Annotated in this window: 103 protein-coding genes, 1 pseudogene and 1 riboswitch (1 of these 105 running past the window's edge); of the genes and pseudogenes, 41 read left to right on the forward strand and 63 right to left on the reverse strand. The window is 72.1% G+C overall.

Annotated features, from left to right (window positions below):
* Positions 1–120: 120 nt before the first annotated feature.
* From QSK26_RS27725 to QSK26_RS27735, 3 genes are read right to left on the reverse strand one after another with little or no spacing between them, the layout of a single operon-like run.
* Positions 121–2,151, reverse strand: coding sequence for a bifunctional aldolase/short-chain dehydrogenase (locus QSK26_RS27725; protein WP_285778210.1), 2,031 nt, complete (start codon positions 2,149–2,151; stop codon positions 121–123).
* A 1-nt stretch (position 2,152) separates the two neighbouring features.
* Positions 2,153–3,313 carry an L-rhamnose isomerase gene (gene rhaI, locus QSK26_RS27730; protein ID WP_285778211.1) on the reverse strand — a complete coding sequence of 387 codons (1,161 nt, stop codon included), beginning with the start codon at positions 3,311–3,313 and terminating at the stop codon, positions 2,153–2,155.
* Between the two features lie 53 nt (positions 3,314–3,366).
* Complete coding sequence (locus QSK26_RS27735) at positions 3,367–3,687, reverse strand: L-rhamnose mutarotase (protein WP_285778212.1); 321 nt, start codon at positions 3,685–3,687, stop codon at positions 3,367–3,369.
* A 280-nt stretch (positions 3,688–3,967) separates the two neighbouring features.
* Here QSK26_RS27735 and QSK26_RS27740 point away from each other — a divergent pair, with 280 nt between their 5' ends.
* Together QSK26_RS27740 and QSK26_RS27745 are read left to right on the forward strand one after the other, a co-directional pair.
* The gene (locus QSK26_RS27740; RefSeq protein WP_285778213.1) at positions 3,968–4,978 is read left to right on the forward strand and encodes a LacI family DNA-binding transcriptional regulator; all 1,011 of its coding nucleotides are present in this window, start codon (positions 3,968–3,970) and stop codon (positions 4,976–4,978) included.
* 184 nt (positions 4,979–5,162) lie between these two features.
* On the forward strand, positions 5,163–6,131 hold the full coding sequence (locus QSK26_RS27745) for a Gfo/Idh/MocA family protein (RefSeq protein WP_285778214.1): 969 nt from the start codon (positions 5,163–5,165) through the stop codon (positions 6,129–6,131).
* A gap of 8 nt (positions 6,132–6,139) precedes the next feature.
* On the opposite strand, the gene QSK26_RS27750 is transcribed toward QSK26_RS27745, so the two are convergent.
* Positions 6,140–6,865, reverse strand: a complete 726-nt coding sequence (locus tag QSK26_RS27750; protein ID WP_285778215.1) for a lysophospholipid acyltransferase family protein — start codon at positions 6,863–6,865, stop codon at positions 6,140–6,142.
* A 302-nt stretch (positions 6,866–7,167) separates the two neighbouring features.
* Here QSK26_RS27750 and QSK26_RS27755 point away from each other — a divergent pair, with 302 nt between their 5' ends.
* Both QSK26_RS27755 and QSK26_RS27760 read left to right on the forward strand, forming a co-directional pair.
* Complete coding sequence (locus QSK26_RS27755) at positions 7,168–7,932, forward strand: alpha/beta hydrolase (RefSeq protein ID WP_285778216.1); 765 nt, start codon at positions 7,168–7,170, stop codon at positions 7,930–7,932.
* Positions 7,933–7,996: 64 nt separating this feature from the next.
* A complete protein-coding gene (locus QSK26_RS27760; RefSeq protein WP_285778217.1) occupies positions 7,997–8,503 on the forward strand; it encodes a hypothetical protein in 507 nt (168 codons plus the stop codon).
* A 43-nt stretch (positions 8,504–8,546) separates the two neighbouring features.
* Here QSK26_RS27760 and QSK26_RS27765 read toward each other — a convergent pair whose 3' ends face one another.
* The 7 genes from QSK26_RS27765 to QSK26_RS27795 all read right to left on the reverse strand — a co-directional run bounded on the left by QSK26_RS27765 (position 8,547) and on the right by QSK26_RS27795 (position 14,523).
* Entirely contained in the window at positions 8,547–9,650 is a 1,104-nt protein-coding gene (locus QSK26_RS27765; RefSeq protein WP_285778218.1) for a hypothetical protein, read from the reverse strand.
* A 103-nt stretch (positions 9,651–9,753) separates the two neighbouring features.
* Positions 9,754–10,458, reverse strand: coding sequence for an endonuclease/exonuclease/phosphatase family protein (locus tag QSK26_RS27770; RefSeq protein WP_285778219.1), 705 nt, complete (start codon positions 10,456–10,458; stop codon positions 9,754–9,756).
* Between the two features lie 76 nt (positions 10,459–10,534).
* Complete coding sequence (locus QSK26_RS27775) at positions 10,535–11,479, reverse strand: ROK family glucokinase (protein WP_285778220.1); 945 nt, start codon at positions 11,477–11,479, stop codon at positions 10,535–10,537.
* Between the two features lie 21 nt (positions 11,480–11,500).
* Positions 11,501–12,100 (reverse strand): hypothetical protein, encoded by a 600-nt coding sequence (locus QSK26_RS27780; protein ID WP_285778221.1) that lies wholly within the window; start codon positions 12,098–12,100, stop codon positions 11,501–11,503.
* Complete coding sequence (locus tag QSK26_RS27785; RefSeq protein ID WP_285778222.1) at positions 12,093–13,289, reverse strand: ArsA family ATPase; 1,197 nt, start codon at positions 13,287–13,289, stop codon at positions 12,093–12,095. Before QSK26_RS27785 ends, QSK26_RS27780 begins: the two co-directional genes overlap by 8 nt.
* Entirely contained in the window at positions 13,286–13,720 is a 435-nt protein-coding gene (locus tag QSK26_RS27790; protein WP_285778223.1) for an SRPBCC family protein, read from the reverse strand. Before QSK26_RS27790 ends, QSK26_RS27785 begins: the two co-directional genes overlap by 4 nt.
* Positions 13,721–13,755: 35 nt before the next feature.
* The gene (locus tag QSK26_RS27795) at positions 13,756–14,523 is read right to left on the reverse strand and encodes a metallophosphoesterase family protein (protein WP_285778224.1); all 768 of its coding nucleotides are present in this window, start codon (positions 14,521–14,523) and stop codon (positions 13,756–13,758) included.
* A gap of 181 nt (positions 14,524–14,704) precedes the next feature.
* On the opposite strand from QSK26_RS27795, the gene QSK26_RS27800 reads away from it, so the two are divergent.
* Complete coding sequence (locus QSK26_RS27800; RefSeq protein ID WP_285778225.1) at positions 14,705–16,498, forward strand: AMP-dependent synthetase/ligase; 1,794 nt, start codon at positions 14,705–14,707, stop codon at positions 16,496–16,498.
* Here QSK26_RS27800 and QSK26_RS27805 read toward each other — a convergent pair.
* From QSK26_RS27805 to QSK26_RS27840, 8 genes are all read right to left on the reverse strand, one after another.
* A complete protein-coding gene (locus QSK26_RS27805) occupies positions 16,489–17,655 on the reverse strand; it encodes a glycosyltransferase family 4 protein (protein WP_285778226.1) in 1,167 nt (388 codons plus the stop codon). The genes QSK26_RS27800 and QSK26_RS27805 overlap by 10 nt on opposite strands.
* Positions 17,652–18,896: a M48 family metallopeptidase gene (locus QSK26_RS27810; protein ID WP_285778227.1), complete on the reverse strand. Its 1,245-nt coding sequence runs from the start codon at positions 18,894–18,896 to the stop codon at positions 17,652–17,654. The genes QSK26_RS27805 and QSK26_RS27810 overlap by 4 nt, the downstream gene beginning before the upstream one ends.
* Before the next feature lie 338 nt (positions 18,897–19,234).
* Positions 19,235–20,092, reverse strand: a complete 858-nt coding sequence (locus QSK26_RS27815; RefSeq protein WP_285778228.1) for a hypothetical protein — start codon at positions 20,090–20,092, stop codon at positions 19,235–19,237.
* A 390-nt stretch (positions 20,093–20,482) separates the two neighbouring features.
* Positions 20,483–21,097 (reverse strand): C40 family peptidase, encoded by a 615-nt coding sequence (locus tag QSK26_RS27820; RefSeq protein WP_285778229.1) that lies wholly within the window; start codon positions 21,095–21,097, stop codon positions 20,483–20,485.
* Positions 21,098–21,119: 22 nt separating this feature from the next.
* A riboswitch (cyclic di-AMP (ydaO/yuaA leader) is annotated at positions 21,120–21,279 on the reverse strand.
* A gap of 781 nt (positions 21,280–22,060) precedes the next feature.
* Positions 22,061–23,014, reverse strand: coding sequence for a C40 family peptidase (locus QSK26_RS27825; protein WP_285778230.1), 954 nt, complete (start codon positions 23,012–23,014; stop codon positions 22,061–22,063).
* A 373-nt stretch (positions 23,015–23,387) separates the two neighbouring features.
* Complete coding sequence (locus QSK26_RS27830) at positions 23,388–24,704, reverse strand: NYN domain-containing protein (protein WP_285778231.1); 1,317 nt, start codon at positions 24,702–24,704, stop codon at positions 23,388–23,390.
* Between the two features lie 197 nt (positions 24,705–24,901).
* Positions 24,902–25,567 (reverse strand): response regulator, encoded by a 666-nt coding sequence (locus tag QSK26_RS27835; protein WP_285778232.1) that lies wholly within the window; start codon positions 25,565–25,567, stop codon positions 24,902–24,904.
* Positions 25,564–26,757: a sensor histidine kinase gene (locus QSK26_RS27840; protein WP_285778233.1), complete on the reverse strand. Its 1,194-nt coding sequence runs from the start codon at positions 26,755–26,757 to the stop codon at positions 25,564–25,566. Before QSK26_RS27840 ends, QSK26_RS27835 begins: the two co-directional genes overlap by 4 nt.
* A gap of 328 nt (positions 26,758–27,085) precedes the next feature.
* On the opposite strand from QSK26_RS27840, the gene QSK26_RS27845 reads away from it, so the two are divergent.
* Both QSK26_RS27845 and QSK26_RS27850 read left to right on the forward strand, forming a co-directional pair.
* The gene (locus tag QSK26_RS27845; RefSeq protein ID WP_285778234.1) at positions 27,086–28,813 is read left to right on the forward strand and encodes a DEDD exonuclease domain-containing protein; all 1,728 of its coding nucleotides are present in this window, start codon (positions 27,086–27,088) and stop codon (positions 28,811–28,813) included.
* A gap of 207 nt (positions 28,814–29,020) precedes the next feature.
* Positions 29,021–29,308: an Lrp/AsnC family transcriptional regulator gene (locus tag QSK26_RS27850; protein ID WP_285778235.1), complete on the forward strand. Its 288-nt coding sequence runs from the start codon at positions 29,021–29,023 to the stop codon at positions 29,306–29,308.
* 90 nt (positions 29,309–29,398) lie between these two features.
* Here QSK26_RS27850 and trpD read toward each other — a convergent pair whose 3' ends face one another.
* Positions 29,399–30,445, reverse strand: a complete 1,047-nt coding sequence (gene trpD, locus QSK26_RS27855; RefSeq protein WP_285778236.1) for an anthranilate phosphoribosyltransferase — start codon at positions 30,443–30,445, stop codon at positions 29,399–29,401.
* A gap of 26 nt (positions 30,446–30,471) precedes the next feature.
* Positions 30,472–30,870: a response regulator transcription factor gene (locus QSK26_RS27860; RefSeq protein WP_285778389.1), complete on the reverse strand. Its 399-nt coding sequence runs from the start codon at positions 30,868–30,870 to the stop codon at positions 30,472–30,474.
* 226 nt (positions 30,871–31,096) lie between these two features.
* On the opposite strand from QSK26_RS27860, the gene ctaE reads away from it, so the two are divergent.
* From ctaE to qcrB, 4 genes are read left to right on the forward strand one after another with little or no spacing between them, the layout of a single operon-like run.
* Entirely contained in the window at positions 31,097–31,714 is a 618-nt protein-coding gene (ctaE, locus tag QSK26_RS27865; RefSeq protein ID WP_285778237.1) for an aa3-type cytochrome oxidase subunit III, read from the forward strand.
* A 17-nt stretch (positions 31,715–31,731) separates the two neighbouring features.
* Entirely contained in the window at positions 31,732–32,550 is an 819-nt protein-coding gene (gene qcrC, locus QSK26_RS27870; RefSeq protein ID WP_285778238.1) for a cytochrome bc1 complex diheme cytochrome c subunit, read from the forward strand.
* Entirely contained in the window at positions 32,543–33,640 is a 1,098-nt protein-coding gene (gene qcrA / locus QSK26_RS27875) for a cytochrome bc1 complex Rieske iron-sulfur subunit (RefSeq protein ID WP_285778239.1), read from the forward strand. Before qcrC ends, qcrA begins: the two co-directional genes overlap by 8 nt.
* Positions 33,637–35,301, forward strand: a complete 1,665-nt coding sequence (gene qcrB / locus QSK26_RS27880; RefSeq protein WP_285778240.1) for a cytochrome bc1 complex cytochrome b subunit — start codon at positions 33,637–33,639, stop codon at positions 35,299–35,301. The genes qcrA and qcrB overlap by 4 nt, the downstream gene beginning before the upstream one ends.
* A gap of 138 nt (positions 35,302–35,439) precedes the next feature.
* Here qcrB and QSK26_RS27885 read toward each other — a convergent pair whose 3' ends face one another.
* From QSK26_RS27885 to ctaC, 4 genes are all read right to left on the reverse strand, one after another.
* Positions 35,440–36,621 (reverse strand): L,D-transpeptidase, encoded by a 1,182-nt coding sequence (locus QSK26_RS27885; RefSeq protein ID WP_285778241.1) that lies wholly within the window; start codon positions 36,619–36,621, stop codon positions 35,440–35,442.
* A 189-nt stretch (positions 36,622–36,810) separates the two neighbouring features.
* Positions 36,811–37,206 (reverse strand): cytochrome c oxidase subunit 4, encoded by a 396-nt coding sequence (locus QSK26_RS27890; protein WP_285778242.1) that lies wholly within the window; start codon positions 37,204–37,206, stop codon positions 36,811–36,813.
* On the reverse strand, positions 37,203–38,870 hold the full coding sequence (gene ctaD / locus QSK26_RS27895; protein WP_285778243.1) for an aa3-type cytochrome oxidase subunit I: 1,668 nt from the start codon (positions 38,868–38,870) through the stop codon (positions 37,203–37,205). Before ctaD ends, QSK26_RS27890 begins: the two co-directional genes overlap by 4 nt.
* The gene (gene ctaC / locus QSK26_RS27900) at positions 38,867–39,730 is read right to left on the reverse strand and encodes an aa3-type cytochrome oxidase subunit II (RefSeq protein ID WP_502888753.1); all 864 of its coding nucleotides are present in this window, start codon (positions 39,728–39,730) and stop codon (positions 38,867–38,869) included. The genes ctaD and ctaC overlap by 4 nt, the downstream gene beginning before the upstream one ends.
* Positions 39,731–39,806: 76 nt before the next feature.
* On the opposite strand from ctaC, the gene QSK26_RS27905 reads away from it, so the two are divergent.
* Both QSK26_RS27905 and QSK26_RS27910 read left to right on the forward strand, forming a co-directional pair.
* Positions 39,807–40,940, forward strand: a complete 1,134-nt coding sequence (locus QSK26_RS27905; RefSeq protein ID WP_285778245.1) for a cysteine desulfurase family protein — start codon at positions 39,807–39,809, stop codon at positions 40,938–40,940.
* On the forward strand, positions 40,941–41,210 hold the full coding sequence (locus QSK26_RS27910) for a sulfurtransferase TusA family protein (RefSeq protein WP_285778246.1): 270 nt from the start codon (positions 40,941–40,943) through the stop codon (positions 41,208–41,210).
* Between the two features lie 85 nt (positions 41,211–41,295).
* Here QSK26_RS27910 and QSK26_RS27915 read toward each other — a convergent pair whose 3' ends face one another.
* Together QSK26_RS27915 and erpA are read right to left on the reverse strand one after the other, a co-directional pair.
* Positions 41,296–42,282, reverse strand: a complete 987-nt coding sequence (locus QSK26_RS27915; protein WP_285778247.1) for a carbohydrate kinase family protein — start codon at positions 42,280–42,282, stop codon at positions 41,296–41,298.
* 112 nt (positions 42,283–42,394) lie between these two features.
* The gene (erpA, locus tag QSK26_RS27920) at positions 42,395–42,748 is read right to left on the reverse strand and encodes an iron-sulfur cluster insertion protein ErpA (protein ID WP_285778248.1); all 354 of its coding nucleotides are present in this window, start codon (positions 42,746–42,748) and stop codon (positions 42,395–42,397) included.
* A gap of 215 nt (positions 42,749–42,963) precedes the next feature.
* Between erpA and nadA the strand changes: the two genes are divergently transcribed.
* Entirely contained in the window at positions 42,964–44,112 is a 1,149-nt protein-coding gene (gene nadA / locus QSK26_RS27925; protein ID WP_285778249.1) for a quinolinate synthase NadA, read from the forward strand.
* A 17-nt stretch (positions 44,113–44,129) separates the two neighbouring features.
* Here nadA and QSK26_RS27930 read toward each other — a convergent pair whose 3' ends face one another.
* The 5 genes from QSK26_RS27930 to QSK26_RS27950 form a co-directional block, all read right to left on the reverse strand.
* Positions 44,130–44,882 (reverse strand): maleylpyruvate isomerase family mycothiol-dependent enzyme, encoded by a 753-nt coding sequence (locus tag QSK26_RS27930; protein ID WP_285778250.1) that lies wholly within the window; start codon positions 44,880–44,882, stop codon positions 44,130–44,132.
* Positions 44,883–44,935: 53 nt separating this feature from the next.
* Positions 44,936–45,493 (reverse strand): PspA-associated protein PspAB, encoded by a 558-nt coding sequence (gene pspAB, locus QSK26_RS27935; protein ID WP_285778251.1) that lies wholly within the window; start codon positions 45,491–45,493, stop codon positions 44,936–44,938.
* A gap of 137 nt (positions 45,494–45,630) precedes the next feature.
* Positions 45,631–46,533, reverse strand: coding sequence for a zinc metalloprotease HtpX (htpX, locus tag QSK26_RS27940; protein WP_285778252.1), 903 nt, complete (start codon positions 46,531–46,533; stop codon positions 45,631–45,633).
* Between the two features lie 9 nt (positions 46,534–46,542).
* Positions 46,543–46,821: a PspA-associated protein PspAA gene (gene pspAA, locus QSK26_RS27945; protein ID WP_285778253.1), complete on the reverse strand. Its 279-nt coding sequence runs from the start codon at positions 46,819–46,821 to the stop codon at positions 46,543–46,545.
* Positions 46,818–47,612 carry a PspA/IM30 family protein gene (locus QSK26_RS27950; protein WP_285778254.1) on the reverse strand — a complete coding sequence of 265 codons (795 nt, stop codon included), beginning with the start codon at positions 47,610–47,612 and terminating at the stop codon, positions 46,818–46,820. The genes pspAA and QSK26_RS27950 overlap by 4 nt, the downstream gene beginning before the upstream one ends.
* Positions 47,613–47,749: 137 nt before the next feature.
* Between QSK26_RS27950 and QSK26_RS27955 the strand changes: the two genes are divergently transcribed.
* The gene (locus QSK26_RS27955) at positions 47,750–48,361 is read left to right on the forward strand and encodes a DUF3043 domain-containing protein (RefSeq protein WP_285778255.1); all 612 of its coding nucleotides are present in this window, start codon (positions 47,750–47,752) and stop codon (positions 48,359–48,361) included.
* A gap of 32 nt (positions 48,362–48,393) precedes the next feature.
* Here QSK26_RS27955 and QSK26_RS27960 read toward each other — a convergent pair whose 3' ends face one another.
* The gene (locus QSK26_RS27960) at positions 48,394–49,617 is read right to left on the reverse strand and encodes an SMI1/KNR4 family protein (RefSeq protein WP_285778256.1); all 1,224 of its coding nucleotides are present in this window, start codon (positions 49,615–49,617) and stop codon (positions 48,394–48,396) included.
* Between the two features lie 56 nt (positions 49,618–49,673).
* Between QSK26_RS27960 and QSK26_RS27965 the strand changes: the two genes are divergently transcribed.
* Complete coding sequence (locus tag QSK26_RS27965) at positions 49,674–50,675, forward strand: aldo/keto reductase family protein (protein ID WP_285778257.1); 1,002 nt, start codon at positions 49,674–49,676, stop codon at positions 50,673–50,675.
* A gap of 103 nt (positions 50,676–50,778) precedes the next feature.
* Here the strand turns inward: QSK26_RS27965 and QSK26_RS27970 are convergent, their stop codons facing one another.
* On the reverse strand, positions 50,779–50,985 hold the full coding sequence (locus tag QSK26_RS27970) for a hypothetical protein (protein ID WP_285778390.1): 207 nt from the start codon (positions 50,983–50,985) through the stop codon (positions 50,779–50,781).
* A gap of 358 nt (positions 50,986–51,343) precedes the next feature.
* On the opposite strand from QSK26_RS27970, the gene QSK26_RS27975 reads away from it, so the two are divergent.
* From QSK26_RS27975 to QSK26_RS27985, 3 genes are all read left to right on the forward strand, one after another.
* Complete coding sequence (locus QSK26_RS27975; RefSeq protein WP_285778258.1) at positions 51,344–51,991, forward strand: SCO2322 family protein; 648 nt, start codon at positions 51,344–51,346, stop codon at positions 51,989–51,991.
* 176 nt (positions 51,992–52,167) lie between these two features.
* Positions 52,168–53,655, forward strand: a complete 1,488-nt coding sequence (locus tag QSK26_RS41905; RefSeq protein WP_352244407.1) for a bifunctional adenosylcobinamide kinase/adenosylcobinamide-phosphate guanylyltransferase — start codon at positions 52,168–52,170, stop codon at positions 53,653–53,655.
* Between the two features lie 18 nt (positions 53,656–53,673).
* Positions 53,674–54,504, forward strand: coding sequence for an adenosylcobinamide-GDP ribazoletransferase (locus QSK26_RS27985; protein ID WP_285778259.1), 831 nt, complete (start codon positions 53,674–53,676; stop codon positions 54,502–54,504).
* An 85-nt stretch (positions 54,505–54,589) separates the two neighbouring features.
* Here QSK26_RS27985 and QSK26_RS27990 read toward each other — a convergent pair whose 3' ends face one another.
* A complete protein-coding gene (locus tag QSK26_RS27990) occupies positions 54,590–54,937 on the reverse strand; it encodes a GntR family transcriptional regulator (protein ID WP_285778260.1) in 348 nt (115 codons plus the stop codon).
* A gap of 98 nt (positions 54,938–55,035) precedes the next feature.
* On the opposite strand from QSK26_RS27990, the gene QSK26_RS27995 reads away from it, so the two are divergent.
* The 10 genes from QSK26_RS27995 (at position 55,036) to QSK26_RS28040 (ending at position 67,177) form a co-directional block, all read left to right on the forward strand.
* The gene (locus tag QSK26_RS27995; protein ID WP_285778261.1) at positions 55,036–56,556 is read left to right on the forward strand and encodes a leucyl aminopeptidase; all 1,521 of its coding nucleotides are present in this window, start codon (positions 55,036–55,038) and stop codon (positions 56,554–56,556) included.
* A 155-nt stretch (positions 56,557–56,711) separates the two neighbouring features.
* Positions 56,712–58,091, forward strand: a complete 1,380-nt coding sequence (lpdA, locus tag QSK26_RS28000) for a dihydrolipoyl dehydrogenase (protein ID WP_285778262.1) — start codon at positions 56,712–56,714, stop codon at positions 58,089–58,091.
* A 40-nt stretch (positions 58,092–58,131) separates the two neighbouring features.
* Positions 58,132–59,577 carry a 2-oxoglutarate dehydrogenase, E2 component, dihydrolipoamide succinyltransferase gene (gene sucB, locus QSK26_RS28005; RefSeq protein WP_285778263.1) on the forward strand — a complete coding sequence of 482 codons (1,446 nt, stop codon included), beginning with the start codon at positions 58,132–58,134 and terminating at the stop codon, positions 59,575–59,577.
* A gap of 100 nt (positions 59,578–59,677) precedes the next feature.
* Entirely contained in the window at positions 59,678–60,580 is a 903-nt protein-coding gene (locus tag QSK26_RS28010; protein WP_285778264.1) for a TIGR01777 family oxidoreductase, read from the forward strand.
* Between the two features lie 38 nt (positions 60,581–60,618).
* Complete coding sequence (locus QSK26_RS28015; RefSeq protein ID WP_285778265.1) at positions 60,619–61,356, forward strand: Type 1 glutamine amidotransferase-like domain-containing protein; 738 nt, start codon at positions 60,619–60,621, stop codon at positions 61,354–61,356.
* An 82-nt stretch (positions 61,357–61,438) separates the two neighbouring features.
* Complete coding sequence (lipB, locus tag QSK26_RS28020) at positions 61,439–62,110, forward strand: lipoyl(octanoyl) transferase LipB (protein ID WP_285778391.1); 672 nt, start codon at positions 61,439–61,441, stop codon at positions 62,108–62,110.
* 54 nt (positions 62,111–62,164) lie between these two features.
* A complete protein-coding gene (lipA, locus tag QSK26_RS28025; RefSeq protein ID WP_285778266.1) occupies positions 62,165–63,094 on the forward strand; it encodes a lipoyl synthase in 930 nt (309 codons plus the stop codon).
* A 93-nt stretch (positions 63,095–63,187) separates the two neighbouring features.
* Positions 63,188–65,620: a beta-glucosidase family protein gene (locus tag QSK26_RS28030; RefSeq protein WP_285778267.1), complete on the forward strand. Its 2,433-nt coding sequence runs from the start codon at positions 63,188–63,190 to the stop codon at positions 65,618–65,620.
* A gap of 59 nt (positions 65,621–65,679) precedes the next feature.
* Positions 65,680–66,369 carry a DUF4191 domain-containing protein gene (locus tag QSK26_RS28035; protein WP_285778268.1) on the forward strand — a complete coding sequence of 230 codons (690 nt, stop codon included), beginning with the start codon at positions 65,680–65,682 and terminating at the stop codon, positions 66,367–66,369.
* A 10-nt stretch (positions 66,370–66,379) separates the two neighbouring features.
* The gene (locus QSK26_RS28040) at positions 66,380–67,177 is read left to right on the forward strand and encodes a class I SAM-dependent methyltransferase (RefSeq protein ID WP_285778269.1); all 798 of its coding nucleotides are present in this window, start codon (positions 66,380–66,382) and stop codon (positions 67,175–67,177) included.
* Positions 67,178–67,223: 46 nt separating this feature from the next.
* On the opposite strand, the gene QSK26_RS28045 is transcribed toward QSK26_RS28040, so the two are convergent.
* Positions 67,224–67,685: an RDD family protein gene (locus tag QSK26_RS28045; protein ID WP_285778270.1), complete on the reverse strand. Its 462-nt coding sequence runs from the start codon at positions 67,683–67,685 to the stop codon at positions 67,224–67,226.
* Positions 67,686–67,876: 191 nt separating this feature from the next.
* On the opposite strand from QSK26_RS28045, the gene QSK26_RS28050 reads away from it, so the two are divergent.
* A complete protein-coding gene (locus tag QSK26_RS28050) occupies positions 67,877–68,104 on the forward strand; it encodes a hypothetical protein (RefSeq protein ID WP_285778271.1) in 228 nt (75 codons plus the stop codon).
* Positions 68,105–68,267: 163 nt separating this feature from the next.
* Complete coding sequence (glnA, locus tag QSK26_RS28055) at positions 68,268–69,692, forward strand: type I glutamate--ammonia ligase (protein WP_285778272.1); 1,425 nt, start codon at positions 68,268–68,270, stop codon at positions 69,690–69,692.
* Positions 69,693–69,966: 274 nt separating this feature from the next.
* On the opposite strand, the gene QSK26_RS28060 is transcribed toward glnA, so the two are convergent.
* The 7 genes from QSK26_RS28060 to QSK26_RS28090 all read right to left on the reverse strand — a co-directional run bounded on the left by QSK26_RS28060 (position 69,967) and on the right by QSK26_RS28090 (position 76,580).
* Positions 69,967–71,223 carry a cytochrome P450 gene (locus QSK26_RS28060; protein ID WP_285778273.1) on the reverse strand — a complete coding sequence of 419 codons (1,257 nt, stop codon included), beginning with the start codon at positions 71,221–71,223 and terminating at the stop codon, positions 69,967–69,969.
* On the reverse strand, positions 71,220–71,828 hold the full coding sequence (locus QSK26_RS28065; protein ID WP_285778274.1) for a GTP-binding protein: 609 nt from the start codon (positions 71,826–71,828) through the stop codon (positions 71,220–71,222). Before QSK26_RS28065 ends, QSK26_RS28060 begins: the two co-directional genes overlap by 4 nt.
* On the reverse strand, positions 71,809–72,168 hold the full coding sequence (locus QSK26_RS28070; RefSeq protein ID WP_285778275.1) for a DUF742 domain-containing protein: 360 nt from the start codon (positions 72,166–72,168) through the stop codon (positions 71,809–71,811). Before QSK26_RS28070 ends, QSK26_RS28065 begins: the two co-directional genes overlap by 20 nt.
* The gene (locus tag QSK26_RS28075; RefSeq protein WP_285778276.1) at positions 72,165–72,584 is read right to left on the reverse strand and encodes a roadblock/LC7 domain-containing protein; all 420 of its coding nucleotides are present in this window, start codon (positions 72,582–72,584) and stop codon (positions 72,165–72,167) included. Before QSK26_RS28075 ends, QSK26_RS28070 begins: the two co-directional genes overlap by 4 nt.
* A 106-nt stretch (positions 72,585–72,690) precedes the next feature.
* Positions 72,691–73,989: a sensor histidine kinase gene (locus tag QSK26_RS28080; protein WP_285778277.1), complete on the reverse strand. Its 1,299-nt coding sequence runs from the start codon at positions 73,987–73,989 to the stop codon at positions 72,691–72,693.
* 229 nt (positions 73,990–74,218) lie between these two features.
* Positions 74,219–75,433 carry a phosphotransferase gene (locus QSK26_RS28085; protein WP_285778278.1) on the reverse strand — a complete coding sequence of 405 codons (1,215 nt, stop codon included), beginning with the start codon at positions 75,431–75,433 and terminating at the stop codon, positions 74,219–74,221.
* A gap of 301 nt (positions 75,434–75,734) precedes the next feature.
* Positions 75,735–76,580 (reverse strand): glycerophosphodiester phosphodiesterase, encoded by an 846-nt coding sequence (locus QSK26_RS28090; RefSeq protein WP_285778279.1) that lies wholly within the window; start codon positions 76,578–76,580, stop codon positions 75,735–75,737.
* A gap of 369 nt (positions 76,581–76,949) precedes the next feature.
* Here QSK26_RS28090 and QSK26_RS28095 point away from each other — a divergent pair, with 369 nt between their 5' ends.
* Positions 76,950–77,600: a class I SAM-dependent methyltransferase gene (locus tag QSK26_RS28095; RefSeq protein WP_285778280.1), complete on the forward strand. Its 651-nt coding sequence runs from the start codon at positions 76,950–76,952 to the stop codon at positions 77,598–77,600.
* Between the two features lie 49 nt (positions 77,601–77,649).
* Here QSK26_RS28095 and QSK26_RS28100 read toward each other — a convergent pair whose 3' ends face one another.
* The 5 genes from QSK26_RS28100 to QSK26_RS28120 form a co-directional block, all read right to left on the reverse strand.
* Positions 77,650–78,525 carry an alpha/beta hydrolase family protein gene (locus tag QSK26_RS28100; RefSeq protein ID WP_502888754.1) on the reverse strand — a complete coding sequence of 292 codons (876 nt, stop codon included), beginning with the start codon at positions 78,523–78,525 and terminating at the stop codon, positions 77,650–77,652.
* Between the two features lie 170 nt (positions 78,526–78,695).
* Entirely contained in the window at positions 78,696–79,763 is a 1,068-nt protein-coding gene (locus QSK26_RS28105) for a hypothetical protein (protein ID WP_285778281.1), read from the reverse strand.
* 78 nt (positions 79,764–79,841) lie between these two features.
* Entirely contained in the window at positions 79,842–82,823 is a 2,982-nt protein-coding gene (locus QSK26_RS28110) for a bifunctional [glutamine synthetase] adenylyltransferase/[glutamine synthetase]-adenylyl-L-tyrosine phosphorylase (RefSeq protein ID WP_285778282.1), read from the reverse strand.
* 195 nt (positions 82,824–83,018) lie between these two features.
* A complete protein-coding gene (locus QSK26_RS28115; RefSeq protein WP_285778283.1) occupies positions 83,019–83,750 on the reverse strand; it encodes a type 1 glutamine amidotransferase in 732 nt (243 codons plus the stop codon).
* Between the two features lie 89 nt (positions 83,751–83,839).
* Positions 83,840–84,565: a PaaI family thioesterase gene (locus tag QSK26_RS28120; protein WP_285778284.1), complete on the reverse strand. Its 726-nt coding sequence runs from the start codon at positions 84,563–84,565 to the stop codon at positions 83,840–83,842.
* Between the two features lie 313 nt (positions 84,566–84,878).
* Here QSK26_RS28120 and QSK26_RS28125 point away from each other — a divergent pair, with 313 nt between their 5' ends.
* Both QSK26_RS28125 and QSK26_RS28130 read left to right on the forward strand, forming a co-directional pair.
* Positions 84,879–86,192 carry a serine hydrolase domain-containing protein gene (locus QSK26_RS28125; protein ID WP_285778285.1) on the forward strand — a complete coding sequence of 438 codons (1,314 nt, stop codon included), beginning with the start codon at positions 84,879–84,881 and terminating at the stop codon, positions 86,190–86,192.
* Between the two features lie 53 nt (positions 86,193–86,245).
* Entirely contained in the window at positions 86,246–86,818 is a 573-nt protein-coding gene (locus tag QSK26_RS28130; RefSeq protein WP_285778286.1) for a DUF6506 family protein, read from the forward strand.
* Positions 86,819–86,919: 101 nt separating this feature from the next.
* On the opposite strand, the gene QSK26_RS28135 is transcribed toward QSK26_RS28130, so the two are convergent.
* Complete coding sequence (locus tag QSK26_RS28135) at positions 86,920–88,281, reverse strand: glutamine synthetase family protein (RefSeq protein WP_285778287.1); 1,362 nt, start codon at positions 88,279–88,281, stop codon at positions 86,920–86,922.
* A gap of 208 nt (positions 88,282–88,489) precedes the next feature.
* Positions 88,490–89,362: a serine/threonine-protein kinase gene (locus QSK26_RS28140; protein WP_285778288.1), complete on the reverse strand. Its 873-nt coding sequence runs from the start codon at positions 89,360–89,362 to the stop codon at positions 88,490–88,492.
* Positions 89,363–89,729: 367 nt separating this feature from the next.
* On the opposite strand from QSK26_RS28140, the gene QSK26_RS41910 reads away from it, so the two are divergent.
* The 3 genes from QSK26_RS41910 (at position 89,730) to QSK26_RS28160 (ending at position 95,626) form a co-directional block, all read left to right on the forward strand.
* A complete protein-coding gene (locus QSK26_RS41910) occupies positions 89,730–91,430 on the forward strand; it encodes a BTAD domain-containing putative transcriptional regulator (protein WP_352244410.1) in 1,701 nt (566 codons plus the stop codon).
* A 309-nt stretch (positions 91,431–91,739) separates the two neighbouring features.
* A complete protein-coding gene (locus tag QSK26_RS28155) occupies positions 91,740–93,794 on the forward strand; it encodes a sensor histidine kinase (protein ID WP_285778289.1) in 2,055 nt (684 codons plus the stop codon).
* 47 nt (positions 93,795–93,841) lie between these two features.
* The gene (locus QSK26_RS28160) at positions 93,842–95,626 is read left to right on the forward strand and encodes an NAD+ synthase (RefSeq protein WP_285778290.1); all 1,785 of its coding nucleotides are present in this window, start codon (positions 93,842–93,844) and stop codon (positions 95,624–95,626) included.
* 75 nt (positions 95,627–95,701) lie between these two features.
* Here the strand turns inward: QSK26_RS28160 and QSK26_RS28165 are convergent, their stop codons facing one another.
* The 3 genes from QSK26_RS28165 to QSK26_RS28175 form a co-directional block, all read right to left on the reverse strand.
* Complete coding sequence (locus tag QSK26_RS28165) at positions 95,702–96,313, reverse strand: TetR/AcrR family transcriptional regulator (RefSeq protein ID WP_285778291.1); 612 nt, start codon at positions 96,311–96,313, stop codon at positions 95,702–95,704.
* Positions 96,314–96,323: 10 nt separating this feature from the next.
* Entirely contained in the window at positions 96,324–97,892 is a 1,569-nt protein-coding gene (locus QSK26_RS28170; protein WP_285778292.1) for an MFS transporter, read from the reverse strand.
* A 123-nt stretch (positions 97,893–98,015) separates the two neighbouring features.
* Positions 98,016–99,227, reverse strand: a complete 1,212-nt coding sequence (locus tag QSK26_RS28175; RefSeq protein WP_285778293.1) for an MFS transporter — start codon at positions 99,225–99,227, stop codon at positions 98,016–98,018.
* A gap of 158 nt (positions 99,228–99,385) precedes the next feature.
* Between QSK26_RS28175 and panB the strand changes: the two genes are divergently transcribed.
* The gene (panB, locus tag QSK26_RS28180; RefSeq protein ID WP_285778294.1) at positions 99,386–100,237 is read left to right on the forward strand and encodes a 3-methyl-2-oxobutanoate hydroxymethyltransferase; all 852 of its coding nucleotides are present in this window, start codon (positions 99,386–99,388) and stop codon (positions 100,235–100,237) included.
* Positions 100,238–100,331: 94 nt separating this feature from the next.
* Here panB and QSK26_RS28185 read toward each other — a convergent pair whose 3' ends face one another.
* The 3 genes and pseudogenes from QSK26_RS28185 to npdG form a co-directional block, all read right to left on the reverse strand.
* A complete protein-coding gene (locus tag QSK26_RS28185) occupies positions 100,332–101,264 on the reverse strand; it encodes a threonine/serine dehydratase (protein WP_285778295.1) in 933 nt (310 codons plus the stop codon).
* Positions 101,265–101,342: 78 nt separating this feature from the next.
* A complete protein-coding gene (locus QSK26_RS28190; protein WP_285778296.1) occupies positions 101,343–102,524 on the reverse strand; it encodes a trans-sulfuration enzyme family protein in 1,182 nt (393 codons plus the stop codon).
* Positions 102,525–102,586: 62 nt separating this feature from the next.
* Positions 102,587–103,252 (reverse strand): annotated as a pseudogene (npdG, locus tag QSK26_RS28195) (NADPH-dependent F420 reductase); the annotation flags it as partial.
* A 94-nt stretch (positions 103,253–103,346) separates the two neighbouring features.
* Between npdG and QSK26_RS28200 the strand changes: the two are divergent.
* Positions 103,347–103,931, forward strand: coding sequence for a hypothetical protein (locus tag QSK26_RS28200; protein WP_285778297.1), 585 nt, complete (start codon positions 103,347–103,349; stop codon positions 103,929–103,931).
* Between the two features lie 148 nt (positions 103,932–104,079).
* Here QSK26_RS28200 and QSK26_RS28205 read toward each other — a convergent pair whose 3' ends face one another.
* A complete protein-coding gene (locus tag QSK26_RS28205; protein WP_285778298.1) occupies positions 104,080–104,259 on the reverse strand; it encodes a hypothetical protein in 180 nt (59 codons plus the stop codon).
* A gap of 41 nt (positions 104,260–104,300) precedes the next feature.
* Here QSK26_RS28205 and map point away from each other — a divergent pair, with 41 nt between their 5' ends.
* Positions 104,301–105,149: a type I methionyl aminopeptidase gene (map, locus tag QSK26_RS28210; protein WP_285778299.1), complete on the forward strand. Its 849-nt coding sequence runs from the start codon at positions 104,301–104,303 to the stop codon at positions 105,147–105,149.
* 70 nt (positions 105,150–105,219) lie between these two features.
* Here the strand turns inward: map and QSK26_RS28215 are convergent, their stop codons facing one another.
* From QSK26_RS28215 to QSK26_RS28235, 5 genes are all read right to left on the reverse strand, one after another.
* Positions 105,220–105,615: a sensor histidine kinase gene (locus QSK26_RS28215; protein WP_285778300.1), complete on the reverse strand. Its 396-nt coding sequence runs from the start codon at positions 105,613–105,615 to the stop codon at positions 105,220–105,222.
* A gap of 216 nt (positions 105,616–105,831) precedes the next feature.
* Positions 105,832–107,838 (reverse strand): bifunctional copper resistance protein CopD/cytochrome c oxidase assembly protein, encoded by a 2,007-nt coding sequence (locus QSK26_RS28220; protein WP_285778301.1) that lies wholly within the window; start codon positions 107,836–107,838, stop codon positions 105,832–105,834.
* Positions 107,835–108,401, reverse strand: a complete 567-nt coding sequence (locus QSK26_RS28225; RefSeq protein WP_285778302.1) for a copper resistance CopC family protein — start codon at positions 108,399–108,401, stop codon at positions 107,835–107,837. Before QSK26_RS28225 ends, QSK26_RS28220 begins: the two co-directional genes overlap by 4 nt.
* A gap of 150 nt (positions 108,402–108,551) precedes the next feature.
* Entirely contained in the window at positions 108,552–109,841 is a 1,290-nt protein-coding gene (locus tag QSK26_RS28230; RefSeq protein ID WP_285778303.1) for a helix-turn-helix domain-containing protein, read from the reverse strand.
* Between the two features lie 182 nt (positions 109,842–110,023).
* Positions 110,024–111,658 (reverse strand): PucR family transcriptional regulator, encoded by a 1,635-nt coding sequence (locus QSK26_RS28235; RefSeq protein WP_285778304.1) that lies wholly within the window; start codon positions 111,656–111,658, stop codon positions 110,024–110,026.
* Positions 111,659–111,773: 115 nt separating this feature from the next.
* Here QSK26_RS28235 and QSK26_RS28240 point away from each other — a divergent pair, with 115 nt between their 5' ends.
* Positions 111,774–114,020 (forward strand): xanthine dehydrogenase family protein molybdopterin-binding subunit, encoded by a 2,247-nt coding sequence (locus tag QSK26_RS28240; protein WP_285778305.1) that lies wholly within the window; start codon positions 111,774–111,776, stop codon positions 114,018–114,020.
* A gap of 40 nt (positions 114,021–114,060) precedes the next feature.
* On the opposite strand, the gene QSK26_RS28245 is transcribed toward QSK26_RS28240, so the two are convergent.
* Positions 114,061–115,343 carry the 3' portion of an excalibur calcium-binding domain-containing protein gene (locus QSK26_RS28245; RefSeq protein WP_285778306.1) on the reverse strand. Its footprint extends 40 nt past the window's final position, so only the last 1,283 of its 1,323 coding nucleotides appear in the window; its start codon lies beyond the right edge, outside the window — the gene reads right to left on this strand; the stop codon is at positions 114,061–114,063.

The following is a 115,343-nucleotide window of genomic DNA, read 5'->3' on the forward strand; positions in this document are numbered from 1 at the left end:
CCACGAGTGAGGGCACTGTCTGACCCCAGGACTCACGATCGGTCCAGCGGTGGGAAGTGCTCACTCACTCGCGGCTACCAGGCACCGAGTCTGCCCGATCAGCCGACCCGGTAGCTCCCATTAGCGGAGGAAGGCGGCGGCCACCCCGGCGTCGACCGGGACGTGCAGGCCGGTGGTGTGGGTGAGCTGGGTGATCAGGAACACTGCGGCGGCGACGTGCTCGGGCAGCACCTCGCGCTTGAGCAGCGTGCGCTGGGCGTAGAACTCGCCGAGCTTCTCCTCCGGCACCCCGTAGACCGCCGCCCGGTTGGCCCCCCAGCCGGAGGCGAAGATGCCCGAGCCGCGGACCACGCCGTCCGGGTTGACGCCGTTGACCCGGATGCCGTGCCCGCCCAGCTCGGCGGCGAGCAGCCGCACCTGGTGCGCCTGGTCGGCCTTGGCGGCGCCGTACGCGACGTTGTTCGGGCCGGCGAAGACGGCGTTCTTGGAGGAGATGTAGACGATGTCCCCGCCCATCCCCTGGTCGATCATGACCTTGGCGGTCTCCCTGGACACCAGGAAGGAGCCGCGGGCCATGACGTCGTGCTGGAGGTCCCAGTCGGCCGCCGTGGTCTCCAGCAGGGAGCGCGACAGGGACAGGCCGGCGTTGTTCACCACCAGGTCGACGCCGCCGAAGGCCAGCACGGCCCGCCGTACGGCCTCGGCGATCCGCTCCTCGGAGGTGACGTCCACGCCGACCGCGACCGCCGCGTCCTGCGGGCGCAGCGCCCCGGCGGCGATCTCGGCGGCGACCTTCTCCGCGGCGGCGAGGTCGCGGTCGGCGACCACGACGCAGGCGCCCTCGGCGGCGAGCCGGCGGGCGGTGGCCGCGCCGATGCCCGACCCGCCGCCGGTGACCAGCGCGACCCGGGTGGCCAGCGGCCGGGGCGCCGGCATGCGGCGCAGCTTGGCCTCCTCCAGCTCCCAGTACTCGATCCGGAACTTCTCCGACTCCTCGATCGGCCGGTACGCGGAGACCGACTCGGCGCCGCGCATCACGTTGATCGCGTTGACGTAGAACTCGCCGGCGACCCGCGCGGTCTGCTTGTCCTTGCCGAAGGAGAACATGCCCACCCCGGGGACGAGCACGATCGCCGGGTCGGCGCCGCGCATGGGCGGCGAGGCGGGCGTGGCGTGCCGCTCGTAGTAGGCGCGGTACTCCTCCCGGTAGGCCGCGTGCAGTTCGCGCAGCCGGGCCACCGCGTCCTCCAGCGGGGCGTCGCCGGGCAGGTCCAGGACGAGCGGGGCGACCTTGGTGCGCAGGAAGTGGTCGGGGCAGGAGGTGCCCAGCGCGGCCAGCTCGGGGTGCCGCGCGGAGGCGAGGAAGTCCAGCACCTCCGGGGCGTCGTTGTAGTGCCCGACCTGCCGGGCGTCGGTGCTCGCCAGCCCCCTCACCACCGGGAACAGCGCGGCGGCCCGTGCCCGCCTGGCCTCCTCGGGCAGCGGCTCGGCGACCCTGGCGCCGAACGGCTCGGGGCGGCCGTGCTCGGCGAGGTGCCGCTCCGCCGTGCGGATGATCTCCAGGGACCGCTCGCGGCACTCCTGGGAGGTGTCGCCCCAGGCGGTGATGCCGTGGCCGCCGAGGATCACGCCGATCGCGTCCGGGTTCGCCGCCTTGATCGCGGCGATGTCCAGGCCGAGCTGGAAGCCCGGACGCCGCCACGGCACCCAGACGACCCGGTCGCCGAAGATCCGCCGGGTCAGCTCGGGGCCGTCCGCGGCGGTGGCGATCGCGATGCCGGCGTCCGGGTGCAGGTGGTCCACGTGCGCGGCGTCGACGAGGCCGTGCATGGCCGTGTCGATGCTCGGGGCCGCTCCCCCGCGCCCGTGCAGGCAGAAGTCGAACGCGGCGACCATTTCGTCCTCGCGCTCGACGCCCGGGTAGACCTCGGTGAGCGCGCGCAGCCGGTCCAGCCGCAGTACGGCGAGCCCGCCCTCGGTCAGCGTGCCCAGGTCGCCGCCGGAGCCCTTGACCCACATCAGCTCGACGTCGGAGCCGGTGACCGGGTCCAGGCTCAGCCCCTTGGCCGAGGCGTTGCCCCCGGCGTAGTTGGTGTTGCGCGGGTCGGCGCCCAGCGCGTGACAGCGTTCCAGCAGTTCACGGACGTCCATCTCAGGCCCCCCAGCCCGCCTGCGTGCCGCCGACCCGCTCGGCGGCGATCTTCTCGAAGTATCCCGACCGCCGGTAGGCGGCCATCGGGTTCGGGTCCAGGCCCATCTCGCCGCGCACCTCGGCCAGCAGCGGCCGGACGTCGGTGTCGTAGGCGTCCATCAGCACGGCGTTGGCGCCGAGCACGTCGCCCTCGGCCTGCGCCGCGCCGAGCGCCTCCCGGTCCACCAGGAGGGCCTTGGCGGTGGCCTCCTGGACGTTCATCACCGACCGGATCTGGCCGGGGATCTTCGGCTCGATGTTGTGGCACTGGTCGAGCATGAACGCGACGTGCGGGCCGAGCCCGCCGCCGCCCACCACCTCGAACATGATCCGGAAGAGCTGGAAGGGGTCGGCGGCGCCCACCATGAGGTCGTCGTCGGCGTAGAAGCGCGAGTTGAAGTCGAACCCGCCGAGCTTGCCCTCGCGCAGCAGGAAGGCGACGATGAACTCGATGTTGGTGCCCGGCGCGTGGTGCCCGGTGTCCACCACGACCTGCGCCTTCGGGCCGAGCTTGAGGCAGTGCGCGTAGGCGGTGCCCCAGTCCGGCACGTCGGTCACGTAGAACGCGGGCTCGAAGAGCTTGTACTCCAGCAGGAAGCGCTGGTCGTCGCCGAGCCGGTCGTAGACGGCGGCGAGCGCCTCGGCGAGCCGGTCCTGCCGGGCCCGGATGTCGTCCTGCCCCGGGTAGTTGGTGCCGTCGGAGAACCACAGCTTCAGCGTGTCCGAGCCGGTCGCGTCCATGATGTCCACGCACTCGAGCAGGTGGTCCAGGGCCTTGCGGCGCACCTTCGGGTCCGGGTTGGTGACGCTGCCCAGCATGTAGTCGTCGTCCTGGAACACGTTGGAGTTGATCGCGCCGATCCCGACGCCGTGCTCGCGGGCGTGCCTGGCCAGGTCGGCGTAGTCGGCCACCTTGTCCCACGGGATGTGCAGCGCCACGGTCGGGGCCACCCCCGTGTACCGGTGCACCTGGGCGGCGTCGGCGAGCTTCTCGTACGGGTCGCGCGGCACCCCCTGCCGGGGGAACACCTTGAACCGGGTGCCGGAGTTGCCGAACGCCCACGAGGGCGTCTCGATGTGCTGCGCCCTGAGGGCGGTCCTGATGTCCTTGGTGTCCTTCATCGGTCCCTGATTCGGTCGGGGATGGGTCGGGGGTTCCGGGGGCCGTGGCCGAGTCAGTCGAGGTGGAAGATCTCCCGCAGCGGCACGAACCCCTCGTCGGGGCTCCGGCCGCCGAGGTCCTCGAAGAAGGGCGCCATCTCCGCCTGCCACCGGGCGTTGACCTCGGTCCGCGCCATCGCCGCGCGCGCGGCGTCGAGGTCGCCGGTCTCCAGGTAGCCGACGAGGAGGCCGTCCTCGCGCAGGAACAGGGAGTAGTTCCGCCATCCCGCCGTCTGGAGCGCTTCTCGCATCTCCGGCCAGACCGCCGCGTGCCGTTCGCGATACTCGTCGAGGCGATCGGCCCGGACCTTCAGGAGGAAGCACACTCGCCGCACCGGGACTCCACCGTGTTCGCTACTCGGACAAAAACGTTTTAACCACGTTACCGAAGACGCTACGACCGCCGCACAGGGGGTGTCAATGGTCGGTGCGCCCACCCGTCCGCACCCGCCCCCGTCCCCGTGCGCCGCTGGCCCGGCCCCGTACGGCCGGTTCCGCCCCGCGCCCGGTACGGCGGCGCCAGGCCCTCCCACGGGATGACCGGCGGCCCCGCGGGCAGGGCACACCGGCCGGCCAACTGGCGTCAAGGTGCTTGTTACGTTTTAATCAACACTCATGAGTGCGGTGAGCATCAAGGACGTGGCGGCGCTGGCCGGCGTCTCCCCCGGCACGGTGTCCAACGTGCTCAACCGGCCGGAGAAGGTCGCCGGCTCCACCCGGGACAGGGTGGAGGCGGCCATCAGGGAGCTGGGCTTCGTCCGGCACGGGTCGGCCTCCAGCCTGCGCGCCGGGCACAGCCGGACGATCGGGCTCTCCGTGATCGACATCGGCAACCCCTTCTTCACCGACGTGGCGGCCGGCGTGGAGGACGTCGCCAGCGACCGCGGCTACGCCGTGCTGCTCGGCAACTCCTCCGGCGACCGGCTCAAGGAGCAGCGCAACCTGCTCGTCTTCGCCGAGCAGCGGGTGCGCGGCGTGCTCATCACCCCCTCCGACGACGACCTGGCTCGGCTCGACCGGATCAAGGAGCGCGGCATCAGCGTGGTCTTCGTCGACCACCCGGCTTCCAGGCCGGACCAGTGCTCGGTGGCGGTCAACGACGTCACCGGCGGCACGCTCGCCGTCGCCCACCTGCTGGAGCTGGGCGCGGAGCGGATCGCCTACGTCACCGGCCCCGGCACGATCCGGCAGTGCGCCGACCGCCGCCAGGGGGCCGGGCGCGCGCTCGCCGCCGCCGGGCGCGACCCCGGCGCGCTCCAGGAGGTCGCGATGCCGTCGATGACCGCCAGGTCCGGCCAGCAGGCCGCGGAGAAGCTGCTCTCCCAGGGCCGCCTGCCGGACGCGATCTTCTGCGCCAACGACCTGCTCGCCCTCGGCGTGCTGCGCGGCCTGATGCACGCCGGTGTGCGGGTGCCGCAGGACGTCGCGCTGATCGGCTACGACGACATCGACTTCGCCTCGGCCTCCGCGGTCACGCTCAGCTCCGTCCGCCAGCCCACCCACCGCCTGGGCCAGGTCGCCACCGAACTCCTGCTCGACGAGTGCGACAACCCCGAGACCCACGCCCACCAGCAGATCATGTTCCAGCCCGAACTCGTCATCAGAGAGTCCACCCGCCTCCCCTGACGGTGCTCCCGGATGCCCGCGAGGACGGGGCTCGGCGGTGGCGCCGGAAGTCCTCCCGGTCCATGCCGAGGATCACCCGCGGGCGGACAGCGGCCGATGCGCCGGTCGCGGGGGCCTCTTGCCAACCCCCCCTTCCCCACAAGAGGATCTGCCCGGAACACAACCGGCTATCAGGGGATTTATCGTGCTTTCGTGGGGCATCGCGGCGACGGGGATCATCGCGCGTGAGGTGGGACGCGTGATCGCGGCCGAGCCGGGGATGCGGGTGGCGGCCGTCGGGTCGCGCAGCGCCGACCGGGCCCGGGGACTGGCCGCCGAGCTGGGCGCGCCCCGCTCCTACGGCTCCTACACCGAGCTGGTCGGCGACCCGGAGGTGGACGCCGTCTACGTCGCCGTGCCCCAGTCGCACCACCTGGAGGTGGTCGAACCGGCCATCGCCGCCGGCCGCGCGGTGCTCTGCGAGAAGCCGCTGACCACCACGGTCGCCGACGCCGAGCGCATGGTCAAGCTGGCGCGGGACGCCGGGGTCTTCCTCATGGAGGGCATGTGGATGCGGTTCAACCCGCTCGTCCGGCGGCTCGCCGACCTGGTCGCGAGCGAGGAGTTCGGCCGGCCGCGCTCGGTCTCCGCGTCGTTCGGCTTCGCGCTGCCGTACGACGCCGCCGCCGTGCACCGGCTGTGGGATCCCGCGCTCGGCGGCGGGGCGCTGCTGGACCTCGGCATCTACCCGCTCGCCCTGGCGCAGTTGCTGCTCGGCGAGCCGGAGGGCATGACCGTGACCGGCGGCGTCGGCGAGTCGGGGGTGGACGCGGAGGCGGCGCTGCTGCTGACCTACCCCGGCGGGGCGCGGGCGCTGCTGGAGACCTCGCTGGTCAGCCCCATGGCCAACACCGCCACGGTGGTGGGCACGGCGATGCGGGCCGAGCTGGCGGCCCCCTTCTTCGCCCCGCAACGCCTGACGGTGCACGGCGAGCGGGCCGAGGAGTTCACCCTCGACCCCGGCGAGGACGGCTACATCGGCTACGTCAACGAGCTGCGCGAGGTGCGGGACTGCCTGACGGCGGGCAGGACGGAGAGCGCGGTCATGCCGCTCGCCGACACGCTCACGGTGATGCGGCTGCTGGAGCGGGCCAGGGGCGCGCTCGGCCTGTGAGGCGGGGGTCAGTCCTCGGTGGCGTCCGGCTTCGCGGCCTTGGCCTCCCGGGCCGAGCGGATCATCTCGATCTTGGCGCTGGCGGCGTACTTGTCCACGTACTCCTGGCCGGACAGCTCCATCAGCGCGTACACGATCTCGTCGGTCACCGCGCGCAGCACCAGCCGGTCCTCCTCCATGCCGTAGTAGCGGGAGAAGTCGAGCGGCTTGCCGAACCGGACGCCCGGCCGGATGCCGAGCTTGGGGAAGATCCGGCCGGGGGGCATCATCTCGAAGGTGTTCACCATCGCCCAGGGGATCACCGGCGCCCGTGACTCCAGCGCCAGCCTGGCCACCCCAGTCTTGCCCTTGTAGAGCCTGCCGTCGGGCGAGCGGGTGCCCTCGGGGTAGATGCCGAGCACGTGGCCCTGGCGGAGCACCTTCAGGCCGGTGCGCAGGGCCGCCTCGCTGGCCTTGCCGCCCGAGCGGTCGATCGGCACGGTGCCGACGCCGGTGAAGAAGATCCTGCTGAGGAGTCCTTTGACGCCCCGGCCCGTGAAGTACTCGGCCTTGCCGAGAGAGATCACCTTGCGCGGCAGGAAGAGAGCCCCGAAGAAGTGGTCGGCGAAGGAGAGATGGTTGCCGGCCAGGATGACCGGCCCCTCCTTCGGGACGTTGTCCACCCCTTCGGCCCACGGCCGGAACCCCAGATGCAGGAACGGCGCCAAGATGGCCTTGACCACCCAGTAGAACACTCGGGCACCTTCTCTCAGCGTCGGCCGGGAACCGCCGGTCCGCGGTGGCTACTGATCGGCCGGCAGGCGGGGACCAGCGTTATCCTCCCATCTTCCGGCCGGATCCGGCACACGACAAACTCGGCGCGCCCGGTGTCTCTTCGCCCATCCCTCCTGCCCATGCATACCTTGGTAACTCGGAATCGACGGACTTTTCACCGCATCGTCATGAGTTCTGCTCGATGTTCGGACAGGCGTGCCCTCTCGCCAATCGTCGGCCGCGCGTGCGACGATCAGGCCAGTCCGGCAGGAGGAGGAGTGCGATGCCTGTGCTACCCGGCGCCGAGCCCTACCGCCACGACGGGGGCGAGGTCGCCGTGCTGCTCTGCCACGGATTCACCGGCACTCCGCAGTCGCTGCGTCCCTGGGCGCGTCACCTCGCCGCGGCGGGCCTGACCGTCCGGCTGCCCCGGCTGCCGGGACACGGCACCACCTGGCAGGAGATGTCCCACACCCGCTGGGAGGACTGGTACTCCGAGCTCGACAAGGCCCTCGCCGACCTGCGGGGCCGCTGCCCCGAGGTGTTCGTCATGGGCCTGTCGCTGGGCGCCTGCCTGGCCATCCGGCTGGCACAGGTGCACGGCGACGCGATCAGGGGGCTGGTCGCGGTCAACCCGTCCATCGCCAACGACGTGCCGCTGCTGAAGCTCGCGCCGCTGCTGAAGCTGGTGATCCCGTCGGTGCCCGGGGTGGTCGGCGACATCAAGAAGCCGGGCGTCACCGAGCTGGGCTACGGGCGCACCCCGGTGAAGGCCGCCGCCACCCTGCCCCGGCTGTGGTCGCTGGTGCAGAGCGAGCTGGACAAGGTGACCCAGCCGATACTCGTCTACCACAGTGTCGATGATCACGTGGTCAAGCCGGCCGGTGTGCGGATCCTGCGTGAGAGACTGGCGGGAGGCAATCTCACCGTCGTCGAGTTGACCGACAGCTTTCACGTCGCGACGCTTGACAACGATGCCGATCAGATCTTCGCGGGGAGCCTGGAGTTCATCCGCACGCACGCCTCGGTACCCTTGCAGAGGGACTGATCGCCCACGGGGGATGCGCGGTCTCGGGAGGAAGGCATCGGCCGATGACGACAGGCCAAGCTAAGTGACGCCCCAGAGTGACGAGGACGAGGTCTGGCGCCAGATCGTCGCCTCTTACAACGCACCCGCCGAGCACACCTCGGCGGATCAGCCCTGGCCGGACAGCGAGAACCTGCCGTCGGCGCCGACCCGCAGGGTTCTGCGGCGGCCCGACGGAGACGGCCAGGGCCCACTGAGCGACTTCGCCGACGACCCGCCGGCGGACGAGCCCGCCCGCGACGACGACGAGGGCAAGCCCGCCGGGGCCGAAGGAGAGGACGAGGGGCACTACGAGCCGCCGCCCCCTCCCCCGCTGCCCAAGGCCGACCCGTCGACCAAGATCGCCTGGGCGGCGCTCTTCGGCGGCCCGGCCTATCTGCTGCTCGCCGCGATGTTCGGCTGGCAGTTGCACGGCTGGGCGCTCTTCGCGGCGGTGGCCGCCTTCATCGGCGGCTTCGTCGCCTTGGTCGTCCGCATGGGCGACGGCGGCCCGCCGAACGACTCGGGCTGGGACGACGGCGCCGTGCTCTGAGGCGCCGGTGACAGGTCAGGAGCTCTGAGGCGCCGGTGACGGGTCAGGAGGCGGCGCTCTTGTCGTCTTTCTTGGGGCCGAAGGTCTCGACCGCGTCGGTGTACCGGTCGGCGGCGTCCACGACGTGGCCGACGGCCCACACCGCCGACGTGCCCGGAAGGTGGGAGACGGCCTGCAGGCGCATCGTCGTGCCCTTCGCGGCGTCCGCCTCGCCGCGGATGGTCTTCACGGTGCGGCCGTCGTAGCGCAGCAGGAACGCCTCGCCCGGGTCCTCGGGGTCGAAGCCGGAGATCCAGAACCTGCCCGCGCCGTCGCCGGTCACGCCGTACAGGCTCGCGTCGTCCTCGGGCACCCGGACCTGGGACCAGCGCCTGCCGTTCCAGGAGAGCACCAGCGGGGTGGACTCGCCGCCGGAGTGCAGGACGCCGCCGACGGCCAGCGCCCGCTTCGGCCCGTCGAACTGGACGTCGCGCAGGTAGCCGCCCGGGATGCGGGGCAGCGTCATCGCCTTCCACGTGCCGCCGGACAGCCGCATGACCAGCGGCCTGCGCTCGCCGTCACCCACCGCCATGCCGTCGCCCCTGGCCGAGACCGCCACCGCGTAGAGCGTGCCCTCGTCGCGCGGCTGCGGCTCGACCCGCCAGACGCCGGCCGCCTGGGTGAGGATCAGCGGCCTGCCGTCGCGGCTGCCCACGGCGGCCACCCTGCCGGGCACCGCGTCCACCCCGCCGAGCCAGTCGCCGGAGCGGAGCTGCTCGACGCCCACCCGGTCGAAGTTGGACCCGTCGCCGTGCGCGACATATGGCAGGCCGTCGTGCGCGGTGCCGACCGTCCACAGGTCGGTGGCCGAGGCGGCCGCGATGGACCGCAGGGACCCGGCGCCGGTGTCGTCGTTGCGGATGCTCACCTGGCTCCAGGCCCGGCCGTCCCAGTGCGCGATGGCGCCGCGGTAACGCCAGGCGTCCCAGATGTCCTGCTGGCCGACCGCCCACACGTCGGTCCCGGACAGGCCCGCCACGTCGAAGAGCGAGCCGTCGCCGGGCAGGCCGACCCGGGTCGACTCCTGCCAGGCTTCGGCCGCGGCGGACGGTCGGATCGGATCGGCTTGGGCGTGCGCGGCCGAGCCGGGAACGATCGGTCCGGACACGAGCGCGACTCCCGCGCACACCGCCAACGCACGCCGCGCGGTGCAGCGGGTCATAGAAGAATCGTACGGCCACGATCTCGCGGGTGGGGACAACCTGCCGTTTTCACGACCCCACGAGCTCCGCGACAACTGGTAAATGATCGGTGGCGCGCACCAGGTCATCGGGGTCGGCCTCGGCTCCGCCGCAGGCCACGACGGTGAGCCCGGATCCGGCGAAGACGGCGTCGATCCGTTTGTCCGGTCTGCGGGCCAGGAAGGTCATCCCGTCACCGCGCGGCGCGCACGGGTAACAGTCGGTGAGTTCGCCCGCGATGTAGCGGAAGGTGCGCTGGTCGGCCTGCTCGTTCACGTCGCCCGCGAGCACCGGCTCCGCGCCGTGCCGGTCGGCGGCGGCCCGGATCAGCGTGAGGGCCTCGGCCGCGTGGCAGAACCTGGCGGAGGAGTCGAGGTCGAGGTGGATGGAGCCCACCGCGAGCCGCAGGCCGCCCGCCTCGACCACCGCGATGGCCACCGCGCGGCGCTCCAGCGGGAAGAAGCCGCGCAGCAGGTGGCCCTCCGCGTGCAGCACCCGCGCGCCGGGGCCGACGAACACGGCGGTCCCGCCGCGCCGCAGCCCGGCCGCGACCGTCATCCCGCTCGCGTGGGCCAGTTGCCGGCGCCTGCGCCGCCACAGCAGCCACCTGGGCGCCTCCTGGACGCACAGGACGTCGGGCCGCAGCGCCCGGATGACCCTGACCAGCGCGGGCACGCTGTCGTACATCGAGCGCACGTTGTACGTCGCGACCCGCACCGTCGTGGCCACCGTCATGACCGCAGCGTAATCTCCCCGGTTCCTCCCGGCCAGGGGTCCGGCGAACCGGGAGGAACCGGCTGGAAAGAGCGGGTCAGCGGAGGCGGGCGAGGTCGGCCGCGCCGACCAGGCCGGCGGAGGCGCCCAGTTCGGCGAGGCGGATGTCGGCCACCGGGCGGTGCCCGTGCCCGGTCAGCTCGGCGGCGAAGGTCTCCCTGGCCCGGTCGAGGAACAGGTCGGCCGCCCGGGAGACGCCGCCGCCGATGATGAAGCAGCCGGGGTCGAGCAGCGCGGCCAGGTCGGCCAGGCCGCGGCCGAGCCACTCGCCGAGGAGGTCGAAGGCGCCGAGCGCGGCCTCGTCGCCGCGCCGCGCGGCCTCGGTGACCGCCTCGCCGCCGATGCCGGCCGGGTCGCCGCCGGCCAGTTCCAGCACTATCCGGCCACGCGCCGGGTCCGCGGCGGCCAGCTCGCGGGTGTCCTGCACCAGCGCGCTGCCGCTGGCGTAACGCTCCCAGCAGCCCAGCCGGGCGCACCCGCACGGCCGCCCGTCCCGCACCACCTGCATGTGGCCCAGCTCGGCGCCCATGCCCCAGCGGCCCCGGTAGAGGCGGCCGTCCAGGACGATGCCGCCGCCGATGCCGGTGCCGACGGTCACGCAGACGACGTGGCTGCCGCCGCGCCCCGCGCCGAACTTCGCCTCGGCCCAGGCCATCGCGTTGGCGTCGTTCTCCACCACGACGGGCAGGCCGACCAGGTCGGCGACCTTCTTGCGCAGCGGCTCCTCCCGCCAGGCCAGGTTGGGCGCGAACCTGACGAGCGACCGCGTCTCGTCGATGAATCCGGCCGCGCCGAGGCCGACCGCCTCGATGTCGCGGCCCTGGGCCAGCTCCTTGACCACGTCTCCGATGGTCGCCGCCACCTGGTCCGGGTGCTGGGCGGGGGTCGACCGCAAGGTGTGCCCGACGATGGTGCCGTCGTCGTCCACCACGCCCGCCGCGACCTTCGTGCCGCCGATGTCAACACCGATGGTGAGCGCCATCTCCCAACCTTTCCGCCTGGGTCACCCCAGGTCGATGTGCTCCACGTCCGGGGGATCCTCCCGGGGTCTCCTGGGCTCGGACGGGCGCGCGATGACGTCGACGGCCTGCCGGAACGCGGCGAACAGCTCGCCGCCCGCGGCGGCCAGATGGTCGGTGACGCCGGTGCCGGACTCGCGCTGGGCGGCGATGGCCCGGCAGACCGGGCAGGCGCGGCAGATGTACTCGTCCTCGTCGTGGGCGGAGACCGCCTCCTCCCACACGTCGCGCTCCTTGCGCCCGCCGCCGCCCAGCGCCTGCCCGAGGCCGGCGGCGGTGCCCTTCAGCAGGCCGCGGCCGATCTCCCTGGCCGCGCGGTCCTGCACCGCGCCGAACAGCCTCATCGCCTCGTCGGCGACCGACGCCACGGGGTCACGCCGCCCGCCGCCGTCCCTGTCCCGCGCGTCCCTGTCGCGTAGGTCCCTGTCGCGTAGGTCCCTGTCGCGTGGGTCCCTGTCCCGCAGGTCCCTGTCCCGCGCGTCTCTCTCCCGCACGGCTCGTTCCCACACGTCCCTGTCCCGCGCGCCGTCCGGCGTGCCCGGGCCGGCGGGGGTGTCACGGTCGTCTCCGGTGTGCTCAGTCATCAGGCCCTCCCGCTTCGAACCGTACCCGGAGAAGGCCGTCCCGGAGCGCGGCGTCCTTGACGCTGCGCCGGGCCAGGGCGGCGGGCAGGGCGAGCACGCGGCGGTGCGAGCCGGCGGTGACGATCAGCTCGTCGCCCTTGCGGGCCAGATCGACCGCGTCCCGGTCGGCGAGGGGCAGGGCGAGCAGCAGCTCGTGGTCCGCGGTGACGGTCAGCGGCGGCCTCGCGGTGACCGGCCCGAACGGGTCGGCGTCGCCGTAGAGCGCCGCGCCGACGGCGGCCAGGGCGTCCAGCCCGACGGGCTCGGCGGGCAGGTAGGGCACCCGGTGGATGGGCAGCGGGGAGAAGGACTGCACGGCCTCGTCGAGAAGCGCGGACTGGGCGGCGATCCACTTCTCCCGCCAGGCGTCGGCGCCCTCCTCGGGGAACACCCGGTTGGCGACGACGGCGTCCACGCGGTAGCCGTACAGGCTGAGGGAGGTCAGGGTGCGGCGGGCCTCGGCGAGGACGACGGCCTCGGGGGTGAACACGAGCCGGACCGACGCGGTGTCCCCGGCGAGCAGCTCGCGCAGGTCGAGCAGGGCGCGGTGCAGCCGCTCCCCGGCGCCGACCACCTCCTCGCCCGGCGCGGTCACCTTCGTCACGTGCCTGATCACCGGCGCGAGGGTGCGCAGCAGCCGCCTGGCGACCGGCAGCAGCCGGCCGACGTGCCAGTCCAGCGCCTCGGGCAGAGCGAGCAGGCGCAGTGTCTCCGCGGTGGGCGCGCAGTCCACGACGATCACGTCCCACCGGCCGCCGGCCGCCTGCTCGCGCAGCTCCAGCAGGGCGAGCAGCTCCTCGGCGCCGGGCAGGACGGTGATCTCCTCGGCGGTGATCTCGTCGAGGCCGAGCTCCTGGAACACGTCCAGGACGTACTCCCGCACCTCGCCCCACTGCCGCTCCAGCGCCTTCTGCGTGTCCACCTGAAGGACGTGCAGGCCGGGCGCGGCCTCGGCCGGCACGTGCGCGGGCGGCACGGCGAGCGCGTCGCACAGCGAGTGGGCCGTGTCGGTGGACACGATCAGCGTGCGGAGCCCGCGGCGGGCGGCGAGCGTGGCGGTGGCGGCCGCGGCCGTCGTCTTGCCCACGCCGCCCTTCCCGGTGAACAGCAGCACGCGCGGCGCCCCGCCACCGGAGGCGGTCGCGCTCACGACGTCTCGACCCGCTTCTTGAGCCCCTTCAGAGCGGTGTCGACGATCACCTTCTCGGCCTTGCGCCTGACCATGCCGAGCATGGGCACCTTGAGGTCCACGGCGAGCTCGTAGGTCACCTCGGTGCCGCCGCCCGCGTCCGCGAAGCGGTAGCTGCCGGTGAGGCCGGAGAGCATCTTGCCCGCCTCCACGATCCGCCAGCCGACCACCCCGTCGCGCCAGTCGTAGCCCAGGGTGTACTGATCGGAGATCACACCGGCGTCGAGGGCGAACCTGACGGTGGCCGGGAGCCCGTCGTCGCCCGTGGACAGCACCTCGGCCGATCTCACCTGGGTCGCCCACTCCGGGTAGGCCGGGAAGTCCGCGATCACCGCGAGGACGGCGGGCCTGTCGGCGGCGATGGTGATGCTGGAGGTCGTGCGATCGGCCATGCGCTTACCGTACTCGTTCCGGGCCGTGAGATCGCTCACCACTCCAGCGCGAACGGCGTGCGCCTCGACCGGAAGTGCCCCACGTTCACGCACTCGGTGCGCCCGATCCTGGTCCGCCTGGCCAGCGGCTGGTGCACGTGGCCGAAGAGCGCGTACCTGGGTTGCGTCTTCCTGATCGCGGCCAGGGTGGCCTCGCTGCCCCGCTCGAACCGCCTGGCCTCCACGTCGTAGAGCAGCTCGGGCACGGCCGGCGGGATGTGGCAGCACAGCACGTCCACCTCGCCGAGCGCCTCCACCTTGGCCGCGTACTCCTCGTCGGCGATCTCGTACGGCGTGCGGTAGCGGGTGCGCAGGCCGCCTCCGACGAAGCCGACGGTGAGGCCGCCGAGCTCCACCGTCTGGCCGTCGAGCACGTGGTGGCCGTCCCTGGCGTGCTCGGCCCACAGCCGCGGGATGTCCACGTTGCCGTAGGTCATGTAGGCGGGGGTGGGCATGGCGGCGAAGATCTCCTCGTACTGGCTGCGCACCATGCGCTCGATGTGCTCGGCGGGGTCGCCGTCCAGGCCGCCCCACAGCCGCGCGGACATGGCCCTGGCCTCGTCGAAGCGGCCCGCGGTGCGCAGCCCCACGTAGACGGCCGCCTGCTCCGTGCCGAAGAGCGCGGGGAAGATGCCCTGGGAGAGGTCGTGGTAGTCGATGAAGAGGATGAGGTCGCCGAGGCAGATCAGGGCGTCCGCCCCGTCTCCCGCGCGGCTGAGGGCATCCGCCCTGCCGTGCACGTCGCTCACGACATGAACCCGCATGCGCGACATATTAACCGTCCGGTCGGTCAACCGGCCGCCGGGTTCCGCCGGTCCGGGGCGCCGGGCTGATAGCGTGAAATCGCCTTGTGTAACGCCTCAGTGACGGCATCTACCCATGCGTAACTTATCGCGATAGCGTCCGAACCGGCCATTGGTCCCGTGCACCCGGAGGAGCCCAGCCGTGCGCGAGTACACCGTCCCCACGCTGGTGGACGTCCCCCCGTCCGCCAGCTGCATCGACATCGTGTTCCAGCGGGCCGAGCAGGATCCGGGCGCCGTGGCGCTGCGGCGCAAGGCCGGCGACGACTGGCTGGCGGTCACCGCCGGAGATTTCCGTGACCAGGTGAGCGGGGTGGCCAAGGGCCTGATCGCCTCGGGAGTGGAGCCGGGCGACCGGGTCGCCCTGATGTCCCGCACCCGTTACGAGTGGACCGTCGTCGACTACGCCATCTGGGCGGCCGGCGGGGTCAGCGTGCCGATCTACGAGACGTCCTCGGCCGAGCAGGTCAGGTGGATCCTGTCCGACAGCGGCGCCAGGGCGGCGGTCGTCGAGCTCGGCTCGCACGAGGAGACCCTCCGCGAGGTGCTCGCCGAGCTGCCCGAGGTGCGCGACGTCTGGCGGATCGACGGGGGCGCGATCGACGCGCTGACCGCCAAGGGCGCGGCCGTCGGCGACGAGACGCTGCTGGAGCGGCGCGCCTCCCGCGGCGGCGCCGACCTGGCCACGATCATCTACACGTCGGGCACCACCGGCCGCCCCAAGGGCTGCCGGCTCACCCACGACAACCTGCTCTTCACCGCGCGCAACGTCGCCGCCGGCCCGCTGGAGCGGCTCTTCCAGCAGCGTGACCGGGCCGCCCTGCTGTTCCTGCCGCTGGCGCACAGCTTCGCCCGGCTCATCGAGGTCATCCTCATCGAGACCGGCACCGTGCTCGGCCACACGCCCAACATGAAGAACGTCGGCCCCGACCTCCAGTCGTTCCGCCCGTCGTTCCTGCTCGGCGTGCCCCGGGTGTTCGAGAAGGTCTACAACGGCGCCGAGCAGAAGGCGACCGCCGACGGCAAGGGGAAGATCTTCCACGCGGCGGCCGACACGGCGATCGGGTGGAGCCGCGCGGAGAGCTCCGGCGGCGCCGGCCTCGGGCTCCGCCTCAAGCACGCCCTCTTCGACCGGCTCGTCTACGTCAAGCTGCGCGCGGCCACCGGCGGGCGGCTGACCGCGGCGGTGTCCGGCGGGTCCGCGCTGGGCGACCGGCTCGGCCACTTCTTCCGCGGCGCCGGGATCGAGGTCTTCGAGGGGTACGGGCTCAGCGAGACCTCGGCCCCCTCCTCGGTCAACATGCCGGGCGCCAACAAGATCGGCACGGTCGGCAAGCCGCTGCCCGGCGTGACCCTCGCGATCGCCGACGACGGCGAGGTGCTGGTCAAGGGCCGGCACGTCTTCGACGGCTACTGGAACGACGAGAAGGCCACCGCCGAGGTGATCGACGCCGACGGCTGGTTCCACACCGGCGACGTGGGCGAGCTGGACGCCGACGGCTACCTGCGGATCACCGGCAGGAAGAAGGAGATCATCGTCACGGCGGGCGGCAAGAACGTCGCCCCCGGCCCGCTGGAGGACCGGATCCGCGCTCACCCGCTGGTCAGCCAGGCGATGGTGGTCGGCGACGACCGCCCGTTCATCGCCGCGCTGGTCACCCTCGACCCGGAGGCGGTCGAGCAGTGGAAGGGCGCCAACGGCCGCGCCGGGGCCACGCTCGCCGAGCTGAGCACCGACCCGGCCATCCTGGCCGAGGTGCAGAAGGCCGTGGACGACGCCAACCTGTCCGTCTCCCAGGCTGAGGCGATCAAGAAGTTCGCCCTGCTCGGCACCGACATCACCGAGGAGTCCGGGCACCTCACCCCGACGCTCAAGGTCAAGCGCGACATCGTCATCCGCGACTTCGCCAAGGAGATCGACGGGCTCTACGGCTGAGCCGGGCGGGGTCCCGAGGGCGCCAGCAGACGATCGAAGCGGGCGGCCACGGCGTCCCAGGTCCACTCCCGGGTGATCCACTCCCGGCCGCGCTCGCCCATCGCGCGGGCGCGCGCCGGGTCGGCCAGCAGCCCGGCGACGGCGGCGGCGACCTCGGCGGGTGCGGAGCCGTCCACGACCAGCCCGGTCTCGCCGTGCCGTACGGCGTCGGGGGCGCCGCCGGAGGAGCCCGCGATGACCGGCAGCCCGGCCGAGGACGCCTCCAGGTAGACGATGCCGAGCCCTTCCAGGTCGATGCCGCGCAGCCGGGTCCGGCACGGCATCGCGAAGACGTCGCCGGCGTCGTAGTAGGACGGCAGCGCGGCCCACGGCACCGGGCCGGTGATGCGCACCGCCGCCTCCAGGCCGCCCGCCCGGACGAGCCGTTCCAGCCGGCCGCGGATGGGGCCGCCGCCGACGAGCAGCAGCACCGCGTCGGGGACCTCGGCGAGCACCCGCGGCCAGGCCCGCACGAGGACGTCCTGGCCCTTGCGCGGGACCAGCCGGGAGACGCAGACGGCGACGGGGCGCTCGCCCAGGCCGAGCGCCTTGCGCACCTCGGCGCCGCCCGCGCCGGGCCGGAACAGGCCGGTGTCCACGCCGGGCGCGAGCCGTACCAGCTTGGCGTCGGAGATCGCGGCGGCGAGCCTGCCGCGGGTGTAGTCGCCCAGGTAGGTGACCACGTCGGCGTGCCCGCCGATCCGGGCGAGGACGCCGCGGGAGAGCGGCATGCTGGCCCACGACGCCTCGTGGCCGTGGGTGAGCATGACGACCCGGCGCGCCCCCGCCGCACGCAGGCCGGGCGCGAGCAGGCCGAGCGGCGCCGCCGCCCCGAACACCACCGTCTCGCAGCCGAACGCCGCGACGAGCTCGGCCGCCCGGCGCGCCACCGTGGGCAGCGGCAGCATCAGCCGGCCCGGATGCCGCACCACGTGGTACGGCTGGCGCAGGTCGAACGCGTGGCAGCCGGTCCAGCGGGGCGCGTAGACGACGACTGAGCCCGGCGGGCGGCGCGCGGCGAGCCCGTGCACGAACGCCTGGATCCCGCCGGGGCGGGGAGGGAAGTCGTTGGTGACGATGAGGGTCTTGCCGGGGGACCCGGCCCCGTCCCCGGTCACGGCTCCGGCATGCCGTTCAGCAGCGCCCAGGATCTGGCGGTGGCGATGCGCTCGGGTCCGGCGGGGTGGGAGGCGTACAGGACGTACTCCACGGGGTCGGGTGACAGGTCGGAGATGTTGGCGACGGCCAGCCGCTTCTGGATCGCGACGAACCGGCCGGGGTCGCGGGTGAGGTCCAGGGCGTGCACGTCGGCGCGGGCCTCGATGTGCCTGCTCACCACGTTCTGGGCCGGCCCGGACAGCACGGACGCCACGCTGAGCAGGCCCATCAGCAGCCCGGCGGCGCGCGGGTCGGCGAGGGAGGCGATCCCGGCCCGGCGGCGCACCGACCCCGGCGAGGTGACCAGGAAGAGCAGGCAGGCGCCGAACGCGGCGGCCAGCCCGCCTTCCAGCGTGCCGTGCAGGACGTCGTCGTTCTTGGCGTGGCCGAGCTCGTGCGCGACGATCGTCTGCACCTCGTTCTCGGGCGCGCCGAGCAGCGTGTCGTAGACGACGATCCGGCGGGTCGCGCCGAAGCCGGAGACGTAGGCGTTGAGCGCCGTGGTACGCCGGGAGGCGTCGGCGACCAGCACGTCCTCCACCGGCACGCCGTCCCTGGCGGCCATCGCGAGCAGGTCGGTGCGCAGTTGCCCGGCGGGCATCGGGCGGAAGTCGTTGAACAGCGGCTCGACCGCGACGGGGTAGACGAACGACGCCGCCACGGTCAGCACGAAGGCGCCCGCCGCCGCGGGGATCCACCAGCGGGGGAACCGCCGGGCCAGCCCCACCACGGCCACCACCATGAACGCGACGAGCAGGGTGCGCACCCCGAGGTTGAGCAGCCGGTCCGCCGACCACGACGACCAGGTCTGGGTGGACAGGCCGTAGGCGCGGACGTAGGTCTCGTACCACATGCCGAGCGGCCAGCGGAGGACCTCCACGACGGCGGTGAGCGCCACCACCCCGCAGACCACCCGCAGCCACCACGGGCCGCGGGCCGCGGACAGCACCCGTGCGCCGAACGGCGTGACGATCAGCAGCCCGGCGAAGACCAGGGTGAGCGCCAGCGACAGATAGGAAGGAAGACTCAGCGCCGAGTCGAACTCCGCGGCGCGGGCGATCTGCGCCGCGGTGAAGTCGCGCGCCGGATCGACCGCCACCGCGGGCGCGCCCGCGGCCAGCACCCGCCACGGCGTGGTCACCCCGACCACCACGCCGATCGCGGCCCCGAGGCCGATCAGCGCCCAGGCCGCTCCGCGCACACCCGTCCTCCCCGTGCCGCCCTCCGCTCCGTCCCCCCTGACCCGCCTGCCAGAAAGCTCACCCGATTCGGTCACCCCGATCACTCCCCGTCCGGAGCCGACACCCGCTCGACGTCGATCCCCGTATCATCGCAGCCCGCCCCGGCCCCCTCCACGCAGCCGGGCCGTCTCCACCTCCACAGCCCGCCCCCCATGCCCTCCTCACCCCCCGCGAACCCCGCACTCCCCCGCTCCGCCTTCACCGCCCCCCGCCACGCGCGCCGCGGACGCGTTCCCTTCCCCGGCCGTCCAGCTCCGGGTACGCCGTCCGGGCGGGGTGGACGAGGTCCGGGGACGGGTCAGCGCAGTTCGGCGGCGAGGTGGGCGCGCCAGTGGGCGGTGAGGGAGGCGGTGGTGAGGCCGAGGGCGGCGAGCGCGCCGGGGAGGCCGTCGCGCAGGGCGCGCCGGTAGAGGGCGACGAGCGCCCGCTCGCCGTACCGGCCGGCGATGTAGCGGCAGGCGAGCCACGCCTCCTCGTACGCCTGGGGCACCCGGGGCCCGCCGGGGCGGAAGTCGTCGCGGGACGGAAGCTCGCGGGGCAGGCGGCCCGCGCGCACCTCGTCGGCGAGCTCGGCGGCGGCCGTGCGGACGGGGATGCCGGAGTCCCGGTAGCCGACGTAGTCCGCGAAGCCCTCGGTGAGCCAGATGGGCAGCCCGGTGCCGAGCGCCGCTCCGGTGGCGACGTGGGTCAGCTCGTGGGTGAGGACGACGGCGCGTCCCGCCGGGGACAGCCGCGCGAAGCCGTCGGGCACGATCACGACGCGGTCGGCGAGCGCGACGGCGGCGAGCCCCTCCAGCGCGGTGGTGCCGGCGAGGCGGGCGGCCTGCGCCGTGTCGGCGGGCACCTCGATCACCGCGCGCGTGGGACCCCACACCCCGGCGACCGTACGGGCGGCGCGGTCGGCCACGGCGGCGATCCCGGCCAGCCGGCCACGGTCCGCGCCGGGCGGGCCGATCACCTCCGACCGCTCGCCGCGCACGACCGTGCCACCCGGCATGGCCGGTGGCGCCGGCGCGGCCGGCACGCGCATCGCGGCGGACAGGCCGGCGCCGATCGGCGCGGGCGGCGCCCCGCCGGTCAGCAGCACCGCTCCGGCCACGCCCAGCAGACCCGACAGCGCCATGCGCCGGGTCTTCGGGTCGGAGACGGCATGCACGCGGCCCAAAGTACGGCATCGGGCGACCGCCGGGGCCGCCCGTGTGGACCGTGGGACGCGTCCTCGCTCCTCGGGCAACGGGCCAGGTGCGCGCCCGCGATCCGCCGGGGACGTCGGACCGTATCCCGTTGACGGGCCCGCCGGAGGGCGACGGGCTGTGGACAGGGGCCCCGCTCTCGGCCCGCCAGGGGGTGGCGGGCCGGGAACGGGGGTCCCCGCTCGCGGGCCGCCGGTGGACGGACGGGCCCGGCGGGCCGCGAGCGGGGAGGGGCGCGCGCTTCGGGGGCTCAGGCGGCGACCTGGGCGCACCGGACAGGCGTCCGGAGGGGGTATCCGGGCGCGGAACCGGGGGGAGGTCGTGCCTGCGAGACGCGGCCCTGGGGGAGGGCGTCAGAGACCGGGACGCACTGCGCCGCTGAAGGAGGACCGCATGGTGCTCAGCTTCACGATGCGCACGGTTTCGCCGCTGTTGGGGGAATGGATGATCTTTCCGTCGCCGACGTACATGCCCACGTGGCCCTTGCCGTAGAAGAACAGCAGGTCACCGGGCCGCAGATCCTTGATCGAGATCTTCTTCCTGATACCGGAGTACTGGCTGTAGGTCACGCGCGGGATCTTCACCCCGGCCTTCCGCCAGCTGTACTGGACCAGGCCGGAGCAGTCGAACGCGTTGGGACCGGTGGCTCCCCACCGATACGGATCGCCGACCTGCTTCTCGGCCACGGAGACCGCCTTGGCGGCCTTGAGCTTCTGTGCCGCGACCTTGGTGAGCTTCGTGACGGTGGTCACCGCGCCCGGCGCCGCTGCCGTGGCCGAGGAGGGGGTGCTCCCGGCCAGCAACGTCGTGGAGGTCGTCGAATCCACGGAAGGAAGTGGTGCTGTGCTCGTCGTCACCGCCGAGGCCGCGGTGGCCTGTAGCGTCACCACCCCCGCCGAGGCGGTGATGGTGAGTGCCGCACCGCCGATGGTCAGGCGGGTAAGACGCGACAGACGCAGGTTGTACACGGATGTGGACAGGATTGCTCCTCCGCTCTTCCACCAATGCCTACCGGGTTAGCTGACGGATTCGGACGTGGAAGTCGCCCTACGGCGCGATCGCGCCGATTCACCCCTGGCCCTTTCGGTAAGGACCTTTTGGGTCCCCGGCTCCGTGCCTCCTGGCTGCACGGACTCGGCAGGTCACCAATCCCGAAGGGGGAACGGTTAGCGGTGACCAGATGGATCTATTCACGACATCGGCGGTTGATTTCCGATGATCGACTCGGCCGGGCTACGGTGCCCGCCGCGATGCGAGAAGCTACTCGGATCCCCATATCTCGGCAAAGCCCCCGCCAAGAATAAAGATCTCTGGAGAGGTTCCCGACTTTACGAAATCCCAGGAGAACAAGGAGATCAGTTACCTAAATGTGATCCCCCTCACACTTTCGCCGCATGAGCGATTGACACCACTTGTGTCACATCAATCACATAGGTAGGACGATTCATGCGATCGTCAGACATGCCGTGATCGCTCCACTTTTTACGTGAGAAATGCTCCCACCTCGTGGTATGCGCGCTACAATCGCGCCATCCCGGGGGGACCCAAAAGGTAACGGGCAGCACACATCACGATCAGCCAAACGTTCTGACGTCTCCCGTCAGGCGCCGGTAAGGAGGCCCACCCGTTTCGGGCACACCGGTTGGAACGGTCCACGACCGCCGGATCGCCCACCCGCTCCGCGTGCCGTACGAGGCCGCCGGCACATCGCCGGCGCACTCCACCCGGCCGCCGGGGAACGCTTGAGACACCCGCCGCCACGAGCCGGACGGGGACACACGCCGTCGCGCCGGGACGACGCTCGGCACCGCGCAAAGAACCGGACGAAACTCACGGGCCGCGCACAGGACCGGACAGCGCTCACCGCCGGGGAGAGGACCGCGACGGCGCTCCGCACCGCCGGGGGCGCCGGGCGAGGGACTACGGGCGGACTACGGGCGGACGGCGCCGACCAGGCTGCCGCGGCCGTAGGCGTCGAGGCTCGTCACCTTGACCACGTCGCCGGTCTGCGGGGCGTGCACCATGTTGCCGCCGCCCGCGTAGATGCCGACGTGCCCGAGGCCGTTGCTGAAGATGAGGTCGCCGGGCTGGAGGTCGTCCAGGGACACCCGGCGCTGCGCGCCCCAGCTCCACTGCTCCCACGTGGTCCGCGGGAGGGACACGCCCGCCGCCCGCCAGGCCGCCTGGGTGAGCCCGGAGCAGTCCCAGCCGCCGGGGCCGGTGCCGCCGAAGACGTAGGGCTTGCCGATCTGGGCGTAGGCGAACTGGAGCACGGACCGGCCGTTCCCGGAGGCCGCGCCGGTGTACTTCTGCCCCGCGCTGTTGGGGTTGCCCGTCTGGTAGGTGCCGAGACGGCGCAGCAGCTTGGTCTGCTCCTTCACCAGGCGCTCCACCGTGGACTTCTGCTTGCGCACGTCGCCGAGCACCTCGTCGGCCTCGCCGTACGCGGTCTTGGCGGCGTCGCGCTGGCCGCGCAGGGTGCGGGTGGCCTCGTCGAACGCGTCCAGCGACCGGGAGCGCTCGGCGGAGAGCTGGCTCAGGGCGGCCAGGCCGCCGAGGGCCTCCTCCGGGTCCTCGCGGCCGATGAGACCCTGCCACGTCACCATGTCGCCGCCCTGGTAGGCGGTGCGCGCCATGCCGACCAGGTCGCGGCGCAGCCCCTCCACGGTGCTCTCCTGGCGCTTGAGCGAGCCGTTGAGCTGGTCGTACTTCTTCTTCGCCTTCTTGTACCGCTCGTTGGCGAGGTTGTAGCGGTCGACGACCTTGTCCGCCTGGTTGTTCAGCTTCGTGAGCTTGGCCCTGGCCTGGGCGAGGGTCGGCTGCGGATCGGCGGCCGCCCCGTCGATCGGCAGCAGCAGGACGGCGAGGACTAGCCCCGCGGCCATCGGCAACCGTCCACGCCTCACCGGCACGAACTCCTCCCAACGATCGGACCTGGGGCGAAATAGTACAGGTGACTCGGTGTTGACCTCACCTTTTCCGCGCTATTACCCTCACCATCACAAACCACCCCCGAACAGGGCAAAAGCCCCAGCAAACCCCTGACAGAACACCCGCGGAGCCGCAGGTTCGGCGGAGAGAAGGCGCGCGGGGTCAGCGCAGGCGACGCAGCGGCACCAGGCGGCGCGGGAGGGCACGCGAGGTCAGCGCGGGCGACGCGGCATCAGGCGACAGAGAAAGGCACGCAAGGGTCGGCGCAGGCGACGGCAGCATGAGCAGGCGGGGTCAGCGCAGGCGGCGCGGGAAGCCAGGCGGGGGTCAGCGCAGGCGGCGCAGGAGAAGGGACGAGGGGACCGGACGGGCGCCCATCCTGCGGACCGTCTCGGCCACCTCCCGGTCGGAGGAGACCACCGCGACGGCCCGGCCGACCGGCTCGGCCCGGACGAGCTGCCTGATCAGGTCGTCGGCGATCTGGCCGGGCGCGCTGAACATCACCCGCACCCCGCGCGGCGCGGTGACCTGCACCGGACCGTTGAGCTCCGCGCCGTCGAAGACGCAGGTCACCTCGACCCTGGTCTGGGCCACCAGGCCGCCCAGCCCGGTCATCAGCCGGTTGCGCTGGTCGGCCAGGGTGAGGGTGCCGTAACCGGTCTTCGTGACGTTGTACCCGTCCACGATCAGGTGCACCTGCGGCACCGCGAGCAACTGGTCGAGCAGCGCGGGATCGTCGTCGGCGAGCGCGCGGGCGGGCACGGCGCGCACGCCGGGCCGATCGGGGGCGACCGCGGTGACCGTGTCCGCCGGCCGGCTGATCGTGGAGGGCAGCGCGAGCTCCCTGCGCAGCCCGGCGGCGGCGTCCTGCAACGCGTCGAGCAGCAGCCGCACCCGGGCGTCCTCGACGCTGCGCCCCTCGCGCGCCGCCCGGCGGGCGGCCTCGATCTGCCGCTCGGCGTCGGCGAGACGCTCCTTGGTCCGGCGCAGCTCGGCCTCCTGCGCGCCGCCGGCGGCGGCGAGGGCGCCCCGCGCCTCCTCGGCCGCGACGGCCATCTCAACGGCCCGCGCCTCGGCGGACCTGGCCCGCTCCCTGGCGTCGTGCAGCTTGCGCCGCAGGTCGGCGTTCTCCCCGCGGGCGGCCTTGAGCTGCTCGCGCAGCCGCTCGGCCTCCTCCTTTGCGGTGCTCTTCTGGGCGGCGAGCTGCTCGCGCAGCCGCGTCGCCGTCTGCTCGTGGGCGTTGCCCTTCGCGGTGGCGGCCGAACGCTCCAGGTCGGCGCGCGCGACCTCCACCATCTCCGGCCAGCCGGGCGGACGGGTGAGATAGGCCGCGGCGGCCACCAGCACCGGCTCGGCCGCGGGCGGCACGTTGCCCTCAGCGAGGCTCGCGACCAGCTCCGGCCACCCGGCCGAGATCGTCTCCGCGACCGCCTCCCGGAACTCCTTGTCGGTCTCCAGCTGGGCCGCGATCGGAGTGCCGCCGAGTTTGGCCCGCTTGCGCGGGTCGAACTTGGCGATCCCGCGCAGCGGCGGCGGAATCAGCGCGGGCGGCATCGTGCCGAGGACCTGCGCCGCGAGGTCCACGACGTGTAACCTGACCTGCTCGGGCAGCGGACGAGCCAAGCCCTCTCCGGCCGAACTCATCCCCATCTTCCTCTCAGCCCTTTGACGCCTTCCGAAACTCGTCTATCAGACAAGGGTACGGCTGCCGCAACCCTGTATTCGCCCCTCGCCCCGGTTGACGACCGCTGAACAAGCGCTTGGCGGAAGAAATCGCGGCCCGCGGACCGCCCAACACAAGATCATCCCAGCCCAGCGGCCACGCGGACGGCCCGCCCGGCTCAGGCGAGGTGGCCCGCGTCGTGCACGGCCAGCGCGATCTGCACGCGGTTGTTGAGCTCCATCTTGGTCAGCGCGCGGGACACATGCGCCTTGACGGTGGCGACGCTCATGAAGAGCTCGGCGGCTATCTCGGCGTTGGAGGCGCCCCGGCCCACCGCCAGCGCCACCTCGCGCTCCCGGTCGCTGAGCCGGTCGAGCAGCCTCCGCGCCCGCCCCCTGCGATCCTCGATCCGCGGGTCCGCGATGTGCGAGATGAGCTGCCGGGTCACCGCGGGCGACAGGATGGGCTCCCCGGCGGCGACCCTGCGGATCGCGGCGAGCAGTTCCTCGGGCGGGGTGTCCTTCAGCAGGAACCCCGCCGCGCCCGCGCGCAGGGCGCGCAGCACGTGCGCGTCGGCGTGGAAGGTGGTCAGGATGACGACCTCCGGCGGACGCGGGCCCGAGCGCAGCCGCTCGGTCGCGGCCAGGCCGTCCAGCCTGGGCATCCTGATGTCCATCAGCACCACGTCGGGCCGCCGCTCGGCCACCAGCGCGGGCACCTCGTCACCGTCGGCGGCCTCCCCCACCAGCCGGACGTCTGCGGTGCCGCCGAGGATCAGGGACAGCCCGGCGCGCACCAGGGCGTCGTCGTCCACGATCAGGACGCCGATCGGATCGCTGCTCATGCCGGCCACGGTAACCAGGCGCGCAGCACGAAGTCACCGTCCGCGCCGATCAGCTGCTCGAACCGGCCGCCGGCCAGCCCCACCCGCTCGGCCAGCCCGATCAGGCCGTTGCCGCCGCCGGGCACAACCGCGCCGGGCCGGCCCGCCGTACGGACCGGGTTGCGGATCTCCAGCGTGAGCCCGTCGCCGGGGGAGCCGTCCACCGTGAGCCGCACCCGCGCGTCGGGCGCGTGCTTGCGCGCGTTGGTCAGTCCCTCCTGGGCGAGGCGGTAGACCGTACGGCCCAGCCCGTCCGGCGCGGCCGCCGCGTCGGCGGGTCCCAGGCGGAAGTCGATGTCCATGCCCGCCCTCCTGGACTCCTCGACCAGGCCGGGCAGGTCGGCGAGGGTCGGCTGCGGCGGCCCGGGGACGGCGTCCTCCTCGTCGCGCCGCAGCACGCCGATCACCTCGCGCAGATCCTCCAGCGCCTGGTGGGCGGCGGTCCTGATCGAGCCGGCGACCTTGGCCACCTCCTCCCGCGGCAGGTCGGCGCGGAACGCCAGCGCCCCGGCGTGCAGGCTGAGCAGGGAGAGCCGGTGGGCGAGGACGTCGTGCATCTCCCTGGCGATGCGCTCCCGCTCCAGCCGCCGCGCGTCCCGCGCCGCCTCCCCCGCCCGGTCCCGCAGCGAGAGCACGAGCTGCCGCTGGGCCCGCACGAACATCCCCCACGCGATCATCGCGAGATACAGCGCCGACCCGACGATCACGATCCCCCAGAATCCGAAGGCCGGGTCCGGCCGCAGCGTCGCGTAGGGCAGCGTGCTCACCAGGGCGAGCCCGCCGGCCATCGCGGCGTACCTGAACGGCCGGTGCACCGCCACGGTGAAGACCGCCACCAGCGTCGGCCCCGACACCAGCAGCGAGAACGTCGACAGCACGCAGAGCATGAGCGTCAGCCCGACCGGCCACCGCCTGCGCAGCCACACCGCGGCGCACGCCCCGGTGCCGACCACCACCTCCAGCACGATGAGGGGCTGGGGCACCCCGTCGGCCTGCATCATGAGCACGAACATCGCCGCGCTCGCGCACGACAGCAGGAACATCCCCCCGTCGGCCGCCCAGTCCCGCGCCGAGCGCGACCTTCTCCCCTGCCGCGCCTCCTCCGCCGTCCCGATCAGCACCGACGGCAGCAGCCACCGATATTCCGTCACGTCCCCCAACGCTAGGCCGTCGCCGCCCGCTCCGACACCGACCAAAGTAGCCGACCATGACGATCTCCAGTGACCACCGCGGACGGGACCGGCCCCCGTGGTCGACGGAGAAGAGGGCACGGGGGCCGCGGAGGGCGTGGATGGGCGAGCCGGTGCCGTCCTGTCGTTCACCCGGCTGCCGGAAGGAGGACCGCGAGGTGATCTCGGGCCGGCGCCGGAGATCCGCTGCCGCGCGGGATCCGGCTGGAACGGCTCGGGGAGGGCCGGGGGCGGACATCGGCGGGGGGCCGGGTGGTTTATGTCGGTGGCGGCTTCTATGGTCTTGGTCGTGGAGATCGCGGTGCAGGGCGCTCTGGACGAGCTGGGCACGCCGCTCAGCCAGGTGACGTTCGTCGTGTTCGACCTGGAGACGACCGGCGGCTCGGCGGCGGAGCACACGATCACGGAGATCGGGGCCGTCAAGGTGCGCGGCGGGGAGCCGCTCGGCGAGTTCGCCACGCTGGTCGACCCGGGCGGGCCGATCCCGCCGTTCATCTCGGTCCTGACCGGCATCACCGACGCCATGGTGACGACCGCCCCGAGGATCGACTCGGTGCTGCCGTCGTTCCTGGAGTTCATCCGCGGCGCCACGCTGGTGGCCCACAACTCCCCGTTCGACATGGGGTTCATCAAGGCGGCCTGCGCCGCGCTCGGCTACCCGCCGCCGGCCAATCCGGTGGTCGACACCGCCGACCTCGCACGGCGCATGCTCACCCGCGACGAGGTGCCCAACTGCAAGCTGGGCACGCTCGCCAGGTTCTTCCGCAGCTCCACCGAGCCCTGCCACCGGGCGCTCGCCGACGCCAAGGCGACCTCCGACGTGCTGCACGCGCTGCTGGAGCGGGCCGGTTCGCTCGGCGTGGCCACCCTGGAGGAGCTGAAGAGCTTCGTCCGCACCCCCACCCCCGAGCAGCAGCGCAAGCGCCATTTGGCCGACGCCGTGCCCGGCACCCCGGGGGTCTACGTCTTCGAGGACCAGCGCGGCGAGGCGCTCTACGTCGGAAAGAGCGGCAACCTGCGGGTCCGCGTGCGCAGCTACTTCACGGCGAGCGAGACCCGGTCCAGGATCAGGGAGATGATCGGCGTCGCCGAGCGGGTGCGCACCATCGTCTGCGCCACCGGCCTGGAGGCCGAGGTGAGGGAGCTGCGCCTCATCGCGGGGACGAAACCCCGGTACAACCGCAGGTCCCGCTTCCCGGAGAAGGCGGTGTGGCTCAAGCTCACCGACGAGCCCTTCCCCCGGTTGTCCATCGTCCGCGAGGTCCGCCCCGACCAGGCGTCCTACCTGGGCCCGTTCTCCAGCAGCCGCACCGCGGAGGACGCGAAGGCGGCCCTGCACGAGGCCATCCCGCTGCGGCAGTGCACCGAGCGGCTCACCCCGCGGCACACCCGGCGGGCCTGCGCGCTCGCCGAGATCGGCCGCTGCGGCGCGCCCTGCGAGGGCAGGGAGAGCCCCGCCGACTACACGCTGCACGTGGCGAGCGCGCGGCGCGCGATGGAACACGACGCGAGCGTGGTGTTCTCCGCGATGGAGGCGCGGATGGAGCGGCTGTCGGTCGAGCAGCGCTACGAGGAGGCCGCCGCCGACCGCGACCGCCTGGCCGCCTACGTGCGCACGGCCGCGCGCATGCAGCGCCTCCAGGCGCTGACCGGCATCCCGCAGCTCGTCGCGGCCAGCCCGGCGTTCGACGGCGGCTGGGACATCCACGTGATCAGGTACGGCAGGCTGGCCGCGGCGGGAGTGATGCCCAGGGGCGCCCATCCCACCCCTTACGTGGAAGCCCTGGTCGCCACCGCGGAGACCGTGGTCCCCGGCCCCGGCCCCACCCCGGCCGCCAGCGCCGAGGAGACCGAGTGCATCCTGCGCTGGCTGGAGTCACCCGGCGTCCGCCTGGTCCAGGTCGAGGGCGGCTGGAGCCTCCCCGCCCACGGCGCCGGCCGCCTCAAGGCCCGCATCGACCGCGCCTACCAGGCCATCGAGGCCCGCAGCCCACGCGAGGGCCGCCCACTGTCCTGAGCACGACGCGCCGCCGTGGGCCGCAAAACGCGGAAGGTCTCCTGCGCCAACTCGCGAGCGCACGTCCGCGCCGGTGGACCTCCCGCGTCCGTCCAGGGAGTGTCCGGACGTGGGATGAGCTGTCCCGATCTGCGCCGCGATAGGGTTGGCCGAGGTTTTGCCGGACGCCTCCCCGATGCCGTGGAGGTAAGCCCCTGAGGAGGACCCGTGGTCACCGCGATCGTGCACGTCAAGGCGGAGGTCGACCGGATCACCGAGGTCGCCCAGATGATCGCCGGGATCGACGGCGTGAGCGAGGTCTACTCGATCACCGGGGAGTACGACCTGCTGGCGATGGTCCGGGTGCCCGCCTACGAGCAGGTGGCCGAGGTGATCCCCGGCCGGGTGAACAAGGTGCCGGGCGTGCTGCACACCGAGACGCACATCGCGTTCCGCACCTATTCCAAGCACGACCTCGACGCGGCCTTCTCGATCGGCCTGAACGAGGGCGACTGACCCGACCGGCGCAGCCACGGCTGCGCGCGGTCAGGGACTGCGCGGTCAGGGACTGCGCGGTCAGGGACTGCGCGGTCAGGGACTGCGCGGTCAGGGGCGGTGCAGGGTGTTGCTGAGCTCGATCCAGTGGTCCAGGGTCGCGGACGCCCGGCCCGAGTCGATCGCGGTGACCGCCCTGGCGTAGGCATCGGTCATGGCGGCGTCGAGGTCCTCCCCCGGGCCGTCTGCCGCGACCAGGCCGGCGGCGGCGTTGAGCAGCACGGCGTCGCGGATCGGGCCGGTCTTGCCGGCGACCAGGTCGCGGACGGCCTGGCCGTTGAAGACGGCGTCGCCGCCGCGCAGCGCGTCGACCGGCGACCTGGGGATGCCGAGGACGGCCGGGTCGAAGGTGGTCTGCGTGGCGGTGCCGTCACGCACGATCCAGACGGTCGAGGTGGTGGCGATGGTGAGCTCGTCGAGCCCGTCGTCGCCGCGGAAGACCAGGGCCGAGACCCCGCGCTCGGCGAAGACGCCCGCGACGATGGGCAGCATCCGCGCGTCGAACACGCCGATGGCCTGCGCGGTCGGCCGGGCGGGGTTGGTGAGCGGGCCGAGGAAGTTGAACACGGTCGGCACGCCGAGCTCCTTGCGCGGCGGGCCGGCGAAGCGCAGCGCCGGGTGGTAGAGCGGCGCGAAGCAGAAGGCGATGCCCGCCTCGGCGGCGACCCGGGCGGTCTGCGCGGGGGTGAGCTCCAGCACGACGCCGAGGTGCTCCAGCACGTCGGCGGCGCCGCAGGACGAGGAGGCCGCGCGGTTGCCGTGCTTGACCACCCGCGCGCCCGCCGCCGCGGCGACGATGGCTGCCATGGTGGAGACGTTGACGGTGTGGGCGCGGTCGCCGCCGGTGCCCACGATGTCGACCACCGGGCCGTCCACCCGGAGCGGGGTCGAGAGGTCCAGCATCACCCTGGCCAGCCCGGCGACCTCGGCGACCGTCTCGCCCTTGGCGCGCAACGCCACGGCGAACCCGGCGATCTGGGCGGGGGTGGCCGCGCCCGTCATGATCTCGTGCATCGCCCAGGCGGTCTCGTCGGCGCTCAGGTGCTCTCCCGCGAGCATGGCTGACAACAACGCGGGCCAGGTGTTGCGCGCGTCCATGAGCTACTCCAGGGGTCGGCGACCGGCTAGTGGGCGGTGAGTCGGTTGGCGCCGCGCCGCCGCATGAGATCGGCGATGGTGTCGGCCAGCAGGACCGGGTCGAGCGGCTGCGCGACGACGGCGTCGGCCCTGGACCAGGTGGCGAGCCAGCGGTCGTCGCGGCGGGCGACGAGCAGGCAGATGGGCGGGCAGTCGTAGACCTCGTCCTTGGCCTGGCGTGCGACGCCCATGCCGCCCGCGGGCTGGGCCTCGCCGTCGAGCACGGCCACGTCGATCTCACCGGAGTCGAGGTGCTGGACGACCTTGGGCTGGGTCGCGCACTCCACGATCTCCACGAAGGGGACGTCGGCGGCGGGGCGGCGGCCGATGGCCAGCCGCACCTTCTCCCGCGTGGCGGCGTCGTCGCTGTAGACGAGGACCCTCATCTTGTCATCGGTGCCCAAGTCGCTGCTCAAGGTCGTGCTCGCTCTCGCTTCGGTGCCGCGTCGGCGCCAAGAGGTATGGTCAATCATGGATGCTACCGGTCGGGTGGCGCGGAGACCCAGGCTGGACGCCCCCACGGCCGGGATTGACCGTTTTCGCACCTATTGAGGCGACCCTGACACCCCTATCGGGGGGTCGTGCGGCGACCCGGCCACCGAAGCCGCAATAATGCTGCCCGTGGCGACAGCATCCGCAGTAACAACGACGACGGCAGCACACCCGTCCCGCCGGCCCAACCTGGTCAGCGTCGGGACGATCGTGTGGCTGTCCTCTGAGCTCATGTTCTTCGCGGCGCTGTTCGCGATGTACTTCACCATCCGGTCAGTGAGCATCGGGCAGGGGCTGCCCTGGCCCGAGGCGCATCTGAACATCCCCTTCGCGACGGTCAACACGATCATCCTGGTCCTGTCCAGTGTGACTTGCCAGATGGGCGTGTGGGCGGCCGAGAAGGGCCAGGTCGGCAAGCTACGCTTCTGGTACCTCGTCAGCTTCCTCATGGGCGCGGTGTTCGTCGGCGGCCAGCTCTACGAGTACAGCGAGCTCGCGCACGAGGGCCACGTCCTCTCGCACTCGGCCTATGACTCGGTCTTCTATCTGACCACGGGCTTCCATGGCCTGCACGTGACCGGTGGCTTGATCGCGTTCCTGTTCATGCTGGGACGCACGTACGCCGCGAAGCGCTTCACGCATGAGCAGGCCACCAGCGCGATCGTTGTGTCCTATTACTGGCACTTCGTGGACGTCGTCTGGATCGGCCTTTTCGCGACCATCTACATCATTCATTAATGGGAACGGGGATCTCTGTGAATAGGATCACCGCTAGGCGGCGGCATCCCCTCGCGAGATACGCCGTCCTGCTTCTCGCTCTGGGGCTGGTCGGAGGGGCGTACACCACCTTCGTCCTGCCGCAGACCCAGAGCGCCGACGCGGCGGTGGCGTCGGGCAAGGCCGATGACGTCACGGAGGGCGCCAAGCTCTTCGCGGCTCACTGCTCCAGTTGCCACGGTCTCCAGGCGCAGGGCACCGAGAACGGCCCGACCCTGGTGGGCGTCGGCGCGGCCTCGGTGGACTTCCAGGTCAGCAGCGGGCGCATGCCGGCGGCCAACCCCGGCCCCCAGGTCCCGCGCAAGCCGCCGGCCGACTGGGTGACGCCCGACAAGATCAGGCAGCTCTCGGCTTACGTGCAGTCGCTCGGCGGGGGCCCCACGGTCCCCGGCAAGGAGCAGGTCGACCCGGCGCTGGGCGACCCCGCCAAGGGTGGCGAGCTCTTCCGCGCCAACTGCATCAGCTGCCACAACTGGGTGGGAGCGGGAGGCGCGCTCACGCAGGGCAAGTACGCCCCGAACCTGAACCAGTCGACGCCCGAGCAGATCTACGAGGCGATGATCACGGGCCCGCAGGCCATGCCCGTCTTCAACGACTCCACGATCACGCCCGAGCAGAAGCGTGACATGATCGCCTACATCGTCGGCGTCCGCGAGCAGACGGACCCGGGCGGCTTCGGCCTCGGGCGCATCGGTCCGGTCACCGAGGGCCTCGTGGCCTGGATCGTCGGCCTCAGCGCGCTCGCACTCGCCGCCATCTGGATCACCGCGAAGAAGCGACAGGCCAACCATGACTGACAACAACGACGACATCGAGCGGCCGGACGAGCGCGTTCCCAAGCGCGTCATCGGCACTCCGTCCGCCGCGGTCGAGACGACGCTGCTGGGCGAGCAGGAAAAGGTCGAGGAGGTCGCGGTCCCGGGCGTGAAGATGCCCGACCCGCAGCAGGCCCGCCGTGCCGAGCGCATCGCGGCCTTCTGCTTCCTGATCACCTTCCTGTCGGCGATCGGGTTCATCGCCTCCTACGTGGCCTTCCAGGTGCACACCCTGGACGCCACGCAGATCTCCAACCTCTCCCTCGGCGGCACGCTGGCCCTGGCCCTGCTGTCGCTGGCCACCGGCCTGGTGGTCTGGGTGCGCGGCGTCATGCCGAAGTACAGCCTCGTGCAGGAGCGCCACCCGATGGCCTCCGACGCGCCCACCAAGGACTACGTCTCCGAGACGTTCATCCAGGGCGCCAACGAGAGCGGGATCACCAAGCACCCGCTGCTGCGCCGTACGCTGCTGCTGGCGGCGGCGCCGCTGGGGCTCCTCCCGCTGGTGCTGCTCAAGGACCTCGGGCCGCTGCCCGAGACCAAGCTGCGGCACACCGTGTGGGACCCGAAGATCAACGGCGGCAAGCAGCTCCGCCTGGTCGTGGAGGGCACCGGCGAGCCGATCAGGGCCGCCGACTTCAACTCGCCCGGCGGCCTGCTGTCCGTCGTCCCCGAGGGCTACGAGCACGACCTGACCGCCCTCGCCAAGGCCACCGTGATCCTGCTCAACCTCCGCCCGGAGGAGCTCAAGAGCGGGATCAACCGGAACTGGATGCACAACGGGATCGTGGCCTACTCGAAGATCTGCACGCACGTCGGCTGCCCCGCGGCCCTCTACGAGCAGACCACCCACCACATCCTCTGCCCGTGCCACCAGTCCACCTTCGACGCCACGGACGGCGCGCGGGTCATCTTCGGCCCGGCGGCCCGGCCGCTGCCCCAGCTTCCGCTCGGCGTCGACTCCGAGGGTTACCTCATCGCGAAGGGCGACTTCCCGGTTCCGGTCGGCCCGAGCTTCTGGGAGCGTGGCGACGCCGAGGCCGAGGTCCGGAATCAGGGAGGCCACGCGTGACCATCGACAGTGTTCCCAAGCCCGTGGCCGGGGCGAGCGGTTTCATCGACGACCGGCTGGGCGCGGGCAACTTCCTGCGGCGCAACCTGCGCAAGGTCTTCCCTGACCACTGGTCGTTCCTGCTCGGCGAGATCGCGCTCTACTCGTTCGTCATCCTGCTGCTGACCGGTACGTTCCTGACGTTCTGGTTCAAGCCCAGCATGGGTCACGTCGTCTACGACGGCTCCTACGAGCCGCTCAAGGGCGTCCTGATGTCCGAGGCGTACGCCTCGTCGCTGCACATCAGCTTCGAGGTGCGCGGCGGCCTGCTGATGCGGCAGATCCACCACTGGGCGGCGTTGCTGTTCATCGGCGGCATGATGGTGCACATGCTCCGCGTGTTCTTCACCGGTGCATACCGCAAGCCGCGCGAGCTGAACTGGATCATCGGCGTCCTGCTGCTCACCCTGGCCCTCGCCGAGGGCCTGACCGGCTACTCGCTCCCGGACGACCTGCTGTCCGGCGCGGGTCTGCGGATCACCCAGGGTGTGGCGATCTCGCTGCCGCTCGTCGGGTCGTACGTCTCGTTCTTCCTGTTCGGCGGCGAGTATCCCGGCGAGGACGTCATCTCCCGGTTCTACACGCTGCACATCCTGCTGATCCCGGGCATCCTGCTGGCGCTGATCTCGGCCCACATGATCCTCATGTGGGTGCAGAAGCACACCCAGATGCCGGGCAAGGGCCGCACCAACGAGAACGTGGTGGGCGGGCCGTTCTACCCGTCCTTCATGATCAAGGCGGGCGCCTACTTCCTGTTCACCTTCGGCACGCTCGCCGGGCTCGGGGCCTTCGCCCAGATCAACCCGATCTGGCTGTTCGGTCCCTACACGCCGGCGGACATCTCGGCGGGTTCGCAGCCCGACTTCTACATGGGCTTCCTTGAGGGCGCCCTGCGGATCATGCCCGCGTGGGAGATCAACTTCCTGGGCTACACGCTGCCGCTGAGTGTGATCATCCCGGCCCTGGTGCCCATGGGCATCATCATGACGGGCCTGGCGTTGTATCCGTTCCTGGAACAGTGGGTCACCGGGGACCGGCGTGAGCACCACATCGCCGACCGCCCCCGCAACAACCCGCACCGCACCTCGATCGGCTTCGCGGCCATCACGTTCTACGGCATCCTGTGGCTGCTGGGCGCGAACGACGAGATCGCGGCCAACTTCCACCTGTCGCTCTTCCAGATCACCTGGGTCGGCCGCTTCGCCATCTTCCTCGGCCCGGCGCTGGCCTACATGATCACCTACCGGACCTGCCTGGGTCTCCAGCGCAAGGACGCGGAGGTGCTGAGCCACGGCGTGGAGTCGGGCGTCATCAAGCGCCTGCCGCACGGCGAGTTCATCGAGATCCACGTGCCCCCGGCGGAGGACATCGCCGCGCACATGCGGGGCAAGGAGCCGGTGCCGATGATCGCGGCCGGTCCGGACGACGGGGGCATCCCGCCGAAGGACCTGCGCAACCCGATCGGCCGCCTGCGCGCCAAGATGAGCCAGGCGTACGGCGGCGAGAAGATCCCGGTCGAGGACGGTCACGGCCACGACGGCCATGACGGTCACGAGCTCGGTCAGGGTGAGGACCACGCGGCCGTCGGCTCCGGCGGCGACAACCGGTCGATCTCGCACTGATCCGTCGCACGAGCGCGAAGCAGGGCCCCGGGACATCCGTCCCGGGGCCCTTCTCGTGTCCCGGGAGGCCCGCCCGCACCTGTCCGGCACCAGAGTGCCCGACGCCCGGCCGGGGGCCTCCTGGGGCCTCTCAGGCGCTCACGCGGTGGTCAGCGGGTCGGTGGTGAACCCGAAGCCCAGGCTGCTCCACTGGAGCCACTGCTTCCACGACTCCTGCCAGTGTCCCCAGCCGTTGAGCGGCTCCAGGGGACGCGGCGAGCCGGTGAGGATGATCGGGTCGCCGATCAGGGTGTTGTCGATGTACCACTTGGCGTTGTCCGGGCTGATGTTGACGCAGCCGTGGCTGACGTTGGAGTTGCCCTGGGAGCCGACCGACCAGGGCGCGCTGTGCACGTACTCGCCGCTGTTGGAGATCCGGATCGTGTTGTAGACGGTCAGTTGGTAGTACCCGGCCTGGCCGGGGCCGATGCCCGGGGACGTCATGACCGTGACCGGTTCCCGGGACATGGCCAGGTGGATGCCACTGGTGGTGTGATATTTCATGACACCGCCCTGGCCGGCGCTGAACGGGATGTTCCTGACCGTCCTGCCGTCCCGCTTCACGACCATGTGGTGGTTGTTGATGCTGCCGCTGGTGATCTGGGAACGCCCGATCTTGAAGTCCAGCGTGTGGTTCTTGGTGCCGTACATGCCCTCGCCGCCGCGGGCGCCGGCGAGGTTGGCGATGAGCCGCACCTTCGTGTTCGCCGGCCAGAACTTCTTGGGCCGGAAGTGCACCGTGCGGTCGTCGAACCAGTGCCAGGCCCCGTAGACCGGCTTGGACGTCTGGACGAGGAGGTTGCGCTCCACGCCGACCCGGTCCGTGATGTCGCGGTCGAAGCTGATCATGATGGGCATGCCCACGCCCACCTCCAGCCCCGTGTCGTTCTTGTGCGGGAGGATGTTCTTGACGGCGAAGTTCTTCGTCGCCCGCACCACGGTGAACGAGCTGGTCGTCTCGCCGCTCCTGCCCTCGCGGTTCGCCGCCACGGCCTTGACCGTGTACGTGGCGCCCGGCGTCGCGGTGCCGCGGCTGCGCCACTGGGTGCCGTCCACGCTCAGCACGCCGGGCAGCGCGCCGCCCGGGCCGGTCACGGTCACCTCGGACAGGGTGCCGTTCTGTACCGCTACGAGGACCGGCTGGTCCGGTGCGACGTTGCCGCTCCGGTCCGCCGGCGTGATGGTGACGGCGGCGTCCGGTGAGCTGGGCTCACCGCTCTTCCCCGCCGGCCTGGCGCCGTCCTCCCCCGAACAGGCGGCCAGCAGCGCCAGAGCCAGCAACCCAGTGCCCCCGACCGTTACCCGGATTGTGTGACCCACCGCACATTCCCCCCATCGGACCGATCAGGCCCACATTCTGAGGGGTTACTACCCATAGTCACCTTCGGACCACTTGTTGCACTTCATATCACTGGCAAAGAACGCCAAAGGGGCGGCCGGAAGAATCCGGCCGCCCCTTTCGAGCGAATCTCAGTGCGAGAAGTGTCCCCGGTAGTACTGGAACACGAAGCCGATCATGCTCATGACGATGGCGAAGACGCCGATCATGAACATCCACCAGCCGATCACGAAGCCGAGGAAGGCGAACGCCGCCGAGGCCGTGACGAACAGCGGCCACCAGCTGTGCGGGCTGAAGAACCCGATCTCACCGGCGCCGTCGCTGATCTCGCCCTGCTTGTCGTCCTCCGGCTGGTCGCCGATGCGGCGGGCCGTGAACACCAGGTAGTAGCCGATCATGAAGGCGAAGCCCACGGAGATGGCCATGGCCGTGGTGCCCACGGGCTCCTTCGACCAGAACCAGTAGACGACGTCCACCGCGGCGAAGAACAGGCCGCAGGCGAGGAACAACCAGCCCTGAACTTTCATTTGGTTCCTCCCAGCTCCTTCTTGGCGGAGACGTGCGGGTAGTGCAGGTCGAACGCCGGGCGCTCGGAGCGGATCCGGGGCAGCGAGGTGAAGTTGTGCCGCGGCGGCGGGCACGAGGTGGCCCACTCCAGGGAGCCGCCGAAGCCCCACGGGTCGTCCACGGTGACCTGCGGCGCCGTCTTGTGGGTCTTCCACACGTTCCACAGGAAGGGCAGCGTGGAGGCGCCGAGGAGGAAGGCGCCGATGGAGGACACCATGTTCAGGTCGGTGAAGCCGTCCAGCGGGCTGTAGTCCGCGTACCGGCGCGGGAAGCCGATCACGCCGAGCCAGTGCTGCACCAGGAAGGTGAGGTGGAAGCCGACGAACAGCGTCCAGAAGTGGAACTTGCCGAGCTTGTCGTCCAGCATCTTCCCGGTGAACTTCGGCCACCAGAAGTAGAAGCCGGCGAACATCGCGAAGACGACGGTGCCGAACACCACGTAGTGGAAGTGCGCCACCACGAAGTACGTGTCGCTGATGTGGAAGTCCAGCGGCGGCGAGGCCAGGATGACGCCGGTGAGACCGCCGAGCAGGAAGGTCACCAGGAAGCCGATGGAGAACAGCATCGGCGACTCGAACGTCAGGTGCCCGCGCCACATCGTGCCGATCCAGTTGAAGAACTTCACCCCGGTCGGCACCGCGATGAGGAACGTCATGAACGAGAAGAACGGCAGCAGCACCTGGCCGGTCGGGAACATGTGGTGCGCCCACACGGTGATCGACAGACCGGCGATGGCGATGGTCGCGCCGATGAGGCTGATGTAGCCGAACAGCGGCTTGCGGCTGAACACCGGCAGGATCTCGGTCACGATGCCGAAGAACGGCAGCGCGATGATGTAGACCTCCGGATGGCCGAAGAACCAGAACAGGTGCTGCCAGAGCAGCGCGCCTCCGGTCTCCGGATGGAAGATCTGCGCCCCGAGCTTGCGGTCGGCCTCCAGCGCGAGCAGCGCGGCGGCGAGCACCGGGAAGGCCATCAGCACCAGGATCGAGGTGAGCAGCACGTTCCAGGTGAAGATCGGCATGCGGAACATCGTCATGCCGGGCGCGCGCATGCAGATGATCGTGGTGATGAAGTTGACCGCGCCCAGGATGGTGCCCAGGCCGCTGAGGGCCAGGCCCATGATCCACAGGTCGCCGCCGACGCCCGGCGAGCTCACCACGTCCGACAGCGGCGTGTAGGCGAACCAGCCGAAGCTGGCCGCGCCGCCGGGGGTGAGGAAGCCGGACAGCGCGATCAGGCTGCCGAACAGGAACAGCCAGTAGCTGACCATGTTGAGCCGCGGGAAGGCGACGTCCGGCGCGCCGATCTGCAGCGGCATCAGCTCGTTGGCGAAGCCGGCGAACAGCGGCGTCGCGAACATGAGCAGCATCACCGTGCCGTGCATGGTGAACAGCTGGTTGAACTGCTCGTTGCTGGTGAACTGCAGGCCGGGCTGGGCGAGCTCGGCACGCATGATCAGCGCCATGACGCCGCCGATCAGGAAGAACGCGAAGGAGGTGATCAGGTACAGGTGACCGATCACCTTGTGGTCCGTCGAGCTGGCCCACTTGGCGATGATCGAGCCCTTGCGGGTCGCCGGGACCGCGACGGAATGACGGACTGGTTCGTTGATGGCGGTCACTGAGCACTCCCCGCCTGGGTGGCGATGTACTGGTCGAACTCGGCCTGCGGCACGAGCTTCACCCGGAACAGCATCCGGCTGTGGTCGACGCCGCACAGCTCGGCGCAGCGCCCGGCGTAGACGCCCTGCCGGTCCAGCGTGTCGATCTCGAAGGCGTTGTGCACGCCCGGGATGACGTCACGCTTGAACAGGAAGGCCGGCACCCAGAAGGAGTGGATGACGTCGGGCGACTCCAGGTCGAAGCGCACCTTCTTGCTCACCGGGAGCACCAGCTCGGGGGCCGGGTCCTGGCGGTAGTCGCTGGCCGGCGCGCCGGTGACCGTCACGGTCTTGCCCTGGTACTCCGTGGTGAAGCGCCAGCTCCACTGGAAGCCCTCGACCTTGACCTTCACGTCCGGGTTGGGGGACATCTTGTTGAGCTCGTTCTGGTCGCGCGCCGTGAAATAGAAGAAGACCGCGACCATGATGACCGGCACGACCGTGTAGAGGATCTCGATCGGCAGGTTGTACCGCACCTGGGGCGGCAGCTCCTGGTTCGAGAACCTCTTCTTACGGTGGAAGATGCAGGCCCAAGCGATCAAGCCCCACACGACGACACCGGTGGCGATCGCGGCGATCCAGGACCCGTTCCACAGGGTCTGGACGATCTCGCCCTGCCTCGTGACGGTCTCTGGCATGCCGCCACGTGACCACTCATCGGTACTGCACGCCGTCGCGGAGGCCAGCAGCAACGCCAAAGCGGCAGCACGTGGCACCCTGCGGCGGGCCAACGGACGCCGTGTCGTACGGCGGGTCGGACTCACGGATCGCCTACCCCACAGATGCAGCCCAGAAGTCGCTCCTGGGCGTGTCGTTGTCATATTCGAAACTCGGTCGGGGGACACATTAGCGGCGACCACCGTCGCCCCTCTTCGCAGCCCCCGTTAATGTCGCGATGTGGTCTACTTCGACGCGGCCTCGACCGAACCCCTGCATCCGCAGGCCAGAGCGGCTCTGCTGGCGGCACTGGACGTCGGCTGGGCGGACCCGGCGCGACTGTACGGATCCGCTCGCCGCGCGCGCCTGCTCCTTGAACAGGCACGCGCCGAGGTCGCCGAGGCGCTGGGCGCCCGCCCCGACGAGGTGTCGTTCACGACGTCGGGAACCCAGGCGGTGCACCTCGGTGTCCTCGGAACCCTACACGGACGACGCCGTACAGGACGGCATCTGGTGCTGAGCGCCGTGGAGCATTCCGCCGTGCTGCACGCCGCCGGCGTCCACGAGCGTGACGGGGGCGCCGTCTCGGCGGTCGGCGTCAGCCGTACCGGGGCGGTGCGGGTGGACGCGTTCGCCGAGGCCGTCGCGGTGCCCGGCACGGCGCTGGCCTGCCTGCAGACCGCCAACCACGAGGTGGGCACGTTGCAGCCGGTCGCCGAGGTCGCCGCGGCCTGCCGGGAGGCGGGCGTGCCGCTGCTGGTGGACGCGGCCCAGACGGCGGGGCGGCTGCCGTTGCCGGAGGGGTGGTCGGTGCTGACCGCGAGCGCGCACAAGTGGGGCGGCCCGCCCGGCGTGGGCGTGCTGGTGGTGCGCAAGGGCACGCGGTTCCGTTCGCCGCTGCCGGAGGACGAGCGGGAGGGGCGGCGGGTGCCGGGCTTCGAGAACGTCCCGGCGATCGTCGCCGCCGCGGCGGCCCTGCGGGCCGGCCTGGCCGAGGAGCACGAGCAGGAGCGGCTGTCCGCGCTGGTGGACCGGATCCGGCGGACGGTGCCGCGGGTGGTGCCGGACGTGGAGGTGATCGGCGAGGACGAGGACCGCGCGCCGCACATCGTGACCTTTTCGTGTCTCTACGTGGCGGGCGAGGCCCTGCTCACCGAGCTGGACAAGGCGGGATTCGCGGTGTCGTCGGGAAGTTCGTGCACGGCGAGTACGCTTCGACCATCGCACGTGCTGGAGGCGATGGGGGTGCTTACCCACGGGAACATCCGGGTATCGCTGCCGCGTGGGGCGTCCGCCGCCGATGTGGACCGCTTCCTGGAGGTCCTCCCCGGCATCGTGCGCCGAATCCGCCAGGAGGCAGGGGTGAGCTCTTAGATGCCGTACTCGGAGACAGCCCGCGAGGAGCAGCCTCGGACACCGTCGCTGACCATCGACGCCCTGGGCAAGAAGTGCCCCATCCCGATCATCTGGCTGGCCCAGCGGATCGGCGAGGTGCCGCTGAACGCGGTCGTGGCCGTCCTGGCCGACGATCCGGCGGCCTACACCGACGTGCCCGCCTGGTGCCGCCTGAAGTCCCACCCGCACGTCGGCACGTACGAACTGCCGGAGGGCGGCTGGTCCATCCACGTGCGCCGGAACTACTGAGTCCCCCGGACCGGTGTCCCGGCGGCCCCGGGGCGGCTGTCGCCGGCGTGCGCGGCAGGTGGCGCACGCCGGCGGTCCCGCGGCCTCAGGCGTGCGGGCAGCGGACGTACTCGGCCACCTCGGCCGCGGCGGCGGCGCCGTACGCGGCGCCGAACCGGTCGAGGAAGCCCCGCTGGGACAGCTCGTACTCCTGCGGTCCGACGCACTCCAGCGCGTGGGTGGCGAGGAGGTTGCCGAGCTGGCCGCAGCGCTCCAGCGGCATCCCCCAGGCGAGGCCGGACAGGAATCCGGCCCGGAACGCGTCGCCGACGCCGGTCGGGTCGGCCTTGCCCAGCTCGGGCGCGGGCGGGATCTCCAGCGCGAGCTCGCCCCTGCGGTCGATGCGGGCGCCCTTCGGGCCGAGTGTGGTCACCCTGACCTGCACCCGGCTCAGCACCTCCTCGTCCGACCAGCCGGTCTTCTGCTCGACCAGTGCCTTCTCGTAGTCGTTGGTGAACAGGTAAGCGGCGCCGTCGATGAGCCGGCGGATCTCCTCGCCGTTCATCCGGGCGAGCTGCTGGGAGGGGTCGGCGGCGAAGGGCAGGCCGCGGTGCCGGCACTCGTCGGTGTGCCGCATCATCGCGTCGGGGTCGTTGGGGCTGATCAGCACGAGGTCCAGGCCGCCGAACCGGTCGACGATCGGCTGCAGCTCGATCTCGCGGGCCTCGGCCATCGCCCCGGTGTAGAACGAGGCGATCTGGTTGTGGTCCTGGTCGGTGGTGCACAGGAAGCGGGCGGTGTGGTGCAGCTGGGAGACGTGCACCGACTGGCAGTCGACGCCGTGCCGCTCCAGCCAGGACCGGTAGTCCGCGAAGTCGTTGCCCACGGCGCCGACGAGGATCGGGTTGAGGCCGAGGCAGCCCATACCGAAGCTGATGTTGGTGGCGATACCGCCGCGCCGGATCTGCAGGTCGTCCACCAGGAAGGACAGGGACACCCGGTCGAGCTGATCGGCGATCAGCTGGTCGCTGAAACGGCCGGGGAAGGTCATCAGATGATCGGTCGCGATGGAGCCGGTGACGGCGATGCGCACGGGGTTCTTCTCCTCGTTGTCTGCATCTTCGGAAGAGGCGGTCACCCGGAATGCCGGGGACGCGCGAAGACCCCGCTCACCCTAGGGCAAGCGGGGTCCTCCCACGGCATCGTCAGTTGAACGAGTCGCCACAAGCACAGGAGCCCGTGGCGTTCGGGTTGTCGATCGTGAAGCCCTGCTTCTCGATCGTGTCGACGAAGTCGATGCTGGCGCCCATGAGATAGGGGGCGCTCATCCGGTCGGTGACGACACTCACGCCGCCGAAGTCCGACACGATGTCTCCGTCCATCGACCGGTCGTCGAAGAAGAGCTGGTAGCGAAGACCGGAGCAGCCGCCCGGCTGCACGGCCACGCGCAGCGCGAGACCTTCCTCGCCCTGCTGCTCGAGCAGGCTCTTGACCTTCGCGGCGGCCGCGTCGGTCAGGATCAGGCCCTGCTGAGTCGTCTCGCTGCTCTCTACCGTCATGTGCTGACTCCCGCGTCTATCAGCCCCCGAAGGCAGGCTGGCTGTTTGTGACGTCCTACTAAGACGCTACCAACACCTGCCAAGCCCTACACATTCCGCTGTACCGAATGTGTCGAATCCCGCTCGACGTCCTACCCGGGGGGGCCGGAATAAAGCGGGAGGCTCGCTGTGTCATCATTAATCGTCAGTTCGCCGATAAGGGGGGTGCGGTCGCGATGACCACCCACACGCTTCCACTCTTCGTCCTCGGCCACGGCGCGGATCCGCACAGCGAGCGCGGGGTCGACTGTCCCGGCGACCTGCCGCCCGCGTCCGATCCGGCGCTCGTCGAGCGCGCCCGCCGGGCCAAGGCGGCCCTCGGCGACCGGCTGTTCGTGCTCGGTCACCACTACCAGCGCGACGAGGTCATCCAGTTCGCGGACGTGACCGGCGACTCCTTCAAGCTGGCCCGCGAGGCGGCCGCCCGGCCGGAGGCGGAGTACATCGTCTTCTGCGGCGTGCACTTCATGGCCGAGTCGGCCGACATCCTGACCTCCGACGCGCAGAAGGTCGTGCTGCCGGACCTGGCGGCCGGCTGCTCGATGGCCGACATGGCCACCTTCGACCAGGTCGAGGAGTGCTGGGAGGCGCTCCAGGACGCGGGCGTCGCCGACCAGGTGGTGCCGATCACGTACATGAACTCCAGCGCCGACATCAAGGCGTTCTGCGGCAGGAACGGCGGTGCCGTGTGCACCTCCTCCAACGCCCGCCGCGCCCTGGAGTGGGCATTCTCACAGGGTGAGAAGGTGCTCTTCCTGCCCGACCAGCACCTCGGCCGCAACACGGCGGTCCTGGAGATGGGCCTCGACCTCGACGACTGCGTCGTCTACAACCCGCACCGGCCCAACGGCGGCCTCACCGACCAGCAGCTCCGCGACGCCAAGATGATCCTGTGGCGCGGGCACTGCTCGGTGCACGGCCGCTTCACCGCCGAGTCGGTGGACGACGTACGGCAACGCGTCCCCGGGGTGAACGTGCTCGTGCATCCCGAGTGCCGGCACGAGGTCGTGCTCAAGGCCGACCACGTGGGCTCGACGGAGTACATCATCAGGAAGCTGGCGGAGGCCCCCTCGGGTTCCTCCTGGGCCGTCGGCACCGAGCTCAACCTGGTCAAGCGGCTCGCCGGCGAGTTCCCGGACAAGAACGTCACGTTCCTGGACCGCACGGTGTGCTACTGCTCCACGATGAACCGCATCGACCTGCCGCACCTGGTGTGGGCGCTGGAGTCGCTGGCCGCCGGGCAGCTGGTCAACCAGATCACCGTGGACCCGGACACCACCCACTGGGCCAAGGTCGCGCTGGACCGCATGCTGGCCCTGCCGTAGCCCGCCCGCGCGGGCGTTCAGATGACCGCCCGCGCGAGCCACCACGCGAGCAGCCCGGCGTCGCCCTCCACCACGTGGTGCGACGCCGGCCGCCGCCCCCACACGAGCAGCAGCAGCTCGCCCGCGGTGGCCGTGCGCACGGTGACCGTGCCGGTCCGGCCGGAGGGTTCGTGTTCGAAGCCCTCCGGGGTCAGGGTGACCAGCCGGCCCGCCCCGGTGCCGGCCTGCCAGGAGATGGTCTCCCCGCTGCCGGTCAGCTCGCGCACGCCGTCGCGCCAGCGCACCCTCGGCACCAGGTCGAAGAACTCCGCGACGCCGTCCTCGGCCGTCTCCTCGTCGATCTCCGGGACCAGGCCGAGTGCGATCTCGGCGTCGGCCCGGTGCACGACGGTCTCGTGCAGCTGCCGCCGCGACCACCACCGCACGTGCCGGTCGGCGCCCCAGGCCCACATGGGCGTGCCGCCCTCCCTGCCCTCCAGCGCCCCGGACAGCAGCGGCGCCCCCTCGGCGAGCCAGACCGGGTAGGCGTCGCGACCCTCCGGGAGGCCCGGATCCAGCCCGGCCCGGTCCACGAACCTCTGCGCCAGGCCGTCCACCAGGTACGCGGCCCACCGGTGCACGCCGCCGGTGTGCGTGACCAGCTCGGCGAGGTCCCAGCCGGGACAGGTCGGCACGGGTGCCGTCAGGTCCCGGCCGGCCACGACCTCGGCCATGCGGGTGATCTCCTTCGCGGCGGCGCGGGTGTGCGCGGCATGGGTCCACCGGCTCACGGCTGCTCGTCCCCCTCCCGGCGGCCCCGCGGCACGCCGTAGGCAGCAGCGTCCTACAGGCCGGGGGCTCCCCACAACGGGAACCAGCGGGCGAGATCCTCTTCGATCCTCAGCTCGCCGTTCAGCGCGCCGCGCACCTGAAGCTCCAGGGCGTTGTCCCTGCGCTGCCCGCCACGGGGCGCGAAGGGGTAGAAGGTGCCCTGTTTGTACAGGTAGACCAGGGCGAGGCCGCCGCCCGCGGGATCGGCGAAGCAGACCAGCGAGCACAGCAGGGAGGGGCCGAACCCGGCGCCCTCCAGCGTGGTGTTGACACCGTGCAGCTCGGTGACCAGGTCGCCGAGGTCGCCGGGTGAGCGGGTGATCGTCAGCCAGGTGTAGCCGTAGGAGTCGGCCGACTCGGTGACGCCGGCGCCGACGAGCTCCTTGGCGTCGCGCTCCAGCGCGGAGAACGCGGCGCCCTCGGCCGCCCGGAAGCAGACGGAGCCGAGGCCGGTGGGCGTGAGGCCGGTGGCCGCCTCCAGCGTCACCGCCGCCGACGGCAGCGCGAAGAGCGCGTCGAGGTCGGGCTGCACGGGCCGCGTACGGCCGAGCAGCGCGTCAAGCCACCGCATCCCGCAGCCCCCGCGTCCCGGCCACTCGCGCCACGGCCGCCGTCGTCCCGGCCACCTGCGTCCCGGCCACCTGCGTCCCGCCCATCGGCGTCTCGCTCATCCGCCTTCCGATCACCGGGATCCCGGAGCCGCGCATGTCAGACGCCCCGGCCGAGCTGCGCGGAGATCGCGGACAGCTGGGCGAGCCGGCGCTCCAGCGGCGGGTGGGTGGACAGCAGGGTGGCGAGGCTCGTCCCCTTGGCCAGGGCGGGGGCGAAGAAGAAGGCGTTGAACGGCTCGGCCTCGCGCAGGTCGCGGGTCGGGATGCGGGCCATCTCGCCGCTGACCTTGGTGAGCGCGCCGGCGAGGGCGGAGGGGCGCTGGGTCAGCAGCGCGGCGGACCGGTCGGCGGCCAGCTCGCGGTAGCGGGACAGGGCGCGGGTCAGCAGGAAGCTCAGCGCGTAGACCAGGATCGAGGCGAGCAGGATGATCAGGCCGATCGGCGGGCCGCCCCGGTCGTCCCGGCTCCTGCCGAGCCCGGAGTAGAGCGCGAACCTCGTCATCAGCCCGGCCACGACCCCCAGGAACGAGGCGATCGTCATCACCGCGACGTCGCGGTGGGCGACGTGCGACATCTCGTGCGCGAGCACGCCTTCGAGCTCCTGCGGTTCGAGCCGCCGCAGGAGTCCGGTGGTCACGCAGACCACCGACTTCTTCTGGTTCCGGCCGGTGGCGAACGCGTTGGGTACGTCGGTGTCCGCGATCGCCACCCGCGGCTTGGGCATGTCGGCGAGCGCACACAGCCGGTCGATCACCCCGTGCAGCTCGGGCGCCTGCCGGGGCGAGACCTCCCGCGCGTGCATCGCGTACAACGCGATCCGGTCGGACGCGAAGTACTGCACCAGGAGCAGGCCCCCGGCCAGCACCAGCACGACGAGCGCGTGCACGCCCAACGCGACCAGCACCGCCACGAACGCCACATAAAGCAGGCCGAGCAGGAACAGGGTTATGACCATACGGCTGGTCAGGCCCCGGTCCGGGGCGAACCGGGTTCGACTCATAACCCCAGGTTAACCGGGTATCAGACCCTCGTCTCCCAGCATCCCCCGCACTTCCTCCATGGACGCGTCGGCCGGCGGCAGAATCAGCTCCGAAGGCTCCAGGCTGTCGTCCGGCAGCGCCTTCCCCACATGGCGGACCTTGTCGAGCAGGGCGTGCAACCGGACCCGGAAGGTCGGCTCGTCGCCCGCCTCGATCGCGGCCTCCAGCTCGCCGTCCAGCGAGTTGAGCACCTCGATGTCGGAGGGGGCCACCTCGATCTGGCCCTCACCCATGATCCGAATGATCATGCACCCTCCCCCGGCTGTCGATATTGCTGGGTGTGCGGGGCCTGCTGGCCCTGCTGGGGCTTGCCGGCCTCGATGGCGTCGCGCGGCGAGGGGCCCTGGCCGAGCTCGGCGCGCATCCGCTGGAGCTCCAGCTCGATGTCGTTGCCGGCGCCCATCCGGTCCAGCTCCGCCTGGATGTCGTCACGCTGGCCGGTGAAGTCCTCCAGCGCGCCGCTGGCGAGGAGCTCGTCGATCGCCCCCGCGCGCGCCTGCATCTGGGCGGTCTTGTCCTCGGCCCGCTGGATCGCCAGGCCCACGTCGCCCATCTCCTCGGAGATGCCGGAGAACGCCTCGTTGATCCGGGTCTGAGCCTCGGCGGCGGTATAAGTCGCCTTGATGGTCTCCTTCTTCGTACGGAAGGCGTCCACCTTGGCCTGAAGGCGGTGGGAAGCCGTGGTGAGCTTCTCCTCCTCCGCCTGAAGATTGTTGTGCTGCAATCGAAGGTCGGCGATCTGCCCCTGCAACCCGCTACGACGGGTCAGCGCCTCACGGGCGAGATCTTCACGGCCGGCCGCGAGCGCCTTGCGCCCCTGGTCCTCAAGACGGTTGGTCTGCTGCTCCAGCTGGTTGATCTGGAGCTCGACCCGCTTGCGCGACGTGGCCACGTCCGCCACGCCCCTGCGCACCTTCTGCAGCAGCTCAAGCTGCCGCTGATAGGAGTAGTCAAGGGTCTCGCGCGGATCCTCCATCTTGTCCAGGGCCTTGTTGGCCTTGGACTTGAAGATCATAGAAAGTCTCTTCATCACGCTCATGCGCGTCGGCCGTCCCCTTCTTAGGTTGTGCTTCGGGTCTCCCCAGTCGTACCGCCCCCAATGGAGCCGCCTTGGGATTACCCTACGCATAACGCGCGGGGGCGTCATTAAGTTGCAGTCCCGGTAGGCTGAACATCGTGTTGCGACGTCGCGCCCAGCAGGCCGTTGAAGACTCCCCCGCCCCCGGCAACGATCCTAAGCCCCAGGGCAAGGGCCGCCCCACTCCGAAGCGCCGTGAGGCCGAGGGGCGCCGGCGCCAGCCGGTGACCGCCCCTGCCACCCGCAAGGAGGCATACCGCCAGCTCCGCGAGCGGCAGAACTCCGAGCGCAACCGCGCCCGCGAGGGCATGCTGCGCGGCGAGGAGCGTTACCTGCCCGCCAGGGACAAGGGGCCGGTGCGCAAGTTCGCCCGTGACTTCGTGGACTCCCGGCGCATCATCAGCCAGTACTTCCTGCCGTTCTCGGTGGCGATCCTGCTGCTGACCTGGCTGCCGTTCCCGCCGGACATGCGCGGCGCGGTCAACACGGTGGTGCTGTTCGTGTTCTGGCCGTTCATGATGGTCGGGGTGCTGTTCAGCTCCGTCTACGTGTCCTGGCGGGTGAAGAAGCTCGCGGGCGAGAAGTACCCGGGCGAGAGCCTCCGCGGCGTCGGCTTCTACGCCGCGATGCGGGCGCTGCAGATCCGCAAGCTGCGCTTCCCGCCCCCGCAGGTCCTCCCCGGCGGCAAGCCCGTCCCGGTCAAGAAGTAGCCCCGTCACCCGCTTCTCCGCCTTCGGCGGCCTCAGCGGGTGTCCCCGGCCGGGCGCCACTTCAACGCGCCGTCCCGCACCACGGGTGCCCGGCCGCCGATCGGCGTGCCCTCCTCCAGCGCGTCCGCCGTCGCCTTCAACATCGCGTACGGCGACCGCCACCTCGCGCCCCCGGCGAAGTACGCCCCGGCGCCCGCGGCGTACTCCCCCACCCGCCCGCCGGCCGAGTCCACCACCAGGACGCCCCCGCCCGCCCTCCCCGCGAACGGTATGAGCCTTCCGTCCCACCCTGCCGCCACGTCTCCCGCCGCCACGTCTCCTGCCGCCACGTCCGGCTGAGGCCGCGCGCCGCCGGGGGCCGCCGGGGCGGAAGCCGTACCGCGCGGGGTCGCGGACCGCGCCGGGTCCCGGTCCCGAGTGCCGGGCGTGGGGACGCCGCAGAGGCGGCGCCAGTCGTCGCGGATCTCGCGGACGCTTCCCGGCCGGGCGCCCCGCACGGTGAAGGCCGCGGCGCCGGCCGTCACGCCGTCGTGGCGCAGCAGCGAGGCCCGCAGGTCGCCGGGGAACCGCACGCCCATCTGCGACTCGGCGAGCGCGATCGTGGCCGCCCTGGCCGGGGGCCGCAGGGTCGCGTACGTCCGCGGCGCCCGCCGGCGCAGCCATCTCTCGATCCGGTCCCACTGCCTGGCCACCGCTTTCGCGGTCCCGCGCCCGACCGGCCGTACCACGCGGGCCCCGGCTCCCGGCTCGCACCCGGCCGTCCCCGCCGCCCGTGCGGCGGCCTCGCCTCCCGCCTCCGCCTGTGGCGCGACCGGTCCGCCGGAGGCCACCCCGCTTCGGGGGGCCGGGCTGCGCGGTGCCGTCGCGTCTTGGGATGGTGCCGGCGGCGTGGTGGTCCCGTGGCCGGGTTCCTCGCCCACGGCGCCCTCCAGGGCGTGCAGTCCCAGGAACATGAGGCAGACGGCGACCGCGACGAGCCCCCAGCGGGTGACCCTGCGCCCTGTGCCGCGCCGCCTCCTCCCCCGCCGCGCGGGCACCGGCGCGGGAGCGGTGCCCCGGGCTTCCGGCGCGGGGCTCCGCGTGGTCGCACCGGCGCGGGCCGGCGGTGCGGGGTCGCGGGGCGGTGCGGGGCTTGGGAGGTGGGCCGGCGGGGTGGCGTCGCGGAGCCGCAGGCCGGCGAGGACGAGCAGGGCGCCGGCGACCGCGAGCACGGCCGGCGCGAGTCGTGGATCCCGATGGGAAGGCAACCGCCGCACGCCGGGCACACTATCCCGAAATCGATCTCCGCTTCAGGACCATTAAGGTCGGACGTATGGAATTCCGCCACCTTGGCCGGAGCGGTCTCAAGGTCAGTGAGATCAGCTACGGCAACTGGATCACCCACGGTTCCCAGGTCGAGGAAGACGCCGCCAGGGAGTGCGTCCAGGCGGCCCTCGACGAGGGCATCACCACCTTCGACACGGCCGACGTCTACGCGGGCACCAAGGCAGAGGAGGTCCTCGGCCGCGCGCTCAAGGGCGTGCGCCGCGAGTCGCTGGAGATCTTCACGAAGGTCTACTGGCCGACCGGCAGCGGCCCGAACGACCGCGGCCTGTCGCGCAAGCACATCTTCGAGTCGATCCACGGCTCGCTGCGCCGCCTGCAGACCGACTACGTCGACCTCTACCAGGCGCACCGGTTCGACTACGAGACGCCGCTGACCGAGACGCTCAAGACGTTCGACGACCTTGTACGGCAGGGCAAGGTGCTCTACGTCGGCGTCAGCGAGTGGACCGCGGACCAGATCGCGCAGGCTCTGAAGATCGCCGACGACATGGGCTTCGACCGTCTCGTCTCGAACCAGCCGCAGTACTCGATGCTGTGGCGGGTGATCGAGAGCGAGGTCGTGCCGCTGTGCGAGAAGGAGGGGCTCGGCCAGGTCGTGTTCTCCCCGATCGCGCAGGGTGTGCTCACCGGCAAGTACCTGCCCGGTCAGCCGCCGCCGGCCGACTCGCGGGCGACCGACCCGTCCGGTTCCGGGTTCATCAGCCGGTACCTGGACAACGAGGACCTGCTGACCAGGGTCCAGAACCTCAAGCCGATCGCGGACGACCTCGGGCTCAGCATGGCGCAGCTCGCGGTGGCCTGGGTCCTGCAGAACCCCAACGTCTCCTCGGCGATCGTCGGGGCGACCCGTCCCGCCCAGGTGCGGGACAACGTCAAGGCGAGCGGGGTCAAGCTCGACGCCGAGGTCATGAGCAAGATCGATGACGTGATCGGCGCGGCGGTGCAGCGCGACCCGTCGCTGACGGTGAGCCCTCAGCCGCGCCCGTAGCCCCCGCCACACGCCCGGCCCCACCGGTCACGCGAACGGCGAAAGACCCCTCGAATTCCTTTTCGGCCCAGGAGTTCGAGGGGTCTTTTCTGTTCACTCGGAATCACTCCGCGCGCAATGACATTCCGGCGTATTCGACGCGGTCCTCCTCCAGCAGGTCTACCTTTTCCACGCCGTTCTCCAGCAGGTCACGCCAGTTCTCACCCAGCCACGACTCGGCATCCGCCTGGCTGGGAAACAGCTCACGAGGCAATGGCCCATCGGTTACCTCACCACCATTTGCGTTTTCATAACGCCAGCGCCATGTCATGCCATACGCTCCTTTTCCCGGGTTCGTCAGACGCACCCTCAATCGCTCTGCGAACCCTATCCCGATCAGTCGGGAAGTCCCGAGACACCGAGCGTTCCCGAGCATGGAGGCCATCATGCTGCCCACGCGCACCTCGGCCGGAAACCATTCCGTCACGATCCCGTTTTCCCCCACCGGCCACGCCCCCGCGAACCGGCCACCGGTCATGCCGGTCACCACCCTGCCCGTCACGACACCGACCGGGCCGCCCATCCCTTCGCAAAGCGGGCTGTCCGTCACGTCATCGGGCGGGCAGCCCATCCCTTCCCGGGCCCGGCCGTCCGTCACCTCGCGGGGCGGGCTGATCGTCACCTTGCTGGTGGGGTTGCTCGTCACGTTGCTGGCGGGGCTGTTTTTCGCGTCGCCCGCGCGGGCCGAGCCGCTGCCCGGTGCGCCGGACCCGGACGCGCCGCGCGCCTGGAGCTTCTGGCAGAGCGACGGCACCGCCTGGCTCACGGCGCCCGAGGCCGCCGCGGAGACCACCCCGGCGGACGGCGCCACCGTCGGCTGGCGGTTCGCCGCCAGCCCCGACCAGGTCGCCGCCGAGGCGCCGGGCGGCGACATCCCCGTCTTCGAGCAGCTCTGCAAAGATGTGCCCGCCGCCGAGGGGGAGAAGCGGGTCGTGGTGGCCGTCGACTTCGGAGACGCCGAGGCCGACGCCTACCCGGGCGAGACCCCGCCGTCGGACACCCCCGTCGTCCGGTGCGTCTCGGCCGGCGAGCCGGCTACCGCCCTGCAACTCCTCGCCTCGATGACCAAGGCGGGCGTGGACGCCACCGGCCGCGTCGCCACCGTGCAGGGCTACCCGGCCAGGGCCGCCGGGGACGACGTCCGCGAGGCAGCCGCACCGGTCGCCACCGAGGAGGCCGGCGGCCTGCCCCTCCCGCTGATCGCCGGCGGCGCGGCCCTCCTCATCCTCCTCGCCATCACCATCCTCCTCCTCACCCGCCGCCGAAGCACCGTCTAATCCCCCAACCACCATCCAAGCCGCTCCCGCCGGGTGCCCGACCACCATCCAAGCCGCTTCCGCGCCCCCACCCTCCTCGCCCGGGAGCCGCCGTCGTGCGACCGGTCGTGTTGGGGCATCCGTGTTCGTCTCGGGCACCCGTGTTCGGGGTCGGTGGGCGGCCGTACGCTGGCGCGGTGGAAATCGTGTTCCGGGGGACGGGCGGGGTACGCGGGTGGCCGGAGGCGGGGTGCCCGTGCGCCTCGTGCGGGCGGCTGCCCGCCGGGCACCGTCGGCCGCTGGAGATCGTCGTCGACGGCGTCCTGCGCCTCCCGCCGACCGGCCCCCCACCCCCCGGCTACCGGGCCCAGGACACCCCGCACGGCCTGGAGATCACCGGCCCCGGCGGAGACCGGCTCCTCTACACCCTCCCTCCCTTCTGCGCCCTCCCTCCTTTCGCCACTACCTCTGACACCGTTTCCCCTGACACCGGGGAAGGCCCCTCCCCGGAACACGCGGAAGACGGCCCCCATCACGTCGTGGACGGCGCCCATCACGCGGGAGGCGGGGTTCATCACGTCGTGGACCGCCCTCGGGACGCGGGACGCGGGGTCCATCACCCGGGGGGCGGCCCCTATGACGTCGTCCTCGTCGGCATGCGCCCGGAGACGCTCGGCACGCTGAGGCGCGACGGCCTCGCAGGGGCCGGTACGCGGGTGGTGGCGGTCGGGTTCGGCCACACGCTGCCCTCGGAGGCGGAGGCGGCGCGGCGGCTGGCGTTGTGGGGCGTGCAGGGCGCCACCGACGGAATGACGCTGACGGCCGGTACGCCGCAGCAGTTCGCCGAACGACTTCCCAGCACGAAGAACATAGAGGCTCCCGGCACGGAGAACCTGAAGACGGCCGAGCGGCTGCCCTATACGGATAGCGCAAAGGCCGCCGAATGGCCCTCCCACGAGGCCGGACACCTCTCCGGCGCGGAAGGGTCCGAGGTGGCCGAGCGGCTCAACGTGGAAGGGGCTGAAGAGGCCGAGCGGCTCCGGCATGCCGAGGTGGGTTGGGGGCCGGGGGGTAAGGGGCGGGTGTTGGTGGTGGGGGGGTCGCGTTCGGGGAAGTCGGCGGAGGCTGAGTTGCGGCTGGCGGCGGAGCCGTACGTGACCTATGTCGCTACCGGGCCTTCCGGCGGGGACGATCCCGACTGGCGGGAACGGGTGCGCCTGCACCGGGAGCGCCGCCCGCGCCACTGGGACACCGTGGAGACCACCGGCCTGGCCGCCCTCCTGGACACCGCGACCGGCCCCCTCCTCATCGACGGGATCGGCACGTGGCTGGCCGCCGTGTTCGACGAGTGCGGCGCCTGGGAGGCGAGCGGCGACGCGGCACCGGAGGCGAGCGGCGACGCAGCGCGGGAGGCGGGCAGCGGAGGGGCGCGGGAGGCGGGCGGGGACGGTACGCGGGGGGTGGCGGCGGTGGCGGGGCGGTGTGACGAGTTGGTGGCGGCGTGGCGGCGGTGCCGGGTGCGGCTCGTCGCGGTGTCCGACGAGGTGGGGCTGGGCGTGGTGCCGGCCACGCGGAGCGGGCGGCTGTTCAGGGACGCGCTGGGACGGCTCAACCAGCGGCTGGCGGCCGAGTCGGAGGACGCGGTGCTGGTGGTGGCCGGGCGGGTGATCCCGCTGCCGGTCTGACCGCTAGCATCACCGCCCATGTCCGCATCACAGGGCCTGAGGCTGGCCGTGAGCACGCTGAGCGTGTTCCCCGCGCACGTGTCCGGGTTCGACCGGCGGACGGCGGGGGCGGCCATGGCGTTCGCGCCGCTCGTGGGGGTGCTGCTCGGCGGGATCGCCGCGATGGTGCTGGCGGGGGCGCAGTGGGCGGCCGGGCCGGGGCCGCTGGCGTGTGTGCTGGCCGTCGGGGCGCTGGCCGTGCTCACCAGGGGCCTGCACCTGGACGGGCTGGCCGACCTCGCGGACGGGTTCGGCAGCGCCAGGCCCGCGGACGCCGCCCTGGAGATCATGCGGCGCTCCGACATCGGGCCCTTCGGCGTGGCGACGCTGATCCTGACGATCCTGCTCCAGGTCACCGCCCTCGCCGGGCTCGGCGGGGACGCCCCGCTCGCCCTCGCCGCCGCGTGCGTGACGGGACGGCTGGCACTGACCTGGGCGTGCCGCGAGGGCGTGCCCCCGGCCCGGCCGCAGGGCCTCGGCGCGGCGGTCGCGGGCACCGTGGGCCGCGGCACCGCCCTGGCCGTCACCGCCGCCGTGCTGACCGCCGCGGCGCTCGCCGGCCTCATCGGCCTCACCACCCCCGGCGCGCCCGGCGGCCAGTCCGCTGCCGACGGCCAACTGCCCCTCGCGCTCGGTGGCGTCGGGCAGGTTGCCGTGTTGCCGTTGGCGGTGCTGGCGGGGCTGGGGGCGGCCTGGTGGCTGCGGCGGCGTGCCGTACGCAGGCTCGGGGGCGTCACCGGCGACGTGCTCGGCGCCCTCGTGGAGACCGCCACGACCGCCGCCCTGGTGACCTGCGCGGTCCTCCTCTGACGCGGCCCCTCCTCCTCTGACGCGGCCCCTCCTCCTCTGACGCGGTCCTGCCCTGACGCGGTCCTGCCCTGACAAGGACTCAGGGCTACGGCAGGTCTCTGATGATCACGAGGAGGTCCTCGCGGCTGTAGCCGAGGCGCAGGGCCTCGTTCAGGAGGTCGCGGGCGCGCTCGGTGAGCGTGGCGCGGGCGCTCTGGCCGCCCAGCACGGTCACGCCTCGGCCGCGGCGGAACTCCAGCAGGCCCTCGTCCCGCAGGTCGCGCAGGGCGCGCAGGACGGTGTTGGGGTTGATGCCGAGCACCGCCGCGATGTCGCGGGCGGGCGGCAGCCGGTCGCCCGCCGCGTAGGCGCCCTCGGCGATGGCCCGTCTGATCGCCCCGGCGACCTGTTCGTGCAACGGGCGGCGATCCTGGAGATCCAAGGTCAGCAACATGATGCTACTGACACTAGCACCATTTGACCGGACAGCGCAGATGAAGTTAACGCGAATAGCATCATCCAGCACGTGATACGTAGGACGAACCCGCGTTTATGACTACACCGCGAGCAGGGCTAGCATCGGCTGACGTGACGACTGTGCGGCTCGACTCCACTGCCCCTGCCTCGATCGACACCGATGCCCTGATCATCGGCATCCACAGCGGCCCCGACGGCCCCCGCCCGGCCTCGGGCGCCGAAGGGCTGGACGAGGCCCTAGGCGGGAAGCTCGCCGCCACCCTCGGCGCGCTCGGCGTCAAGGGCAAGCCGGGCGAGATCGCGAAGTTCCCGACGTTCGGCGCGCTGCCCGCGCCCGTCGTCGTGGCGGTCGGCCTCGGGGACGCCCCGGCCGGCGACCTCGACCCGGAGACGCTGCGGCGGGCCGCCGGCGCGGCCGTGCGCGCGCTCGCCGGCACCGCCAGGGCCGCGGTCGCCCTGCCGGCCGGCACCGGCGGCGAGACGGGAGCGGTGGCCGTCGGCGCGCTGCTCGGCGCCTACGACTTCACCCGCTACCGCACCAACGGCGACCGGCCCGCGCCGGTGGCCGAGCTCACCGTGCTGAGCGGCGCGGAGGGCGGCGCCGAGGCGCTCGCCCGGGCCGAGGTCCTCGCCGCGTCGGTGACGCTCGTGCGCGACCTGGTCAACACTCCCCCGTCGGACCTGTGGCCCGCCCGCTTCGCCGAGATCGCCGAGGAGACCGGCACCGAGGCCGGCCTGTCGGTCGAGGTGCTCGACGAGAAGGCGCTGCGCGAGGGCGGCTACGGCGGCATCGTGGCCGTCGGGCAGGGCTCGGCCAGGCCGCCGCGGCTGGTCCGCCTCGCCTACAGCCACCCCGAGGCGGACAAGACGCTCGCCTTCGTCGGCAAGGGCATCACGTTCGACTCCGGCGGCCTGTCGCTCAAGCCGGCCGCCGCGATGGACTGGATGAAGTCCGACATGGGCGGCGCGGGCGCGGTCTTCGGCGCGCTGCTGGCCATCGCCCGGCTGGGCCTGAAGGTCAACGCCGTCGGTTACCTGTGCCTCGCCGAGAACATGCCGAGCGGCACCGCCCAGCGCCCGTCGGACGTGTTCACCAGCTACAGCGGCAAGACCGTCGAGGTCCTGGACACCGACGCCGAGGGCCGCCTGGTGCTGATCGACGGCATCGGCCGCGCCCTCGAGGACGCGCCCGACGTGATCGTGGACGTCGCGACGCTCACCGGCGCGCAGATCGTCGCGCTCGGCTGGCGTACGGCGGGCGTGATGTCCAACGACGACGCGCTCCGCGACGAGGTCGTACGGGCCGCCGCCGACCAGGGTGAGGCCGCCTGGGGGATGCCGCTTCCCGAGGAACTGCGCAAGGGGCTCGACTCGGCCGTCGCCGACATCGCCAACCTGCAGCCGGAGCGGTGGGGCAGCATGCTCGCGGCGGGCATCTTCCTCAAGGAGTTCGTGCCCGACGGGACCCGCTGGGCGCACATCGACATGGCCGGCCCCGGCTTCAACAAGGGCGAGGCGCACGGCTACACCCCGAAGGGCGGCACGGGCGCCATCACCCGGACGCTCGTCGGGCTCGCCGAGCGTTATGCACGTTGACCCCTGGCCGGGTCGGGGGCGTGCGGGGCGATGCGCCCCGCACGCCCCGCCGAGTGGCGCGGACAAGGGGCGCGCACAAGTGAAAAGATGCGGTTGTCGAGGCCGCGCCACCGGCCCGGCCTCGGCGGCATTCCAATCCGACAAGGAGCTTTCCTGTGGCTGAAGGCAGCGGCCCCTACGACATCGTCGTCCTGGGTGGCGGCAGCGGCGGCTACGCCTGCGCTCTGCGGGCGGCCGAGCTGGGCAAGAAGGTCGCGCTGATCGAGAAGGACAAGATCGGCGGCACGTGCCTGCACCGGGGGTGCATCCCCACCAAGACGTTCCTGCACGCGGCCGAGGTCGCCGACGAGACCCGCGAGGCGGCGAGCGTCGGCGTGAAGGCGACTTTCGAGGGCATCGACATCGCCGGGGTGCACGCCTTCCGGGACAAGATCGTCACGAGGGCCTGGAAGGGCGTCCAGGGCCTGCTCAAGAGCCGTGGCGTCACCCTCGTCGAGGGTGAGGGCCGGTTGGCCGGCCCCGGCAGGGTGACCGTCGGCTCCGACGTCTACGAGGGCCGGAACATCGTCCTCGCCACCGGTTCGGCCCCCAGGTCGCTGCCCGGCCTGGAGATCGACGGCGAGCGGGTCATCACCAGCGACCACGCGCTCCGGCTGGAGCGGGTGCCGTCCTCCGTGGTCGTGCTCGGCGGCGGCGTGATCGGCGTCGAGTTCGCCAGCGTGTGGCGCTCCTTCGGCGCCGAGGTCACCATCGTCGAGGCGCTGCCGCACCTGCTCCCGCTGGAGGAGGAGTCCAGCTCCAAGATGCTGGAGCGGGCCTTCCGCCGGCGCGGCATCAAGTACGAGCTGGGCGTGCGCTTCGAGAGCGTCAAGACCTCCGACGAGGGCGTGGTCGTCACGCTGGAGGGCGGCAAGACGCTCGACGCCGAGATCCTGCTCGTCGCGGTGGGCCGCGGCGCGGTCTCGGCCGGCCTGGGCTACGAGGAGGCGGGCGTCACGGTCGAGCGCGGCACCGTCGTCGTCGACGAGTACTGCCGGACCAGCGTGCCCGGTGTCTACGCGGTGGGCGACCTCATCCCGACGCTCCAGCTGGCCCACGCCGGCTTCGCCGAGGGCATCCTGGTCGCCGAGCACATCGCCGGGCTCGCCCCGATGCCGATCGACTACGACGGCGTGCCCCGGATCACCTACTCCGACCCCGAGGTCGCCTCCGTCGGCATCACCTCGGCGGTGGCGCAGCAGCGCGGCATCGAGACCGTCGAGCTCACCTACGACCTCGCGGGCAACCCCAAGAGCCAGATCCTGCAGACCCAGGGATCAGTGAAGATCATCTCCCAGAAGGACGGCCCCGTCCTGGGAGTGCACATGGTCGGCCGCCGGATAGGCGAGCTGGTGACCGAGGGCCAGCTCCTCTACAACTGGGAGGCCCTGCCCTCCGAGGTGGCGCAACTCATCCACGCGCACCCCACGCAGTCAGAGGCGGTCGGTGAGGCGATGCTCGCCCTGGCCGGCAAGCCGCTTCACGTGCACAACTAAATGAAGCCCTCGAAATAGGAAACGCGAGAGAAGACACAAAATGCCGGTCTCCGTAACGATGCCCCAGCTCGGTGAGAGCGTAACCGAGGGCACGGTCACCCGATGGCTGAAGAAGGAAGGCGAGCGCGTCGAAGCCGACGAGCCGCTTCTCGAGGTGTCCACCGACAAGGTGGACACCGAGATCCCGTCGCCCACCGGCGGCGTGCTCACCAAGATCGTCGTCGCTGAGGACGAGACGGTCGAGGTCGGCGCCGAGCTGGCCGTGATCGACCAGAACGGCGCCGCCGCCGAGGCCGCCGCGCCGCAGGCCGCGCCCGAGCCCGCCCCGGCCGCGCCCGCCTCCTCGATCCCGCAGCCGGCCCCGGCGCCCGCCCCGGCTCCGGAGCCCGCTCCCGCGCCGGCCTACGCTCCGCCGCCGCAGCCGCCGGCCCCCGCGCCCGCTCCGGCTCCGGCTGCGGCGCCCGCCCCGGCGCAGCAGCAGGCGACCCCGCTGCCCTCCTCCGGGGAGAGCCCCTACGTCACGCCGCTGGTGCGCAAGCTCGCCGGCGAGCACGGCGTCAACCTTGACTCGCTGACCGGCACCGGCGTCGGCGGCCGCATCCGCAAGCAGGACGTCCTGGAGGCCGCCCGCCTCCAGCGCGAGCAGGCCGCCGCCGCCCAGGCCGCTCCGGCTCCGGCGCCGGCCGCGGCTCCGGCCCAGGCCGCGCCCGCCGCCGCCCAGGCCGCCGAGCCCGAGCCGGTCAAGGTGGACACCACGCTGCGCGGCCGTACCGAGAAGATGTCGCGGCTGCGCCAGACCATCGCCAAGCGCACGGTGGAGTCGCTGCAGACCAGCGCCCAGCTCACGACGGTGGTCGAGGTCGACGTGACCAGGATCGCCCGGCTGCGCGACCGCGCCAAGGAGGACTTCCACCGCCGCGAGGGCGTCCGGCTGTCGTTCCTGCCGTTCTTCGCGCTGGCCGCCGTCGAGGCGCTCAAGCAGCACCCGAAGCTCAACGCCGTGATCAACAGCGAGACCAACGAGGTCACCTACCACGACGCCGAGCACCTCGGCATCGCAGTGGACGCGGAGAAGGGCCTGGCCGCGGTCACGGTCCGCGACGCGGGCGACCTCAACATCGCCGGTCTGGCCCGGAAGATCGCCGACCTGGCCGACCGGTTCCGCGCCAACAAGGTGAGCCCGGACGAGCTGGCCGGCGCCACCTTCACGCTGACCAACACCGGCAGCCGGGGCGCGCTGTTCGACACGCCGATCCTGTTCCAGCCGCAGGTGGGCATGCTCGGCACCGGCGTGGTCGTCAAGCGGCCGGTCGTCGTCGAGGACCCGGACCTCGGCGAGGTGATCGCGGTGCGCTCGATGGTCTACCTCGCGCTCACCTACGACCACCGTCTGATCGACGGCGCCGACGCGGCCCGCTTCCTCACCACGATCAAGCGCCGGCTCGAGGAAGGCCGGTTCGAGAACCAGCTCGGCCTCAACGGCTGAGGTCTCCGTCCCACCGGGGCCGGTCGGCGCGTTCGGCGCCGACCGGCCCCGCGGCGTTGCCGTCCGGGACACGCGGGGCCCGGTGGCGTACGTTGAGGTCATGACGATCATCGTGACGGGCGCTTCGGGGCTGCTCGGCTCCGCCCTGGTCAAGGCGTTGGGCACGGACGGGCGGCGGGTGGTCCGGCTGGTACGGCGGGCGCCGCGGGGCGCGGACGAGTCGTCGTGGGACCCGCGGGGCGGCGAGCTGGACCCGGCCGTGCTGGAGGGCGCGGAGGCGGTGGTGCACCTGGCCGGGGCGAGCATCGGCGACCGGCGGTGGACCGCCACCTACAAGAACGAGCTGGTGCGCAGCCGGGTCGAGGGCACGCGGCTGCTGGCGGCCACGCTCGCCGGCCTCGACCGCCCGCCCGGGATGCTGCTGTCCGCGTCCGGGATCCACTTCTACGGCGACACGGGCGACCGGGTGGTGGACGAGTCGGCCGCCAAGGGCACGGGCTTCCTGTCCGATATGGTGGAGCGCTGGGAGGGCGAGACGGAGCCCGCCGCGCGGGCCGGGCTGAGGGTGACGCACCTGCGCACCTCGATGGTGCTGAGCACCGAGGGCGGCCCGCTGGGCCGGATGCTGCCGATCTTCCGCACCGGGCTGGGCGCGCCGCTGGGCTCCGGGCGGCAATATTGGTCGTGGATCTCCATTGACGACTGGGTGGGAGCCGTCCACCATATTCTCGACAATCCCCACGAAACCGAGTTCACTGGAGCGGTCAACCTCACATCCCCCACCCCTGTGACCAACTCGGAGTTCACCACAACCCTCGGCAGGGCCATACGACGCCCGGTGATGCCGCTCGCCGTGCCCCGGGTGACCTTGCGCGTCGCCCTGGGGGAATTCGCGGATGAGGGTATTCTCACCGGGCCGCGGGCGATTCCCCACAAACTTGAGGAAACCGGCTATCGGTTCCGGCATAACGGGCTCGAAGCCGCGCTCGCCGCTTTACTGTAGGTTGGCTGCCCTGTCATGACCTTTTCTGGAGATGCCATATGAGCAGGACCGGCCAGTCCCATATCCTCGCCATCGGCGGCGGTTCCTTCCGCCTCTCCGAGCGCCACGGAAACCTGGAGGCCAGCGCGCTGCTGCGCTACGCGCTCGACCTCACCGGCCAGGACCGCCCCAAGCTCGGCCTGCTGGGGACCGCGGTCGGCGACCACCCGGACTGGCTGCTGAAGATGTACGGCGCCTTCGGCGCGTTCGACGTCGAGTTGAGCCACCTCACGCTCTTCCCGATGCCCAACGTGCCCGACCCCCGCGAGTGGATGCTGGAGCAGGACGTCATCTACGTCAGCGGCGGCAGCGTGGCCAACCTCGCCGTGCTGTGGCGGCTGCACGGGCTGGACGAGGCGTTCGCCGAGGCGTGGCGGGCCGGGGTGGTGATGTCCGGGCAGAGCGCGGGCGCCCTGTGCTGGCACGTCGGCGGCAACACCGACTCCTTCGGCCCGAAGCTGCGCACCTGGTCCGACGGGCTCGGCCTGCTGCCCTACTCCTGCGGCGTGCACTACAACTCCGAGGAGCAGCGGCGGACCCTCCTGCACGAGGCGATCGCCGCCGGCGAGCTGCCCACCGGTTACGCCGCGGACGAGGGGGTGGCCCTGCACTACGTGGGCACCGACTTCATCCAGGCGGTGAGCGTCGACCCCAAGGGCTACGCCTACAAGGTCGAGCACGACGGCGACGGCGGCGTCAAGGAGGTCCGCATCGAGCCCCGGTTGCTCACGACGTGAGTACCCTTATTCCGTGAGGGAACGACACAATCGTCGCACTGGCCCCATCGTCGAGCATCCCCCGTCCCCCGGCGCCGGTTCGCTGGCGATCGTCCGGCTGGGCGTCGACGTCCCTTACGAGCAGGCATGGGCCCTGCAGCGACGGATCCACGCCCTGCGCGCGGAGGACGCCGCCCCCGACAGCTGCCTGATGCTGGAGCACGCCCCGGTCTACACCGCGGGCCGGCGCACCGCCCCGGACGAGCGTCCGGCGGACGGCACGCCGGTCGTGGACGTGGACCGCGGCGGCCGCATCACCTGGCACGGGCCGGGCCAGCTCGTCGGCTACCCGATCGTCAGGCTGGCCCCGGCCAACGACCTGGAGTCCTACGTCCGGCTGCTGGAGTCGGTCATGATCCAGGTGTGCGCCGACTTCGGCGTGCCGGCCGGCCGGGTGGCGGACCGGTGGGGCGTGTGGGCGCTCGGCGACCCCGCGCCCGGCCGTCCCGACCGGATGCTGGGCGCGATCGGCATCCGCGTATCGCGCGGCGTGACGATGCACGGCTTCTCGCTCAACTGCGCCAACGACCCGAGCTGGTATGACCGGATCGTCCCGTGCGGGGTGGTCGGCGCCGGGATCTCGTCCCTGTCCCAGGAGACCGGCCGCAGGATCGTCGTGGACGAGGTCATGCCGTACGCGGAGAAGCGGCTCGCCGAGGCGCTCGGCGCGGAGCCGTACGACCTGCACGAAGAGGACCTCGTCCGGCCCAGGTGAGCGGCCCGGCGAGGGCGGTCGGATCCGTCGCGGAGGGGGACGTAAGCTGGGGACGTGACCGTAGCTCCAGAAGGCCGTAAGCTCCTCCGTTTGGAGGTTCGCAACAGCCAGACCCCCATTGAGCGCAAGCCGCCGTGGATCAAGACCAAGTTCAGGGCCGGCCCCGAATACACCGAGCTGAAGACGCTGGTGCGCGGTGAAGGGCTGCACACGGTCTGCGAAGAGGCCGGCTGTCCCAACATCTACGAGTGCTGGGAAGACCGCGAGGCCACCTTCCTCATCGGCGGCGACCAGTGCACCCGGCGCTGCGACTTCTGCCAGATCGACACCGGCAAGCCCGCCGAGTACGACCGCGACGAGCCGCGCAGGGTCGCCGAGTCCGTCCAGCGCATGGGCCTGAAGTACGCGACCGTCACCGGCGTGGCCCGCGACGACCTGCCCGACGGCGGCTCCTGGCTCTACGCCGAGACCGCCAGGCTGATCCACGCGGCGGTGCCCGGCTGCGGCGTCGAGCTGCTCGTGCCCGACTTCAACGGCGACCGCGGCCAGCTTGAGGAGGTCTTCTCCAGCAAGCCGGAGGTGTTCGCGCACAACATCGAGACCGTGCCGCGGATCTTCAAGCGGATCCGCCCGGCGTTCCGCTACGAGCGGTCGCTCCAGGTGATCACGATGGCCAGGGAGGCCGGCCTGGTCACCAAGTCGAACCTCATCCTCGGCATGGGCGAGGAGCGCGAGGAGGTTTTGCAGGCCATGCGCGACCTGCACGCGGCGGGCTGCGACCTGCTCACCGTCACCCAGTATCTGCGGCCCACGCCGCGCCACCACCCGGTGGAGCGGTGGGTCAAGCCGGAGGAGTTCGTCGAGCTGCGCGAGGAGGCCGAGGCGATCGGCTTCGCGGGCGTGCTCTCCGGTCCGCTGGTGCGTTCCTCCTACCGGGCCGGCCGCCTCTACCAGCAGGCCATCGAGGCGCGGCAGACCGCCTGAGTGGGCGTAGCGCGGCCCTGTGTCCCGGGGCCGCGCCCACCGGTGATCGCGAACCCTACCGGCCGTTCCGCCGACTGCGACAGACTGTCCCCCATGGATCTCGAGCGATTGATCAAAGGGCTCGACCTCGCCACCAAGATCAGCTTGGTGACGGGGGCGGACATGTGGTCCCTGCCCGCCGCGCCCGAGATCGGCCTGCGGCGGCTGGTGATGAGCGACGGGCCCATCGGCGTCCGGGGCGAGCAGTGGGACCCGGGCGACCCCTCGATCGCGCTGCCGAGCCCGACCGCGCTCGCCGCCACCTGGGACACCGCGCTGGTCCGCCGGGCCGGCCTGCTCCTCGCCCAGGAGGCCCGCCGCAAAGGCGTGCACATGCTCCTCGCGCCGACGCTCAACCTGCACCGCAGCCCGCTCGGCGGGCGGCACTTCGAGTGCTTCTCCGAAGACCCCTTCCTGACCGGCGAGATCGGCGCCGCCTACGCCGGGGGCGTGCAGGCGGGCGGCGTGGCCGCCACCGCGAAGCACTTCGTCGCCAACGACTCCGAGACCGACCGCTTCACCGCCGACATCCGGGCCGACGAGCGGACACTGCGCGAGCTCTACCTCGCCCCCTTCGAACGGCTGGCCGCGGCCGGCGTGTGGGCCGTGATGGCCGCCTACAACTCGGTGAACGGCACCACGATGACCGAGCACTCCGCACTGCTGAACGACGTGCTCAAGGACGAATGGGGCTTCGACGGCCTCGTCGTCTCCGACTGGACCGCCACCCGCGACACCGAGCGCTCGGCCCTCGGCGGCCTGGACGCCGCCATGCCCGGCCCGCGCAACCCGTGGGGCGACCGGCTCGCCGAGGCCGTGCGCGACGGCCGGGTGCCGGAGGAGGTCGTGGACGACAAGGTGCGCCGCGTCCTGCGCCTGGCCCAGCGCGCCGGCGCCCTGGGCGAACCGGTGCCACCCGCCGTTTCCTCCGCTGTGCCCCCCGCACGGCCGATCGACGGGAGGGTGCTGGCCAGGGAGGCGGCCGCCCGGTCGTTCGTCCTGCTCGCCGACGAGCGCGGGCTGCTGCCGCTGGCCGGGGTGCGCAGCCTCGCGCTGGTCGGCTCCGCCGCCGCCGACGCCAAGGCGATGGGCGGCGGCAGCGCCCAGGTCTTCCCCGCCCACGTCGTCTCGCCGCTGGAGGCGCTGAGCCGCCGCGAGGGCCTCGACATCCGTTACGCCCTCGGCGCCGACCCCCGGGTACGGCTGGCGCCGCTGGCCGTCCCCACCACGGCCCGCTTCCTCGACGCCGGGGGCGACGTGCTGGCCGAGCACCCGCTGCCCGCCGCACAGGCGCACTGGGTCGCCGCGCTCCCGCCGGACGTCGACGCCGCCGCGCTCGCCGCCGTCGAACTGCGCGCCACCCTCACCCCGGCCGTCTCCGGCGGCCACGAGCTCGGCGTGACCGGCACCGGCGCCTTCGCGCTCAGCGTGGACGGGCACACCGTGCTGGAGAAGTCGATCTACCCCGACACCTCCGACCTCGCCTCCCTGCTCCTCGCCCCCGGCGAGCGCCGCATCGTCGTGGAGCTGACCGCCGGCGTGCCCGTCGAACTGGCCGTCCGGCACACCACCGGCGCCTTCCACGGGCTGCCGCGCATCGCCTTCTCCCTCGGCCACGCCGACCCGCCGCCGGACGAGGAGGCCCTGCTGGCCGAGGCCGAACGGGTCGCGGCCAGCGCCGACGTCGCGGTCGTCGTCGTCTCGACCACCATGGAGGTGGAGAGCGAGGGCTTCGACCGGCAGAACCTCGCGCTGCCCGGCCGGCAGGACGAGCTCGTCACCCGGGTCGCCGCCGCCAACCCGCGCACCATCGTCGTCCTCAACACCGGCTCCCCGGTGGAGATGCCGTGGCTGGACCGGGTCGCCGCGGTGCTGCTCACCTGGTTCCCGGGGCAGGAGGGCGGCGACGCGCTGGCCGACGTGCTGTTCGGCGACGCCGAACCGGGCGGGCGGCTGCCCACCACGTGGCCGGTCACGGCGGCGGACTGCCCCGTCCTGGACGTCACCCCCGCCGACGGGGCGCTGTCCTACGACGAGGGCGTCTTCATCGGATACCGCGGCTGGGAACGGCTCGGCCGTACGCCCGCGTTCTGGTTCGGGCACGGGCTGGGCTACACCACCTGGTCCTACGACGAGATCGCGGCCGAGGGACGGACGGTCACCGTCGCCGTCACCAACACCGGCGCCCGGCCCGGCCGCGAGGTCGTCCAGCTCTACCTGTCCCCCGACTCCCCCGACTCCCCCGACTCCCCCGCGTCCCCGGGCTCCCCGGGCTCCGCCGGGGTGGAGCGGCCGGCGCGGTGGCTCGCGGCCTTCGACACGGTGGACGCCGGACCCGGGCAGACCGTGCTCGTCACGCTGGTCCTCCCCGAGCGTGCCTTCCAGATCTGGACGGACGACGGCTGGCGGACCGTGCCCGGCGCCTACCGGGTGCACGCGGCGCGCGGCCTCGGCGACGAGCGGCTCACCGCCTCGCTGACCGTCTGAAGGTCATCGAAGAGGTCACGTTTTCATTTAACGACCTCAGCGTTTGTATCCTTCATTACATGGCGAAGAAGCCCGACACCGCGACCCCTGAGCGCCCGGGGCGCATCAAGCAGCTCCGGATGATCGCCCAGATCATCAAACAGGCCAATCCCAAGGGCATGCCGATCGTCTACGCGTCCGTGCTGGGCACGTTCGTCGTCTGCGTCGTGATCGGTCTGGTCACCGGCTGGATCTGGTACGCCCTGCTCATCGGGCTCATGCTCGCGGTGACCGTGGGCCTGGTCGTCTTCGGCCAGCTCGCCCAGCGCGCTCAGTACTCCATGCTGCACGGCCAGCTCGGCGCCGCCGCCGCGATCCTGGACGGCATGCGCGGCAACTGGGACGTCACGCCCGCCGTGGCGGTCAACCGCGACCAGGACGTCGTGCACCGGGTCGTCGGCTACCCGGGCATCGTGCTGGTGTCCGAGGGGCCGGGCAGCCGGGTGCAGAAGATGCTCCTGGCCGAGAAGAAGCGGGTCCAGCGCGTCGCCATCGACGTGCCGGTCTACGACGTGCAGTGCGGCGACGCCGACAACCAAATCCCGCTCGCCAAGCTCCAGCGGCACCTGATGAAGCTGCCGCGCAACCTGAAGAAGCCCGCGGTGGCCGAGGTGAAGTACCGGCTGCGCGCGCTGCCGCAGACGCTGCCGGTGCCCAAGGGGCCGGTCCCGCGCGGCGCGCGGATGCCCCGCGGCCCCAAGATGCGCTGACGGCGGCCCGGTGACGCTCTCCGGGGTGGGACGCCGCGAGGTCGGCTCCGCGGGCACGAGCCGCGCCAACCGCGGCTGGTGGGACTCCGCCGCCGACGAGTACCAGGCGGAGCACGGCGCGTTCCTGCGCGACGTGGGATTCGTCTGGTGCCCGGAAGGGCTGGACGAGGCTGAGGCGCGGCTGCTCGGCGAGGTGGCCGGGCGGCGGGTGCTGGAGGTGGGCTGCGGGGCGGGCCAGTGCGGGCGGTGGCTCGTCGCCCGCGGGGCCCGGGTCGTGGGCTTCGACCTGTCCTTCCGGCAGTTGCGCCACTCCCAGCGGATCGACCTCGACTCGGGCGTCGCACTGCCCGCCGTACAGGCCGACGCGGAGCGGCTGCCGTTCAGCGACGGCGCCTTCGACCTGGCCTGCTCGGCCTACGGCGCGATGCCGTTCGTCGCGGACGCGGGCGCGGTGCTGGCCGAGGTCCACCGGGTGCTGCGACCCGGCGGGCGCTTCGCCTTCTCGGTCAGCCATCCGATCCGGTGGGCCTTCCCCGACGACCCGGGACCGCGCGGGCTGACCGCCGACCGGTCCTACTTCGACCGCTCCCCCTACGTCGAGCTGGACGACGAGGGCGAGCCCGGTTATGTCGAGCACCATCGCACCCTGGGCGACTGGGTGGCGCTGATCAGCGGCTCCGGCCTGGTGCTGCGGTCCCTGGTCGAGCCCGAGTGGCCGGCCGGGCACGACCGCCCGTGGGGCGGCTGGAGCCCGCTGCGCGGCCGTCACCTGCCGGGCACCGCCGTCTTCGTCTGCGACCGGCCCTGACCTGCGTCCGGCCCGGTCCCTCTCCGGACGCCCGGTCCCGAATCGGTCAGGCGCGGACGACGACCGTGCCGGAGGCGCGGTCGTGCAGGCCGCGCTGGTCGCGGTCCCAGATCAGGGCGGGCACCGCGAGGCACAGCAAGAAGGTGCGCGCCAGCACGGCGGTGAACACCGGCCGCCCGCCGTCCAGCGACGCGACCCTGATGTTCGTCAGCCGCATCCCGAACGTCATGCCGATCGTGCCCACCAGCAGCACGTATTCCGCGGCGAGCACGCCCAGGCTGACCCAGTTGGCGTCCACCGGATCGACCCCGAGCAGCCCCCTGGTGATGGCCCAGGTGCAGATCAGCCAGTCGATGACGATCGCGCCGATCCTGCGGGCCCAGCCGGCGACCGCGCCGCTGCCCTCCCTGGGCAGCCCGAGCCGCTCCCCCGGATAGCCGAGGTCCGCCCCCGCGGCCCGGGTACCGCCCAACCAGGTCTGCGTCCACCGCGGCTGCCTGCTGCTCATACCCGTAACGGTATCCGCCCGGTACGGCGGTGCCGTTACGTGACCTGAATCGTGACTTTTCTCCAGCGGTCCGGCACGCCATGATGATCTCTCACCCCCTGACCGAGCCCCGCCTGGAGACCCGACGTGCCCCCCGCCGACCCCGACGACCTCGACGCGCGACGCGCCTGATCACCCATCGCGTCGGCACCGTGGAGGCGTTCAAGACGGGCGGGAAGCTCGACTACTGGGTCACCTCCTGGTGGCGGGTGAACACCACCCCGGCCCGCTGCGACGTGGAGGACGGATTCATCCATCCGGTGTACGAGGATTCGGCGCCCGATCCGGAGGCGGCCAAGGCGACCGGCCCTCTCGTCGACCCCTACGACCGGCGTGTCGACGACTCCCCCGATGAGTGTTCGATCGCCAGCCGAACGTGACCGGTGGGTCAAGGCCCCGGTAAAGTCCGGCCAGCTCAGCGGGGGTATGACTACTCTTCGTCGTCACTCCATTAACACCGGCGAAACAATCGGGACATGGGACCGAAACGGCGCGGGCATAGCGTCGAACATTGCAAGTCCGTGCCCTTGGGAGGTTTCGAGAGTGTTTAACTCCGCCGACGACGTCCTGAAGTTCATAAGGGACGAAGGGGTGCAGTTCGTCGATGTCAGGTTCACCGACCTGCCGGGTACGACGCACCACTTCACCTTCCCCGCCGAGAACTTCGGTGCTGGCGTGTTCACCGATGGCCTGATGTTCGACGGATCCTCGATCCGCGGTTTCCAGGCGATCCACGAGTCGGACATGTTGCTGCTGCCCGACCCCACGAGCGCCGTGGTGGACCCGTTCCGCCAGCACAAGACGCTCAACATCAACTTCTTCGTGCACGACCCGCTGACCGGCGAGGCGTACAGCCGCGACCCGCGTAACGTCGCGCGCAAGGCCGAGGAGTACCTCAAGGGCACCGGCATCGCCGACACGGTCTTCTTCGGGCCGGAGGCGGAGTTCTACATCTTCGACGACGTCCGCTTCGAGACGAAGTCGAACGCCGGCTACTACTACATCGACTCCGTCGAGGGCGCCTGGAACACCGGCAAGGCCGACGAGGGCGGCAACCTGGGCTACAAGCCGCGCTACAAGGGCGGCTACTTCCCGGTCCCGCCGATGGACCACTTCACCGACCTGCGCTCGGAGATGGTCCGCAAGCTCATCGAGGCCGGCATCGACGTCGAGATGCAGCACCACGAGGTCGGCACCGCCGGCCAGGCCGAGATCGACTTCAGGTTCGGCACGCTGCTCAAGACCGCCGACAACCTGATGCTGTACAAGTACATCATCAAGAGCACGGCGCTGGAGTACGGCCACACGGTCACCTTCATGCCCAAGCCGCTCTTCGGTGACAACGGCTCGGGCATGCACTGCCACCAGTCGCTGTGGAAGGACGGCGCGCCGCTCTTCTACGACGAGGTCGGCTACGCGGGCCTGTCCGACACCGCCCGCTACTACATCGGCGGCCTGCTCAGGCACGCCCCGTCGCTGCTGGCCTTCACCAACCCGACGGTCAACTCCTACCACCGTCTGGTCCCCGGCTACGAGGCCCCGGTCAACCTGGTCTACTCCCAGCGCAACCGCTCGGCCTGCGTCCGCATCCCGATCACGGGCTCCAACCCGAAGGCCAAGCGCATCGAGTTCCGGGTGCCCGACCCGTCCTGCAACCCGTACTTCGCCTTCGCGGCGATGCTGATGGCGGGCCTCGACGGCATCCGCAACAAGATCGAGCCGCCGGAGCCGGTCGACAAGGACCTCTACGAGCTTCCCCCGGAGGAGGCCCGCCAGGTCCCGCAGGTCCCCGGCTCGCTGCCCGAGGTCCTCGCCGCCCTGGAGGCCGACCACGACTACCTTCTCGAAGGCGGCGTGTTCACCCCCGACCTGATCGAGACCTGGATCGCCTACAAGCGCGAGAACGAGGTCGACCCGATCCGCCTCCGCCCGCACCCGCACGAGTTCGAGCTTTACTACGACGTGTGACGACAGGGAAGGACTGGAACGGCCCGGCATCGATCCTTCTCTTCTGGTGCTTGTCGCAACACCCCGGTTGAGGGGATGCGATGGACTTCGAGCCGGCAAGAACGCGGGGGCGCCACCGATCACATCGGCGGCGCCCCCGGGCATATGCAAAGGCGTGCACCAGGCAGACGAGCGCCCATTCCTGACTCCGTGGACCGACGGCGGCCCCGAGGATCGAGCACGGTCCAAGGACCACAGCCTGGGCAAGGTCGCCGGCCAGGCAGTAAGGCCCGGCTCAACCCCTTCCCGTCGGGTAGCCAGGGGTGAACTTCACCGGCAGGGCGGACAGGCCGCGCTGCTGTATGGACGTGCGCCATATGAGCGCGTCGGGGGCCACCGAGAGGATCACGTCGGGGAGCCGGTCGAGCAGCACCTCGACGGCCGTGTGGGCGATCAGCTCGGCGATCTCCGGTGCCGGGTGCGGGCAGCCGTGCTCGCCGTGGCCGAAGGACATGTGCGCGTGGTTGCCCCCGGAGCCGCCGAAAGAGTCCGGCCGTACCAACGGGTCGGCGTTCGCGGCGGCCAGGCCGAGGATGAGCGCGTCGCCCGCCCGGATGAGCTGCCCGCCGAGCTGGGTGTCCACGACCGCCCAGCGGCCCAGGCTGTTCTGGCTGGGGGAGTCCTCCCACAGCACCTCGTTGAGCGCCTGGCCGGCGCTGCTGCGGCCACCTGACAGGGTCACGGCGAATCGGTCGTCGGTCAGCATCAGCCGCAGGGTGTTGCCGATCCAGTTGGCAGTGGTGTCCTTGCCCGCCGTCATCAGCAGGATCAGGTCCTGGATGATCTCGTCGTCGGCCAGGCCCGCGGCGTGCGCCAGCAGGCGTGAGGGCAGGTCGTGGCCCGGACGTTTGCGCTTGGCGTCCAGCAGGCGGTGCATCGTGGCCTGCACCCGCCCGTACGCCTCCATGGCGTTCTCGCCGCCGTTCATGGTGGCGCTCACGTCGCCCACCAGCAGTGTCGTCTCATGATCGGACAGGCCGAACATCGAGGCGACGACCATCAGCGGGATCGGGTGCGCGTACTGCGCCATCAGGTCGGCCCTGCCGGTACCGATGAACGTGTCGATCAGCTGATCGGCGACGCTCTCGCAATGGGTGCGCAGGTCGAACTGGTCGGCGGCGCCGAGGGCGTCGCTGATCGCCTTGGCGCGCCGCTGGTGCTCGGCCCCCTCGGTGAACAACATGGAGGGCTGGTAGCTGATGTACGCCATCAGCGGCCAGTCGGGCGGGATGTGCTCCCAGGCGTTCCACCGGCGGGAGTCGCGGGCGAAGAGCAGGGGATTGCTGAGGACGTAGCGAAGCTCGCGGTAGCCGATCACCAGCCAGGCGAAGATGTCGCCTTCGAGTAGGACGGGGACGACCGGCCCGTGCGACTGCCGCATTTCCCGGTACAGCTGGGCCGGGGCCTGCTGGTACCGTGGACCGTACAGCCTTATGGACTCGGGGTGGGCGGGGCAGCCCGAGGGCGCTTTGGACTCGTAAGGATTCGTCATCGGGCGCCCTCCCGCGCGACGGACATGGCGTACAGATGGTTGACGAGGGCGATCAGCACGGCCTTGCTGGACTCACGCTCTCTCGCGTCGCAGTCGATCAGCGGGACGTCGTCGGACAGGTCCAGCGCCTCGCGTACCTGCTCCAGCGGGTGCAGCGGCTCGCCGAAGTTGTTGCGGGCGACGATGAAGGGCATGCCGTGGTGTTCCAGGCGGTCGATGGCGTACCAGGAGTTGGCCAGGCGGCGGGTGTCCACCAGGACGACCGCGCCCAGGGTCCCCGAGAACAGCCGGTCCCACAGGAACCAGAACCGCTCCTGGCCGGGAGCGCCGAACAGGTAGAGCACCATCTGGTCGTTCAGGGTGATACGGCCGAAGTCGAAGGCCACCGTGGTCGTGGCCTTGTCGTCCACCCCTCTCGCGTCGTCGATCCCGAGGCCCGCCCGCGTCATGGTCTCCTCAGTGCTCAACGGGCGGATCTCGCTGACCGAGCGGACCATGGTCGTCTTGCCGACACCGAACCCGCCGACGATCACTATCTTGAGCCCGGTGGTCGCCGTGCTCCTCAACGGCGTCCGGGCGGGCGGCTCAGAGGTTCTGAAGTCCAACAAGCACCTGCTTCAGGAATTCGGTATCGGGCAGTTGCGCCTTGGCGGGAGCCGAGGCCGGGTGGCGGGCGGTGACCCGGCCGGTGTCGAGCAGATCGCACAGCAGGATCTTCACGACGCTCAGCGGAAGGTTCAGCTCGGAGGCGATCTCCACGACGGCCGTCGGGCTTCGGCACATCAGCAGGATCCTCGCGTGCTCCGACTGCATGCCGGGCGTGGGGTCGCACTCGCTCACGATCAGCGAGACCACGTCGATGGAGCTCTCGTCGGCACGGCTGCGCCCGCCCGTGATGGTGTAGAGCCGGTCCGGACTCTCGTCGTCGACTCGCCGCGGGGTCATAGCGTCCGGCTGCTCTGCTGGGGCTCGCGCGGAGGTGCGGTCAGATATTCTCCGATCTGCTCGACCAGTTCGTTCATGTTGTGACCGATGATGCCGGGGTCGGCCTCATCGCTGGCGACGACGGCGAGATGGGCTCCCGCTCCCGCCTCCACGATGAACAGGAGCCCGCCGTGGAACTCCGTCATCGACTGCCTGAGCCCGCCGCTGCCGTCGCCGAACTCGATCGACGCGCCGTGTGACAGGCTCTGGATGCCCGAGGCGATGGCGGCGAGCTGGTCGGCCCGGTCCACGCTCAGGTTGTGGGTGTGGGAGAGCTTGAGGCCGTCTTTCGACAGTACGAGAGCGTGCCGCGTCAGCGGCGTCCTCTCCAAGAGGTTCTCCAGCAACCAGGCGAGGTCGCGGTTTGCAGTTCTCATCGGATCTCCGGGGCGGTCGTCCAAGCGGTGACGGCGAAAGGACGGCCCCAGCCTCCTATCTGTTATCTGGTCCGGTCCGGTCCGGCGGCGCGAGTCGGGGCGGTGGTCACCGCGTACCCTCTTCGGGCGCGGAAAGCGTGCCGCCCCCGGGGCCCGTTCCCCTGGCGGCCTGGCGGAAGGCGGTGAGCCTCGCCGGGTCGGCGGGGGCCTGGGGCGAGGGCTTCGCCGTCTGCGGGCCCGTGGGGATCGTCGCCGCGAGCGTCTGCCCGCGCCGCCGCCTGGGCAGACCGTGCAGCTCGCCGTCCCCCAGGGGAACGGCGAGGGCCGGGGCGGCGGCCACCGGGCGCGCGGCCGGCGGGTTCTCCCGTGGCGGAGCCACCGCCCCGGCCGTCCGCGCGGGCTGTGTGATCAACTGCTGGGGGATCATTACCACTACTCCTGTGCCTCCGCGTGAGGATGGCCTGAACGAGATGGTCAGTCCGTGCTTGCGTGCCAGGCTGCCGACCACGGCCAGGCCCAGCCGGGTGCCGGACAGGGTCGTCAGATCGAGCGGCTCCGCTGAGACGGCCCGCTGGGCGCGGCTCAGGGCGGCGGCGCTCATGACCAGGCCGCAGTCCTCGACGGTGATCACGACCCCCGTACTCACCTCTTCCACGTACACATGCACCTCCTCGGAGGGAGGCGAGAAGCTGGTCGCGTTGTCCATCAGCTCGGCGAGGACGTGCATGATGCCCTCGGCGGCGTAGCCCGCGATCGCGACGGTGCTGGCCGAGTGTGTCCGCACCCGCTGGTAGGCGGCGATACGGCCGACCGCGCCGCGCAGGATGCTCTCCATCGCGATCGGCTTGGTCCAGCGCCGTCCGGAGCGCGCGCCGGTCAGCACGGCGATACTGTCCGCGAGCCGTCCGGCCTGCGCGGTGCTGTGGTCCAGCTTCAGCAGGTCGCCGAGGACGCTCTCGTCGTGCCTGTGCTCCATCTCGCGCAGGTCGGCGAGCATGCTGGTGGCCAGGGCCTGGACCCGGCCCGCCGCGTTGGCGCAGGCCGACATCGTGGCCGCGCGCATGCGCTCCCCCTTGCCGATCTCCTGCGCCAGCGTCCACAAGATGCGCTGGTGGGCGATTTCGGCCGGCCTGGGGATCTCGGAGAGCGCGGTGTTCGGCGACGCCCCGGCGCGCAGCCTCTCCACCAGGCCGGGCATCGTGTGCTCGGCCAGCCGGGTGAGCTCGGCGTCCGTCGCCGCGATCCGGCCGCGCAGCAGCCGCGTCTGCTGCGCGGCGTACGCCGCGACGGTGACGGCCGCGGAAAGCAGGATCGCGGCGACGCCCAGGCACCATGCCAGAAGTGCCCTCTCCCCGGCGGGCGCCACGGCCACGGCCAGCAGACACGCGCCCCCGCTGACTGTCACTACGGCGAGTGTCGCGAGCAGGACCGGAGTCGCCTGCGGGCGCTCTGCCTGGCGGCGGACAGGTGGGTGTGCTGACATTAACGATTCCTCGTCGGCGGTCGGTGACTGAGGGTGAGCAACCCCGGGAGGGATGCGGCGACTTGGGGGATCTGTGGCTTTGGGCACCTAGATCAAATCGTAGTGGAGATCGCGGTGCCGGGTCGGACGGTTGGCCATCCGGCCCGACGTTCTAACCGGACTTGGAGCCGCCGAGCGCGCCCAGTGTGTCGAGATCGAGGACGGCATTCGACGCGCGTTCGAGCATGCCGAGGCTGGTGGAGTCCGGCTGGAACTTCGGCTGGATCGCGCTGCGCCCGATGGAGAGCAGCCAGCCGAAGTACGGCCACATCATCTGCTGCCGGTAGGCGAGCCAGGCGGCGTCGAAGCCGGGCGCCGTGCCGCCCGCCTCGCTCAGCCGTTCCAGGTAGAAGGCCAGGAGGTCGCGCTCCCAGGCACGCCGGTCCTCGACGGCCAGGCCGGTCGCGATGGTGTACGACACGTCGTAGGACCAGTGACCGTGCATCACGACCTGCCAGTCTCCGAAGCCCAGCCGCCCCGACTCGGTCTTGTAGACGTTGCCGATGTGCGAGTCGCCGTGCAGGAAGGTCTGGGGACCCTCCTTGGTGAGGTCCATCGCCCGCCACAGGACCCGGTAGAGGTCGTCGTGGATGGGCGTGATGGCCTGCGGCATCACGTCCCTGGCCCGCAGGGCGCCGACCTTGGCCCGCTTCTCCAGACCGGCGAACCTGGCGAGGTTGCCGACGAAGGTGTGCGGTGTCTTGTTCAGGAACAGGTGACGTTCCAACTCCGGGGCGTTCCAGTAGTGCCCGTGCCAGGTCGCCATGCTGCCGAGCAGGTCCTCCATCTCCTTTCGGGAGATCGGCGTCTGGGGCGTGCAGAAGGTCGCCTTCTTGGTCACGGCCACGTCCTCCATCAGCGCGATCGAGCGTCCCGACGCGGGATCGACCGCTCCGTGGTAGCCGTTCGGAGCCTCAATGTCCAGGTGGGGACGGATGTGCTTGTAGAACCCCGGCTCGCCGGTGAGCACCCCGGCCATCCCGAGCAGGAGCCGCTGCGTCCAGCTCCTGCTCGTCTTGGCGAACAGCTCGGTCGGCAGCCCCGCGTCACGACCGGCCCGGTTGTAGGCGACCGTGGCCCGCCAGCGGCTGGAGGTGCCGCTGCTCACGTCTTCGATCTGGCACGATTCGATCGTCGCTCCAGGGTGCTCGCCGCAGAGCACGGCGGTCAGCCATTCACGGGTGACCTCCCTTGTACGCACCGGCACGTCCGTCGCGCGGATCGCACGCTGACGGATGAGCTGCTCCCTGAGGGCGTGGCCGTTGTACCGCAGAATGCTCTTGGCCACCACCAGCCCCGGGCTGTCGGCGCGACGGTCGATATCCAATGATCGATCTCCTTGACCGTAGGGGTCTCATTCGACAAGGGATCTTGCTCCTCGTGAAGTATGCCGGATTGGTGTGATCACAGCCACCCGGGCGAATGGGAGCGGGGAGGCACCCGGGCAAGGGCGGCTACTTCCCGGTCCCGCCGATGGACCACTTCACCGACCTGCGCCCGGAGATGGTCCGCAAGCCGGAGTACGGCCACACCGTCACCCTCATGCCCAAGCCGCTCTTCCTGGCGAAGAGCCCCGTATGCCGAGCCCGCAATGGTGGTTCCTGTCCATCCAGGTGGGCGCCCCGGGGTCAGGCGTCGGCGTGCTCGGGGGTGGTCTGGAGGGTGTGCAGGAGGTCGGGCCGGTTGGTGATGATGCCGTCCACCTCGTAGGACAGGAGGCGGCGCATGGCCCGCGGGTCGTCCACGGCCCAGGGGTAGACGGCCAGGCCGTGGGCGTGCGCGCGGCGGACGTAGGCGCGGGTGACGCCGGCGTACGGCGGGTGGACCTGGGTGGCGAACTCCGCGAGCTCGGGGAGCCGCTCGGCAGCGGGGGCGCCGAGGAGGGCGACCGGGATCTGCGGCATGAGCCGGTGGAAGACGCGCATCGAATCCCAGTTGAACGACTGGACGACGAGCCTGCCGGGGATCAGCCACGAGGGGTGACGGCGCAGCTCGCCGGCGACCCGGGCCTCGATGCCGGGGTACAGCCGGGGCGTCTTGATCTCCAGCAGCAGACCGAGCGGGCCGCCGCCCATCGCGCGCAGCGTCTCCCTGAGCGTGGGCACCCGCTGCCCACTGTGCCGCGCGCCGAGCCAGGATCCCGCGTCCAGCCTGCGGATCTCGGCGAGGGTGAGGTCGCCGACCTTCCACGGGGCGCGGCCGGGGAAGACCTCCTCGACGTCGGTGGTGCGGGCCAGGGTGGGGTCGTGCATGACGATCAGCCGGTGGTCCCTGGTCTGCTGGACGTCCAGCTCGAACATGTCGGCCCGGTGCGCGGCGGCCGTCTCGAAGGCGGCGACGGTGTTCTCCGGGGCCGCGGCGGAGGCTCCCCGGTGGGCGACGTTGACGGCCGGCGGCGGGGCGGCCTCGGCGTCGGGCGCGGCGGCGGCGATGGTCAGCAGGGCGGTCGTGATGAGGCCGATTCGTCGGAACACGGGGTCTCCTCGGGTCGGGGAGGGTCGGCACATCCGTACTTGACAGCCATTCATGACATTCGGTCGACATAAGAGTAACCCACCGCCACCAGGCAGATACATAGGGCGATAACCGCCGGTGACCGCTCCACCAAGAGGCGATATCAACCCATATTTCTCCGCAAAAAGCCATATAACGGGCAGGATGTTTGATCCTTCGGTCGGACTCTGTTACTCAGTACGGACCGAGGAGTACGGGGTCCCCTGCCTGGGCGCCGGCCGTGACGATCACATCTGAGCTTGACGCGTTCGGCCCGCCGCGGTGCGACGTAGGGTTTTCTCTCCGAGGCTTGAACGCCATACGACACCTCCCAATGGAAAAGGGGCCGCATGACGGGTTTGCGAGAGATACCGGATCTGATGCACCGCACGCTCTTCAGGACCCTGTCCCTGCTGGCTCCGGGCGGCCAGGGAGCCGTCCTGCGCCGGTACTTCGACTGGTGGCACCGCAATCCCGACCCGTGGAACCTCGGCACCGACAGCTACGAGCGGCACAAGTACGAGACCACGCTGCGGCAGGTGCCCGAGCGGCCCTACCGGCGGATCCTCGACGTGGGGTGCAGCGAGGGCGTCTTCACCCACATGCTGGCCAGGACCTACCCCGACGCGGAGGTCACCGGCATGGACATCTCCGAGCGCGCCCTGAGCCGCGCCCGCGCCCGGATGGACGGCGACGGCACCAAGGTCACCCTGATCCAGGGGGACCTCCTCGCCGACGGTCCCGGCGAGCGGTTCGACCTGGTGTTCTGCGCCGAGACGCTGTACTACCTCGGCAGGCACGACCGGCTGCTGCGCGCCTCCGCGCGCCTCAGCGGCCTGCTGGAGCCCGGCGGCGTGCTGGTGCTGGTGCACCCGTGGCCGGAGGCGAGGCGGCTGCACGGCTACCTCGACGACAACCCGGCCGTCTCCCGGTTCGCCGAGGAGGTGGACCGCACGCCGCAGCGGCCCTTCGCCGTCTCCCTCTACCGGTCGGCCGGCTGAACGCGGCGAAGGCGGCCGCCCCGGCAGGACGGCCGCCCTCGCCCGGACGTCAGCCCGCGTGCGGGCAGGTGTCGCGGTAGTCGGAGATGTCGTTGTCGTCCGGCGCGGGGCACAGGAACTGCTCGTAGCGGGTGTCGTTGTCCACGAACCGCTTGAGCCAGGAGATCATGTACTTCGCCGTCGTCGTGTTGGACGTCTGCGGGAAGAAGTGGCTGGCGTTGTCCAGCTCCAGGTACGCCTTCTCCGACGCCGACGGGATCGAGTTGTAGAACGGGATGGAGTGGGTGGCGACCGGCGCGATCGAGTCGGACTCACCGCCGATGATCATGGTGGGGACCCGGAGCCCGGACCAGCTCTTCCTGCTGTTCCACGGCGCGATCGGCACGGCCGCCTGGATCGAGGGCCGCTCGTCGGCCGCCTCAAGCGATCCGCCGCCGCCCATCGAGTGCCCGGCGACCGCGAGCCGCGTCGGGTCGATCCGGTTCGCCACACTGCTGCGCTGGGTCAGGTAGTCCAGCGCGGCGAGGAGCTGCTCGCCGCGCTCGTCCGGCTGGTCGTACAGGCTTTCGGTCTCGATGCCGATGACGACGAAACCCTGGGAGGCGAGCCGCGGGCCGAGCCAGCTCAGGCTGGACCACCTGGCGGTGTAGCCGGGCGAGATCGCGACGGCGCCGAAGGTGCCCTGGCCGGTGTCGGTCGGGTAGTAGATCGTCCCGCCGCCGAAGCCGGTCACGAGCGAGGAGACCGAGGTCTGCGACGTCGCGAAGGGACCGCGTGCCGCCGAGATGCTCGCCTCGGTCGGGGCCGGGCCGCGCTCGTAGGGGTTGGCCGCGGCCTGGGCGGCGGGGGCGATCCCGGCGCCCGCGGCGGCGAGCGCCACGGCCAGGGTCACGGCCAGGGTCAGCTTGGCGGTGATGCCCGCCACGCGGCGCCTGAGGGGGTACGAGCGGCTGTTCGAGGTGATGTTCGGGGGGTGCACGTCCTTGAACTCCCGTTCTCTGGAGACTGACCAAGGACACTGTCGCCGCGGGAGGGCCCCTCGCGCACCGGTGAAATCACCAGCCTTGACCGGGGATCAGATCGGTAGCCGGGCGGTCACCCGCGTTTGCGCAGACCGGTCAGCCGGCGCAGCAGGTCCCACCAGAAGGGCGCCCCGAACAGCACGGCGACGTAGGACAGCAGAAAGCCCGGCCAGTGCCCAAGGGTGAGCAGCCGGTCCCACCAGGCCCCGGCGTTCCACGACAGGACCGGGTCGCCCTGCTCGGGCATCCGCATGCTCACGAGCGAGTGGTCGAAGATCCGGGTCAGCGCGGGCGAGCTGAACGACTCGGTCACGCACGCGTACGGCTCCGCCGTCTCGCCGCCCGCCGTGCACCGGTCGCGGAGCGCGGCGAGCCCGTCGTCGCCGCCTCCCGCGATGGCCGCCACCCCGGCGCGGTAGCCGTTGTCGCGCAGCAGCGTCTTGGCGTACTCCAGCGAGTCCATGCCGAACACCAGGACCACCACGAGCCCGAGCGCGGCGACGGCCCACCGGACGTAGCGCCGGTAGAGCATGGTGAGCCGCTGCATCTCGCCGTCGAACCACACCTCGGTGCCCTTGCGGAACGCCTCCAGGTCACCCGCGGCGCTGCGCCACACGCCGCCGAGATGCCCGGACAGCGGGCTGCGCAGCTCCTCCAGCTTGCGCAGGAAGCCTTCGACCCCGCCGTCCTCGGCGGAGACCATCTCCATCACGGCCACCCCGAACCGCGTGGGCGGGATGGTCGCGATGCTGGTCCGGTTGCCCTTGGGGTGGTCGATCTCGCGCAGCCGGTCGTACAGCCGCCGGGTCAGGTCCACCGCCGCCGCCACCGGCGCCCGGCCCTCCGCGACCGGCGCCTCCGGCATCGGCGTCACCACCGCGGGCGCGGGCTCCGGGTCGTGTAACGGGCGCGGGTCGGCGGCGAACGGCAGCCGGGCGAAGACGTCGGCGATCCTGGACGGGATCCAGGATCGCCCCTCCTCCGGCCCGCCGTCCAGCGTGTCCCGCAGGTAGGCCCACAGGAACTTGCTGCGGATCGACAGCAGCCGGACGATGCCCTCGTTGATCCCGCTGACCAGCAGCGAGAGCATCAGGAAGGCGAGGACCAGCCCGATGGCCAGGTCGATATAAACAGATATCAATGCGGATCACCCGCACCCGTTGATACACGGCGACGGGCCGGTGCCGCAGCGGATTCGGGAAAGTCCCCGGGAAAGGCGTCACTCCCCGTAGAAGACGCGCTCGACGACCTTGCGGGCCCGCCTGGTCGTCCTGCGGTAGTCCTCGACGAAGTCCTCCGAGCCGTCCGGCGGGTAGCCCAGGGTGCGCGCGATCATGCCGCGCTCGCGCACGTCGGTGGGGATCGAGTCGCCGGCCCGCCCCTTGACCAGCATGATCGCGTCGCGGACGCGGGAGGCGAAGCGCCACGCCTCGGCGAGCACCTTCTCGTCGGCGGCGGACAGCAGCCCGGCGGCGACCGCGGCGCGCAGGGTCTGCAGGGTCCGGGTGGTGCGCAGCTCCGGCAGGGCTCCCGCGTGACGCAGCTGGATGAGCTGGGCCACCCACTCGACGTCGGAGAGCCCTCCCCTGCCGAGCTTGGTGTGCAGCGCGGGGTCGGCGCCCCTGGGCAGCCGCTCGGACTCCATCCGCGCCTTGAGCCTGCGGATCTCGCGCACCGCCGCGTCCGGGACGCCCTCCGGCGGGTAGCGCAGCGGGTCGGCGATCGCCGTGAACTCCGCGCCGAGCGCCCGGTCGCCCGCCGAGAACCGGGCGCGCAGCAGCGCCTGCGCCTCCCAGGGGGAGGACCAGCGGCCGTAGTAGGCGGCGTAGGACGCGAGCGTGCGCACCAGCGGGCCCTGACGGCCCTCGGGGCGCAGGTCGGGGTCGATGACCAGCGGCGGATCGGGCGCCGGCAGGGCCAGCAGCCGGCGTAGCTCGTTGGCCACCGCGTACGCGGCCTCGGCGGCGTCCTTCTCCGCCACGCCGTCCAGCGGGTCGTGCACGAACATCACGTCGGCGTCGCTGCCGTAGGAGGACTCGAAGCCGCCCAGCCTGCCCATCGCGATGACCGCGAACCTGGTCGGCGGCGGCGCGCCCCGGTCGGCGGTGACCTTGGCGATCGCGGCGTCCAGCGCGGCCTGGATGGTGACGTCGTTCAGCTCGGCGAGGGCGGCCCCGACCTGCTCGGCGTCGATCCGGCCCACCAGGTCGGCGACGGCGGTGCGGAACAGCTCCCTGCGGCGCAGCGCGCGGACCGCGGTCACCGCCTTGGCGGCGTCGTCGGCGTGCCGGCCCACGGCCGCGGCGGCCTCGCCGGCCAGGGCGGCGGCCGGCCGTACGGTCAGCTCGGTGTCGGAGCCGAGCAGGGCCACGGCGTCCGGGGCGTGCAGCAGCAGGCCGGTCGCGTAGCGGCTGGTGCCGAGCACGCGGGCCATCCGGGAGGCGACGGCGGTCTCGTCGCGGAGCAGCCGCAGGTACCACGGGGTGGCGCCCAGCTTGTCGCTGACCTGGCGGAAGCCGAGCAGCCCCGCGTCCGGGTCCGGCGCGTCGGCGAACCAGCCGAGCATGACCGGGAGCAGGGTGCGCTGGATCGCGGCCCGCCTGGACACGCCGCTGGTCAGCGCGGCGATGTGGCGCAGCGCGCCCTCGGGGTCGGTGTACCCCAGTGCTTCGAGCCTGGCCTTCGCGGCGGCGGTGGACAGCCTGATCTCCTCTTCGGGCAGGCGCGCGACGGCCTGCAGCAGTGGCCGGTAGAAAAGCTTCTCGTGCAGCCTGCGGGCCTCCAGGGCGTATCGCCGCCACCGGGTGGTGAACTCGCCGACCGGGTCGGCGGTCATCCCCAGCGCCCGGCCGAGCCTGCGCAGGTCGGTGACGTCGGAGGGCACGACATGGGTACGGCGGAGCCGGTGCAGCTGGAGCAGGTGCTCCACCTGGCGCAGGAACGCGTACGCCTCCGCCATGGTCCGGGCGTCCTCCCTGCCGACGTAGCCGCCCCGGGACAGCGCGGCGAGCGCGGGCAGGGTGGCCCTGCGGCGCAGCAGCGGGTCCAGCCGTCCGTGCACGAGCTGGAGGAGCTGCACCGCGAACTCGATGTCGCGCAGTCCGCCAGGTCCCAGCTTGAGCTGGCGCTCGGCCTCCTCGGAGTGGATGTGCGCCTCGACCCTGCGGCGCATCGCCTGGACGTCCTCCACGAAGTTGTCCCTCGCCGCGGCCTGCCAGACGAGCTCGTTGACCGCCTCGGTGTAGGCGCCGCCCAGCTCGGCGTCACCGGCCACCGGCCTGGCCTTCAGCAGCGCCTGGAACTCCCACGTCTTGGCCCAGCGCCGGTAGTAGGCGAGGTGGCTGTTGAGCGTGCGCACCAGCGGCCCGGACCTGCCCTCGGGGCGCAGCGCGGCGTCGACCTCCCACAGCGCCCCCTCGGGGGTGGTGGCCGAGCAGGCGCGCATCATGCTCTGCGCGAGTCTCGTGGCGAGCCGCAGGGCCTTGGTCTCGTCCATGCCCTCGGCGGGCTCGGCGACGAAGATCACGTCCACGTCGCTGATGTAGTTGAGCTCGCGGGCACCGCACTTGCCCATGCCGATCACGGCCAGCCGTACGCCGGCGCCGTGCTCGGCCCTGGCGATGGCGAGCGCGGCCTCCAGCGCCGCGGCGGCGAGGTCGGACAGCTCCGAGGTCACCTCCGACAGGGTGGCCTCGCCCGTCACGTCGCGGGCGGCGAGGTGCAGCAGGTGGCCGCGGTAGGCGACGCGCAGCGCCATCAGGGTGGCGGGGCCGGAGGCGGCGGCGGCCGGTTCGTCGCCGTAGGGGTCGGCGCCGACGGCCTGGAGCAGGTCGGCGCGCAACTCCTCCTCGGAGGGGCGCTGCACCGCGAGCGGTCCCTGCAGGCCCTTCCAGTGCTCGGGATGGCGGACGAGGTGGTCGCCGAGCGCGGCGCTGACGCCGAGCACGCCGAGCAGCCGCCGGCGCAGGCCCTCGTCGCCGCGCAGCGCGCCGAGGACGCTCGGGTCCCGCTCGGCGAGGCGGCCCAGAGAGGTCAGGGCGAGATCGGGGTCGGCCGCCTGGACCAGGCCGTCGAGCAGGCCGACGTCTCCCACGGCCTCGGGACCCAGGTCGTCGAGCAGTTGCTCGGCCCGGGCGCCGTCGGCGAACCCCAGTCTGGCAAGACGCCCGGACGTGGTCTCGATCCGGGGCACGGCGGTCACCGTCCCTCCCTCAGGCGGCGTCTCCACAGGAGGCGCCGTCTCCTCCGTTCGGCCTCTCTCCACGGTCCGCATACGACCCTCCCATCCCCCCTGTGCGGTATCAACGGATGACGCCGCACCGTCGGGGCGTCGCCGCACACGGTAATCCTTCACCGTGTGCGGCGTCGTTAGGGGTTTCGGACCGTAATCAGGCCATCACAAATTTTTCCGCCGGTCGGCCACGACGCCGGCGAACGCCTCCGCGAGCGGCCGCCAGGTGCGGGCCAGTTCCTCGGCAGCCAGCTTGACCTGGGCGTTCAGCTCGTCGACGTGGTAGCCGGCGGCGGTGAGCGGGTCCGCGCCGTCCGCGGTCCAGCTGACGAAGATCTCCGGGGTGGCCTCGGGGTGGAACTGCAACGCCCAGGCCGATTCGCCGAGTCGATAAGCCTGGTTGGGGTAGGCGTGCCCGGTCACCAGCGGCACGGCGCCGGCCGGCAGGACGGTCATCGCGTCCCGGTGGTACTGCACGGCGGCGGGCGCGGCGCCGCCCGGGACGCCCGGGACGTGCCGGAACAGCGGATCCGTCGCGGCGGCGGGGAGCGGGAGGACCGGGCACAGGCCCACCTCCAGGCCGTTCCCGCCGCGCTCGACCCGGCCGCCGCAGGCGAGGGTCATCAGCTGGGCGCCGAGGCAGAGGCCGAGGGTGGGCACGCCGTCCCGGACGCCGCGCCGGATGAGGTCGCGGGTGGCGGGGAGCCACGGATAGCCCTCGTCGTCCCAGGACGACGCCGCGCCGCCCAGCACGACCAGGCCGTCGGCCGGCGTTTCGGGCACCGGCTCACCGAGGTAGGGCCGGGCGGTCTCGCACCGCGCCCCCGCTCCGGCGAGCCATCCCGCGAAGAATCCGAGTCCCGCCTCGGCCTCGTGTTCGACCACGGTGATTCGCATATCGCCCATTATGCGATGAAGGGTGATCTGTAGTCGTTCGCCCCCGGAGTCCGGCGCGCGGCCGGGCGCGCGCCGGAGGGGCGGGCGGGTCAGCGGGTGACGATCCAGGTGGCGCGGGCGGCGGCGACCAGGGTGCCGTCGGCCTCGTAGACGGCGCTCTCGCTGAAGAGCTTGCGGCCCTCGCGGCCGGTGGCCCGGCCGACGACGGAGTAGGTGCCGCCGGGGTAGACGCGGCGGTGCACCTGGGCGGTGAGGCGGCCGAGCAGGGCGGCCTCGCCGGGCTGGAAGTGCGTCCAGCCGGTCACGCAGTCGAGGGCGGCCCACAGCACGGGCGCGGGCACCATGCCGTCGGCGTCGGTGACCGTGATCGGCACCCGCCAGCCCGCCGCGTAGAGGTCGGTGCCGGCCACCGGGCCGGGGAAGATGCGCAGGCCGTCGCCCGGGTCGCGCAGGCCGCAGGCGAAGCAGCCGGGGAACGGGTGGTCCGCCAGACCGGCGAAGCCCTCCTCGGCGCGGGCCGCCTCGTTGAACGGCACGAAGCCCGGCACGGTGAGGTCCTCGGCCACGGGGATGGCCTCGACGAGCACCGTCCCGCCCTGGGAGAGGGTCACCGCGTTCTCATGCTGTTCGAGCCGGAGCTCGGTGTCCAGCGGGGTGGGAGCGTGCAGGGTGACCTCGACGGGCGAGGTGTGGCCTGCGGCGGTCAGCGCCTCGGCGACCGTGGCGGCGACCCATCCGCCGTTCGCCGAGCCCTCGGGCCCGCGGAACCGCGCCGGAACCGACACTACGGCCTGCAGCTCGGCTGCCGTCGTCATACCAGACCTCCCTATGTGCCCACCAGAGGGCATGCCTTCAAATGGCGTTTTGAGTGAACCGATTTTACCCAGATAGCTGTCAGTACAGCTAACCAGGTCCCAGTATCGCGCCCGTTAGCCCCCGGTAACACCGGCGTGACGCTCCGCCGGACCCCCACTACCCCCTTTGATAGCGCCAACTCCCACCGGCCGACGACCATTCCCGAGAAAAGTGTCACACCTGTCACGCTTCACAAGATCCGCACCAACCGCCCCATTGAGCCACCTAGGATCCGTTGTCACTGGTGTGACGGGAGTGACAGGAGTTATCCGAGTGGGGGCGCTTCGGGGGGATCCGCGTGGGTTCGGCCGGCGGGAACTGTTCAAGCTGGCCGCCGGCGCGGCCGTACTGCCGGCCCTCGGGGCGCGTCCGGCGTCGGCCTCGGCGGCGCGGTTCACCGCCACCGGCACCACGGTGGCGGCGCTGGCCGGGCTGGACGCGGTCATGCGGGACTTCATGCGGGAGCGCGGCATCTCGCAGGCGCAGCTCGCCGTGGGCCGCGAGGGGCGGCTGCTCTACGCCAGGGGGTACACGCTCGGCGGCCACGAACCGGTCACCCGGCCCGACTCGCTCTTCCGGGTGGCCAGCCTGTCCAAGCACATCACCGCGACCGCGATCACCTTGCTGGCCCAGGAGGGCCGCCTCGACCTGTCGGCCCCGGTGCCCGGCCTGCTGCGGCTCGCCCCCGGTCCCGGCAGGCGGGCCGACCCGCGGCTGGCCGAGGTGACCGTGCGGCGCCTGCTGCACCATCTGGGCGGCTGGGACAGGGACCTCTCCGGCGACCCCCTGTGGTCCGACGCGGCCATCGCGGCGGCCCTGGGCGTCTCGTTGCCGCTCGACCACGGCCTGATCATGACCTACGTCACCGGCAGGCCGCTGGACCACGCCCCGGGCACCAGGGTGGCCTACAGCAACTACGGCTACATGCTGCTCGGCAGGATCGTCGAGAAGGCCGGCGGCACGAGCTATCCGGCGTACGTCACCGAGCGGATCCTGCGGCCCCTCGGCATCACCCGGATGCGGCCCGGCCGCAGTCCCAGGGCGCGGGCGGCGCCCGGCGAGGTGGCCTACCGGTCCGGGCTGACCAGGCCGGACGTGACGCGGCCCGGCGGCCGGCCGGTGCCATACCCCTACGGCGGGTTCAACCTGGGCACCAACGACGCCAACTGCGGCTGGCTCGCCTCCGCGCCCGACCTGGTCCGCCTGGCCACCGTCTTCGACCCGCCCTCACCGGTGCTCACCGAGGACTCGATCGCCGCGATGTTCGCCGCCCCGGAGACCGGGGTGAACCCGGACGGGTGGTACTACGGGTACGGCTGGCAGGTGCGCCCGCTGCCCGGCGGCCGGAACACCTGGCACACCGGCAGCATGCCGGGCACCTACACGCTGCTCACGCGCAGATGGGACGGCATCGCCTACGCCGCGCTGTTCAACCGCAGGGCCGAGGGGACCGACCCGGCCTACCACGTGATCGACCCGCTGCTCTACGACGCGGTGAGCGCCGTGCGGAGGTGGCCGGCGCGGGATCTCACGCCGGCGTTGTTCCGCGTCCCCGAGCCGCACCGGGTGCTGAACGCCGGAAGTTGACCTCAAGTTTGGTTGAGGTAGCACGCTGTCCGTGACACGGAAGGAGCGGGCGGATGAGCAGGGACAGCGTGATCGTGTACGAGGAGGCCGGGGCGGATCCCCTGGCCGACGTGATGACGATCGAGAACGGGCACGGCCGCACCCGGGTGCGCGCCGTCGCCGAGCCGGGCCAGATGGTGGAGCTGGTCACCCGGCTGGTCGGCGAGGGAGTCGACCGGATCGAGCTGTGCGGCGCGTTCGGCGCGGTGTGGCACGCCGCGGCCCGCCGGGCCACGGGCGGGAAGGTGCCGGTGGGGGCCGTCTACTACGGGTTCGAGTCGCTGACCTCCGTGGCCTCGTACAAGGCGCGGTTCGAGGCCGGGGAGACGCTGTCGGAGGCGTTCGTCATCGTGCACGAGGGAGCCGATCCCGAGGCCGACCGCGTGGTGCGCGAGAGGGACGCGGGCGGCAGGACCACCTTGATCGGGGTACCCGACGCGGAGGCCGCCGCCGAGGCGGCCGGGAAGATGGCCGGCGAGCTGCACCTCATCGAGTTGTACGGCGGGGAGGGACCGGAGGGGGCCGAGCCGGTCATCCGGGCCGTACGCGAGAGCGTGCCCGTGGGCGTGACGGCGTACCGGCGCTGACGCGGCGAGTCCCCGCCGGGCCCCGCGACGGCCCGGAGCGGACGTGAGGCCGGCCGCCCTGGCCGGCTTCACGTCCGCTCCGGGCCGGAAAAGGCCCGCGGCTACAGGATGGGCAGGTAGCGGCCGAGCTCGAACTCCGTGACCTGGCGGCGGTACTCGTGCCACTCGGCGCGCTTGTTGCGCAGGAAGTAGTCGAAGACGTGCTCGCCCAGGGTCTCGGCGACCAGCTCGCTGCGCTCCATCGCCATGATCGCCTCGTCCAGCGACTGCGGCAGCGGCTGGATGCCCAGCGCGCGCCGCTCGGCGCTGGTCAGGGCCCACACGTCGTCCTCGGCGCCGGGAGGCATCTCGTAGCCCTCCTCGATGCCCTTGAGCCCGGCGGCCAGGATCACCGCGAACGCGAGGTAGGGGTTGCACGCGGAGTCGAGCGAACGGAACTCGATGCGCGTCGAGCCGCCCTTGTGCGGCTTGTACATCGGCACCCGGACCAGCGCGGAGCGGTTGTTGTGGCCCCAGGAGATGTAGCTGGGCGCCTCACCGCCCTGCCCGGCGATGGCCTCGGAGCCGCCCCACAGCCGCTTGTAGGAGTTGACCCACTGGTTGCACACGGCGGTGATCTCGGCGGCGTGCCGGAGCAGCCCGCCGATGAACGAGCGGCCCACCTTGGACAGCTGGTAGTCGGCGCCCGGCTCGTAGAACGCGTTGCGGTCGCCCTCGAAGAGCGACATGTGGGTGTGCATGCCGGAACCGGGGTGCTCGGTGAACGGCTTGGGCATGAAGCTCGCCCACACCCCCGACTCCAGCGCCACCTCCTTCATGACCAGGCGGAAGGTCATGATGTTGTCGGCGGTGGTGAGCGCGTCGGCGTAACGCAGGTCGATCTCCTGCTGGCCGGGGGCGCCCTCGTGGTGGCTGTACTCCACCGAGATGCCCATCGACTCCAGCATCATGATCGCGTTGCGCCGGAAGTCGTGTCCCGAGCTGTGCGGGGTGTGGTCGAAGTAGCCGCCCGAGTCGATCGGCTCCGGCCGCTCCCCCGGCTCCGGCTTGCGCTTGAGCAGGAAGAACTCCACCTCGGGATGGGTGTAGAAGGTGAAGCCCATGTCGGCGGCCTTGGCCAGCGTGCGCTTGAGCACCCAGCGCGGGTCGGCGTGCGAGGGGGACCCGTCCGGCATGAGGATGTCGCAGAAGATCCGGGCCGCGCCCGGCGACTCGCTCCGCCACGGGATGATCTGGAAGGTGCCCGGATCCGGCTTGGCCAGCATGTCCGACTCGTAGACCCGGGCGAACCCCTGGATCGAGGAGCCGTCGAACCCGATCCCCTCGGCGAAGGCGCCCTCGAGCTCGGCGGGCGCGATGGCCACCGACTTGAGGAACCCGAGCACGTCGCTGAACCACAACCGGATGAACCGGATGTCGCGCTCCTCAAGGGTGCGCAGAACGAACTCCTGCTGGCGGTCCAAGGCATCTCCTTCGTGCGCTGCCGTGCTCAACCTCATTGTCATCGCGGTCAGCGGAAGACATGTCTGGTCGGCTACCAGTCTGCCCGCTTCGTGTTTCGCACACGTTACGGGGGGTCGCGGTGAGGAAGCCCCGTGAGCACCGGTTTCCGGTGATTCTAAGCCTTGTGCGGAGAGTCTCCGCCTACTCCCTGGCCGGCCGTTGGCGAAGTCAGTGCGCGCGTGTGACGCCGGGCGGCTGCCCGGGGAACCAGCCGCCGCGGCCGGGCCCTCGCGACAGCCGGTTCAGGTAGGCCAGGGCGTCGGCGGCGGACCACCGCTCCGACCGCTGTTTGCGGGTCAGGCCGGTGACGAGGGGGGCCAGCCGGTTGAGCCGGCGGGGTGGCGGCGGGTCCTGGTGCAGGATGGCCGAGAGCACGGCGGGCAGGTCGTCGCGGGCGAACGGCTGGTGCCCCTCCGCCGCCTGGTAGAGCGTCACCCCGACCGCCCACAGGTCGGAGGCGGCCGAGGCGCTCTCCCCCTGGATCCGCTCGGGCGCGAGGTAGGCGGGTGTGCCGACGAGCCGCCCGGACCCGGTGGGGTTCGCGGCGTGGGTGGCCGGCACGGACAGCCCGAAGTCGGTCAGCACGACCCGCTCACCGGTGATGAGGATGTTGGCCGGCTTCACGTCCCTGTGCACGATCCCGGCGGCGTGCGCCGTGGACAGCGCCTCCAGCACCCACGTGCCGATCGCTGCCACCGCGGCCTCCGGCAACGGCCCGTCCTGGATGGCGTGGCCGAGCGAACGCCCCCTGACCAGCTCCATGACGATCCACGGCAGCCCGTCCTCCTCCACCACGTCGTGCACGGTGATCACGCCGGGGTGGTTGAGCTGCGCGGCGAGCCTGGCCTCCCGGAGCGTACGGCGGAGCGCCGCGGCCCGCTCCGGCGGCGCGTAGGCGTTGCGCAGCTGCACCTGCTTGACCGCGACGGGGCGGTGCAGGAGCTGGTCGTGGGCGCGCCAGACGACGCCCATGCCTCCTTCGCCCAGGGGCTCCTGGAGCACGTAGCGACCGGCGAGCAAGCGCGGGGGATGCTCCGGCATGTGCAACCTAACGGCCCCCGGGGCCGTGAACATGGGCAATCACGCCTGGGAGTCTAACCAGGAGCCGGCTCCCGCCTGACGATCCCGGCGCGGGCACCGGTATGGAAGAGGAGGCCGCCCATCCCACCACGAGGCGTCCGATATGCCGCTGACCTGGCAGGAAGCCGTCGGGCCACCGGTTTGATCGGGCATTGATTCGTTGCGAATCGGTCGTCGCTAGCCTTCGGCGATATGTACCGCCAAAGCACGACAACCGGTTCCGGCGCCTGGGCGTCGTCATACCTTTTCAGGTCCGGCTGCCCGTACGCTGACCGCTGAAATGCTGACTTTTCATATTCTGGGGCCGTTTCAGGTCTGCCGTGACGGCGTGCCGCTCGACCTGGGCGGCCAGCGCCAGCGGGCGGTGCTGGCCCGGCTGCTGGTGGCCGGCGGGCGTGCCGTACCGGTGAACACGCTGATCGACGAGCTGTGGCCGGGGGAACCGCCCGCCCAGGCGCTGTCGACGATCCAGGGGTACGTCTCGCGGCTGCGCAGGGCCCTGGAGCCGGACCGCGCTCCGCGGGAGGAGGCCGGCGTGCTGGTCACCGCCCCGCCCGGCTACGCGCTGCGGGCCGAGACCGGCCAGGTGGACGCGTGGCGGTTCGAGTCGCTGGTCAGGTGGGAGGGGGCGCGAACGGAGGAGGACGGCGACGCGGCCGGCTGGGAGCGCATGGAGACCGCCCTCGGCCTGTGGCGCGGGCCGGCGCTCGCCGAGTTCGCCGACCTGATGTGGGCGGCCACCGAGTCGGGCCGTCTGGAGGAACTGCGCCTGGTCGCCCTGGAGCGACGGGCCGCGGCCGGGGTCGCGCTCGGCGGGTCCGCGTCCGTGGTGCCCGACCTCGAAGCGCACGCCACGGCCCATCCGCTCCGGGAGGAGGCGTGGCGGCTGCTGGCCCTCGCCCTCTACCGCGCGGGCCGCCAGGGCGACGCCCTGGGCGCGCTGCGCAGGGCCCGCACCCTGTGGCGCGACGAACTCGGCCTCGACCTCGGCACCACCCTCCGGCGCCTGGAAGCCGACATGCTCGCCCAGGCCCCCTACCTCGAAGGCCCTCACACCCCTCCCCCCACCGCCCCCACCCGTCCCACCTCCGCCCACGGCCCCACGGTCCCGGCCGCAACCGGACGCGACGGCGCGCCGGCGGACGCGCACGGGCACGGATGGCCGGACGGGCGCGCGGCCGGGCAGTACGGCGGACGCGGCGGGAACGGACCGGCGGGGGCGTATGGGGACGGACCGGCCGCGGGCGGGCACGGGGACGGACCGGCGGGTGCGTATGGAGACGGGCCGGCGGGCGGGCGAGCGGCTGGGCGGCATGGCGCTGGTGGGCCTGGGGGCGGGTACGGCGCGGGTGGGGCTGTCGTGGGGCGGGCGTTGCGGGTCGTGGTGGTGGACGACCAGGCGTTGGTGCGGACCGGGTTGCGGGTGATGCTGGACGCCCAGCCCGGCCTTGAGACGGCCGGCGAGGCGGAGGACGGCGAGCAGGCGATCGCCGTGGTCGGGCGGCTCCGTCCCGACCTCGTGCTGATGGACATCCAGATGCCCAGGCTCGACGGCCTCGCCGCGGCCAGGCGGCTTCTCGCGGACCCGGACCCGCCCAAAGTGATCATGATGACGACGTTCGGCACCGACGACAACCTTTATGCGGCCCTGCGTGCGGGGGTGAGCGGGTTCGTGTTGAAGACCTCCTCGCCCGAGCAGTTCGTCGCCGCCCTGCGCGCCGCCGCCGCGGGCGACGCCCTGATCGACCCGGCCGTCACGACCAGGCTGATCGCCGCGTTCGCCGGCCGCGCCGACCCTGCCGCGCCGCCCGCGCTGGCCGGGCTGTCCGACACCCGGCTCGACCTGCTCAAGCTGGTCGCGCGCGGCCTGACGAACCGCCAGATCGCCGCCACGCTCTCCGTCCCCGAGCAGACGGTCACCGAGTCGGTCGCCGAACTGCTGGACCGGCTCGGCCTGTTCGACCGGGCCCAGCTGGTCGTGGCGGCCTACGAGTCGGGCCTGGTCAACCCCGCCGCCTCCAGATCCTGAAACCGGCCCGCCATGCCCTCCATCCCCCACCCCCCGGCCACCCCGTCCCGTCTCTCCCCCACGACGACGGACAGCCGGGAAGGCGTCTCAGCGGGCGCCTCGGGCGGCATCTCGGCGGACAGCCCGGGAAGCGGCTCGGCGGGCGGCTTGGCGGGCAACCCGGGAGGCGGTCCGGAAAGCGTCTCAGCGGACGGTTCGGGAAGCGGCCCGGCGGGCAGCCCGGGAGGCGGTCCGGGAGGCGGTCCGGGAGGCGGCTTGGTGGGTGGCTTGGTTGGGTGGGGGTGGGCGTGGGGTGCCGGGCGTCGGGCGGTGAGTGTGCCGCGGGTGCTGGCCGTGGGGATGGCCGTGGTGTCGGTGGCGCTGGCGGTCTGCGGGATGGTGGCGACGGCGCGGCTGCCGGCCGCGTGGTTCCCCGACCCGCCGGCCTCGCCGGACAACGGGGCGGCGCTCACCTTCCCGATCGTCGGCGCCTTCCTCATCGTGCACCGCCCCCGGCTGGTCATGGCGTGGCTGATGTGCGCCGGCGGCCTGGCCACGGCGGTGAACGTCTTCGGCACCGGCCTGATGTTCCAGGCGGCCTCGGGCGGCGCGATGGAGGCGGCCGGGATCTGGCGGATCGTGGGCGTCGTCGGCTGGGCGGGCGGCGCCGCCGTACTCGCGTTGCTGCTTCCGCTGCTGTCGCCGGACGACCGGCTGCCCTCGCGCCGGTGGCGCCCGGTGGCCGTGCTGGGCACGGCGGCGATCGCCGTGGACGCGCTGTTGGTCGTCGTGCGGCCGACGCCGGACGCCGCGACCTACCGGTGGCCCTCGGTCATCCCCAACCCGCTCGCCGTGGACACCCTGGCGCCCTTCCACGCTCCAATGCTCGAGTGGCTGACGATCGTGATGTACGGCTTCGTGCTGCTGGCGCTGGTGTCGCTGGTGCTGCGCATGGTGCATGCGGGACCGGAGCTGCGCAGGCAGATCGGCTGGCCGCTGGCGACGTTCATGATCTACGTGGTCTGCCTGTTCGCCGGGCCGCGGTTCTGGGTGCTCGCGACCGTGTGGACGGCGCTGATCCCGCTGGTGATCACCTTCGCCGTGCTCAGGTACCGGCTCTACGGCATCAAGACCGTGATCAGCCGGACCGTCGTGGCCACCGGCCTGGTCGCCTCCGTCGGTGTCGTCTACTTCGGCGTGAGCGCGCTCACCAGCCTGTTCGTCTCCGGCTACGACCCGGCCGCCGGGCTCGTGGCGGCGCTGTTCGCGGGCGTGTTCTTCCAGCCGCTGCGCCGCGGCCTGCGCCGGTGGACCGACCTGATGCTGTACGGCAGGCACGGCGACCCGCAGGAGCTCGCGCGCAGGCTCACCCGTGAGGTGGGCGCGGCGGAGCCGGGGGATGCGCTGGCCGCAGTCGCCGCGGTGGCCCGCGACGGGCTCGGCGTGACCGGCGTCGCGGTCGAGGTCGCCGGCGCCGGCACCCGGGTCGAGCTGGGCCGGGCCGGTGGGCAGGGCGGGCGGGAGGTGCCGCTGGTGTGGCACGGGGAGCCGGTGGGCCGGATGCTGCTCGGGCCGCCGGGGCCGCGCAGGTTCGCCGCCGCGCACAACGACCGGCTCATCGCCGTCGTCACCCCCTACGTGGCCGACGTGGCGCACGCCGTGCTGATGTCGGCGAACCTCCAGCGTTCCAGGGAACGCATCCTGTCGGCGCGCGAGGAGGAACGCCGGCGGCTGCGCCGCGACCTGCACGACGGCCTGGGCCAGGCGCTCACCGCGATGTCGATGTCGCTCAACATCGCCCGGCTGCGGTTGCATGACGCGCCGTCCGACGCCGACCGGCTGCTGCTCGACCTGCGCAGCGGCATGGACACGGTCAGCCAGGAGATCCGGGACCTGGTCTACGGCCTGCGCCCGCCGAGCCTGGACGACCTCGGCCTGGCCGGCGCCGTACGCGCCCTCGCCGCGGAGCCGGGGCCGCCGGTGACCGTGGACACGCAGGACATCGAGGCCACCGCGGATGCCGGGAACGCCGGGAGCGCCGGGGACCTGCCGGCCGCGGTGGAGGTCGCCGCCTATCGGATCGTCCAGGAGGCCCTGACCAACGTGCGCAGGCACGCGCACGCGCGGTCGGCGGCCGTCTCGCTGCGCCGCGCGCGCCCGCCGGGCGCCCGGCACGCGCTCGTCGTACTGGTGTGCGACGACGGCAGGGGGCTGCCGGAGGGGCGCCGCGTCGGCGTCGGCACGGCCTCCATGCGCGAGCGCGCGGCCGAGCTCGGCGGCAGCTGCGTGATCTCCTCCCCGCCCGGGGGCGGCACCAGGGTGGAGGCGGTCCTCCCCCTGCCCGCCCTGGCGGCACCCCCTCCCACCAGGGACGTTTCCGCTTGACGGACGAGGTTCTGCCGCCCGGCGGGGTCCGTCATACAGTGGTCACCGTGACACACCTGCGAATTGCCCTGGCTCAGACCAATCCGACCGTCGGCGATCTGACGGCCAACGCCGGCATGCTCGTCGACTGGACGCGCCGGGCCGCGGAGCGCGGCGCCGAGCTCGTGGTGTTCACCGAGATGTTCCTCACCGGGTATCCGGTCGAGGACCTGGTGCTGCGCAACTCCTTCGTGGAGGCGTCGATCCAGGCGCTGGAGAGCGCCGCCCGGCGGCTCGCCGACGAGGGGCTCGGCGAGATCCCGGTCGTCGTGGGTTACGTGGACCGGGCGGGGCTCGCGCCGCGGGTCGGGCAGCCCAAGGGCGCCCCGCTGGACGCGGCGGCGCTGCTCCACCGGGGCGCCGTGGTCACCCGTACGGCGAAGCACCACCTGCCCAACTACGGCGTCTTCGATGAATACCGCTACTTCGTGCGCGGTGACCGGTTGCCCGTCTTCCGGCTGCACGGGGTGGACGTCGCCGTCGCGGTCTGCGAGGACCTGTGGCAGGAGGGCGGGCCGGTGTCGGTGGTCGCCCAGGCGGGCGCCGGGCTGATCGTGGTGCCGAACGCGTCGCCGTACGAGCGGGAGAAGGACGACGTCCGGCTGGAGCTCGTCGCGCGCAGGGCGCGGGAGGCCGGATGCGCGCTCGCGTACGTCAACCAGGTCGGCGGGCAGGACGAGCTGATCTTCGACGGCGACTCGATCGTGGTCGGCGCGGACGGTGAGCTGATCGCGCGGGCGGCGCAGTTCTGCGAGCAGTTGCTGATCGCCGACCTGGAGCTGCCGGAGGCCGCGCCGGACGCCGAGCCCGGCGAGCACCCGTTCACCGCGGGCGACGGGAGCACGATCACCGTGGAGCGCCTGCGCCTGGACGCCGCCCGCCCGGCCGCCCGGGAGCCTGAGCCGCCCGCGGTGGCCCGGCGGCTCGACGACCTGGAGGAGGTCTACTCCGCCCTGGTCCTCGGCGTGCGCGACTACGTCGCCAAGAACGGCTTCCAGTCGGTGATCCTCGGCCTGTCCGGCGGCATCGACTCCGCGCTGACCGCGACGATCGCGGCCGACGCCATCGGCCCGGAGCGGGTGCACGTCGTGCTGATGCCCTCCAGGCACTCCTCCGACCACTCGGTGAGCGACGCGCAGGAGCTGGTGGACCGGCAGGGGCTGCGGGCCAAGGTCGTGCCGATCGAGGGCATCGTGGACGCCTTCGAGAAGGAGATCGAGCTGAGCGGCCTGGCCGCCGAGAACCTCCAGGCCCGGGTGCGCGGCATGCTGCTGATGGGCCTGTCCAACGAGCACGGCCACCTGGTGCTCACCACCGGGAACAAGAGCGAGCTGGCCACCGGTTACTCCACCCTCTACGGCGACTCGGCGGGCGGCTTCGCGCCGATCAAGGACGTGTTCAAGACGACGGTCTGGGCGCTGTCGCGGTGGCGCAACGAGCAGCGCGGCGCGGGTGACTTCCTGTACGACTTCGGCGGCCCGCCCATCCCCGAGAACTCCATCGTCAAGGAACCCAGCGCCGAGCTGCGCCCCGACCAGCGCGACACCGACTCGCTGCCGCCGTACGAGGTGCTGGACCGGTTGCTCGACGACTACGTGGAGAAGGACATGGGCCGGGAGGAGCTGCTCGCCGCCGGGCACGATCCCGACCTGGTGGCCAGGGTGATCCGGCTGGTGGACCTGGCCGAGTACAAGCGGAGGCAGTATCCGCCGGGTCCGAAGATCACGCCGAAGAACTTCGGCAGGGACCGGCGGCTGCCCATCACCAACCGCTGGCGGGAGACGGCCTCCTGACCGTCCCCCGAGGGGCCTCCCGCGCCTGACCGTCCCCCGAGGGCCGCCCGCGAAGGGCGGCCCCGGCCGGTCCGTTCAGCGGCCGGCGAGACCGGCCATGAGCTCGTCGACGATGCGCTCGGCGAGGTCCTCCGGCAGGTCCTTGGCCTCGCGCACGCTCTTGAGCGACCACACCATGGCTCCGCCGATCACGGCCATGGCGATCTCGACGTCGATGTCGCGCCGGATCTCGCCGGTCTCCATGCCGCGGTGCAGCACGGCGCGCAGGGCCGCGCGGCGCGGCTCGACGGCGACCTCGTGGAAGCGCTCGGCCAGCCGCGGATGGCGGTCCTGCTCGCTCATCGCGATGTTCATCACGCAGCGGGTACGCGGGTTGCCCGACTCCTGGCGGATGACGTTGAGGTAGAGGATCAGGTCGTCCCGGACGGATGTGCCGGGGAAGGCGGGCAGCGGTGCCTTGAGCGCCGCCAGCGCGTCCACGACGAGGTCCTCCTTGTTGGACCACCGCCGGTAGATCGTCGTCTTGCCCACTCCGGCCCGTGTCGCTATCGCCTCGATGGACAGCTCGGAGACGCCGACACCCTCGCCGATCAGGTCGAGGACGGCGTCGATGATGGCCTGATCGGCCTTCGCGGAGCGGGGACGGCCCGCGGGCCGGGCCGTCCCTTCGACTGTTCCATACGTCATCATCGTGGGCTCACACTACCGCTGCTTCCCTCTCCTGATCCCGCGGAGTCGCCGATGCGGCGTGCGCGCCCTTCTCCTTGCCGGGCAGCCACACAGCCACCACGATCGCCCCCACCAGCGCGATCGCCGCGGAGACGAGCGCGGTGAGGTGCATGCCGTCGAGGAAGGCGCTCTTGGCGGCCTCGGCCAGCGCGAGACCGCGCGCTCCCATGGCCTCGGCGATGGGCATCGTGGCGGTGATGGACTCCGCCGCCGCGTGCCGCGCGTTCTCCGGCACGACGGTGAGCGCCGGCGCGATGCCGTCGCGGTAGCTGGCCGACAGCACCGACCCGAGGATGGCGACGCCAAGTGCCCCGGCGACCTGGCGGACCGTGTTGCTCATGGCCGAGCCGACGCCCGCCTTCTCCCTGGGCAGCGACTCCATGATCGTGGTCGTGGCCGGCGGCATGATGTTCGCCATGGCCGCGCCCTGGACGAAGAAGACCACCTCGATGACCCAGACCGACGTGTTCTCGTCCATCAGGGCGTAGCTGGCCAGGACCAGGGCGATGATCAGCATGCTGGCGGTGGCCGAGACCTTGCCGCCGAACCGCTGGATCATCCGCTGGCTCATCGGAGCGAAGATGATCTGGGCGGCGGCGAACGGGATCATCAGGGCTCCGGCCTCCAGCGCGCTGAAGCCCAGCACGATCTGCAGGTAGAAGACCAGGAAGAACATCCCGCCCATCATCGCGAAGAACACGATGCCGACCATGCCGATGGCGGTGGAGAACCTGGCGTTGGAGAAGTAGCGGACGTCGAAGGCGGGGTGGGCGATGCGCCGCTCGTACCAGACGAAGGCCGCGAGGACGGCGACGCCGGCCAGCGTGGGCACGAGCACCTGCGCGCTGGTCACGGTGGCGAGCTCGCCGCCGCGGATGATGCCGTAGGTGACGGCGACGAGGCCGACGATGGACAGCAGCACGCCCACCGGGTCGAGCTTGGAGGGGTTGGGGTCGCGCGACTCGGGCACGACCAGGCCGATCAGCACCATGCTGATCAGCACGACCGGCACGTTGATCAGGAAGACCGAGCCCCACCAGAAGTGCTCGATGAGCAGGCCGCCGGTGATCGGGCCGATCGCCACGGCGATGCCGACGCCGCCGGCCCAGATGCCGATGGCCTTGCCGCGCTCCTGCGGCGGGAAGACGTTGGAGATGATCGCCAGCGTGGCGGGCATGATGGCCGCGCCGCCCATGCCCATGAAGGCGCGGGCCACGACGAGCTGCATCGGGTCCTGCGCGTAGGCGCTGGCCAGTGAGGCGAGACCGAAGAGCACCATGCCGATGAAGAGCATCCGCTTGCGGCCGGTGCGGTCGCCGATGACGCCGAAGGTGAACAGCAGCCCCGCGAAGACCAGGGTGTAGGCGTTGATCGCCCACTCAAGCTGGCTCTGCGTGGCGCCGAGTCCGGCGACCGGGTCGGCGATGGTCTTCAGGGCGACGTTGAGGATGGTGTTGTCGAGCACCACGGCGAGCAGGCTGAAGACCAGCACGCCGAGGATCTGCCACCTTTTCGGGTGGCCGAGCTGCGGTTCCAAAGAAGGGTCCCCCCGGGAATTCGATACGCAATCGTTTCGCAACGCAAGCGTAGCGGATCCCACTTTCGATACGCAACCGTCCCGTTTCGAAATGCTGGGTGAACTATCCCTCACCATCCGGTTTCAGACCTGGACAGACTCCACGCCGGAGGTCACCACCGGCTCCGCGACCGGCCGCGCCCTGCGCCAGAACGGCCACGCCGCCAGCACGACCGCGCCGCCGACCAGGCCGGTCACCGCGAAGCCCCACGCCGGCCCGTGGGAGTCGAGGAGCCAGCCGGCGAACGGGCCGCCGCTCGCCACTCCCAGGGTCAGCGCGGTCGAGTGGAACCCCATCGCCTCGCCGCGCGCCACGGCGGGGACGCTCCGGCTCACCTGGTCGACGGTGGCCGACAGGGCCGGGGCGCACAGCAGGCCGGCGGGCAGCAGCGCCAGGCACAGCCATCCCCAGCCGCCGCCCGCCAGGCCGATCGGCACGGTGAGCGCGCACATCGCGCCGGACAGCGCCAGCGGCGAGAACCCGCGCGACAGCGTGCCGTACACGAAGCCGCCGGCCAGCGAATAGGCGCACCACAGGCCGATCACCAGACCGGACCACTCGGTGACGCCGCCGTCCAGCATGGTGGCCACCACCGCCAGCTCGGTCGCCGTGAGGGTGAACGTCAGCGCCGCGACCACGCACAGCAGCGCGACGAAACCCGGGGTCAGCCACTGCCTGCGCGGGACGGCGGCGCCGGACGGCTCGCCCTTCCCCGCCGAGCTTATGGGCGGGTTGAGCGCGAACAGCGCGACCCCGGACAGGACCGCGCCCACCCCCACGGACACCATCGTCCAGAAGCTGCCCAGCGAGGTCACCGCCACCGCCGCGACCGCCGGACCGATCATGTAGGACACCTCGACCGACATGGAGTCGAGCGCGAACCCCGGCCTGCGCCGCTCGGCCGGCACCATCGCCGCGATGCCCTGCCTGATCACGGTGAACACCGGGAGGGTCAGCAGACCCGCGAACGCGGCCGCGCCCAGCAGCACGAAATAGGGCAGGAACGGCGCGCTGACCCAGAAGACCAACTGGGCCACCGTGGTCACGACCAGCACGGCCCGCAGCCCCCGCCCGTCGATGAACCTGCCGACGAGCGGCGCCCCCGCGGCCGTGCCCAGCGTGACGACGGCGCCGACCAGGCTGGCCTGGGTCAGGCCGAGCCCCATCCCCTGGCTCACGTGCAGGGTGAGCGTGAGCCCCATCGCCGTGACCGGGATCCGCGCGAACACTCCGACCAGCAGCAACGCCCGCACGCCCGGCAGCGCCAGCACCTGCCGGTAAGGCTCCATACCCATGTGATTACTTACCTCCCCACGCATTGTGGCGTAGGGCACCGACAGAATCGCAACCGGATAAAGCGGGACCGGCGGGGTGTCACGGTCCAGCCGGTCGTGTCATCATCGAATCGTCCGGGGACGCCACAGGGGCGCCTCGAGACCTGGAGGGATCTGCGATGTCCTCTGCCACATCCGTTGCGTCCCCGTCGACCACGCTCTATGGCGGCGAGGGAAAGCGAAGGGTCACCGTCCGCGACGTCACCGCCGCCAAGGAGCGGGGCGAGCGGTGGCCGATGGTCACCGCCTACGACGCGATGACCGCCCGGGTCTTCGACGAGGCCGGCATCCCGGTGCTGCTCGTCGGCGACTCCGCCGCCATGGTCGTCTACGGCTACGACTCCACGCTTCCCGTCTCGGTGGACGACCTCATCCCGCTCACCGCGGCCGTGGTGCGCGGCTCCACCCGGGCCATGGTCGTCGCCGACCTGCCGTTCGGGTCCTACCAGGCGTCTCCCGAGCAGGCGCTGGCGTCCGCGGCCCGGTTCATGAAGGAAGCCGGCGCGCACGCGGTCAAGCTCGAAGGCGGCCGCCGGGTGCTGCCGCAGGTCGAGGCGCTCGTCGCGGCCGGCATCCCGGTGATGGCCCACCTGGGGCTGACCCCCCAGTCGGTCAACGCCTTCGGCGGTTACCGCGTGCAGGGACGCGGGCAGTCCGGCGACGAGCTGCTGGCCGACGCCAAGGCCCTGGAGCACGCGGGCGCGTTCTCCGTCGTGCTGGAGTGCGTGCCGGCCGAGCTGGCCAGGCGGGTGACGGCCGCCCTGTCCATGCCGACCATCGGCATCGGCGCCGGACCCGACTGCGACGCCCAGGTGCTGGTCTGGCAGGACCTCATGGGGCTGACCGCGCAGCCGGCGAAGTTCGTCAAGAAGTACGCCGACCTCGCGGGCGAGATGGACCGGGCGGTCCGCACCTTCGCCGACGAGGTCACCTCCGGCGCCTTCCCCACCCCCGAGCACAGCTACCGCTGACCGCCCGCACCGGCCCGCCACCCGCGTCAAACCGGCGTGGCGGGCCGGTGCAGGCCCCGCACGGCACGACCGGGGGCGGCGGGCCGACGCGAGGTCAGGCCAGCGTGGCTGGATCGGTGTTGGCTCCGCACAGCACGACCGCGACCCGCTCGCCCGGCCGCGGCCGGTAGACCCCGGACAGCAGGGCCGCGTACGCGGCGGCGCCGGCCGGCTCGACCGCGATCCGGTGGGCGCGCCACAGCTCCGCGCGCGCCGCCACGATCGCGTCGTCGGTCACCAGCAGCGACCCGACACCCGCCCGCCGCACCAGCTCGAAGGCGAGCCCGCCGACACGGGTGGCGCCCAGCGCGTCGGCGGCGACCCCGCCCACCTCGACGTCGACCGGTCGGCCCGCCGCGAGGGCCCGCTCCAGCGTGGGGATGCGCTCCGGCTCGACGGCGACGACGGCCGCCTTGTCCGCCACCGCCGCCGTGACGCCCGCGATCAGCCCGCCGCCGCCGACGGCGACCAGGATCGTGTCCACCCCGCCCGCCTGCTCCAGCAGCTCGGCGCCGACGGTGCCCTGCCCGGCGACCACGTCGGGATGGTCGTAGGCGTGCACCTCCAGCGCGCCGGTCAGCGCGGCCCGCGCCCGGGAGGCGGCGTAGGCGTCGGAGTAGACGGCGCCGGTCTGCGTCACCTCGGCGCCCAGCGCGCGCAGGCCCGCGACCTTCACCTCACCGGTCACCTCGGGCACGAAGATCTCCGCCCGGACGCCCAGCGAGCGGGCCACGTGGGCGACGGCGAGCCCGTGGTTGCCGCCGCTGGCCGCGATGACCCCGCCCGCCGGCGCCTCGCCCGCCTCCCGGGCCGCGAGCACCCGGTTGAACGCGCCGCGCGCCTTGAACGAGCCCGCGTGCTGGAGGAACTCCAGCTTGAACAGCACCCCCGGCTCCGCCTCCAGCACGGGGGTCCGGCGGGCGTGCCCGCCGATCCGCTCCGCGGCCCGCTCGACATCCGCGCGGGTCACCGTCACACCCTCAGCCATGTCCACCGCCATATCCCACCGCCCTGTCCACCGCCATGCTCTCTGTCACACCCGCCGCCTTCCCCGGTGTCCGCATCCTCAGGAAGACTGCGCCAGCGCCTGCTCGAAGTCGGCCCACAGGTCCTCCACGTGCTCGATGCCGACGGCCACCCGCACGGTACCCTCCCCGATGCCCGAACGCAGAAGCTCCTCGGCCGTCAGGGCGCGGTGCGAGGTGGTCGCCGGGTGCAGGATCAGGGTCTCCACGCCGCCGAGGGAGGGAGCCAGCAGCGCCAGCCGTACGGCGCTCATGAACTTCTCGCCCGCCGGGCGCCCGCCGGCCAGGTCGAAGGAGAACACGCCGCCGAAGTCGGGCAGCAGCCTCGTCGCCACCTGGTGCGAGGGGTGGCTCGGCAGGCCCGGCCAGTGCACGGCGGTCACGGCGGGATGCTCGGCGAGGCGGGTGGCCAGCACCCTGGTGTTGTGGCAGTGCCGTTCCATCCGCAGCGACAGCGTCTGCATGCCGCGCAGGGTGAGCCAGGCGGCGAACGGGTCGGGGGTCGCGCCCAGCTCGACGGAGAAGGACCAGACCCTGCGGTAGAGCTCGTCGGAGGCGAAGACCGCGATGCCGCCGAGTACGTCGGTGTGCCCGCTGAGGTACTTCGTCGTGGAGTGCACCACGATGTCGGCGCCGTGCTCGATCGGGCGGCACAGGACGGGCGAGGCGAAGGTGTTGTCCACCACCGAGACGAGACCGGCCTCCTTGGCCGCCGCGCACATCGCGGGCAGGTCGGCCACCTGGGTCACCGGGTTGGCGATCGTCTCCAGGTAGAGCACCCGGGTCTGCGGGGTCACCGCCGCGCGGACCGCCTCCGGGTCGTCCTCCGGCACGTACGTCACCGACACGCCGAACCGCCTGACCAGATCGGTCAGGGTGGTGGACGTGCCGCCGTACACGGCACGCTGGGCGATCACATGGTCGCCCGGCTTGAGCAGGGCGAACAGCACCGAGTTGATGGCCCCCATGCCCGACCCGGCCGCCACCGCGCCGACGCCCCCCTCTAGCCCGGCCACCGCCTCCTCCAGGGAGCGGACGGTGGGGTTGCTCAGGCGGCCGTAGACGTACGCGCCGTCGGGGCGTCCCATCCCGTCGGCGAAGACGGCCGGGTCGTCGAAGACGAAGCCCGAGGTCTGGTAGATCGGGACCGTGATCGGCCGGGAACCCTCCATGACGGGCTGGGGGAGGTGGACGGCACGGGTTTCAGGACGGAGTTCGCTCATGGGCCAAGGATGGCCCGGGGCCGGAAGCGGTTTCGCACCGGGTAGCCCGTTTCCGGCCGCGGTCAGACGTCGGTGACCCGGAATCCGGCGTGCGCCTTGTAGCGGCGGTTGATGGAGATCAGGTTGGCGGTGAACGCCTCGACCTGGTGGGCGTTGCGCAGCCGCCCGCCGTAGATGCCGCGGACGCCGGGGATGCGGCCGGCCAGCGCCTGCACGGTGTCGGTGGCCTCGCGGTCGTCGCCGAGCACCAGCACGTCGAGCTCCACCCGCTCGACCTCCGGGTCGAGCAGCAGCACGGCCGAGACGTGGTGGAAGGCGGCGACGACCCTGCTGTCCGGGAGCACGGCGGCGGCCTGCTGGGCGGCGCTGCCCTCCTCGACCGGCAGCGCGTAGGCGCCCTGCTTGTCGAAGCCCAACGGGTTGACGCAGTCGATCACGATCTTGCCGGCCAGCTGCTCGCGCAGCGACTCCAGGGTCGCCTTGTGGCCCTCCCACGGCACGGCGACGATCACGATGTCGGCCTCGGCGGCCACCTCGGCGTTGCCCGCGCCCCCGACGTCCAGGCCGAGCGAGTCGGCCGCCTCCTGCGCGCGCTCGGCGCTGCGCGAGCCGATCAGCACCCGCTGTCCCGCCAGGGCGAACCTGCGTGCCAGGCCCTTGCCCTGATCGCCCGTGCCCCCGAGAATCCCCAGGGTCACGCCCTCGATGGCGTTCTCCGTCACGCTCCACTCCCCTTCAGCCGCGACCGACCTGACACGGCCAGATCATGCCAGCCGTCGGAACACCGGACGATACCGGGGTCGCTGGGGCACGATGGAGCGCATGGACGCTTCCTCGGTGGCCCTGCTGCGCGAGGTGCTGGCTCCCACCGGCTGGGTGGAGCGCACCCGGGAGTTCGGGCTGGCGCTGCGCGCGACCCGCTCGCCCGGCGGCCTGCTCCTGGTCGGCACGCCCGAGGAGGAGCCCTGGCACCTCACCGCGCACCTGGACGAGGAGGCGCGGCTGGCCGGGCTGCCGCAGCTCACGCCCACCCTGGTCCGCTGGTCGGTGCCGGCCGGGGCGCCGCGGCACCTGAGCGTCGGCATGGAGCGGCTGCGGGAGGCGCGCCGCGGCGAGACGCTCTTCGTCGTGGCCGAGCGGCGGGCTCCGGTGCCGCTGCTGGAACGGGTGGACGACGCGCGGCGCATCGGGGCCACCATCCTCGCCCTGGACGGCGGCGACCCCGAGCTGGAAGGGCTCGCGCACGACGCCCTCACGGTCCCCGAGCGCGCCCCGCTCTCCTTCGACGGCGCACAGCACCTCGTCGGCGCCGCCGCGGCCGAGCCCGCCAGGGCCACCCCGCGCGGCCTGCGCGCCCGCCTCGCCCGCCTCCTCGACCAGGTCAGCGGCCCGCACGTGCCGGACTGACGGGCGGGCCGCCGAACGCCGCTGCCCGCCGGGACGGCGGTTGACGGACGGCATCGGTGAACGCCGCTGCTCGCCGGGACGGCAGTTGACGGGCGGCGTCGGTGCACGGCCACTGCCCGCCGGGACGGCGGTTGAGGGATCTCGCGGTCTAGTCTCCGTCCCAGTCCTTGTCCCCGGACCGCCACGCCTTGTTGCGCTCGGCCGCCGTCTTCAGGGCGTCGGCCGCGGCCTCACGCGTCTCGTAGGGGCCCATGCGATCCTTGTTGGGGCAGCCCTCGTCGGGCTCGACACGCATGTGCTTCAGGCAGAACCACCAGTCACCGGTCACGGCTCAATCCTGCCCGCCCCGGGGCGCAATAGACTTGCCGCATGACGACACTCCTCCAGCCTGGGCGGATCTCGCCCACCCGCAAGGTCCCCGCCCACATCCAGCGGCCGGAGTACGTCGGAAAGAAGTCGCCCCGCACCGGCGAGCCCGATGTCAAGTCTCCCGAGCTCATCGAGCTGATGCGCGTCGCGGGCAGGCTCGCGGGCCAGGCGCTGGAAGAGGTCGGCAGGCACGTCGCGCCCGGTGTCACCACCGACGAGCTCGACCGCGTCGGCCACGAGTTCCTGTGCGACCACGGCGCCTATCCGAGCACGCTGGGCTACCGCGGCTATCCCAAGTCGCTGTGCACCTCGATCAACGAGGTGATCTGCCACGGCATCCCGGACGACACGGTGCTGCGCGACGGCGACATCGTCAACATCGACATCACCGCCTTCATCGGCGGCGTGCACGGCGACACCGACGCCACCTTCCTGGTCGGCGACGTGGACGAGGAGTCCAGGCTGCTCGTCGAGCGCACCAGGGAGGCGACCAACCGGGCCATCAAGGCGGTCGCGCCCGGCCGCCGGCTCAACGTCGTGGGCCGGGTGATCGAGGCGTACGCCAAGCGGTTCGGCTACGGGGTCGTCCGCGACTTCACCGGTCACGGGATCGGCACGACGTTCCACTCCGGGCTCATCGTGCCGCACTACGACGATCCGTCGCTGGACGTGACGCTGGTGCCGGGCATGACGTTCACCATCGAGCCGATGCTCACCCTGGGCACGATCGAGTACGACATCTGGCCCGACGGCTGGACCGCCGTGACCAAGGACCGCCGGCGGACCGCGCAGTTCGAGCACACCATCCTGGTCACCGACTCGGGCCACGAGGTCCTCACCCTGCCGTGAACCCCGCGCAGTGAACCCCAGGCCGTGAACCCCAGGCCGTGAACCCGGGCTGTGCCCCCGGGCCGCGGGCTCAGCGGCCGGACAGGTGGGGGATCACGCCGGTGACGGTGGTGCCCGCGCCGAGCGTGCCGGTCACGCTGAGCGTGCCGCCCAGCTCGGCGAAGGCGGCGCGCATCGCGTCGATGCCGCGGCCGGTGGCCTGGTCGATGAAGCCCTGGCCGTCGTCGCTGACCGTCATCCGCAGCCCGGAGCGGGACAGCGTGACGGCGACCGACACCAGGTGCGCCCCGCTGTGCCGCTCCACGTTGGACAGCGCCTCGCCGAACGCGGCCATCACCGCGCGGGTGACCTGCGGCGGGACGTTGCCCTCCGGCAGTGCCCACGTCTCGACCGTGATGCCGGTGTCCCGCGACCAGCGGGTCAGCGTGTCCTCCAGCGCCTCGGCCAGGCTCCGCCCCCCGCGCATACGCGTATTCTCGACCACAGCGTCCACGCCTTTCTGAGCACCGAGGGCATCGCCGCTTGCTGCGAGCGAACATCGCTCCCGGCCGACGCCACCGAAGATCACAGGACGACGCACCGCGAGCGACGCCGTGTTACCGATGCTCCTGTCCCCCAACGGCAAGATTACCCGGCGGCCAGCCGCGATTCGGCGGAAGGATAGTGATCCGTAGCCAACGGGCTACTCCGCGCGATCCGCGGCCCCCCGGTCCCTCCTGTTCAGCTCGGCGAGGTAGTCGTTGTAGGCGTCGAGGTTGGCGTCGCCGGTGCCGCCGGAGCGGGCCGCGATCGCGTCGGCCCTGCGGTCGGCGGTCCGCGCCTTGCGCGAGTCGTCCTGCCACCACTGGATGGACAGCGCGATGAGCACGATCAGCGTCGGGATCTCCCCGAACCCCCAGGCGATGGCGCCGCCCGCCTGCTGGTCGGCCACCTGCGAGGCCCCCCAGGTACGGCCGAGCTGGTCGTACCAGTCGGCGGCGAGGACGGTGCTCATCATCATCAGCGCGATGCCGAAGAACGCGTGGAAGGGCATCGTGACGAAGAGCGTGACCAGCCGCCCGACGTGCGGCAGCTTGAACGGCGCCGGGTCCACCCCGATGATGATCCAGAAGAACAGCGAGCCGCTGAGCAGGAAGTGCAGGGTCATCGTGATGTGCCCGAGGTGCTCTTCCATCGCCGCGGCGAACAGCGGCGTGAAGTACAGCGCGTAGGTCGACACGATGAAGATCGCCGTGGCGACGATCGGGTGGGCGAGGACCCGGACGACCCTGCTGTGCAGGATCACGGTGATCCACTCGCGCGGCCCCCGGTCACCGCGCCGCGCCGCGGGCCTGAGCGCGCGCAGCGCGAGCGTCACCGGCGCGCCGAGCACCAGGAAGATCGGCACCAGCATGGACAGCGTCATGTGCTCGACCATGTGCACGCTGAAGAGCACCTGCGCGTAGCGGGAGACGCCGCTCTGGGTGGCGATCACCAGGATGACCACGCCGACGAGCCAGGCGACGGTACGGCCGGGCGGCCAGGAGTCGCCGCGCCGCCGCAGCCGGACGACGCCGGCGAGGTACAGGCCGCCCAGGAGCACCGCGATGAGCCCGAAGAACAGGTCGAACCACCACAGGGAGACCAGGTTGGCCAGCGAGATCGGCGGCGGGACCGGGTAGCCGAGCAGCTCGAAGGCGCGGTCGGCGGGCAGCGTCACCACCGGCGGGGCGGTCCGTGCCAGGGCCACCGCGACGCCCATGGCCGCGGCCATGACCACGATCTCGCCCGAGGCCAGCCGCAGGAACGCGCCCTGACCGCCCTTCTCCAGGGCGGGCAGGGTGCGCCGCCGGTGCCACCAGCCGAGCACGCCGAGCACCGCGAACAGCGCGGTCTTGGCCAGGACCAGGAGGCCGTAGGGGGTGGTGAACACCTCGGAGACGTAGGAGAGCCTGGCCAGCACGCTGAACAGGCCGGTCAGGCCGAGCCCGATGTAGCACCACAGCGCCATCCGGGAGAAGCGCGCCGCGGCGATGTCCAGTTGCGGGCGCTTCAGCAGCGCGTGCGCGCAGAGCACCGCGAGGCCGCCCACCCACAGCGCGAGCACGATCAGGTGCAGGGCGACGCCGCTGGTGGCCATCGAGTGGTTGGGCGAGGAGGCGGAGTGGCCGGTGAGCGCGGGCGGCAGCAGCGTGGCCAGGGCCAGCACGAGCAGGCCGCCGGCGGCCCCCACGGTGATCGCCCCGCGGGAGAACAGCGCGATCGCCACCGCGAACAGCACCACCAGGGTGAGCGCGATGCCCTGGGAGACCTGGCTGGCGAAGCTGGTCAGCTCGTTGCCGCCGAGCACCTCGCTCACCGGCAGGCCGAGCACCTCCGACAGGGTGAACAGCATCGTGAGCCCGCTGAAGGCGGCCCAGGCGAGCGCGGTCCAGGAGGCGGCCTTCACGTAGCCGAGCGCGGCCTTGCCGAGCAGGCCCTTGTCGCTGGGCAGCAGGGCGGTGGCCGCCAGCAGCAGGCCGACGGTGAGCACGCCGGTGCCGTCCATGCCCATCTTGGACAGCGGCAGGGCCCACCGGGTGAGGGTGCCCTCGTCGGGCAGGCCGGGGATGATGCGGGGGGTGGCGGCGCCACCGAGGAACATCGCGGCGATCAGGGCCGCGACTGCGGCGGCCACCGCGGCGAGCGCCAGACGCGCGCTTCTGGTCACCGCTTCTTGTTTCTCAGGCTGAAGAACATTCCGATCCCGATCCCGATGAGGGCGCCGACCACGATCCACAGCCAGCCGGGCAGGCCGCCGTCCTGCTCCTCGCCGGAGACCGGCGTGACCGCCGGGGCGTTACCGGCGGCGGGCGGGGGGTTGCCCGCGGACGGCGTGATGGCCGCCGCGGGGGCCGGCCCGGCGGACGATCCGACGACGGTGAAGGGGATCTCGCCCTCCACCGGGTGGCCGTCGGAGGAGACGATCCGGTAGGCGACGGTGTACTTCCCCGGAGGCAGCGGCCCGTCGAGCTCCTGGGTCACCACCGGGCCGTCGACCTCGGGCCTGCCGCTCTCGTGCCGGTCGCCGCCGGCCCCGGTGACCACGACCGCGGGGAAGGTCACATGCGCCGAGAACTCCAGCGTGACCTTGTCCACGCTCGGCACCTGCGCGTTCTTCGCGGGGTCGCTGCGCTTGAGCGAGTCGTGGGCGAGGGCCGGGGTGGCGAGGAGGGGAAGCAGGGAGAGTGCGGCGAGGAGCGCGAGCACGGCGCCGATCGGGGAAGTCTTCATGACACCCCCAAGGCTACCGACGCCTGCCCCCGGTCCGGACCTCGCGCCACCCCTGGGCGCGGCGCCGCCCACTCCGCGGGGAGCGGGCGGCGCCGCGCACGGGTGCCGGACCAGAGACGCGGGTGCCGGACCAGAGACGCGGGTGCCGGGCTAGAGACCGGCGCTGGTCAAGGCCCGCTGGTAGGCGTCCACGCTCGCCCTGCGCTCGTCGAGCTTGCCCAGCACCTCGGCCACGGCCCGCCAGCCCTCGGCGGCGCGACCGGCCGGCGTGACGCTCTCCAGGGAGTGCTTGACGGTGCCGATCGCCTCCTTGGCGTCGAGGCTCCGGCCGAGTCCCGCCTGCGCGCCGGCCAGCAGGAGGTGGGCGTCGACGTCCAGCGCGTTCGTACTGGTGGGGACCAGCTCGCGCGCGGTGGCCGCGTGGCGCACGACTTCTTCGAGATTGCCCAGAATGAACTCCGCCTTGGCCAGCCCCAGCTCGCACCGGGCGCGGTCGGCGATGCTCGCCGAGGACTCGGCCAGCTCACGCTGCGAGCGCAACAGCGCCTCGCGGCAGCTCGCCGCCTCCGCGGGCTTGATCCGCAGCCGCAGCATGGTGTAGGCCAGCCGGACCCGGGCGAGGTTGCGCGGCTCGCCGTTCTCGGAGTGCACGGCGAGCGCCCGCGCGGCGAGGGTCAGCGACTCGTCGCCCTGTCCGGTGACCTCGGCCACGATGGCGGCGTTCCAGCAGGCCGCGACCGTGGCACGCGGGGTGCCGAGCAGGTCGGCGGCGGCCAGCAGCTCCGCGGAGAACTGCCTGGCGCGCAGCAGGTCGCCCCGCGACACGTAGGCGCCGAGCAGGGTGGCGCCCAGCTCGACCAGCTCGTCGGTCCAGGCGGGGCGGGCCGGGCCGGTCAGGATCTGCTCGCCGACCTGGACGGCGGCGGCGAGGTCGCCGCGCTCCCGGTAGCACCGGGACAGGGCGATGACCACCGCGATCTGGCGCTCCGGCGTCATGGAGTCGCCGGCCGAGGCGCGCAGGCCGTTCAGCGTGGCGACCGCGGCGTCGAGATCGCCGCATGCCTCCATGGCGAGGGCCAGGCCGAACTCCGCGTCCTGCCGCAGCGGGGCGAGCCCGACGAGGCTGTTGTCGGCGACCAGCTCGGTGTAGCGCCGGCGGGCCTCGCTCACCTCGCCGTTCTCCAGGGCCATGCGGGCGTAGCCGAGCTCCAGCTCCAGCTCCAGCATCTGCTCGGCGGTCACCCCGTTGAGAAGATAGCTGAGAGAGCAGTCGAGCTTCACCGCGAGCAATTCGAGCACCGCCTGAGTTGGCGTTCGCTTCCCGCTCTCGATAAGAGATACATAGCTGTCCGACAGCTCCGGATGAGCGAGCTGGGCCTGTGATAGGCCACGTTGGCGGCGGATCGTTTTGATGCGCTGGCCCACTAGATCTTGACTCACCGGAACCCCTTGGAACAATGTCGTCGAACAAAGACCAGTGACTGGAGCCTTACCATGCGTCGACGCCTGACCCTGTCTGCTCTAGCCGTGATGATGGCGGCCGCATTTGCCGTCGGGGCTAATGCTACGGCGGCGGAAGCCGTAGCGCGCCCCCTGCAGCAACTCGATGTACCAATGTGCTGCTAGGTTGCCCGGAGCGCCAAGTAAAAATCGACACGATCGGTCATGGTTGAAAGATCGCGCCCAGTAAGATCTTCAACCCGCCGAATCCGGTACCGCACCGTATTCACATGAACGTGCATGCGCTCGGCACAGGCGTTCCATGAGCCCGCACACTCAAGGAACGTGCCGAGCGTTCGCACCAGTTCGGAGGAATGCCGGCGATCGTAGTCGAACAGCGGATCGAGTAACCGGGAGGCGAAGGACCGGCGAACATCGTCGGGAACCGTCGCGAGAAGCAGGGTGTGGGTGTAGATTTCGTCGCTGGTCACCACCCCTCCCTCGCGTGCCTCGGCCAGCCGCCTGGCGTGCCTGGCCTCCTCGATCCCGCCGCGCAGGGCCGCGGCGCCCTCCAGCGCGCCGCTCACCCCGATCGACACCCGCATCGCGGGCACCCCGGCGGCCAGCGTCGCCACGCCGTCGCGCAGCAGCCCGGCCAGCCCCTCCGCGCCGTCCCGCGCCACCCCTCCAGCGCCGTCCCCCGGCACCTTTCCCGCGCCGTCTCCCGGCACCCCTCCAGCACCGTCTCCCGGCACCCCTCCAGCGCCGCTTCCCGCCGCCCTCGCCAGCAGGGCCCCGGCCTCTCTGAGCGGCACCAGGGCGAGCGCGCCGTCCGCGCCGGCGGGCGCCACGACCCGGTGGCCGAGGAGCTCCTCCACGATCTGGCCGCCGAGGCTGGCCGGGTCGGGACCGCGGGTCGCCGCCGGCCGCGCCGCCCCCGCGCTCAGCACCACGTACGGCTCCGCCGCGTCGATCCCGCAGGTGCGCAGCCGCGCCGCCAGCTCGGCCGCCTCCCCGCCCGCGCACGCCACGCCGATCAGCTCCTCGGCGAGCCTGCGCTCGACCCTGCGTCCCTCCTCCATCCTGGTGCGCTCCAGCGCCACGCAGGCGGCCAGCTCGTAGCCGACATCCGCCTTCTCCAGCAGGTCGCCCGCGCAGGCCAGCGCCCATCCGGCGGCCCGGTGGGATCTGCTGACGCCGAAGAGGGTGTAGACGCCCTCGGGCAGCCGTACCAGGTGGGGCAGCCGGGGGGCCGCGAGGTACTCCCTGGCCAGCCGTCTGAGCGGCGCGCCGGGCAGGGAGCCGGTGACCGGTTCGCCGGTGGCGGACAGCACCATGCCGTGCACGCCCAGCTCGCGGACGGTGAGCGCGAAGAGCTCCGCCAGCCCGGTCCCCTCGGCGACCGCGGCCACGATCCGGCGGTGACGGCCGAGCGCGTCGCGGACGTCCAGCGCGAGCCGCGCGCCGAGCACCTCGCTCACCGTCTTGAAGGACACCTCGGTCGGCACGGCGAGCAGCGGCAGGCCGCGCGCCCGGCAGGCCGCCACGAGGTCGTCGGGGATGACGCCGAGCCGGGCCTGGCCCGCGCCCACCGCGGCGACCCCGCAGGCCACCATCGCGTCGGCGAACCGCTCGGAGTCGGCCGGTTCCTGCCGCCACATGAGCCCGGTGAGCACGAGCTCCCCGCCGGACAGGTATCGGGCCGGGTCGGGCAGGTCGGTGACGTAGACGGCGGTGAACTCGCGGTCGAGGTGCTCACCGCCGGCCAGCACGGAGAGCCGCAACTCGTCGACGGCCACCAGATCGCGTATACGCACAACCCAGCCTAACCCGCCCGCATTTGGAGCAACCTACAAGTCGGCCGCCGGTGTGCCGCGGGGTTTCATCGGGCGGCCCATAGGCCCAGGTCGCACGGGCTGATGTACTGCCGGTGTGACCGGCATCGACACCCGCGCCGCCGAGGGCGCCCGCAGCGCCCAGGGCATCGGCCAGAGCGCACCGCGTCCGGACGGGGTCCTCAAGGTGACCGGCGAGTTCGCCTACTCCTCGGACCTGTGGCTCGACGACATGGTGTGGGGGGCGACACTGCGCAGCCCGCACCCGTCGGCCCTGATCCGCTCGATCGACGTGGGCCCGGCCCTCGCCATGCCCGGCGTGCTCGCCGTCCTCACCCACGAGGACGTGCCGGGCGACCCGTTCTACGGGCTGGAACGCCGCCACCAGCCGGTGCTGGCCGTGGACCGGGTGCGCTACCAGGGTGAGCCGGTGGCGCTGGTCGCGGCCGACCATCCGGAGCGGGCGCGACGGGCGGCGGCGGCGATCGTCGTGGACTACGAGGTGACCGAGGCGGTCACCGACGCGCGGCGGGCGGCGTTCGACCCGGCCTGCCCGCGGGTGCACGAGGAGGGCAACGTGCTGCGCCACCAGCCGGTGCGGACCGGCTCGGTGTTCGAGGCGCCCGTGGTGGTGTCCGGCGAGTACGAGGTGGGCATGCAGGACCAGGCGTTCCTCGGCCCGGAGTCCGGCCTCGCCGTGCCCGCCGAGGACGGCGGCGTGGACCTGTACATCGCCACCCAGTGGCTGCACGTGGACCGCGACCAGATCGCGCCCTGCCTCGGCCTGCCGGCGGAGAAGGTACGCCTGACGCTGGCCGGGGTCGGCGGCGCCTTCGGAGCCCGCGAGGACCTGTCTATGCAGGTCCACGCCTGCATGCTGGCCCTGCGCACCGGCCGCCCCGTGAAGATCGTCTACGGCAGGGAGGAGTCGTTCTTCGGGCACGTGCACCGCCATCCCGCCCGGATGCGGTACGAGCACGGCGCGACCCGCGACGGCCGGCTCGTCTACGTGAAGGCCGAGATCCTGCTCGACGGCGGGGCCTACTGCTCCTCCTCCCCCGCCGTGGTCGGCAACGCCGCCTCGCTGGGCGTCGGGCCGTACGAGGTGGGCAACGTCGCCGTCGACGCCTACGGCGTCTACACGAACAACCCGCCCTGCGGCGCGATGCGCGGGTTCGGCGCGGTGCAGGCGTGCTTCGCCTACGAGTCGCAGATGGACCTGCTCGCGGAGGCGTGCGGGCTGTCGCCGGTGGAGATCCGCCGGCGCAACGCCGTCTCCCAGGGCTCCCATCTGATCACCGGCCAGCTCATCGACGCGCCCGCGCCGCTCGCCGACATGCTGACCGAGCTGGAGTCCTTCCCGCTGCCCGCCACCACCGGCACCGGCTCCGACCTGCGCGACCTGCCCGGCGGCGTCTCCCAGACCACCAGGGGCGAGGGGGTGCGGCGGGGCGTGGGCTACGGCGTGGGCATCAAGAACATCTGCTTCTCCGAGGGCTTCGACGACTATTCGACGGCCAGGGTGCGGGTGGAGGCGACGCCCGATGGGCCGCACGCGCTGGTGCACACCGCCGCCGCCGAGGTCGGCCAGGGGCTGGTCACGGTGCAGGCCCAGATCGCCCGCACCGAGCTGGCCGAGCTGGGCGTCGAAGAGGTCACCCTCGTGCCCGCGGACACCTCCGTCGGTTCGGCCGGCTCCTCCTCCGCCTCCCGGCAGTCCTACATGACCGGCGGAGCGGTCAAGACGGCGTGCGAAGCCGTGCGGGAACGGTTCCGCGAGCTCGCCGCCGGGCATCCCGGCCTGTCCCCCGCCGAGCTGGTCGAGCGGTTCGGGCCCCTGGAGGAGACCCGCGAGTACCGCCACCGGCCCACCCGGCCGATGGACCCGCTGACCGGCCAGGGCGACTCGCACACCCAGCTCGCGTTGTGCGTGCACCGCGCGGTGGTGGACGTGGACGTGGAGCTCGGCCTGGTGAAGGTGGTGGAGCTGGCGGCCGTGCAGGACGTGGGCAGGGTGCTGAACCTGCTGGCCCTGGAGGGACAGATCCACGGCGGCTCGGCGCAGGGGCTCGGGCTGGCGCTGATGGAGGAGGTCCAGGTGGTGGACGGCCGGGTGCGCAACCCGTCGTTCACCGACTACCTGATCCCCACGATCCTGGACATGCCGCCGATGCGGATGTCCATCCTGGAGAACGCCGACCCGGCGGCGCCGTACGGGCTGCGCGGGGCGGGCGAGCCGCCGACGCTCTCCTCCACCCCCGCCATCGCCGCCGCCGTCCGCGCAGCCACCGGCAGACCTCTCCCCCGCGTCCCCATCCGCCCCCAGGACATCGCTCTGCCCTGACCCCGTCGCCGACCCGGCTCGGGTGGAAGCGGGCGGGTGCTCAGGTCGGTTCGCAGGCGACGCCGTCGTTGTCGGGGTCGCCGTAGTGGGCGTACTCGGGGTGGGTCTCCTTGTAGTAGGGGCCGTAGCCGGCGGCGTTGGCCTGTGCGCAGGTGTCGTACAGGGGGTCCGTGTCGTCCGTGCCCGGCTGGGGGTTGCCCACGACGCCGGTGACGGGGGATCTCGTCGTGCCCGCCTGCGGCGCGCCGGTCGTGACCGGGCCGGACGGGGCGCCGGTGCCGCCGGTGCCGCCGGTGCCGGGCGGGGGCGTGGACGTGCCCGCGGTGGGCGCTCCGGCGGTCGGCTGTCCCGCCGGGGGCTGTTGGCCGGAGGGCTGGCCGACCGGCGGGTCGCCGACGGTGGCGGAGGTGGTCGGGCAGGGGCCGGGCGGGGCGCAGGTCGGCGGGGCGGTGCCCGGGCCGGGGGTGCCCACGCCGGTGACGGCGCCGCCGAGGAGCTGGGCGACGAGGGCGTCGGCCCGCTCCTTGGTGAAGGAGCCCGAGATGCTGAGGCTGTCCTGCGTGATCGCCTGCTCGACCGTGGGGGCGGCCACGACCTTCGTCCCCGCGGCGATGACGATCTGCTGCCGCACCTCCTCCTGGGTGAGCGTGCGGACCTGCTCGCCGAACGGGTCGGGCAGCGCGACGCGCACCGCGTACCCGCCGTTCTGGTCCCTGACCGTCTCGACCTTGTGCACGGCGGTCACCTTGACCCCCCTGGCGACGAGGTAGCACGTCGTGCCCGCCTCGTCGAGTATCGCCTCCACGCCGGGGCACGGCGCCGGCTGGGTGCCGGTCACCGGGGCGAACCAGATGGGTACGGCCAGCCGCGTGGGCCGGGCGGCGCCGGGCAGGGAGTCGGGATTGGTGGTCATCAGGACGGCGACGGTACCCAGCACGCCGGTGACCACGACCACCAGCACCAGCGCGACGGCGAGCAGCGCGGTGGTGACCCGGCTCGCCCTCGGCCCTTCGTCCGCCCCCTTCGCCTCTCCGGCGGCCCCCGCCCCCCCGGCCCCCTGCTCACCGGGCCCCGCCCCTCCAGGCACGGAGTCCCCGGCACCGGAGGCGACCGCTCCGGGCATCCCCGCCTCGGGCACGGGTGGCAGCTCCGCTTCGGGGGGAAGTCCCTGCCCGGAGGACATCCCGACCTCAGGCGGCACCCCACCCGCCCCGGGCACGGGTGGCAGCTCCGCTTCGGGGGGAAGTCCCTGCCCGGAGAACGCCCCGACCTCAGGCGGCGCCCCGAGCGTCCCCGCTTCCGGCGGCAGTCCCCGCTCGGGGT

It is taken from the genome of Microtetraspora sp. NBRC 13810, from assembly GCF_030268685.1.
Classification (GTDB): domain Bacteria; phylum Actinomycetota; class Actinomycetes; order Streptosporangiales; family Streptosporangiaceae; genus BSRQ01.

Excerpts from the sequence above, each read along its gene's own strand:
- QSK26_RS27910 (WP_285778246.1), top strand. The coding sequence starts at position 40,941 with ATGCCGTACTCGGAGACAGCCCGCGAGGAGCAGCCTCGGACACCGTCG.
- QSK26_RS28095 (WP_285778280.1), top strand. The coding sequence starts at position 76,950 with ATGACGGGTTTGCGAGAGATACCGGATCTGATGCACCGCACGCTCTTC.
- QSK26_RS27790 (WP_285778223.1), bottom strand. The coding sequence starts at position 13,720 with ATGGCCGATCGCACGACCTCCAGCATCACCATCGCCGCCGACAGGCCC.
- QSK26_RS27860 (WP_285778389.1), bottom strand. The coding sequence starts at position 30,870 with ATGAGGGTCCTCGTCTACAGCGACGACGCCGCCACGCGGGAGAAGGTG.
- QSK26_RS28070 (WP_285778275.1), bottom strand. The coding sequence starts at position 72,168 with ATGACCCCGCGGCGAGTCGACGACGAGAGTCCGGACCGGCTCTACACC.
- QSK26_RS28175 (WP_285778293.1), bottom strand. The coding sequence starts at position 99,227 with ATGGGTATGGAGCCTTACCGGCAGGTGCTGGCGCTGCCGGGCGTGCGG.
- QSK26_RS27725 (WP_285778210.1), bottom strand. The coding sequence starts at position 2,151 with ATGGACGTCCGTGAACTGCTGGAACGCTGTCACGCGCTGGGCGCCGAC.
- QSK26_RS28140 (WP_285778288.1), bottom strand. The coding sequence starts at position 89,362 with ATGCCGGAGCATCCCCCGCGCTTGCTCGCCGGTCGCTACGTGCTCCAG.
- QSK26_RS27755 (WP_285778216.1), top strand. The coding sequence starts at position 7,168 with ATGCCTGTGCTACCCGGCGCCGAGCCCTACCGCCACGACGGGGGCGAG.
- QSK26_RS28215 (WP_285778300.1), bottom strand. The coding sequence starts at position 105,615 with ATGCGCGGGGGGCGGAGCCTGGCCGAGGCGCTGGAGGACACGCTGACC.
- QSK26_RS28225 (WP_285778302.1), bottom strand. The coding sequence starts at position 108,401 with ATGAAGACTTCCCCGATCGGCGCCGTGCTCGCGCTCCTCGCCGCACTC.
- QSK26_RS28060 (WP_285778273.1), bottom strand. The coding sequence starts at position 71,223 with ATGACGAATCCTTACGAGTCCAAAGCGCCCTCGGGCTGCCCCGCCCAC.
- QSK26_RS27995 (WP_285778261.1), top strand. The coding sequence starts at position 55,036 with ATGACTACACCGCGAGCAGGGCTAGCATCGGCTGACGTGACGACTGTG.
- QSK26_RS27830 (WP_285778231.1), bottom strand. The coding sequence starts at position 24,704 with ATGAGTTCGGCCGGAGAGGGCTTGGCTCGTCCGCTGCCCGAGCAGGTC.
- QSK26_RS27970 (WP_285778390.1), bottom strand. The coding sequence starts at position 50,985 with ATGACATGGCGCTGGCGTTATGAAAACGCAAATGGTGGTGAGGTAACC.
- ctaE (WP_285778237.1), top strand. The coding sequence starts at position 31,097 with ATGCTGCCCGTGGCGACAGCATCCGCAGTAACAACGACGACGGCAGCA.
- QSK26_RS28030 (WP_285778267.1), top strand. The coding sequence starts at position 63,188 with ATGGATCTCGAGCGATTGATCAAAGGGCTCGACCTCGCCACCAAGATC.
- QSK26_RS27985 (WP_285778259.1), top strand. The coding sequence starts at position 53,674 with ATGTCCGCATCACAGGGCCTGAGGCTGGCCGTGAGCACGCTGAGCGTG.
- QSK26_RS28045 (WP_285778270.1), bottom strand. The coding sequence starts at position 67,685 with ATGAGCAGCAGGCAGCCGCGGTGGACGCAGACCTGGTTGGGCGGTACC.
- sucB (WP_285778263.1), top strand. The coding sequence starts at position 58,132 with ATGCCGGTCTCCGTAACGATGCCCCAGCTCGGTGAGAGCGTAACCGAG.
- QSK26_RS27990 (WP_285778260.1), bottom strand. The coding sequence starts at position 54,937 with ATGTTGCTGACCTTGGATCTCCAGGATCGCCGCCCGTTGCACGAACAG.
- QSK26_RS28120 (WP_285778284.1), bottom strand. The coding sequence starts at position 84,565 with ATGACGACGGCAGCCGAGCTGCAGGCCGTAGTGTCGGTTCCGGCGCGG.
- QSK26_RS28130 (WP_285778286.1), top strand. The coding sequence starts at position 86,246 with ATGAGCAGGGACAGCGTGATCGTGTACGAGGAGGCCGGGGCGGATCCC.
- QSK26_RS27825 (WP_285778230.1), bottom strand. The coding sequence starts at position 23,014 with ATGGCCGCGGGGCTAGTCCTCGCCGTCCTGCTGCTGCCGATCGACGGG.
- QSK26_RS27890 (WP_285778242.1), bottom strand. The coding sequence starts at position 37,206 with ATGAAAGTTCAGGGCTGGTTGTTCCTCGCCTGCGGCCTGTTCTTCGCC.
- nadA (WP_285778249.1), top strand. The coding sequence starts at position 42,964 with ATGACCACCCACACGCTTCCACTCTTCGTCCTCGGCCACGGCGCGGAT.
- panB (WP_285778294.1), top strand. The coding sequence starts at position 99,386 with ATGTCCTCTGCCACATCCGTTGCGTCCCCGTCGACCACGCTCTATGGC.
- pspAB (WP_285778251.1), bottom strand. The coding sequence starts at position 45,493 with ATGCGGTGGCTTGACGCGCTGCTCGGCCGTACGCGGCCCGTGCAGCCC.
- QSK26_RS28115 (WP_285778283.1), bottom strand. The coding sequence starts at position 83,750 with ATGCGAATCACCGTGGTCGAACACGAGGCCGAGGCGGGACTCGGATTC.
- QSK26_RS28010 (WP_285778264.1), top strand. The coding sequence starts at position 59,678 with ATGACGATCATCGTGACGGGCGCTTCGGGGCTGCTCGGCTCCGCCCTG.
- QSK26_RS27740 (WP_285778213.1), top strand. The coding sequence starts at position 3,968 with ATGAGTGCGGTGAGCATCAAGGACGTGGCGGCGCTGGCCGGCGTCTCC.
- QSK26_RS27965 (WP_285778257.1), top strand. The coding sequence starts at position 49,674 with ATGGAATTCCGCCACCTTGGCCGGAGCGGTCTCAAGGTCAGTGAGATC.
- QSK26_RS28200 (WP_285778297.1), top strand. The coding sequence starts at position 103,347 with ATGGACGCTTCCTCGGTGGCCCTGCTGCGCGAGGTGCTGGCTCCCACC.
- QSK26_RS28165 (WP_285778291.1), bottom strand. The coding sequence starts at position 96,313 with ATGACGTATGGAACAGTCGAAGGGACGGCCCGGCCCGCGGGCCGTCCC.
- QSK26_RS27775 (WP_285778220.1), bottom strand. The coding sequence starts at position 11,479 with ATGGCGCTCACCATCGGTGTTGACATCGGCGGCACGAAGGTCGCGGCG.
- pspAA (WP_285778253.1), bottom strand. The coding sequence starts at position 46,821 with ATGATCATTCGGATCATGGGTGAGGGCCAGATCGAGGTGGCCCCCTCC.
- htpX (WP_285778252.1), bottom strand. The coding sequence starts at position 46,533 with ATGAGTCGAACCCGGTTCGCCCCGGACCGGGGCCTGACCAGCCGTATG.
- trpD (WP_285778236.1), bottom strand. The coding sequence starts at position 30,445 with ATGGACGCGCGCAACACCTGGCCCGCGTTGTTGTCAGCCATGCTCGCG.
- QSK26_RS27780 (WP_285778221.1), bottom strand. The coding sequence starts at position 12,100 with ATGACTGAGCACACCGGAGACGACCGTGACACCCCCGCCGGCCCGGGC.
- QSK26_RS28075 (WP_285778276.1), bottom strand. The coding sequence starts at position 72,584 with ATGAGAACTGCAAACCGCGACCTCGCCTGGTTGCTGGAGAACCTCTTG.
- QSK26_RS28190 (WP_285778296.1), bottom strand. The coding sequence starts at position 102,524 with ATGAGCGAACTCCGTCCTGAAACCCGTGCCGTCCACCTCCCCCAGCCC.
- QSK26_RS27950 (WP_285778254.1), bottom strand. The coding sequence starts at position 47,612 with ATGAGCGTGATGAAGAGACTTTCTATGATCTTCAAGTCCAAGGCCAAC.
- QSK26_RS27795 (WP_285778224.1), bottom strand. The coding sequence starts at position 14,523 with ATGCGGGTTCATGTCGTGAGCGACGTGCACGGCAGGGCGGATGCCCTC.
- QSK26_RS28185 (WP_285778295.1), bottom strand. The coding sequence starts at position 101,264 with ATGGCTGAGGGTGTGACGGTGACCCGCGCGGATGTCGAGCGGGCCGCG.
- rhaI (WP_285778211.1), bottom strand. The coding sequence starts at position 3,313 with ATGAAGGACACCAAGGACATCAGGACCGCCCTCAGGGCGCAGCACATC.
- erpA (WP_285778248.1), bottom strand. The coding sequence starts at position 42,748 with ATGACGGTAGAGAGCAGCGAGACGACTCAGCAGGGCCTGATCCTGACC.
- QSK26_RS27835 (WP_285778232.1), bottom strand. The coding sequence starts at position 25,567 with ATGAGCAGCGATCCGATCGGCGTCCTGATCGTGGACGACGACGCCCTG.
- map (WP_285778299.1), top strand. The coding sequence starts at position 104,301 with ATGACGACACTCCTCCAGCCTGGGCGGATCTCGCCCACCCGCAAGGTC.
- qcrA (WP_285778239.1), top strand. The coding sequence starts at position 32,543 with ATGACTGACAACAACGACGACATCGAGCGGCCGGACGAGCGCGTTCCC.
- QSK26_RS28035 (WP_285778268.1), top strand. The coding sequence starts at position 65,680 with ATGGCGAAGAAGCCCGACACCGCGACCCCTGAGCGCCCGGGGCGCATC.
- ctaC (WP_502888753.1), bottom strand. The coding sequence starts at position 39,730 with ATGACAACGACACGCCCAGGAGCGACTTCTGGGCTGCATCTGTGGGGT.
- QSK26_RS27770 (WP_285778219.1), bottom strand. The coding sequence starts at position 10,458 with ATGACGGTGGCCACGACGGTGCGGGTCGCGACGTACAACGTGCGCTCG.
- QSK26_RS28015 (WP_285778265.1), top strand. The coding sequence starts at position 60,619 with ATGAGCAGGACCGGCCAGTCCCATATCCTCGCCATCGGCGGCGGTTCC.